The organism is Salipiger pallidus, assembly GCF_014643635.1.
Lineage (GTDB): Bacteria > Pseudomonadota > Alphaproteobacteria > Rhodobacterales > Rhodobacteraceae > Salipiger > Salipiger pallidus.
This window is the reverse complement of record NZ_BMJV01000001.1, coordinates 1,064,463-1,158,829: the sequence shown is the minus strand read 5'-3', so window position 1 is coordinate 1,158,829 and position 94,367 is coordinate 1,064,463. Positions and strand designations below refer to the sequence as shown.

Here is a 94,367-nt window from a genome sequence, read left to right as displayed (position 1 = left end):
GGAAGACGGCCTGCGCTTCGCCATCCGTGAAGGTGGCCGGACCGTTGGTTCGGGTGTCGTGTCGAAGATCATCGAGTAATCGAGGATCCCGAGACGCGCCAAACGGTGTGTCGAAGATCACTGATCCACGGAAAGGCCGCCCCTCGGGGCGGCCTTTTTGTTTGGTCGCTTTGGATGGACGGTGCCTCGACATGCTTCGATGAGAAGAGGAGCGTCTGGGTCAGCGGTACAGGGGAGGGGGGGGCGTTCGTGCACTGCGCTGTGCGAGCGGCGGGCAATCCGTGCGGTCTCACCATCGCCCACACCGTCTTTCCCTCGCAGTGCTGCGCGAGCGGACCTGTCTTTCAGGCGCATGCGGGGGGTCTGGCGCGTTGGCCGTGTGTCGGCGGGAGGTTGCTATAATGCATGGTTTGGCTTGTCCGGGTTCAGCGGGTAGGGCGGCTTGCCCAGCAGGTGCAGCAGAAGCTGGAGTATGTATTGTGCGCAAAAAAAACACAATAATCACTTCAGAATAATTTCATGTTCATAAATGTAGAGGGGCGGCCTAGTGGCCGCCCCTGACGCGCTTCTCGAGGGAAGCGGTGGCTTTGGAAAGGGCCGTCTGTCTGGTCAGCCCCTTCCGTCCGATACACTCACTGGTACGAGCGGATCATGGCTTCGGCGCGCTGCTTGGCATTGAATGCGCTGGTTTCGTCTTGAACGGCGTGCCACACGGCGACGGCTTCGGCGTTGGTCAAAGCGGACACATCTGCGGTCGGCGCGACGCGGGACAGCTCGGCACGGGCGACATCGCCGGTGGCGTAGCCTTGCGCGGATGCGGCGCCCGAGATGGCGGAGACTGCGGTGATGGCTGCTGCGGTAAGAACTGCAAAGCGTTTCATGATCTCATTCCTTTCGACTTGTAATGTGCCCCATCCTGCGGGGCGTTCATTTGGCTATCCGTTGTCGTTCGGATGAGTTGGATATCGTACCGGATCAGGGGTTTAGCAAATCACGCAGCAGTTCACGGTCGCTCGCGAACTCGTGCCCTTGAATGTGATTTGCGCAGCTCCAATAGCATTCGTATACCAACGAAATAAGAGTACGGGCGCGCCGTGCCGAGTGTGCGGATCGTGAGCCCCGCCGCAAAAATTGGCATTTTACAAACTTGTCATGCTCACTGTTCACCTGCGCACACTCGGAATGGGTGTAGGGCCTGTTCGCGCGTGGCACTTGCCGTGGCCTTGCCCGCAGCTATCTTCTGGCGTCCCGAGATTGCTGCGAAAGATACCATGACAGCCACTGCGACGGACCTTGTTCCCAGCGTCGATGCGCTTTTTCACCATGCCTACGTCATAGGCGGGCCGGATCATGGCCGGGAGCTTGGCCCTGTCGAGGCGCCGGAGGTGCTGCGCGGTGACACGCTGGGCTGGGTGCACTTGCGGGCGCAACACCCCGATACCCCGTCATGGATCGTCGACAATTTGTCTTACCTCGACCCCACCATCATCGACGCGCTCGTGGCCGAGGAGACCCGCCCCCGGGTCACCCGCATCGGTGACGGGCTCATCGTCATCCTGCGCGGCATCAACACCAACGAGGGGGAGGACCCCGAGGACATGGTTTCGGTCCGGCTGTGGATCGACCAGGAGCGCATCGTCAGCCTGTCACGCCGCAAGGTGCGCGCCATCGAGGACATCGCCCATGACCTGGCCTGCCGGCAGGGGCCGCATGATTGCGCGGAGTTCCTCGTTGCGCTGGTCGAACGCTTGACCCACCGGATCGAACGGTTCTGGGCCCACATCGACGACAGGGCCGACGATCTCGAAGAGGCCGTGCTGGACGAGGCCGCCCCCGAGATCCGCGCCACCCTGGGCGAGCTGCGGCGGCAGGCGATCATCCTGCGCCGCTATCTTCAGCCGCAGCGCGATGCCATGCGGATGCTTCAGGCGGACCACCCGGAGTGGCTCGAAAGCGATGACCTGCGGCAGCTGGCCGAAGAGCTCGATGCGCTCGAGCGGGTGGTGGAGGACGCCGACGCCATGCGCGAACGGATGGCGCTGGTACGCGACGAGCTGGGCAGCCAGCTGTCGGACCGGCTGAACCGCAACATGTACCTGCTGTCGATTCTCTCGGCGCTGTTCCTGCCATTGGGGTTCCTGACCGGCCTGATGGGAATCAACGTGGGCGGCCTGCCCGGGGCGGACGACCCGAACGCCTTTTGGGTGTTCTGCGGCCTGCTGGCGGTGGTGGTGGCGCTACAGCTCTGGATCCTGAGAAAACTTCGCTGGATCTGATGTGGATTTCCTGCTTGCAATGCCTGTGCCCCTTTCGTAAACGGGCGCTGGCCTTAGGGGTATAGCTCAGCTGGTAGAGCGACGGTCTCCAAAACCGTAGGTCGCGGGTTCGAACCCTGCTGCCCCTGCCAATTTCATCCGACATGACATGCTGCTGCTTGATGGGCGAAATGCGCCCTCTGCGTCTGGTTGCCGGGCCCGTGAATGCCTATATGCGAAGGGACTATTCCGGAGCAGACATGCAGAAGATCCCTCTCGCTGAACGACCCCACTGGCGCAACCATGCCAAGGAAGTCGGGTTCACCTTCGCCGACATGCACGGGGAGCCCTACTGGGATGAAAGCTCGGCTTACGAATTCACCCTCGAGCAGATCGAGGAGGATATCGAGGATCCGTCCACCGCGCTGCATGGCATGTGCCGCGAGGCGGTGGCCGAGATCATCGCCAGTCAAGAGCTGATGGAAAAGCTGTCGATCCCCGAGGCGCATCGCGATCTCGTGGCGAACAGCTGGCGGCAAAACGATCCCGAGATCTACGGCCGCTTCGATCTGGCCTATGACGGGCGGGGGCCTGCAAAGCTGCTTGAATACAACGCTGATACGCCGACCTCCCTTTACGAAAGCGCCGCTTTCCAGTGGCAGTGGCTCGAGGATCAGCTTGAGGCTGGGGTGATCGCGGACGGCAGCGACCAGTTCAACGGCATCCACGAGGCACTCGTGGCCCGCTTTGCCGCGCTGTTCGAGCCGGACAGCGATCTGCATTTCACCGCGGTGGGTGGCAACCCTGAGGATTACGGCACGGTCGAGGCAATGGGCTGGGCCGCGCGCGAGGCGGGCCTTGGGGCGCACTACTGCGATCTCGACAAGATCGCGCTGAGCGATGACGGCCAGTTCCTTGATGACGAGGATCGGCGCATCGCGGTTCTGTTCAAGCTCTACCCTTGGGAAGACTTGCTGCGCGACGACTATGCCGCGCATATCGAGGGATCGGGCTGCCTGTTCCTCGAGCCTGCATGGAAAGCGCTGCTGTCCAACAAGGGCCTGCTGCCGGTGCTGTGGCAGATGTTCGAGGGGCATCCGAACCTGCTTCCGGCCTTCTTCGAGTCGGATCTCGCCGAGGCGCGAGGGGGCAGCGGCCCCCACGCCGCCGCCCTGTCGCGGGCCGAAAGCCAGCTGGCGGCGGGCCATGTCCTGAAGCCGATCCTGTCGCGCGAAGGCGCGTCGGTGTCTATCCACGAGCACGGCAAGCTGGTCGAGCAATCCACCAACACGGAATATTCCGACCACCCCCGCATCGTGCAGGCCTACGCGCCCCTGCCTGAGTTCGATGGCTCCCGCCCGGTGATCGGATCATGGATCGTGGGGCAGGCCTGTGCGGGCATCGGCATCCGCGAGGACCGCTCGCGCATCACGCAGGATTTGTCCCGCTTCAAACCTCACTATATCAGGGCGTGACTCGCAGCCCCGTCAGGGCAGGACGGCAGAAGGAAGGACCACCATGACCAAACGCTCCAGACATGTCGCCATCGCGATCCTCGGCGCCGCAGCCTTCACCGTCGCGGGGTGCCGCGAGGAGCAGGTGGAGGCCTCGGCCTTCCCCGACCTTCAAAGCTGCCTCGACCAGTCGGTGGCAGGGGGCACGTTCTCGTCCGAGGATTGCCGCACCGCCTTTTCCGAGGCCGAAGAACTGCACGTCGAATCCGCACCGCGCTACGACAGCCTGCAGGTCTGCGAAGAGCAGCACGGCGAGGGTGCCTGCGGCTCCGAGGCCGCACAGGCGCAGGGTGGGTCGGGCAGCATCTTCATGCCGCTGCTTGCGGGCTACCTCATGGGCAACATGCTGAGCGGGCGGTCGGGGATGGCGGCGTCGCAGCCGCTTTACAAAACCTCCGATGGCCGCTTCACCAATGCCGCACGCACCAGCACCTTCTCGGGCAACACTGGGTCGACCCGGATGAGCACGAACCAGTTCGTCCGCCCCACCTCGACCGTGGGCAAGGCACCGATGAGCCGTGCCACGGCCACGTCGCGCGGCGGCTTCGGGTCCGCTGGGTCGGGCCGCACCGGCTTCGGGGGCTGAGGCACGGCGCCTTATTGCCTTGGGGGACCGGCTCTGCTTGGATCGTAGCCCGAAGGCCAGAGCCGCAGGAGGACCCATGTCGCGTCGCAAGGATCAGCGTCAGAAGACCATCCTTGACCGTCTTGCCATCAGTCCGACCCTTCGGGTCGGCAGGCTGGCCGAGGACATGGGGGTCACCACCGAAACCATCCGCCGTGATCTTGAGGAGCTGACGGCGCAGGGTCTCATCGCGCGCACCTACGGCGGCGCCATGTTGCGCCAGCCTGCTGAGCCGGCGCTTTCGGAACGTCACAAGGAGCTGGTCGAGGAGCGCGCCGCCATCGCCGCCGCCGCGGTGCCGCTGCTGGCGGGGGCGCATGTCGTGATGATGGGGTCGGGCGCCACCACCACGCAGGTGGCGCGGCGCATGGCGCAGGAGATGGGGCAGATCACAGTCATCGCTCATTCGGTCAGCGTGGCCGCCACGCTGTCCGCCAACCCCACGATACAGGTTTTGATGGCGCCGGGCCTCTACCATCCGGGGGAGGGGGCCATGCATGGCTCGGCCACCTTGCGCTTCCTGTCGGACCTCACCGCTGACTGGTGCGTGACCGGCGCCAGCGCACTGACCCCCGCCGGGCCGTTGGACGCACTGATCGAGGCGGGCGATGTCTACGCCACCATGCTGCGCCAGAGCGCGCGCCACATGGTGGTCGCCGACGGATCGAAGATTGGCCGCATCGCCACCGCCCGCTACGGCGACTGGGCCGACATCGACACGCTGGTGACCGACGTGGCGCCGCACGGCCCGCTGGAGCGGGCGCTGACTCTGGGGGCGGTCGAGGTCTGCGTCGCGGAGGTGCGGACCTGAACCCTTTTCACGTGACCGCTTTTGCGCTATCCGCCCCGCCTTGACACCCGCCAGCGAAAGGCAAGGACATGACCCGGCCCAAGAAGCTGTTCATCAAGACCTATGGTTGCCAGATGAACGTCTACGACAGCGAACGCATGGCGGAGGCCATGGGCGGTCAGGGCTACGTCGAAACCGATACGCCAGACGACGCGGACATGATCCTGCTCAACACCTGCCACATCCGTGAGAAGGCCGCCGAAAAGGTCTATTCCGAGCTGGGCCGCTACCGGGGCCTGAAGGAAGACCGCCCCGATCTCAAGATCGGGGTCGCGGGCTGCGTGGCGCAGGCCGAGGGGCAGGAGATCATGCGCCGCCAGCCGCTCGTCGACCTGGTGGTTGGCCCGCAAAGCTATCACCGGCTGCCGGATCTTCTGGCGCGCACGGGCAACGGCGCACGGGCGCTCGATACTGACTTTCCCGAGGAAGACAAGTTCGAGGCGCTCAAGGGGCGCGGCAAGGCGAAACGCGGCCCCACCGCCTTCCTGACGGTGCAGGAAGGCTGCGACAAGTTCTGCGCCTTCTGCGTTGTGCCCTACACCCGCGGCGCCGAGGTGTCCCGCCCCGCCGCTCGCGTGCTGGACGAGGCGCGCGACCTTGTCGAACGCGGCGTCCGCGAGATCACCCTGCTGGGCCAGAACGTCAACGCCTACCACGGCCACGACAAGGGGCTAGCCGGCCTCATCCGCGAGCTTGCGAGGGTCGACGGGCTGGAGCGCATCCGCTTCACCACCTCGCACCCCAACGACATGGATGACGAGCTGATCGCCGCCCACGGCGATTGCGACAAGCTCATGCCCTACCTGCATCTTCCAGTGCAGGCCGGGTCCGACCGCATTCTCAAGCGGATGAACCGGCACCACACGGCCGAGTCTTACCTGCGCGTCATCGAACGCCTGCGCGACGCTCGGCCCGACCTGCACCTGTCGGGGGATTTCATTGTCGGCTTCCCCGAGGAGACCGAAGAGGATTTCCGGGACACCATGGCGCTGGTCGAAGAGGTGAAATACGGCAGCGCGTTCTCATTCAAGTACTCCGAACGCCCCGGCACCCCGGCAGCGGAGCGCGCACAGGTGTCCGAAGCCGACAAGGACGACCGCCTGCAGCGCCTCCAAGCCCTTCTGGGCCGCCAGCAGCGCGAATTGCAGGATGCCATGGTGGGCCGCGAGGTCGGTGTGCTGTTCGAGAAGGTCGGGCGCCACCCCGGCCAGATGGTCGGTAAGTCCGACTACCTGCATGCGGTGCACGTTGACGGCTATGGCCTTGCGCCGGGCGATCTGCGGCGGGTGCGGATCACCTCCAGCGGTCCCAACTCCCTGCGCGGCACGCTGGTCTGAGCGGTCGCGTGGCGCGCTCCACCGCCGCAATTCAGCCCGTGTGGCGGCGGTGGAGCGCTCCGGTTTGGCAGCGCGGAAGCGCCGGAAAGTCATCGAGAATTGCGGCGGCAGCGTGGCGGATTCGCCGGTCGTCGTAGTGATTGCTGCTCGCAAAGATACAATTTCCGAAACAACCTATGTTTGTTGTTTCATTAACCACAATATGTGGTGGTTTTCGCTTCACAGGCGGGAATTTGCTGATAATCTCTTAATTTATAGTAACTTTGCTTCGTGCGCCGGTTTTCAGCTTCCGTCGCATCTTGGGAACCATTCAAGGATAAGGACAGAGGCTGTGGCAAATCGCATTTCCAAAGCCCTCCGCGGGGTCTTCGGCGTGGCAGCGCTGGGTGCCCTCGCCACCGCCGGGGCAGTCGCGCCTGCCGTAGCGGCAAGCGAAGGATTCAATTCGCCGATCATCTCGACGCAGAACACGCGCACCATCCGGGGGGAACGCTACATTCCCGGTATCAGCATCTCGCCTGATGGTTGCGAGATCTGGGTCATGGACGACGGTGTCGAAGGCTACGCGGTCAGCCGCGTCACCCGCGATGGCCGCCCGGTCTGCCGCAACATCAACGTCTGCGGCACGCTGAACTCCGACCAGTATTTCGCCACTGACAAGTACGCTATCAGCGTCGCCGGCCAGCGCAAGCTGCAGGAGTTCTTCCAGAGCGCCACCGCCTTCGGCTTCATCATCACCGGCCACACCGATGCCCGGGCCTCGGATGAATACAACCGCCGCCTGAGCTACAACCGTGCCAACTCTGTTGCCCGCGTGGCCGCTTCTGTCGGCGCGCGTATCATCGACGTGCGCGGCTATGGTGAAGATTACCCGGTTGCGACAAACCGCACCGTCGAAGGCATGGCGAAGAACCGCCGCGTCGAGATCCTGTGCGTGCGCTGAGGAGAGCCCGGATGAACATTCTCAAAACCACCCTGCTTCTCGGCACCGGCCTCGTGATGGCCGCCTGCGCGCCGGTCGGTCCGGACAAGAGCCGTGACCGCCAGTCCGTCGACAGCGGCGATCTGAGTGAACTGCGCTGGGGCGTCTGGGTCGACCCGGACGGCTGCGACAACTGGATCGCGGACGACGGCGTCGAAGGCTACCTTGCCCGCCGCCTCGACCGCTACGGCAAGCCTGTCTGCTCCGGCGTCGCCCCGCCCACCGTGGCGACCGGTGATTTCAAGCAGGGCTCGACCAGCATCATCGGCGATCCGCTCTGATCTTGGCGCAGACCCGGAAATACCAAGGCCGTGCGGTGCTCACCGCGCGGCCTTTTTGCATTTCCTCACCGCCCCTCACGCATCCGGGACTTGCCCCCGGGCGGGGGTATTGGCACCATTGGGTACACCCCAAGCGCAGGAGACATGCGTGACCGCAGGCACCCTCACCCAAGCCATTCTCGAGTTTCCCGACAACCGTCTTCTCATCGAGCTTTGCGGCGAGTTCGACCGCAACCTCACCGACATCGAAGCCCGCACCGGCGTGCAGATCCTGAGGCGTGGCAACCAGTTGGCCATCCACGGACCCGAAGAGGCCCAGGCTGCCGTCAGCGAGGTGCTGCAATCACTCTACCAGCGGCTCGAACAGGGGCGCCCGGTGGGGCGCGGCGACATCGACCGCGAATTCCGCGTGGCCCCCGAGGAAGAGGACGCCGATTCGCAGCTCGAGATGTTCGAAGGCGGCAAGGTCGAGATCAAGACACGCAAGAAACTGATCGAACCGCGCACCGACGCCCAGAAGGCCTACGTCCGCTCGCTCTACCAGAACGAAATGTGCTTCGGCATCGGCCCCGCAGGCACCGGCAAGACCTACCTTGCGGTGGCGGTAGGGGTGAACATGCTCATCACTGGCGCGGTGGACAAGATCATCCTCTGCCGCCCGGCTGTGGAGGCGGGCGAACGCCTGGGCTTCCTTCCCGGTACCCAGGAAGAGAAGGTCGACCCCTACATGCAGCCGCTCTACGACGCGCTCAACGACTTTCTCCCCGGCAAGCAGCTGGCAAGGATGCGCGAAGAGAAGATCGTCGAGATCGCGCCGCTGGCCTTCATGCGTGGCCGCACCCTGTCGAACGCCTTCGTGGTGCTGGACGAGGCGCAGAACGCCACGACAATGCAGATGAAGATGTTCCTCACCCGCCTCGGCGAAGGCTCTCGCATGGTGATCACCGGCGACCGCACCCAGGTCGATTTGCCGCGCGGGGTCTTCTCGGGCCTGCAGGACGCGGAACGTCTGCTGAGCAACATCGAGAAGATCGGCTTCAACTACTTCTCGGCCAAGGACGTGGTCCGTCACCCGCTGGTGGCTGCGATCATCGAAGCCTACGAGAAGGACGCCGAAGCCGGCTGACACAACACCTCCCCGCACCGCGCTTGCCTGGTGCGGGGAAACCTGTATAGCCCGCCTTGCGCGTTTCCTTTGACCCGAAATATCCCGGGGGAGTCGCGCAGCGACGGGGGCAGAGCCCCCTCCCGCCCGGCGGCTGGTTGCCGCGGCGGGACAGAAGGGCCAACGCTTATGCTGACCGACACGATCATCGAAGACGACCGCTGGGACGAGGCGGGCCTCGAAACGCTCGCGGAAACTGCCGCCAGCGCGGCCCTGTCCCATCTCGGCCTCACGCCCGAAGGCTTCGAGATCGCGGTGCTGGCCTGCGGCGATGCCCGCATCACCGAGCTCAACGGCGATTTCCGCGACAAGCCAAAAGCCACCAACGTGCTGTCATGGCCCTCGCGCGACCGCAGTCCCGACGTACTGCCGAAGGGCAGCACCGAGATGCCCGAGGAGCTGGGAGACATCGCCATTGCCTTCGAGACGTGCACGCGGGAAGCCGCCGAACAAGGCAAGCCGATGGACAGCCATGTCACTCACCTCATGGTTCATGCTACGCTGCATCTGCTGGGTTTCGACCATATCCGTGACCAGGACGCGACTGTGATGGAAACTCTCGAGGTGGAAATACTTGGCAAACTGGGTATAGCGAACCCATATTCATGAGTGCTCGGGGCCGTTGCCCCACAATTGGACAGGAACAGACAGGATCGATGGGCGATAACGACGGCTCGTCTATGGCAGCGCAAAGCGCGCAGCCAGACGCTGACAGTAACGACGGCGAAGGGTTCTTCCGCCGTATCTTCAACGCCATGAAGCCGGCTTCCGAAGAGGAGGGTCCGAGCAGGGACGTGTCTGCCGACCCCTTGCCGAGTCAGCCGCAGCTTCCGCCGCCCAGCCTGATGAACCTGCGCCGTATGCGGGTTGAGGACGTGGCGATCCCCAAGGCCGACATCGTTGCGATCCCCGAGGACATCACCAAGGCTGACCTCGTGAAGGTCTTCCGCGAAAGCGGCCTCACGCGGATCCCGGTCTACGCGGGCACGCTCGATACGCCCGTGGGCATGGCCCACCTCAAGGACTTCTCGCTGCGCCACGGCTTCAACGGCAATGGCGAGGAGGATTTCGACCTGCGCAAGATCCTGCGCCCGCTGGTCTTCGTGCCGCCCTCCATGCCCATCGGTGTTCTGCTCACCAAGATGCAGACCGAACGGCGGCACATGGCGCTGGTCATCGACGAATACGGTGGTGTCGACGGTCTCGTGACCATCGAGGATCTCATCGAGCAGGTCATCGGCGAGATCGAGGATGAACACGACATCGCCGAGGGCCGCAACTTTTTCCGCGAGAAGGCGGGCAGCTGGCTGGCGCTGGCCAAGACCCCGCTCGAGGAATTCGAATCCGAAAGCGGTCTTGCCCTGACCGACGATGACGAGATCGACGAAGAGGAAATCGACACTCTCGGCGGTCTCGTCTTCATGCTCGCGGGCCACGTGCCGGCGCGCGGCGAAGTAATCCCGCATCCCGCCGGTCTCGATTTCGAGGTGGTGGACGCCGACCCGCGCCGCATCAAGCGGCTGCGCATCCGGCCCCACACCCCCGAAACCTCCGAGCCCGCGCCCCAGCGCCCGGTGGCGGCACTTCCAGCCCCCACCCCCGAGGAAGCGGTGGCCGGGTCGTCTGCAGGAGCACGCGGTGTCTGAAACCGGCCTGTTGCGGCTGGAAGGCCGCGTCCGCTGGGCGCGGCTGCCCCTCGCGATCCTGTCGGGCGGCGTCATGGCCATGGGGCAGGCGCCGTGGGACATGGCATGGCTGGCCCTTGCCGGGTTGATCGCCGCATTCCTTGTTTTTTCCACCGTGCGGACGCCGCTGAGCGCTGTCGGCGCAGGCTGGGGCGTGGGGCTTGGCTATTTCGGCATCGCCCTGGCCTGGGTGGTCGAACCGTTCCAGGTGGACGCCGCAGCGACCGCATGGATGGCGCCCTTTGCGCTGTTCCTGCTGGCCGCAGGGCTGGCGCTGTTCTGGAGCATCGCCTTTTGGGGCGCGGTCCATGCACCGCTCCGGCGGCGTCTTTTCGCGCTTGCGGTAACATGGGCGGCGGCAGAGCTGGCGCGCGCCTATGTCTTCACCGGCTTTCCCTGGGCCATGGTCGGCTATCTCTGGGCGCCAACGGATGTGATCCAGTGGGTGTCCGTGGTGGGCCCGCACGGGCTGACACTGCTAACGCTGGCGCTTGCCGCGCTGTTTGCCACGGCGTTCGGGGCAGGCCGCCGCTCGCTGCTGCCCGGTGCCGTGGCGGCGGTGGCCCTTGCCACGCTTGTGGTCGGCGGCGCTGCCATGGTGCCGCCCTTGCAGGATAGCACCGGCCGCCCGGTGGTGCGCCTCGTGCAGCCCAACGCGCCGCAAACCCAGAAATGGAACCGCGACTGGGTGCCGGTGTTCTTCCGCCGGCAGGTGGATTTCACCGCTGCCCCCGCCACGGACGGACTGGAACGTCCGTCTCTGGTGGTCTGGCCGGAAACCGCCGTGCCGATGCTGCTGGACAATGCCGACGAGGCGCTGGGGATCATCACCGATGCCGCCTATCCTGGGCGCGTCGTCCTCGGCATTCAGCGCGAGGAGGAGGGGCGCTGGTACAACTCGCTCATCCTAGCCGAACAAGGCCCCGTGGTGACCGAGGTCTACGACAAGTCGCACCTCGTGCCCTTCGGGGAATACATGCCCGCCGCGTCGCTTTTCGCGAGGTTCAACATCGCGGGCCTCGCTCAGCGGGCAGAGGGCGGTTACGCCGCAGGTCCCGGGCCGCGCATTCTCGATTTCGGGGGGGGCATCGGCAGCGCGCTACCGCTGATCTGCTACGAGGCGGTGTTCCCGCAGGAAGTGCGGCTTGCGCCGGGCCGGGCGGACCTGCTGCTGCAGATCACCAACGACGCTTGGTTCGGCACCTTCTCGGGGCCCTACCAGCACCTTGCGCAGGCACGCATCCGGGCCATCGAACAGGGCCTGCCCATGCTGCGCGCCGCCAACACCGGCGTTTCGGCGGTAATCGATGGGGCAGGGCGTGTGCTGGATCAGTTGCCTCTGGGCGAGGCGGGATACCTTGATGCGCCACTGCCGCTGCCGCTGCGGGTGACACTCTACAGCCGTATGGGCGATCTGCCGGCCCTCGCGCTCTTCGTGCTCCTCGGGGGCGCTCTGTTCTGGCGACGCCGCCGCACGGTACGGTGAACTGTAGGTGTTTTCGCATTGACCGCTCCGGCGGGGGGGCGTAGCGATACTGCGTCATATCCCCGTCACAACGGCTTCCTGGCGTGACGGCCGGTACCCATTGGAGCACTCATGTCCCGACAGAACTATACCTTCACCTCCGAGTCCGTGTCCGAGGGGCACCCGGACAAGGTCTGCGACCGTATCTCGGATGCCATCCTCGATGCGCTGATCGCCGAGGATCCGCTGGCGCGCGTCGCCTGCGAGACCTTTGCCACCACGAACCGCGTGGTTATCGGCGGTGAGGTCGGCTTGACCGATCAGGCCAAGCTGGCCGAGTACATGGAGCGTATCCCCGACATCGCGCGGGCCTGCATCCGCGACATCGGCTACGAGCAGGACAAGTTCCACTGGGACACGGTCGAGATCACCAACCTTCTGCACGAGCAATCCGCCCATATCGCCCAGGGCGTGACCGGCGAGCGTGGCGACGAAGGCGCGGGCGATCAGGGGATCATGTTCGGCTATGCCACAAACGAGACCCCCGAGATGATGCCCGCACCGATCCTCTTCGCCCACGCGGTGCTCAAGCGCCTCGCCGAAGCGCGCAAGTCCGGGGAGGCCTCGGTGCTGGGTCCGGATGCGAAATCGCAGTTCTCGGTCCGCTACGAGAACGGCAAGCCGGTAGGCGTGACCTCGGTCGTGCTCTCGCACCAGCATCTCGACCCGTCGCTGTCGTCCGGCGACGTGCGCGCCATCGTCGAGCCCTACATCCGCGATGTGCTGCCCGAAGGCTGGCTGCGGGGGGATACCGAATGGTGGGTGAACCCCACCGGCACCTTCGTGATAGGCGGCCCTGACGGGGACGCGGGCCTCACCGGGCGCAAGATCATCGTGGACACCTACGGTGGCGCGGCCCCGCATGGCGGCGGCGCGTTCTCGGGCAAGGACCCGACCAAGGTGGACCGCTCGGCGGCCTATGCCTCCCGCTACCTTGCCAAGAACGTGGTGGCCGCGGGCCTTGCGGATCGCTGCACCGTGCAGCTGTCCTACGCCATCGGCGTGGCCAAGCCGCTGTCGATCTACGTGGACACCCACGGTACCGGCAAGATGGACGAAGCCGCGATCGAGGCGGCCATCCCCAAGGCGATGGACCTCACGCCGCGCGGCATTCGCACGCATCTTGACCTCAACCGCCCGATCTACGAGCGGACTGCGGCCTACGGCCATTTCGGCCGGGCGCCGGATGCGGACGGCGGGTTCAGCTGGGAGCGCACCGATCTGGCCGAGGCCTTGCAGCGCGGCCTCTGAAAGCCGCGCCGCAAATTCCTTGCCAAGGAATTTGCCGCCCCTGACATGCGCGCGGCAGGTGATCTGCGGGATTGCCTGCGGCGCGGCTTGGCGGTACATCCCGCCGCCATGACCAGTTCGAACAAGCATCCCGCCGCCCCGTGGCGCAACTTCTACGGCCGTGTGAAGGGCAAGACCCTGAAGCAGTCGCAGGAAGCCTACCTTGACGAGGATCTCGCCGGGCTGTCCCCCGGTGCAGTGGACTGGGAGGTAAACCCGGACCGCCAGCCGCTCGACACCGCCGCCATGTTCGATGGCAAGCCGGTTTGGCTCGAGGTCGGCTTTGGCGGCGGCGAACACATGGTGCATCAGGCCGCCACCCATCCCGGCGTCGGCATCATCGGCTGCGAGCCCTACATCAACGGCGTTGCGATGCTCCTGGGCAAGATCCGCCGCGCGAATGTCGACAACGTGCGGGTTTACCCTAACGACGTGCGCAACCTCTTCGACGTGCTGCCCGAGGCCTCGCTCGACAAGGCCTTCCTGCTCTACCCGGACCCATGGCCCAAGAAGCGCCACCACCGCCGCCGGTTCGTCACGCAGGAACATCTCGAGCCGCTGGCCCGCGCTCTGAAGCCCGGCGCCGAGTTCCGCGTTGCCACGGATATCCCCGATTACGTGCGCCAGACCCTCGTCGAGGTGCCCAAAGCGGGGTTCGAGTGGCTGGCCGAACGTCCCGCCGACTGGCGCGAGCCCTGGGGCGACTGGATCTCGACCCGCTACGAGCAAAAGGCCCTGCGCGAAGGCCGTGTCCCCCATTACCTGACCTTCCGCCGGCTCTGACCCACGCGGATGCGCCATCGAGGGGTCGCCGCGCTTGGTGGGACGCCGTTGCAAAGACGAATGAGGGGGCTGCCCGTGATGGACGGCCCCGGGAGGCCCTGCTAAGGGCGATGTGAGCGATAACGGAGAGTAGCATGTCGAGCCACGGTGACCCCATCCCCATGATCTCGCGCCGGTCCACTGGCCTTTCGGGCGAGGCGCATGTTCCCGGCGACAAGTCGATCTCGCACCGGTCGTTGATCCTTGGCGCCATGGCCGTTGGTGAGACGAAGGTGACCGGCCTGCTCGAGGGGCAGGACGTGCTCGATACCGCCAAGGCCATGCAGGCCTTTGGGGCCGAGGTCGAAAAGCACGGCGACACCTGGCATGTGCACGGTGTCGGTGTTGGCGGCTTTGCCGAGCCGGGCAACGTCATTGACTGCGGCAACTCCGGCACCGGTGTGCGGCTCATCATGGGCGCCATGGCGACCACGCCGATCACCGCGACCTTCACCGGCGATGCCAGCCTAAACAAGCGGCCCATGGCCCGCGTGACCGATCCGCTGGCGCTGTTTGGCGCGAAGTCCTACGGCCGCTCCGGCGGGCGCCTGCCGATGACCATCGTGGGAGCCGCCGATCCGCTGCCGGTGCGCTACGCCACCCCGGTGCCCTCTGCGCAGGTCAAAAGCGCGGTGCTGCTGGCCGGGCTCAATGCCCCGGGTGAGACCGTGGTGATCGAACGCGAGGCCACCCGCGACCATTCCGAGCGGATGCTGAACGGCTTCGGCGCCGAGGTGACCACCGAGGACACGCCAGAGGGCCGGGTCATCACCCTGAAGGGCCGCCCCGAGCTCAAGCCGCAGGTCATCGTCGTGCCGCGCGATCCATCCTCGGCGGCGTTCCCGGTCTGCGCCGCGCTAATCACCGAAGGCTCGGACGTGCTGGTGCCCAATATCGGCCTCAACCCCACCCGCGCGGGGCTGTTCTTCACCCTGCAAGACATGGGCGCTAACCTTGTCTTCGAGAACATGCGCGAAGAGGGCGGCGAGCCGGTGGCGGACCTGCGTGCCCGCTTCTCGCCGGATCTCAAGGGCATCGAGGTGCCCGCCGAGCGCGCCGCGAGCATGATCGACGAATACCCGGTGCTGTCCGTGGTCGCCTCCTTCGCGGAGGGCAAGACCCACATGCCCGGTGTCAAGGAGTTGCGGGTCAAGGAAAGCGACCGGATCGACGCCATGGCCGTGGGGCTGCGTGCCAACGGTGTAGAGGTCGACGAGGGCGAGGACTGGTGGACGGTTCATGGTCGCGGCCATGGGAACGTGCGGGGCGGAGCGGAGGTGGCAAGCCATCTCGATCACCGCATTGCCATGTCCTTCCTCGTCATGGGCCTTGCCACGACGGAGCCTGTACGCGTGGACGACGGCGGCCCCATCGCCACGTCCTTCCCGGTGTTCGAGCCGCTGATGACCGGACTGGGCGGCGACATCTCCCGAGCCTGAGGCTCAGGCACCTCTTGCCGGCCGTTCCAGGCCGGTGAGGGGGGCGGGGGTTGATGCGCGGGCGACGGCTGGTCATAAGCGTGGGTCAAAGGACCCGGAGAGTTTCATGAGCTTCACTATCGCCATCGATGGCCCCGCGGCGGCAGGCAAGGGCACCCTCAGCCGGGCGCTTGCCGCGCATTTCGGCTTCGGCCATCTCGATACCGGCCTGCTTTACCGCGCGGTCGGGGCCCGGATGCTGCTGGGCGAGGACCCCATCGCCGCCGCTCTTGATCTCGATGCAAGCGACGTCCAGATGGAGGGGCTGCGCCGCCCCGAGGTGGCGCAGGCCGCCAGCAAGGTCGCTGCGATCCCCGAGGTGCGCTCGGCTCTGCTCGATTTCCAGCGCGCCTACGCCCGGCGCTCCGGCGGGGCGGTGCTGGACGGGCGGGACATCGGTACGGTGATCTGCCCCGACGCCGAGGCCAAGCTCTTCGTCACCGCAACCCCCGAGATCCGCGCCCGCCGCCGCCATGACGAGCTGGCAGCGCAGGGGGCCGACATCAGCTACGAGACGGTGCTGGCCGAAACCCGGGAGCGTGACGATCGCGACACCGCCCGCGTGGATTCGCCGCTGCGCCCTGCAGATGACGCGGTGATCATTGACACCTCCGAGCTCGACATCGACACGGCGGTCGCCTCGGCCATTGCCGCAGTGCTGGAACGACAGGACGAAAAGGCGGCGACGCGATGAAGACACGGATGATCGGACAGGCCGAGGTGTCTTGCCTCGGGATCGGTGGCATGTCCTTCTCGGATTTCTACGGGCCAACCACGGAAGCAGACAGCTTCGCGGTGCTGGACCTTGCCCGCGGGGTCGGTGTGACCCACATCGACACCTCGAACATCTACGGCATGGGCCGCTCCGAGACCTCCATCGGCGCATGGCTCGCCGCCACTCCCGGTGCGCGGGATGCGGTGCATATCGCCACCAAGGCGGGCATTACCAGCGATGCGGCCGGCAACCGCGTCTTCGACAACTCGCTGGGCCATATGGAGGCGCAGCTTGACCAGTCACTGACGCGGCTGGGGATCGATCACGTGGACCTGTTTTACGTGCACCGCTACCAGGCCGAGATCCCTGTTGAGGAGGTCACCGGCACCATGGCGCGGCTGGTCGAAAAGGGCAAATGCCGCAGCATCGGCTTCTCGGAGATCGCGCCCTCGACCCTGCGCCGCGCTCATGGCGAACACGCAGTGGCGGCGGTGCAGTCTGAATACTCGCTTTCAACGCGGGCCCCCGAGATGGGCCTGCTGCAGACGTGCGCCGAACTGAGCGTGGCGCTGGTGGCCTTCTCGCCGGTGGGGCGGTCGCTTCTGACGGACAGCCCGATCCCGCGTGATCGCATTGATGGCAACCCGTTCCTCGGCCAGAACCCCCGGTTCATGGAGCCGAACTATTCGGCCAACCTTACGCTTCTTGAGGGGTTCCGGGCGCTGGCGGCCGAATTCAGTCTTACCGCGGCCGGCCTCGCTGTGGCCTGGGGGATCCACAAGGGCGATCACGTGGTATCTATCCCAGGCACCCGCACCGCGAAGCACTTCCGCGAGCTTGTCGCCGGCGCCGAAGCCGCGCTGAGCGCGCAGCAGATGGCACGGATCGAGGAGGTGTTGCCCGTCGGCTGGTGCCACGGAGACCGCTATTCCCGCGCACAGTGGGTTGGGCCCGAGAACTACTGCTGACACCCAATCTGTGGCCCTGGGCGAGGGGGCTCTGCCCCCGGCGCTTCGCGCCTCCCCCGGGATATTTGGTGTCAAAGGAAAGGGTGGCCGCGGCCTGTGCTTCCTTTGACCCTCAAATATCCCCGCCGGAGGCAGGCCTGACCGGTGGTCCGGGTGCTGTTTCAAGGGAAAGAGAGGCGGCGTAGGCCGGCCAGGGCTTGATAAATGCTGTCTGTTGGCGTAAGCCGCGCGCGTCGGTCGGGGCAGGGACTGCCACGGGCGAAGAAGGAGCAGGGCCACCGAGACCCGGTTCAAGGTGGCCTTCTTCGCATTTCGTGACTGCCCGCGAGACGACCAATTCCCGCTCAATGCGGACCCATCCAAGACCGGCGGAGACAACCGCCCGGCCGGAATAACGATATGTAAAGGAACATGAGCCACATGGCTAACGCGACCATGGAGGAATTCGAGGCCCTCCTTAATGAAAGCCTCGAAATGGACACCCCGGACGAAGGTTCGGTTGTCAAAGGCAAGGTCATCGCAATCGAAGCGGGCCAAGCCATCATCGACGTCGGCTACAAAATGGAAGGCCGCGTTGATCTGAAAGAATTCGCAAACCCCGGCGAAGCCCCCGAAATCGGTGTCGGCGACGAAGTCGAGGTTTACCTGCGTTCCGCAGAGAACGCCCGCGGCGAAGCCGTCATCTCGCGCGAGATGGCACGCCGTGAAGAGGCGTGGGACCGTCTCGAGAAAGCATATGCCGACGACGCACGCGTCGAAGGTGCGATCTTCGGCCGCGTCAAGGGTGGCTTCACCGTCGACCTCGGCGGCGCCGTGGCCTTCCTGCCCGGCTCCCAGGTCGATGTGCGCCCCGTGCGTGACGCCGGCCCGCTCATGGGTCTCAAGCAGCCGTTCCAGATCCTCAAGATGGACCGTCGCCGTGGCAACATCGTTGTCTCGCGTCGTGCAATCCTTGAAGAATCGCGTGCCGAACAGCGTGCCGAAGTCATCGCCAACCTGACCGAAGGTCAGACGGTCGACGGCGTGGTCAAGAACATCACCGAGTACGGCGCATTCGTCGACCTCGGCGGCGTGGATGGCCTGCTGCACGTGACCGACATGGCATGGCGCCGCGTCAACCACCCGTCCGAGATCCTGGCGATCGGCGAGACCGTCAAGGTCCAGGTCATCAAGATCAACAAGGAAACTCACCGTATCTCCCTCGGCATGAAACAGCTGCAGGAAGATCCGTGGGATCTGGTTGCCGTCAAGTTCCCGCTGGGCAGCGTCCACAAGGGCCGCGTCACGAACATCACCGATTACGGTGCATTCGTGGAGCTGGAGCCGGGCGTCGAGGGTCTGGTTCACGTCTCGGAAATGTCCTGGACCAAGAAGAACGTGCACCCGGGCAAGATCGTGTCGACCTCGCAGGAAGTGGACGTCATGGTTCTCGAGATCGACCCGGCCAAGCGCCGCGTGTCGCTCGGCCTCAAGCAGACCATGCGCAACCCGTGGGAAGTGTTCTCGGAAACCCATCCGGAAGGCACTCAGGTCGAAGGCGAAGTCAAGAACATCACCGAATTCGGTTTGTTCATCGGCCTCGACGGCGAGATCGACGGCATGGTTCACCTCTCCGACCTCAGCTGGGACCAGCGTGGCGAAGAGGCGATCCAGGAGTACCGCAAGGGCGACGTGGTTCAGGCCGTTGTCACCGAAGTGGACACCGACAAGGAGCGTATCTCGCTCTCGATCAAGGCACTGGGCGGCGACAAGTTCGCTGATGCCGTGGGCGGCGTGAAGCGCGGCTCGATCATCACCGTCGCGGTCACCGCGATCGAAGATGGTGGCATCGAGGTGGAATACGAAGGCATGAAGTCCTTCATCCGCCGTTCGGACCTGTCGCGTGACCGTGCAGAGCAACGCCCCGAGCGTTTCTCGGTTGGCGATCACCTCGACGTCCGCGTGACCAACATCGACAGCAAGACCCGTCGTCTGGGCCTGTCGATCAAGGCGCGCGAGATCGCCGAAGAGAAGGAAGCCGTGGAACAGTACGGCTCGTCCGACTCGGGTGCATCGCTCGGCGACATCCTCGGCGCAGCGCTCAAGGGCGACAACTGATCCGAGCTTGCGTCTGACGCATGACACAGAAGGGCCCCCGCCATCCGGTCGGGGGCCCTTTTTTCTGCCTCGTGCATCTGCGAATCGCGGGCGCTGGCAGGGCTGTGCCAGCTGCTCTTGCGGGCGGATTTGACCGGCTGGGCATGTGTATGGGCACAAGTGGCTGCCTTGGATGGGTTTTTCGTGATCTTCGGGTTTGCGTTTGGAATGACCTGCGCTAGTGTCATAAGACGAAGTGACCACGAACTTGCGCCCAGAGGGGATGTGCAACGGATGATCAGATCGGAATTGATCCAGAAGATCTCGGAAGATAACCCGCATCTCTACCAGCGGGACGTGGAGCGGATCGTGAACACGATCTTCGACGAGGTGACCAATGCCATGGCCCGGGGCGATCGGGTCGAGTTGCGCGGCTTCGGGGCCTTTTCGGTCAAGAAGCGCGATGCAAGACTGGGCCGCAACCCGCGAACGGGCGAGGCGGTCGAGGTCGAGGAAAAGCACGTGCCCTTCTTCAAGACGGGCAAGCTGCTTCGCGACCGGCTGAACGGAAAGCAAGACTGACACATGCGATACATCCGCTATGCCTTCCTGGGCATTCTGGCGATCATTCTGGTTTCGATCGCCATGGCCAACCGCTCGATGGTGGAGCTGCAACTGCTGCCCGATGACCTCGCAGCGGTCATGGGCTTCCAGCACGGCCTGACCATGCCGGTGTTCCTGGTGTTTTTCCTTGGGATCGTGGGCGGTCTGATGATCGGCTTCGTGTGGGAATGGATGCGTGAGCACAAGCATCGTTCGGCCGCGGCGCACCGGAAGGCCGAGGTCCGCAATCTCGAGCGCGAGCTGAAGAAGACCCAAGCCGAGCGCGACAAGGGCAAGGACGAGGTCCTGGCGATCTTGGATCGCAGCGCCTGACGTCAACTTCGACGGAGTTCAAGGACGAGAGGGGCGGGCCGGAGTGGGGCTCTGCCCCTCTTGGCCTTTCGGCCAATTCACCCCGGGGTAGTTTTCGGCAACTGGAAGCCGGGGTTTCAGACAAGGAGGCGGCCCTCATGAGCGAGGTGAACGTCAAAATCTGCGGGCTGACCTGTGCGAGCGATGTGGAGGCCGTGGCCAAGGCTGGAGCGCGCTACGCGGGCTTCGTGTTCTTTCCCAAGTCTCCGCGCCATGTGAGCGTACAACATGCGCGTGAGCTGGCGCTGGCGGCCCCCGTGGGGCTTGCCAAGGTGGCGCTTCTGGTGAACGCCGACGATGCGCTTCTGGACGAAATCATGGAATCTGTGCCGCTTGACATGTTGCAGCTGCACGGGCGCGAGAGCGTGGAGCGGGTGGCCGAGGTACGGGCCCGCTATGGCCTGCCGGTGATGAAGGCGGTGGGGGTCGCCAGCGAGGCGGATCTGCCTGCACTGGCCGAGTATGGCCGTGTGGCCGACCAGATCCTGGTGGATGCCAAGGCGCCCAAGGGCGCAGCCTTGCCCGGCGGAAACGGGCTGGCGTTCGACTGGCGACTGATTGCCGGGCGTCGTTGGCCGTGTCCGTGGATGCTGGCTGGTGGACTAACGGAGGAGAATGTCGGTGCTGCCATAGCCATGACGGGAACCCGCCAGGTCGATGTGTCTTCGGGTGTCGAATCGGCACCGGGTGTGAAGGACGCCGACATGATTGCACGCTTCGTGGCAGCAGCGCGGATTGAGCCTGCGATCCCGAAACTTTAGGGGTCGGGGCCTGCCTCCGGGCGGGCCCGATCAGTGCGGTGTGACGCCGGCCTTAGCGGCTACAGCGCGTGGCTCGTGTCAACGGCGGCCGTTCCCCTTGGCGCAAAACTCTGCGGCTTCAGCCAAAACAAAAAGCCACCCCGGAGGGTGGCTGATCGTTCTTCGTGATGTGGACCTTGCGGCTCAGCCCTGACGGGCTTTGAAACGACGCTGGGTCTTGTTGATCACGTAAACGCGGCCCTTGCGGCGCACGACGCGGCAGTCGCGATGGCGCTGTTTGAGCGAGCGGAGCGAGTTTGCGACCTTCATGGTGGTCTCTCCTCTTGTTCGCGGCGCGCGAGCGCCTTGGCGTTGCGGTATGCCTGCACCGTGGTGAAGGCGTTGAATTCCTGGTCATGGTGGGCGGTACTGGGATCGAACCAGTGGCCCCTACGATGTCAACGTAGTGCTCTACCGCTGAGCTAACCGCCCATTCACGACCTGTGCGCTAAGATCATTGTGCCCCGGAAAGTAGCGGGGCGCGAAGATCACCGCGCCGGTGGAGCGCTCTATAAAAGGAGTCGCGGGGGGTGACAAGGGCTTTCCTCAAGATATTTCAAGTTTCCGGAATGGCTTTCAAAACAGGCTTTTGGCAGTCCAGGAAATCGCGCTAAGCTTTACCTCGAAGGAGCCCGGATGCCCAAGGTCGCTTATCATCTCGATTTGCCCGAACAGCCCACGTCCTGTGTGGTGTTCGCCTCGCCGCATTCAGGGCGGGATTACCCGTGGAGTTTCCTGAAGGGGACGGTTCTCGACGAGCTGACGATCCGATCGTCCGAAGATGCCTTCGTGGACCGCCTGTTCGACTGTGCCCCGCAGTTTGGCGCACCGCTGCTGCGGGCGGGTGCGCCTCGGGCCTACATAGACCTCAACCGTTCGCCGGACGAACTTGACCCCGCCCTGATCGAGGGGGTTCGGCGCAGCGGGCACAATCCGCGGGTGGCCAGTGGGCTTGGGGTCGTGCCGCGCGTGGTCTCGAACGGGCGGGCGATCTATCGCGGCAAGATGCCGCTGGCCGAGGCCGAGCGGCGCATCGCACGCTATTGGCGTCCCTATCACGATCAGCTGCGCCGCCTCATGTCGGCGGCCTTTGACCAGTTCGGAGAGGCTGTGCTTATCGATTGCCATTCCATGCCGCATGAGGCGCTGGAAGGGATAAGCCGGGGAGGGGCGCGGCGGCCCGAGGTGGTGCTTGGTGACCGTTTCGGCGCATCAGCGCATCCGGACATCGTGGCTCGGGTCGAGGCGGCACTTGTCGGCGCGGGACTGGTGGTGGCACGCAACACGCCTTTTGCCGGGGCCTATGTCACGCAGGCCTACGGGCGCCCGTCGCGGCGCCAGCATGCGGTCCAGATCGAGATCGACCGATCGCTTTACATGGACGAGGCCACGCTGCGCCTGAACGACAATTTCCAGGCGTTGCGGCGCACGCTGCGCGGGGTTGTTGCTGAGGTGGCAGCCATCGGACATCGCGACCGCGATGTGCCGCTCGCCGCGGAGTAGTTACCGGGCCGTTCGGGCGACAAATTTCTTGCGGGAAATTTGTGGGGGGCAGCCCCGGAAGTCAGTGGAACAGCGCAGCCAGTGCGCTGTCGAGCGGAGCTGGATCCGCGAGCTGTAGCCGAACGGGCAAGGTCAGCACCTTGGGGCGGAAGGTGGCGGGCAGGCGCACGGCGTCCTTCTCGGTGGTCACCAGCTGCGCGCCCAGCCGGGCGGCATCGCGTTCGAGACGGGTCAGCAGGGCCGTGGTAAACGGCTGGTGGTCGTCAAGCGCGTGGGTCTGGACAAGCTCGGCCCCTAGGCCTGACAGGGTGGCAAAGAACTTCTCCGGGTGGCCGATTCCGGCGAAGGCGAGGGCTCGCAACCCCCTCCAGTCCATGCCAGTCTGAAGCGGGGCAAGAGCGCCCTTCAGATGGGGCAGGCGCAGCGTAGCGCTCCAAGCGTCCTGGAAGCCCTCCTGAGCGCTTTCAGGGCCGATGCTGAGCACGAGGTCGCCGCGGGCAAGGCCCTTCGCTACGGGTTCTCTCAGAGGGCCTGCGGGCATACAGCGCCCGTTGCCAAAGCCCTTCGCGGCATCCACTACGATCAGCGACAGATCCTTGACGAGGGACGGGTTCTGGAACCCGTCATCCAGCACGATGACCTCTGCCCCCGCGGCAATGGCGGCGCGTGCGCCGGCGGCACGGTCGCGCGAGACCCAAGTGGGCGTGAAGGCGGCCAGCAACAGCGGCTCGTCCCCGGTGTCCTCGGCCGTGTGGTGCAGCGGATCCACCTGTACCGGTCCCTCGAGTCGCCCGCCATGGCCGCGCGATACGATGTGCACCTTGCGCTTCATCGATGTCAGGCGTTCGATCAGGGCGATCACGGTGGGGGTCTTGCCGGTGCCGCCTGCGTTGATGTTGCCGACGCAGACGACAGGCACGTCCACCCGTGCGCCGGGCCGGGCCACCCGGCGCGCCGTGGCTGCCGCAGTCAGGGCGCCCAGCGGCGCAAGGACACGAGCCTGCCAGGCGGGGCGGCTTGCTGGGGTGTACCAAAAACCGGGCGCGCGCATCAGGCAGCCTCTCCCGTGCCGTCGTCCCCATCGAGCCAGTCGAAGGCCAATGCGACCACCTCGTCAGTCAGCGCGGCGCCCTGGCTGACCACGTCCCAGCCCGCATGGGCCATGGCCGCGGCGCGGTCCGGGGCGACAAGCTGCGACACCGCCGTGGCCAGCGTGTCGAAATCGCGCACGATGCGCGCGGCCCCGGCCTCGACGAGCTGGGTATAGGACGCCAGGTGCCGGCCCACGTTGGGCCCATAGAGCAGCGCGGCACCATGGGCTGCTACCTCCAGCGGGTCCTCACCGCCGATGCCGGGCCGCAGGGAGCCGCCAAGGAACACGATGGGCGACAGCCGGTACCACAGCCCCAGCTCCGTGGCATCCTCGGTGAGCAGCATCTGGCAGTTCTCGTCTGGCATCTCGCCCATGTCCCAGCGGTTGACGCGCAGGTCCGATTCCGCCGCCATGGCCGAGATCTCGGCACCGTCCTCGGGGGTGTCGGGCACTAACACCAACAGCAGGCGGTGGGCCAGCCGGGTGGCGCGGCGGTGGGCGCGCAGCACATCGGAGGCCTCCGAGGCGCGGACCCGGGCGGCGAGCCAGATCGGGCGCCCCGACAGCTGCGCCGCCATTTCCTCGTGCAGGCGGTCGGAACAATCGAGCGGCGGTGCGCTGGCGCTGAGCGGACCGGCACGGCGCAGACGGGTCTCGGGCAGACCGATGCGGCGTAGACGGCGCAGGGCCGCGTCATCCTCGGCAAACAGCCGGTCGAAGACGGACAGCGTCGCGGCGGTGGTGTCAGGTACCCAGAGCGGGGCAGGCGCCTCGAACGGCTCGTTGCGGGTGCCGAGGTGCATCAGCTTCGTGCCGGTTTCGGACAGGCGTGACAGCAGCGCCGGATGCAGCGCCTGACCAGTCCACAGCCCAATCTCCGGGCGCCAGTGGGCGGCAAAGGTCTGGGCATCGGCGGCGGTGTCGGGGGCCAGCGGCATCACCGGGCATTCACGGGCGTTCGGCTCCCACGGGGTGCTGCCGGGCGTGTATGTCAGGAAGGCCGAGATCTCGGGGCGCTGCACCTGCATGCGAGCGGCGATCCCGGCAAGGGCGCGGGCCGCCTCGGGGCGTTCCGCGTGCATCCAGACCAGCGGCCCGTCGGGCCGTGGCGGAAGCGGCGGCAGTGTGGGGCTGCGGCCGCGGGCATAGGCAAGGTATGCCGATAGTGCGAAGGGTTTCCGCACGAAGGCGGTCAGCCCAGCTCTTCGGTGGTCGAGGCTTCGAGTTCCTCGTCGCGAAGGCGGTGCAGGTGGGCGATGTAGTAACGCATGTGGGCATTGTCGACGGTGCGCTGCGCTTCGGCCTTCCAAGCGTCATGGGCCGTGGCGTAATCGGGGAAAATCCCGACGATATGGAGGTCGTCGACGTCCTTGAAGACGTTCTTTTCCGGGGTGACGAGTTCACCGCCGAACACGAGATGGAGCCGTTGAACCATGGGCTGTCCTTTCAAGAGCAGACGCGCGCAACCTAAGCGCTGGACCTGTGGCGTCAAGGCCCGAGGCAGCGCCGTGGCATAGCAGGAAGGCAGCGCCGGCACGCGGCAGGGCAGGCTTCGGGAATGACAGAATTTCCTTGCGATTCCCTTGCGGGCGCGCGGCCTAGGTCCGCGCCAGCCGCCCGAGTATGTCGCCATGTAGCGTGGGGCTCGCGGCGACAAGGCCGTTATGCCGCGGCTCGGCGGCGTTGAAGCGGATCGAGCGGCCTTGGATGTCGGTCATGACCGCGCCGGCCTCTGCCAGCAGCAGCGCGCCGGCGGCGATGTCCCATTCCCACGCCCGACGGAAGCTGAACACCGCGTCAAACCGCCCTTGGGCCACGAGCGCCAGCTGGTAGGCCATCGCCGGGCGGTAGCTGCGCCTGGGGGCCGGGGCAGGGGCCTGCCAGCGCTCGGGCGCAAGAGCGGGCTTCGTGGCCAGCACGTGGGCATCCTCCAGCGTCTGCGCCACGCGCACCGTCAGTAGCTCGCCGTTCAGGTGCGCGCCGCCCCCGGTCTCGGCGCTGAACAGGCGATCCAGCTGCGGCATCAGCACCACGGCAGCGGTCACGCGCCCCTCGTCCGCGACCGCGAGCGCATGGGCCCAGACATCGCCGCCGCCGATGAAGCTGCGGGTGCCGTCGATGGGATCGACGATGAACACCCGCCTTGCATCCTGCCGCGCCGGGTCGTTGGCGCTTTCTTCGGAGAGCCAGCCATAGTCTGGACGCGCGTCCATGAGAATGCGCTGGAGCGTGTCGTTCACCGCGATGTCTGCGTCGGTCACGGGGCTGCCGTCGGCGGCCTTGTGGCGCACGTTGAGCAAATCCCCAGAATAGCCAAGCGCGACCTCCGCCGCCGCCCGCGCCGCGCGGATCAGCAGCGCAAGATCACTCTCCGGCAAGCGTGAGCCCCTCGACCAGAAGTGACGGCACCACTCGGCTGAGCCAACCGCGCGCGTCGTTCGCCGGTGTGATCCGCTGCAGCATCTCGCGCAGGTTGCCCGCGATGGTCACCCCGGATACCGGGTAGACCGGCACGCCGTTCTCGACCCAGAACCCGGCGGCCCCGCGCGAATAATCGCCGGTGTTGGGGTTGATGGTCGAGCCGATCATCGACGTCACCAGAAGGCCCGTGCCCATCTGTTTCAGAAGATCCTCGCGGCTTTGGATCCCTTCGGTCAGCGCAAGGTTCCACGCGGTGGGCGACGGCCCGCCCGAGGTGCCCCTTGCGGCGTTGCCGGTGGAGTTCATCCCCAGCTTGCGGGCATTGGCAAGGTCGAGCGAGAACGCCTTCAGCACGCCGTTCTCGACGATGGCGCGGCGGGCGGTGGGCAGCCCTTCGGCATCGAAGGGGCGGCTGCCGGAAATGCGCGGGCGGTGCGGATCCTCGATCAGCGACATCCCGTCGGGCAGCACCTGCTCCCCCAGCGCACCGCGCAGCCACGAGGCGCCACGCGCCACGGCGGCGCCGTTGGCCGCAGAGACAAGGTGTCCGATCAGCGACGCGGCGATGCGTTCATCGAAGAGCACCGGCCAAGCGCCACCCTTGGCCTTGCGGGGCGACAGGCGCGCCAGCGCCCGCTCCGCCGCCGACCGTCCGATGGCTGCGGGATCGCGCAAGTCGCACTGGAAGGTGCGGCTGTCGCCGTCGTAATCGCGCTCCATTCCGAGGCCGGTGCCGGCGATGGCCACGCAGGAGGTCGACCGCGTGCTGCGCTCGTACCCACCGGAAAAGCCATTGCTGGCGGCAAGATGCACCTGTCGGCGTCCATAGCCCGCAGCAGCGCTCTGCACTTGGCTGACGCCGTCGACGCCAAGCGCCGCGGCCTCGGACTCGAGCGCGTCGCGCTTGAGATCGTCAGGGGTCGGGTCGGCGGCAGGGTCGCTCAGCTCGAGCGCGGCGATGTCCACGTCGCGGGCCAGCTGGGAGGGGTCGGCAAGGCCGGCATAGGCATCTTCCGGAGCCTCACGGGCCATGGCCACGGCGCGTTCGGCCATGGTGCGCAGGGTCTCGGGCTTGATGTCCGACGCCGAAACCACCGCCGAGCGTTGCCCGACAAAGACCCGCAGGCCGATGTCTGTGCCCTCGGAGCGCTCTGCGTGTTCAAGCGTGCCGCCACGCACTTCGATTTCCATGGAGGTGCCCGACAGGGCCATGGCGTCCGACGCATCCGCGCCAGCCTTGCGGGCCGCATCCAGAAGCTGTTCGGTGAGGCCGCTCAAGAACGTGTCCGGAGCCTTGTCCGCGCCGTTTGCCATATCGCCGTCTGCCATGTCACCTCCGGTAGCTGTTCCCTTCGAGGTAGGCTGCCACCCGGCGACGTGCAAGGCAAAGCTGGGTTCAGCGCTTTTCGACCACACCCACGATGGGACCCAGCGTCCGGCCCAAGTCGCGCCGCGAGATCGCCGGGGCCCAGAGCCGCGAGACGTTTCCGTCAAGGAAAAGCGCTTGCGGCAGCTTCAGCTCGTCGCGGAAGAGCCGGGCGAACTCGTGGAAGGTGACCGCGTTCTCGGAGATGGCAAAGACCGCCCGTTTGCCGTCCGACGAGGTGCCGACCCCGTTGCGGATATAGCGCGAGCTGCTGTCCGGCAGGAAGCGGGGGTGCAACGCCCCGTCGATGACGAGCATCGGACCCGACTGGGTGGCATAGCGACATTTCGGCCCATCCTTGAGGAAGGCGCGGGTTTCGATCACGTCGGCGCGGTTTTTGCGGATGCACAGGATGCCGTTGGGCAGCAGGCCGAAATTGCCCGGCCCGGCGTTGGGCACGACGCGCATGGTCTCTTCGCCGTCCTCGACATAGTAGCCCACCGGCGCACGGTCTTCGTGGTACATGCCCGCGTTCATGCCGAAGGACAGGTGCAGGCCCTGCATCTGCAGCGCCGCCTCGAGGCTCGAAAACTGGCCCCAGGGCGATCCCTGGTCCGAGGACAGGAAGGTGCGGAGGGTCTCGCGGGCGGGTCGGACGGTGCAGACCGTGTAACGGTTGCCGTCGTGCTCCACGCCCTCGCAGCTTACCGCATGGGCGGGGCCGGCGGCCAGCAGGCCGCCGAGGGTCGCGACGACGAAGGCGGCCGCTGCCGCAAGACCCCGGGCGCGCACGATCAGTCCTCGAGGTCGCGGCGCACCGCGTCCTGGGAGAACAGGCGGCGCGTCTCGTCGAGGCGGTCGAAGGTCTCGTCGAGGCGGAAGCGCAGCTGGGGCGCGTATTTCAGCGTCAGGTCCTTGGACACGGCGCGGCGCAGTTCGGAGGTGTTGCGCTTGAGCAGCTCGAACATCTCCTCGGTGTTGCCGCCGCCAAGAGGAACCACGTAGGCGGTCGCGACCTTGAGGTCGGGCGACACGGTCACTTCGCCCACGGTGATCGACAGGCGATTGAGGTCGGGGTCGTGGATGTCACCACGCTGGAGCACGTCGGAGAGCGTCCGCCGCACCAGTTCGCCCACGCGAAGCTGGCGCTGGCTGGGCCCGGGCCCGTCATTGAATCGGTTCTTTGCCATGGCTCACCACTTAGTTCGCGCCGCCTGCTTTGCCAAGCGGCCCGTTCGCCCCGGCTCCTCGCGGTTGCTCCAAGCCTTGTCTGCCTGGGCCGGCTCCTGTTCTGGCGCCCTTCGGGCCGACTGCCTGCCGTGCTCCGCCCAAAGCTGCCTGCGGACAGGGGCGTGCAGCGCCCCTTTGCCAATGGCGCCCGCGCGGGCTAAGGAGGCACGACTTTGTTAGCGGAGAGCGGGATGACCGAGAAGCCGGGAATCGTGGTGACGGGCGTGTCGGGCCGGATGGGCCGCATGCTGGTGGAGCAGGTACAGAAAAGCGACCGGATGACCTTGGTGGCAGCGCTGGAGCGCGAGGGCCATGATTGGGTCGGCCGCGACCTCGGAGCCTGCCTTGGCGTTGCGGACATGGGTGTGACGGTCACGTCGGACGCGCTCGAGGCGTTTTCCAGGGCCCAGGCTGTGATCGACTTCACTGCGCCAGCCGCCACCGTTGCCTTCGCCGAGCTCGCGGCGCAGGCCCGCGCGGTACATGTGATCGGCACCACGGGCCTGTCGGACGATGACATCGTAAAGATCGGTGCCGCAGCGCGCCACGCCGTGATCGTGCGGGCGGGGAACATGTCGCTCGGGGTGAACCTGTTGACGCGGCTGACCAGGCAGGTGGCTGCGGCGCTCGATGAAGACTGGGACATCGAGATTGTCGAATCCCATCACAACCAGAAGGTCGACGCGCCTTCCGGTACCGCCCTCATGTTGGGCGAAGCCGCCGCCGAGGGCCGCGGCGTGTCGCTGAACGACGTGTCCGACCGGGGCCGCGATGGCATCACCGGCGCGCGCAAGAAGGGCGACATCGGCTTTCACGCGATCCGTGGCGGAGACGTCGTGGGCGAACACGAGGTGATCTTCGCCGCCGCCGGTGAACGCATCAAGCTCACGCACCTTGCCTCCGATCGCGCCCTCTTTGCCCGCGGCGCCCTGCGTGCCGCGCTCTGGGGACAGGACAAGGCCCCGGGTGAATACGACATGCTCGACGTCCTGGGCCTTGGCGATTGAATGGGCCGTGAAGATTGAACCGGACGCAGAGCTTCGGGCTTTTCTCCCGGCGGCACTGTCCGGATTGCCTCCGGCGGGGATATTTACAGGTCAAAGGAAACCCGGGGCGCCCTGATTTCCTTTGACTGAAAATATCCCGGGGGAGACCGCCGCAGGCGGGCGGGGGCAGCGCCCCTCTCCATTGCTGCCCTTGCAGCGTGGCGGCCTCAGAAATCGATGGCGAGCCCCTTCTTCTCCCAGTCGCCGTAACGCGCAGGATCGAGTCCCTCGCGGCCGCCATATTCGGTGGCGGGAGGATTGCGCCGGGCGGCCTCCTCGGCCTCGCGGCGGCGCTCTGCGGCCTCGGCGAGGGCGCGCTGCGCGGCGGGCGGCAGGTCTGGCGAGGTGCTGGCCCCTTCGGTCCGGTCAACGCCTTCGGTGTCTGCGGCAGGGTTCGAGGTCTCTTCGGTCATGGGTGCTTTCCTCGTCTGGTCCCTGCTGATATAGGGCCCGCCAGCCCCTTCACACAACCCGCGAGACCCGCCATGCCAGCCATTCCCTCCGCCCGGAGCCAGACTGTCCATCTGCTCGGGCAGGTGTTGGGGCAGGGGCGGCTGATGTCCGAGGCCATGTCCGGCGCCGCCTGGCAGGCGCTTGCCCCTGCCGACCGCGCCGCGGCCCAGCGGCTGGCACAGGACGTTCTGCGCAATCTCGAACGTTGCGACAAGCTGCTCAAACCGCATCTGCGCAAGGGGCCGCCGCTTTTCGTGCGCAACGTGCTGCGCCTGGGCACCTATGAGCTGTGCTCGGGGGGGGCAGCGCATGGGGTGGTGAACGAGGCGGTGACCCTCGTCGCGGGGGACCGCAAGACCCAAAGCATGAAGGGGCTTGTCAACGCGGTGCTGCGCAAGATCGCCGAGAGCGGTTCGCAGGACTGGCAGAAACTGCGGACCCCACGCCTGCCGCGCTGGTTGCGCGATCCGCTGGTCCTGGCCTGGGGCAACAAGCCTGTCGCCGCGATGGAGGCTGCGCATCTTTCGGGGGCCCCGCTCGATCTCAGCACCCGGGGCGATGCAGGGGCACTGGCGGTGGCGCTAGAGGCCGAGCTTCTCCCAACCGGCTCCGTGCGCCTGCACGGGAACCGCCAAGTGACTGCGCTGCCGGGCTACGAGGCTGGTGACTGGTGGGTGCAGGACGCCGCCGCCGCCATTCCCGCCCGCCTGCTGGGGGATGTGAGCGGGTTGCGCGTTCTCGACATGTGCGCCGCGCCGGGGGGCAAGACCATGCAGCTGGCCGCAGCCAGGGCCGAGGTGACGGCACTCGACCTGTCGGAAAGCCGCCTTCAGCGCCTGACTGAAAACCTTGCCCGCACCGGCCTTGCCGCCACCGTCGTCACTGGGGACGCGCTGGAGCACGAGGGGCGCTATGATGCCATCCTGCTCGATGCGCCCTGTTCGGCCACCGGCACGATCCGCCGTCATCCGGACCTTCCGCATGCCCGGCAGGGCGAAGGCATCTCCGAACTCATCGGGCTTCAGGAAGCGATGATCGACCATGCGCTGAGCCTGCTTGCCCCCGGGGGGCGGCTAGTCTTCTGCACCTGCTCGCTGCTGCCCGACGAAGGCGAATGCCATGTCGAGGAGGCGCTGGCCCGGCATCCGGGCCTGTCTGTCCTTCCCGCTGACGCTCCGGGTATCGAGCATACCTGGCGCAGCCCCGAGGGCGGCCTGCGCCTAAGGCCCGATTTCTGGGCGGGACGGGGCGGCATGGATGGCTTCTACATGGCTGTCCTGCGCAAACCGGACTGACCGGGCGCATTGCAAGGTGACTTGCCCGGTCCTGCTGTGATACCCCAGCGTTAACATCCCGCTAAGGGACATGATGCCGCGTCAGCGCGCGGCCGGCTCAGCAGGGCAGAGGGCAATAGGGCAGATGTCGACAACGGGACGCTGGTCCGCCGCGGTGACGCGGTTCCTGAACCGCTTTCACGCGCGCATGGCTGCCCGCGCCCGCCCCGCCACCGCCTTCCTGTCCCAGCCCGAACCGCGCAGCACCGGCAGTTTTGCCAGGGGGCGTCAGCTCTGTGCCGGCAACCTGATGTTCGCCGGGCACCTCGTCGAAGCCGAAGGCGCGATGATCTGGGATATCGCTGCCCCGGGCACCGCATGGGAGCAGGAAATCCACGGGTTCGGCTGGCTCGATGATCTTGCCGCGGTGGGGGATGCGCGGGCGCGGGCGCTGGCGCAATGGTGGGTCTGGGGCTGGCTTGAACGGTACGGCGAGGGGCGCGGCGACGGCTGGACCCCGGAGCTGGTGGGCCGGCGCATCGTGCGGGTGACGCACCACGCGCTGTTCCTGCTCAGGGGGCTTGATGCGGACCGCTCGGCGGAACTGTTCAGGGGCCTTGCGGCACAAAGCCTCTTTCTCGGGCGGCGCTGGCAGGCATCCCCGCCGGGGCTGGCCCGTATCGAGGCGATCATCGGTCTGCTTTACGCGGCATTGTCCTACGAGGGGCGGAGCACACAGCTCGAGCCGGCGCAAAAAGCGCTCGAGCTCGAATGCGCGGGGCAGGTGGACGGGCAGGGCGGCATCCCGACCCGTAATCCCGAAGAATTGCTGGAGGTGCTCACCCTCCTGACTTGGGCGCAGGCCGCGCTTGAAACCGCAGATCGCAAACCCGGCGCGGCGCATCTTGCCGCCATTGCCCGCATCGTGCCCACCCTGCGCAGCCTGCGCCACGCCGATGGCGGGCTCGCGCGGTTTCACGGCGGCGGGCGGGGCATGGACGGGCGGCTCGATCAGGCGCTGGCGGCCTCTGGCCTGCGGTGCAAGCGGCCCGAGGGCCTCGCCATGGGCTACGCGCGGCTGGCGGGCGGGCGCACCAGCCTCATTGTCGATGCCGCGCCGCCCCCCGGTGGTGCCGCCAGTGCCGACGCCCACGCCTCGACCCTCGCGTTCGAGCTGACTTCAGGGCGCAGGCCGGTGGTTGTCAGCTGCGGATCGGGCGGGATGTTCGGCGAGGACTGGCGCCGGGCCGGGCGGGCGACCCCGAGCCATTCCACCCTCTGCCTCGACGGCTATTCCAGCGCCCGGCTCGCCCCCCCCGCAGAGGTCATCGGGCTGGGGCGCGAGTTGCTGGTGGACGTGCCGCAGGAGGTGCCGGTACAGCTGTCCGACGCCCCCGACGGCAGCCGCTTTGAAGGGGGGCACGACGGCTACCGCCAGACCCACGGGCTGACCCATGCCCGCGTGCTGGAGCTGACCCATGACGGACGGGGGCTGGTGGGCGAGGATCTTCTGATGCCCCTCAGCGATTCCGACAAGGCCATCTTTGATCGGCGCATGGACAAGGTGAAACTCGCCGGGCTGCCCTGGCAGATCCGATTCCATCTTCACCCCGAGGTGGACGCGGAAATCGACATGGGCGGCAGCGCGGTCTCGGTAGCGCTGCGATCCGGCGAAATCTGGGTGTTCCGGAATGAAGGGGGCGCAGATTTGACCCTCGAACCGTCGGTTTACCTCGAAAAGGGCAGATTGAGGCCCCGTGCGGCCAAACAGATCGTTTTATCCGGCCGCGTGATGGAGTATGCGACGCGCATCCGCTGGTCCCTGGCCAAGGCACATGACACCGCGGTCGCGCTGCGCGACCTGGCGATGGACGAGGCGGATCCGACGCATTGATCCACCTGGGGAACCGAACCGTATGCCCGACCTGCACAAAGTCACCCGCGCCCTGATTTCCGTATCCGACAAGACCGGCCTCATCGACCTGGGGAAGGCGCTTGAAGCGCGCGGGATCGAGATCCTGTCGACGGGTGGCTCTGCCGCCGCCCTCCGGGCCGAGGGCATCGCCGTGCGCGACGTCTCCGAAGTGACCGAGTTCCCCGAGATGATGGACGGCCGGGTCAAGACCCTGCACCCGCGCATCCACGGCGGCCTTCTGGCGCTGCGCGACAACGACGCCCACGTCGAGGCGATGACCGGCCACGGCATCCCAGAGATCGACTTGCTTATCGTCAACCTCTACCCGTTCGAAGCCGCGCTCGCCCGCGGTGCCGAATATGACGAGATGATCGAGAACATCGACATCGGCGGCCCCGCCATGATCCGCGCCGCCGCTAAGAACCACGCCTTCGTGAGCACCGTGGTCGATGTGGCCGATTACCAGCCGCTGCTGGCTGAGCTTGAAGCGAACGATGGCGCGACCTCTTACGCCTTCCGTCAGAAGCTGGCGCAGGTGGCTTACGCGCGCACCGGTGCCTATGACGCTGCGGTGTCCAGCTGGATGGCCGGTGCCATCGCCGATCCGGCCCCCCGCCGCCGCGCCTTCGCCGGCGAGATCGCCCAGACCCTGCGCTACGGCGAGAACCCGCACCAGTCCGCCAGCTTCTACCGCGACGGCTCCGCCCGTCCGGGTGTGGCCAACGCCGTGCAGCATCAGGGCAAGGAACTGAGCTACAACAACATCAACGACACCGACGCCGCCTTTGAGCTGGTGTCGGAGTTCCTGCCCGGTGATGGCCCGGCAGTGGCGATCATCAAGCACGCCAACCCCTGCGGCGTGGCGCGCGGCGCGACCCTGCTCGAAGCCTACCGCAAGGCCTATGACTGCGACCGCACTTCGGCCTTCGGCGGTATCGTGGCGCTGAACGGCAAGCTGGACGCCGAGACCGCCGAGGCGATCACCGAGATCTTCACCGAGGTGGTCATCGCTCCCGGCGCGGACGACGCGGCCAAGGAGATCTTTGCCAAGAAGAAGAACCTGCGCCTGCTGACCACGAACGGGGTCGCCAACCCCGCCGAGCCAGGCCTCACCTATCGTCAGGTGGCGGGCGGCTTCCTCGTGCAGGACAAGGACACCGGCATGATCGGTCTCGATGACCTGAAGGTGGTGACCAAGCGCAAGCCGACCGACGCGGAGCTTGCCGACCTGCTGTTTGCCTGGAAGGTCGCCAAGCATGTCAAGTCCAATGCCATCGTCTACGTCAAGGACGGCGCGACTGTCGGCGTCGGCGCAGGCCAGATGAGCCGACTTGATTCGGCGCTCATCGCCGCGAAGAAATCCGAGCGCATGGCTGAGGCCATGGGCCTTCCGGAGGCATTGACCAAGGGCTCGGCCGTGGCGTCGGACGCGTTCTTCCCCTTCGCCGACGGCCTGCTGGAAGCGGCTGCGGCCGGGGCGACCACCGTGATCCAGCCGGGCGGCTCCATGCGTGACGATGAGGTCATCACCGCAGCCGATGAGGCAGGCCTTGCCATGGTCTTCACCGGGATGCGCCATTTCCGCCACTGAGCGGCAGCCAGTTCAAGCGGGAAAAGGCCGGAGCATCCGCTCCGGCCTTTTTTCTATGTCGGCGCCTGGATTTGCCGGGCGATAAAGATGGGCTGGCGCGGGGCCTGTTCGACAGGGGAACGTGACGGGCCCGGATGCAGCCCTCTTTTCTGAGGGGGACCTTGCAGGGCGGCATCGTCTGTGTCTGGCGGACACTCCCGATGACGCCGGGCCGTGTTTTGAAAACCGGGACCTTTTAAACCGGGCAATCCCTGGAGCCGGGGCACCCTCTACGGCCAAGGCTGTCCTATACCTTGTCCGCCGTTGCCGGACATGCCCAGTATCCTAAGGGCAGGGCTGACCCCTTTCTTGCGGTGCTACCCGGAAGCAGATCCGACAAGCCGAGGCCGCTTAAATTCTACAGGGCAAACCCGAAGCCACTTGCCGCGATCTGGGTCTGGCTCCACCGAAACGACAATTAACGCGGCAATGCCCGAAGGGGGCGATTGCCAAACCATTCAGGCGTTGCACCCGGCGCACGGTGCTGATGCGCCGGACGCGGATCTCAGCCCGGCGTCTCCTCCAGCCCTTCGGGTTGGCCGACCACGACAAAGCGCAGCGAGTCGGGCTTCAGCAGCCGTTTTGCCACGCGGGCAACATCGTCGAGCGTCACGGCCTCGATCCGTTCGTTTCGGCTGGTGATGTAGTCTGGGGTAAGGCCGTCCATCTGCATGCCGACCAGGATGCGCGCGATCGGCCCGTTGCCATCGAACCGCAGCGGATAGGCCCCGGTGAGGTATGTCTTGGCCTGCTCCAGCTCGGCCTCGGTGACCCCGTCAGAGGCCATCTTCGCCCATTCGTCACCGATAACGGACACCGCCTCGGCAATGCGATCGTTGGCCGAGGCAACCCGCCCCACGTAAAGCTCGGCATGGTCCATTGGCATCAGGTAGCTGTAGATGCCGTAAGTCAGCCCGCGCTTTTCCCGGACCTCGTGCATGAGGCGCGATTCGAACCCGCCCTCGCCGAGGATGGTGTTCATCACGTAGGCCGCGAAAAAATCGGGATCGTCGCGCTTAATGCCCTCGTGGCCGAACTGCGCCACTGATTGCGGCGTGTCGAAGGGTACGACAGTCACGCCGGCGCTGGCCTGAACGCTCACCGGTTCGGGCATCGGGGCGCCGGTTTCCGGCAGATCGCCCAAGAGCTCGTCAAGCAGCGTCGACAGCTCATCCGCCGAGATGTCTCCCGCGGCGGCCACGTAGATCCTGTCACGCGCCAGCGCACCCTGCCATGCATCGATCATGTCATCACGGGTCAGGGATGTGACGCTGTCCACCGTGCCGTCAGAGCGCGTGGCATATGGATGATCCCCGAACATCAGCTTGTCGAAGGTGGCACTGGCAATGGCGTCGGGGTCCATTTGATCGCTGCGGATCCCCGAGATGACCTGTCCGCGCACCCGGTCGAGCGCCTCCTGATCGAAGCTGGGGTTCACGAGGCTCTCGCGCAGAAGATCCACAGCCTCGTCGCGGTTCTCGGTCAGGAACTTGGCGGACACCGACACCGAATCCACGTTGGCGGAATAGCGGAAGCTGGCGGCAAGCGCGTCACGGGCATCGGCGAAGCCGCGCGAGTCAAGCTCGCCCGCGCCTTCCTCGAGCAGGCCGACCATCAGGTTCGTGGCCCCCTGCTTGCCCTCCGGGTCGAGCGCGGTGCCTCCCTGAAAGCGGATCTCGAGGGAGGTGAAGGGGATTGACGGCTCTTCCAGAAGCCACGCGTGAATACCGCCGGGGGTGTCCACCTCTTGTACCTCGATTTCCGCAAGAGCGGGCAGGGCCGCGAGGATCGACACGGCGAAGCTGGCGGCGAATGTCAGAACAGGCTTCATTGAAGCACCTCCTCGGGAGCGTTTTCGGGGGTGTTCCCAGGCGCGGTCTCAAGCGCGGTCTCAACGGGTTCGAGGTACCCGGTGACGGATTTGTTGCGATCAAACAGCCGTTCTGCCGCTGCGACGATCTCTTCGGAGGTGATCGATTGCAGGATGTCCGGCCATTCTTGGATGTCCTGCAGCGTCAGACCGGCGGTCAGGGCGCTGCCGTAGCGGCGGGCAATGGCGTTGGGGCTGTCACGTTCATAGATTTCCTCGGCGCGCAGCTGGAACTTGATCCGATCAAGCTGTTCCGGGTCGCCACCGGTCTCGATGAATTTGGCCAGAACATCGTCCAGCGCGGCCTCCGCATCGGACAGAGAAGTGCCTTCGGTGGGCACGACCACGAGCCCGAACTTGGTGTCGTCATAGGACGTCGCATTGTAGAAACTGGCGGTATAGAGCGCGACTTTCCGGTCGAACTGCAGCTCTTGGCTGAGCACGGAACTCTGGCCACCGCTCAGCAGCTCGTCGAGCAGCACCAGTGCTGCAGCTTCGCGCTGGTCGCCCGGGTCTCGTTCCGGGGCAAGATAGCTGCGCATGAGATAGGGCTGTGCCACCCGTGGATCGCGGAACACGAGGCGCCGTTCGGCCGTTTGCGGAGGCTCCTGCGGGCGCGACCGCGGCGCGCCGACCTCGGGGTTGGCGGGGATCGGGCCGTAATGTTCCACCGCAAGATCCTGCACCTCGCCGGGGGTGACATCGCCGGCGACGATCAGGATGGCATTGTTGGGGGCGTAATTGCGGTTGTAGAATGCATAAGCATCCTCGAGATCAAGCGTCACCATCTCGTGACGCCACCCGATGATCGGCACGCCGTAACGGTGGTTGAGAAATTGCGCCGCATTCAGCTGTTCGTTCATCAGCGCGCCGGCATCATTCTCGATCCGCATGTTGCGCTCTTCGATGATGACGTCACGCTCGGTGGCGATGTCGCCCTCGTCGAGCTGAAGATTAACCATCCGGTCTGCTTCCATCTCCATCATGAGCCCCAGCCGGTCCGCGGCAACTCGCTGGAAATAGGCGGTCTGATCCCAGGAGGTGAAGGCGTTGTCCGACCCGCCGTTCTGGGCCACGACTTTGGAGAACTCGCCCGGCTCAAGCGTGTCGGTGCCCTTGAACATCAGGTGTTCAAGGAAGTGCGCGATGCCGGAGGTGCCCGCCGTCTCGTCTGCGGCGCCTGCGCGATACCAGACCATCTGGACGGCGACGGGGGCACGGTGATCCTCGATCACGACGACCTCCATCCCGTTGTCGAGGGTGAAGGTCGAGACACCGTTCGCAGCTGTTTCAATCTGCGTGGCTGCAAGCGCCGGGAAGGTGGCTGCGCACAATACGGCGACGGCCGCGGCGAGCTGTTTCATCTGGTGTGCCCCGTTGCTGTTACGTGTCCCATCAGACTACGCTGTGCCAGCATGTAATCAAGGCAGGGTTTCAGGAACGTGAACGCCCGACATGTTCATGCCGGGCGTGCTCTGAAGTCAACAATGCCAAGGGCTTACTCGTAGCCTTCCGGTGGGGCGGACGGCGTCCTCACACCGGCTCGGCGCCACGCGTCAAGGGCTCCGCGCGCATCGAGCCATTCGCGGCGATAGGCATCGTAATATTGGTCCTCGGGAACGATCTTCCAGTTGAAGATCGCCTTGCGGCGGCGGAAGGCGCCATCCTCGGCGGCCAGCTGCTCGCGGATCTGCGGATCGCGGCCAAAGCGCGAGGCCCGGTTCACCAGGGCGCCCTGGCCGGGGGTGCCGGCCTCGGACAGGCGTGCCGGGTTGCCGCCAAGCGCGGCCACGGCATCCGCCTCGGGCGTCTGGTCGGTGCGGTTGGCACTGCCCGGCGTGGGGGCAGGCAGGGTGTTGTAATCGGGCGGAGATTGCAGCGCCTTGTTGGGCACGATGGCAAACTCTTCGGGGGTGCCGCTGTTGGTCTTGAGATAGTGCAGACGCGGCCCGTCCTCGCGACCCGAACACGCGGCAAGCCCCATAAGACCCAAGCTCAGAACGGCGTGCGACAGCCTCATTACCACCCTCCGGTTCGTTTCCAGCCCTGCTTAACTCATTGTCGCGGTGGCGTCACGCGCCCTTTTTCAAGCGCTTTCCATCCTGCCGCCCCGGCGCCAGAACAAGGCCCGCCGCCCCGGCAAAGATCGCGATGTCGGCGACGTTGAAGGCGAAGGGATTGTCGATGCCACAGCACGACATGTTGAGGAAATCCGCCACCGCGCCATACAGCAGCCGGTCAATCACATTGCCGATGGCGCCGCCCACCAGCAGCCCGGCGGCCGCCATACCCATGCGTCCGGGCGGATCACGCCGCAGCCAGACCAGCACCACCAGCACGATTCCCAGCGCCACCGAGATCAGCACCCAGCGCGTCGCGCCCGATCCGCCCCCGAATAGGCCGAAGTTGACACCGTAATTCCACGCCATGCGGAAATTCAGCACCGGTGGCAGCACGTCAATGGCCAGCCGCGTGTCCAGCGCCATCACGTGGACCACAAGCCACTTGCTCAGCTGATCGATCACCAGCGTGATCGCCGCCACCCATACCATAAGCCGCATGGTCCTGCTCCTGCCTGACTGTCGTTGCGCAAGTCCTATCCGCAGGACCGCCGGTTGGAAACCCGCCCCGGTTCACGAGATCACCGGGAGTTCCCTGGTTTTCCTTTGACCGGAAAATATCCCGGGGGAGACCGCCGCAAGGCGGGCGGGGGCAGAGCCCCCACTCCACCCCCACCTGCCCGCGGCGGCCTCAACCCCGCCGCGAGGCTTTCTCGGCAAGACCGGATTGGCCCTGCCGCCGCGCGAGCTCGTTCATGACATCCGAAAGCGGCACACCGCGCGCCTTCAGCATCACGAGAAAATGGAACAAGACATCCGCCCCTTCGGACGCCAGCTTGTCCGTGTCGCCTTTCACCGCCTCGATGATGGCCTCGATGGCCTCTTCACCGAACTTCTCGGCGCATTTCTCGGGGCCCTTGGCCAGCAGCTTGGCGGTCCAGCTGTCGTCCGGCGACGCCTCGGCCCGCGCTGCGACCACTGCTTCAAGTTCTTCAAGCGTCATCAGAGCCTCACCGGAATGCCGGCGGTCGCCATGTGCTGCTTGGCCTGCTGCACGGTGAATTCGCCGAAATGGAAGATGGAGGCGGCCAGCACCGCCGAGGCATGCCCCTCGGTCACGCCCTCGACCAGATGATCCAGAGTGCCGACCCCCCCTGAGGCGATCACCGGCACGTCCACCGCATCGGCGATGGCGCGGATGAGGGGGATGTTGAAGCCCGATTTGGTACCGTCGCGGTCCATCGAAGTCAGCAGGATTTCGCCCGCGCCCTTCGCGGCCACGGTTCGGGCGAACTCCACCGCGTCGATGCCCGTGGGCTTGCGGCCGCCATGGGTGAAGATCTCCCAGCGGCCCGGCTCGACCGTCTTGGCGTCGATCGCCACCACGATGCATTGCGAGCCGAAATGGTCCGCCGCCTCGGCCACCACGTCGGGGTTGGCCACGGCGGCGGAGTTGAACGAGACCTTGTCCGCGCCCGCGAGCAGGAGGGCGCGAACATCGGCCACCGTGCGAACACCTCCACCGACCGTAAGCGGGATGAAGCATTGCTCGGCAGTGCGGGTGACCACGTCGAACATGGTCCCCCTGTTTTCATGCGTGGCATGGATGTCGAGAAAGGTGATCTCGTCGGCGCCCGCCGCATCGTAGGCGCGGGCGGCATCGACGGGATCGCCCGCATCGCGCAGGTCGACGAAATTCACGCCCTTGACCACACGGCCATCGGCGACATCGAGACAGGGGATGATACGGGTCTTGAGCATGGCCTGCTTATGGCGCGGATTCCCGCCGATGGGAAGGGAGGGGAACCCGCCGAAAGGCCCCGGCCCGGCGCGGTGTCGCAAGCCTGCCGCAGTATCGCGCCCGGCGAGTGGCACAGTACCGCTTCGCCGGCCCGGAGCACAAAGCAACCGCGCCCCGCCGGGTGGGGCGGGGCGCGGTGATTTCAGATGGTTCGCGGTGGCAAGGGCCTTATACGAGACCTTCGGCCTTCGCCCAGTCCAGCGCCTTGTCGAGCGCGCGGCCAAAGCGGGCGACGATCTCGGTGATGTCCTCTTCGGTGACGATCAGCGGCGGGCAGAAGGCGACAGTCTCATAGACCGCGCGCACGATCAGGCCCTCTTCGGCGCAGAACGCCACGACCTTGGGGGCCATGGACCCGGCGGGGGTAAACGATTCCCGGCCATCCTTGGCGAATTCCACCCCGGCGATCAGGCCGGTGCCGCGCACCTCGCCCACAAGCGGGTGATCGGCGAACTGGCGCAGCCCATCCTGCAGCAGCGGCGCCAGCCGCTCGGCGTTGCCCATGAGATCCTGCTCTTCGATGATCGCAAGGTTCTCGAGCCCGACGGCGCAGGCCACCGGGTGCCCCGAGCCGGTGAAGCCGTGGCCGAAGGTGCCCAGCTTGGCGGTGTTATCGGCAATGGCGTTGTAGACCTTGTCGTTCACCACGATGGCAGCAAGCGGCATGTAGGACGAGGTCAGCTGCTTCGAGGTGACAAGGATGTCTGGCGTGAACCCGTATTTCTCGCAGCCCCAGCGCGCACCGGTGCGGCCAAAGCCGTTGATGACCTCGTCGGCCACCAGAAGGATGTCGTACTTGGCGCAGATCTCGGCCACGCCGGGCCAGTACCCCTCGGGCGGGGTCATCACGCCGCCGGCGCCCATCACGGGCTCGCCGATGAAGCCGGCGATGGTCTCGGGGCCTTCGGAGATGATGGTGTCCTCAAGCTCTTTCAGCAGGCGGGCGGTGAACTCGGCCTCGGTTTCACCCTCGTTGGAGTAGCGCCAGTAGGAGGGGGTGGTGAGGTGCGTCACCGGAATCGCCGGCAGGTCGAAATCCGTGTGGTTGCCCGCCAGCCCGGTCAGCGAGCCCGACGCGATGGTGATGCCGTGATAGCCCTTGGTGCGGGCAAGGAACTTCTTCTTCTCGGGGCGGCCCAGCCCGTTGTTGAGGAACCAGGCCATCTTGACCACGGTATCATTGGCCTCGGACCCGGAGTTGGTGAAGAATACGCGGTTGAGCCCCTCGGGGGTCATCTCGACCAGCTTCTCGGCCAGCCGGATCGACGGCTCGTGCGACTTGTGGGCGAAGGTGTGGTAGTAGGGCAGCTTCTTGAGTTGCTCGTAGGCGGCATCCGCCAGACGGGTTTCGGAAAAGCCCACGGCCACGGACCACAGCCCCGCCAGCGCCTCGATGTATTCTTTGCCCTCGCTGTCGTAGACCCGCGCGCCATCCCCATGGGTCATGATCATCGGACCCTTTTCCTCGTGCAGGCGCATGTTGGTGTAGGGGTGCATGGAATGCGCAATGTCGGCGGCGTGCAGCGAATTGGGGCGCGTGTTCATCGGGGGCTCCTTGGCGTTGGAAGGACGATTCGGGGCGCAGGGCCGCGGGCCCTCGCCACTTGTGTGCCACTCTAGGCCAGCGCCACTTTTGCGTCACGTCCCAAATTTGATCAAATTCCCGCCGCGGGCGGTTCAGGTCAACCCTGCCTCGAAACCACGCAGGAAGGACACCAAGGAGGTGGTCAGATCGTCCGACAGGTAACCTCCCTCCTGCACGAGCACCGTGGGGTAGTGGGCGGCAGCGATCATCCGGCCCGCATCCTCAAAGCCCTCCCATGTGACCTTCATGCCCAGAAGCGGATCGTTCTCATGCGCATCAAGCCCAAGGCTGACCATGAGCGCCCCCGGTGAGAAGGCGTCGATCGCGTCCAGCGCCTGCCGGAGCGCCGCCAGCCACGCGGCGTCGGTGGTGCTGCGCGGCAAGGGGATGTTGAGGTTTGCCCCGGCGCCCGTGCCGCCGCCGGTCTCGTCCGCATGGCCGGTAAAGAATGGGTAGTAGTCGGCGGGGTCCGCATGGATCGACACGCACAGCACGTCAGCCCGTTCGTAGAAGATCGCCTGCGTTCCGTTGCCGTGGTGCACGTCGATGTCCAGCGTTGACACCTTGCCATCCCGGGTCAGCAGCCGGGCAGCGGCCACGGCGGAGTTGTTGATGAGGCAATGCCCGGCGGCAGTCTCTGGCCCGGTGTGATGCCCGGCGGGGCGGCAGAGCGCATAGGCCGCAGCGTCGCCCTCCAAAACGGCATCGGCGGCGGCGATGGCGCAATCGGCGGCGCGGCGGGTGGCATTCCAGCTGTGCTTGCCGATGGGGGCGGAGGTGTCGCCCATGTGCCAGCCCGCACGGGCAACGATGCTGTCGGGGTAGGTGGCCGGGCCGCCCATTGGCGGGCGCGCCGGGAAGACGTTGGGCACCACCTCTGGCCCGGCTCCGGGCAAGGCTTGCCACTGCTCCCACGCGGTCTCTAGGAAATCGAGGAACTGCGGCGTGTGCACCGCCTCGAGGGCCGAGCGCGGCGCTTCGGGCGGCTCTTCGGTCCGAAAGCCCATCTGTGCCAGCGCGTCCTTCAGCAGTCGGGCTCGCTCGGGGCGTTCGGCATTCTGCTGGACCGTGCCGTGGGTCAGACGGAAGATCGGGTCATGCAGGTCGGTTTCCGGGGCGAAGAAGCAGCGCACGGGTCGTCTCCTTGGGGCTCGGGCAGATGCTGGAAGGGTAGGGCGCGCCGTGGGGCTTGTCGATACGCCCGGCAGAGTTGCGCCGTGCTTGACAAATGCCGGAAAATGCACCATCTGCAGCCCTGACGTTGCGCTGCCGCGTGAGTTAGCCGAGCCTGTCTTTCTGCCTGCCCCTGACCGATGTCATGGACGGCGTCTCACCGAGGGCTCATCAGCGTTGCACCTTCACGGTTCCCATTCACGCAGGGTTCTGATCGCTTCGGCCGGACGCCGCGGGACACGCCCGCCCGTCCCGAGGCTGCAGCTCACCCTCGCCATGTCGCCCATCCGGGGCGGCTGGTCCCATGGCCGACGTCCGTGATGGACGCGGCCCATGACAGGATACCACTTGTTCGATTTTGACATGCTCGGCCTCGCGCCGACCCTCGCCGAGGCACTCAAGCGCAACGGCTTTACCGAACCCACACCGATCCAGAACGCCGCGATCCCGCTTGCGCTGGAAGGCCATGACGTCATGGGTCTTGCCCAGACCGGCACTGGCAAGACGCTGGCCTTTGGCCTGCCGCTGATTGATGGCCTGCTGGCCCAGCCGGGCAAACCCGCGCCCAAGACCGTCAAGGCGCTGGTCCTTGCCCCCACCCGCGAGCTGGTCAACCAGATCGCCGACAACCTCAAGGTGCTGACCGAAGGCACCAAGCTGCGCGTCGGCACCGTGGTCGGTGGTCAGTCCATCAACCGGCAGATCAACTTCCTTGCCCGTGGCACCGACATCGTCATTGCGACGCCCGGTCGTCTTATCGACCTGATGGACCGCAAGGCCATTGACCTTTCGACCGTGCGCCAGCTGGTGCTGGACGAAGCGGACCAGATGCTCGACCTCGGCTTCATCCACGCGCTGCGCCGCATCGCGCCGCAGCTGGGCACGCCGCGCCAGACCATGCTGTTTTCGGCCACCATGTCCAAGCAGATGGAAGAGCTGTCCGCCGCCTACCTGACCAACCCGCGCAAGGTGCAGGTGTCGCCTCCGGGCAAGGCCGCTGACAAGATCACCCAGTCGGTGCACTTCGTCGACAAGGCCGCGAAACCGGCCAAGCTGCGCGAAGTGCTGCGGGCGGACATGGGCGCGCTGACGCTGGTTTTCTCGCGCACCAAGCACGGCGCCGAGCGTCTGATGAAGGGCCTCGTGGCAGACGGGTTCAACGCCGCCTCGATCCACGGCAACAAATCGCAAGGCCAGCGCGACCGTGCCATCAAGGCCTTCCGTGACGGTGACATCAACGTGCTGGTGGCCACCGACGTGGCGGCGCGCGGGATCGACATCCCGGGCGTTGCCTACGTGGTCAACTACGACCTGCCCGAAGTGCCGGACAACTATGTTCACCGCATCGGGCGGACCGCCCGCGCAGGCCGTGAAGGCGAGGCGATCGCCTTCTGTGACGACGACGAAGCGGACCTGCTGCGCCAGATCCAGCGCCTGATGAAGATCGACATCCCCGTGGCCTCTGGTGAAGCGCCCGCTGCGCTGACCGAAGGTGGTGGCGGTGCCCGTCGTCGTCGCGGCGGCGGTGGCGGTGGTGGTGGCGGCGGCCGTGGCCGCGGTGGTCCCCGTGGCGGCGGCGGCGGCGGTGGCCGTGGCGGCAAGCCTGCCGGTCCCAAGCACGAAGCACACGGCAAGCCCGGCGGTGGCAATGCTGGCCAAGGACAGCGTCGCCGTCGGCGCGCGGCCTGAGGTTAGCCAGAGCCGTCACATCATCTGACACTCATGCTACAGAACATGATCGCTCCGCCCGAGACCTCTCGGGCGGAGCTTTTCATATTCGGGACAAGGTTTTGCGGCGCTTCGCAGGCCAAGAAATTCCAGCCACGCATCGCCGGTTCGCGGGATGGAAAAGGAGCCTCCGGACATCTCGGTTTATCCCGGCCAAATCCAACAGACCTCGACAAAGGGCGCGTGCGTCAGACAATCACCAGCCCGAGGGGCAGGCCGGCGATACGCGGCGGCTTCGCCTTGGATCCGGGCGGGTTGGGAGCGTCTGCGCGCCGCTTTCTTAGAGCCAAGCCGCGCCAATACTGAGCGTGGACAGGACACGCGCGCAGGCCGCGAGAAAACGCCCGGGAGAAGTGTTCTCCCGGGCGTTTCACAAACGTCAATCTCTGAGCCTTGCGCGTGCCGTCTTACTCGGCCAGCTTCTTCGCGACGATATCGTTGACCGCCTTGGGGTTGGCCTTGCCGCCGGTGGCCTTCATCACCTGACCCACGAACCAGCCCGCGAGCTTGGGGTTCTGCTTGGCCTTCTCGACCTGCGCGGGGTTGGCGGCGATGATCTCGTCCACGGCGGTCTCGATCGCGCCGGTGTCGGTCACCTGCTTCATGCCGCGCTCTTCGACGATGGTCTCGGGATCGCCACCTTCGGTGTAGACGATCTCGAAGAGGTCCTTGGCGATCTTGCCGGAAATTGCGTCCGACTTGATAAGCCGCACGATCCCCGCCAGCTGCGCCGGGGAGACCGGGCTTTCGGTGATGTCGTGGCCTTCCTTCTTGAGGCGGCCGAAGAGCTCGTTGATGACCCAGTTGGCCGCGAGCTTGCCGTCGCCTGCGGTGGCCGCGACCTCTTCGAAATAGGCGGCGTTCACCACCTCGGCAGTGAGGACGCCGGCATCGTATTCCGACAGGCCGAAGTCCTTGACGAAGCGCGTCTTCTTGGCGTCCGGCAGTTCCGGCAGGGTGGCGGCGATGTCGTCCACCCAAGCCTGCTCGATCTCGAGCGGGAGCAGGTCGGGGTCGGGGAAGTAGCGGTAATCATGCGCCTCTTCCTTGGACCGCATGGAACGCGTCTCGTTCTTGTCCGGATCGTAGAGCCGGGTTTCCTGATCGATGCTGCCGCCCGCTTCGAGGATGGCGATCTGGCGCTTGGCCTCGTAGTCGATGGCCATCTGGATGAACCGCATGGAGTTCATGTTCTTGATCTCGCAGCGCGTGCCGAGATGGCTGAAATCCTGGGTTTCCTGGTACTTCTCGTACTGGCCAGGACGGCAGACAGACACGTTCACGTCCGCGCGCAGGTTGCCGTTCTGCATGTTGCCGTCGCAGGTCCCGAGATAGCGCAGGATCTGGCGCAGTTTCAGCACGTAGGCGGCGGCCTCTTCGGGGCCGCGGATGTCGGGGCGGCTGACGATCTCCATCAGCGCCACGCCGGTGCGGTTGAGGTCCACGAAGGACATGTTGGGATCCATGTCGTGGATCGACTTGCCCGCGTCCTGTTCCACGTGGATGCGTTCGATCCGCACGAGACGGGCGATGCCCGGCTCCATGTCCACGATGACCTCACCCTCGCCCACCAGCGGGTGGTAGAGCTGGGAAATCTGGTAGCCCTGCGGAAGGTCCGGATAGAAGTAGTTCTTGCGGTCGAAGGCGGATTTCAGGTTGATCTCGGCCTTGAGGCCAAGGCCCGTGCGCACCGCCTGCTCGATGCAGTATTCGTTGATCACCGGCAGCATGCCGGGCATCGCCGCGTCCACGAAGGACACGTTGGAGTTGGGCTCGGCGCCGAAGGTGGTGGATGCCCCCGAGAACAGCTTGGCCTGGCTGGCAACCTGGGCGTGGATCTCCATGCCGATCACAAGTTCCCAGTCGTGTTTTGCCCCGGCGATCACCTTGGGTTTCGGGGCTTCGAATGTCAGGTCAAGCATCGCCTATCCTCGTTCCGCTGATCGGCACGGGGATACGCCAGAGAACCACAGGGGGCAAGGGTGCAGGAGTCAGGCGACAGCGTCACCCCAGCATCGTTGAAATGCACCTGCCGGCCAAGGCGCAATTGGTGTGCGAAATGTTCGGCGAGGGTCGACACCGCGCGACTGCTGCCGCGGCGCAGGGTCTCGGCTTCGTCGGCTTTGCCGGGGATCGGGCGGGCCGCGGCCCAGAGCCCTGGGTGGATCTCGCGCAGGTGGTCCTGCACGATCCAGCCGAAGCAGTCGCAGATCCGCGCCTGGGCCGAGCCAGGCTCGGCCGCGCCCGACAAGGTCAGGCCACAATAGGCGGCAAGCAGGTTGGCCATGTGCTGGTCGGGGCGGCGATGCAGGATGTCGTGCAGCCCCTCGGCGAAAAGTTCGGGATCGACCTGGGCGAAGGCCCTGGCCTCGCCACTGGCCAGCACGTCGAACCACACCCAGACATAGGCGCCAGCACCCCAAACATCCGAAAGCCGCCCGGCGGTACGGCGCGCCTCGCGGTCGATCAGTGTCCAGCTGCCGAAGCGGTCGGGCATGAGGTCCCGGCCAAGGGCGCGCATGTGGTCCGGGCAAGCCGGCGAAAGGTCGATGAGATCCTCGTAATCATCCGCCACGCGCGATCTTGGCCGGGGGCCGAGCTCTAGTAGGGCGCACCGCAGCTCTGCGAGCGCGGGGGAATCGTACTCGATGGGGTCGAACCCTGCCAGTAGCCGGGCGGCGGTTTCGAGGTGCTGGGCGCGGGCATCGCTGCGCTGGGGCGTCGAAGCGGATGCCCCGGACGCAGCGGTCCAGCCTCGGGCCACTGCCACATGGGCCCGCGCGAGCATCCCCGCGAGCCATGGATCGCCGCCGCCATCGGCAAGGTCGTCGCTAAGAGCGAACAGGGCCGCCCGCGCCGCGATCGCGTCATTGCGCGATACTGCGACGATGGCCGTGTCGAGCGCGTCCGAACAGGCGCCTTCGGCCAGAAGCCGGGCAACAGGGGTGCCGCCGATGGTGCCTGCGCGGTCCTGATCGGCCTCGCGCAGGCCGCGGGCCAGTGCCTCCCAGTTTTCCTGCCGGGCCAAAAACCTGCCTTGCAGCCAAAGCCGCGACTGCTCGGACGCGTCGGGCGGGATGTCGCGCATCGGGATATGCACCCGTGGGTGGCCCAAGGCATCGCTGTCTGGGGCGTTGGCCTTGGCGGGATCATCAGGGCGTTTCGCCCGGTCTCGCAGGGACAGCAGTTTCTGCGACAGGGCGCGGACGGTGAAGGGCATGGGGCAGGGGCTCTGGGGGAGGGGCTTGGGGCGGCGGAGGCTGGTGGTTTGGCGGCGGGGCTGCCAGGTGAGGGGGGAGGCCGAAGGGGTGTTCAGCCGTCAGTCTGCGCCCGGATTGGGGCGCATTCTTGACCCCTGCAAGAAGAACCGGCGGCAATCCGCCACCCCGCCGAGCCTGCGGACTGCCGGTTTAACAATAGCTTACCCATGCGGGCACGGATTGTTGCCGATGGCGCACGAGGCGGGAGGGGCGCCCATCTTTACCCGCGAAGGGGCGTGTGGCATCTCTCGCCACATGCTGCCACGTACCCTTGTCATGGTTGCCACGCTGCTCTGCGCCAGTGTCGCGACCGCCGAACCCATGATGATGCCGCCGAAGCTGAGCGTGCATGCCGTCGACACCTCGCCGCGCCCCCAGGCGCGTCGTATGAAGATTCCCAAGGCCCGCTGGGGCACTGCCGGGGGGCGGACCAACTGGTCCGTGGCCGCGCTGGCCGCGCTGCGCGGTCCTGCCGCCAACCTCCCTGAGATCGTGCCCACGGACATTTCGACCTGGTGCCCCACCTACGAGACCGCGGGCCGCGACCAGCGCGAGGCGTTCTGGGTTGGCCTTGTCTCGACCCTTGCCAAGCACGAAAGCACATATCGTCCAGCTGTCGTGGGTGGGGGAGGCCGCTGGTACGGCCTCTTGCAGATCCTGCCGTCCACAGCGCGCGCTTATGGCTGCCAGGCACGTTCCGGCGAAGCGCTGAAAAATCCCGCGCTCAACCTGTCCTGCGGTCTGCGCATCATGGCCCGCACTGTGGCTCGGGATGGCGTGGTTAGCCAGAACATGCGCGGCGTTGCTGCCGACTGGGGCCCGTTCCATTCCCGCACCAAACGCGAGGACATGATCGCCTGGACCCGCTCGCAGCCCTTCTGCACCGGTCTTGCCCGGTCGCTGCGTCCGGTGCCGCGTCCTGATGCATGGAGCAAGCCGGTCGTCATGGCCGAGGCGCGTCCGCCCATAGTGCCGCGTGTGGTGCCTGCTAAAGCGTCAGTGCCCACAACCCGTTCGCCGATCCTGTCGTCGATGGGCCATGCCGAGCCTGTGCTGCCGAACCCGGACGGCGTCATCACCTACAACGTGAACGGCGCGATCCTGCGCCCGTCGCAAATGTCGGCTCCGGTCATCGCTACGTCAGGCAGCTTGCTGCCGGCAGCGGAGCATGGCGCTCGCTTCGAATAAGTCCGAACTACAGGCAACAGCAGCGTAAGGCCGCCCCGAGGACATCGGTGGCGGCCTTTGCATGCTGGAAGTCAGGTTACTCTTCGGCGGCGGGGGCGGTCGTGGTCTGAGCGTTGTCGCTGTCGGAGGTGGTAGGCGACACCTCTTCAGTCTGTTCGACTGTGCTGCCCGTTTCGGGGGTCTGCTCTTCTTCGCTGCCATCGGCGGCCACGTAAAACAGCCATCCCACGAAGAGCAGGGCGACAAAGCCAAGTCCGACCCACATGCCCAGAAGTGGTGCCTTGTGCTGTTTTTCCTGACGTTTCACATTGGTATCCGGTGCGGACATCGAAGGGCCTCCTCTCTGGTTACAGAACTTGCGGCTGCGCGGTTGTGGCGCTGCTCTTGCCGTCCTAACACTTGGGAAACTGCCCTGTTCCGGGGGCGCGCCATCTTCGAAGGATCTCGCAATGAAAGACGCCAGCCCGCAGACCGTATACCTTAGCGATTACAAGCCCTTCGGATGGCATATCGCGGATGTTCACCTTACCGTCAGGCTTGATCCTACCGCGACGCGCGTGCGCTCGCGCATCCGGTTCGAGCCGACCCCCGGGGCGGAACACCCCGAGTTCTTTCTGCATGGTGAGGATCTGCGTCTGATCTCCGCGTCCATCGACGGCGCGCCAGTGACCCCCGAGCTGACCGCCGAGGGTCTGCGCTGCGCTGTCCCCGAGGGTGCCTTCACTTGGGAGGCCGAGGTCGAGATCGCGCCGGCCGAGAACTTCGCGCTCGAGGGGCTTTACATGTCGAACGGCATGTACTGCACCCAGTGCGAGGCGGAAGGCTTCCGCAAGATCTCCTACTATCCTGACCGGCCCGATGTCATGGCGACCTTCACTGTGCGCATCGAAGGTGATGAGCGGGTGAAGCTGTCCAACGGCAACCCCGTCGCCTCGGGCGAGGGCTGGGCGGAATGGCACGATCCGTGGCCCAAGCCCGCCTATCTCTTCGCGCTGGTCGCCGGTGACCTCGTGAACCATCCCGGGAGCTTCACCACCGCCTCGGGCAAGGAGGTCGAGCTGAACATCTGGGTGCGCCCCGGTGACGAGGGCAAATGCGCCTGGGGGATGGAGAGCCTCATCGCGTCGATGAAGTGGGACGAAGAGGTCTACGGGCGGGAATACGATCTCGATATCTTCAATATCGTCGCCGTGGATGATTTCAACATGGGCGCGATGGAGAACAAGGGGCTGAACATCTTCAACAGCTCCTGCGTTCTGGCGTCGCCCGAAACCTCGACCGACGCGAATTTCGAGCGTATCGAGGCGATCATCGCCCACGAGTATTTCCACAACTGGACCGGCAACCGCATTACCTGCCGCGACTGGTTCCAGCTGTGCCTCAAGGAAGGGCTGACGGTCTACCGCGACAGCCAGTTCACCAGCGATATGCGCTCAGCCGAGGTCAAGCGCATCGGCGATGTCATCGACCTGCGTGCCCGCCAGTTCCCCGAGGACCAGGGCCCCCTGTCGCACCCGGTTCGCCCCGAGAGCTTTCAGGAGATCAACAACTTTTACACCGCCACCGTCTACGAGAAGGGCGCCGAGGTGATCGGCATGCTCAAGCGGCTGGTCGGGGACGAGGCCTATGCCAAGGCGCTCGATCTCTATTTCGACCGCCATGACGGGCAGGCCTGCACCATCGAGGACTGGCTGCAGGTGTTCGAGGATGCCACGGGCCGCGATCTGGCGCAGTTCAAACGCTGGTATTCCCAATCCGGAACGCCGCATCTGAAAGTCTCCGAGACTTTCGAGGACGGCATCTACACCCTGACCTTCACGCAAGAGACGCCTCCCACCCCCGGCCAGCCCGACAAGCTGCCGCAGGTGCTGCCCATTGCGGTCGGCCTTCTGAACCCCAATGGCGACGAGGTGGTGCCGACCACCGTGCTTGAGATGACCGAAGCCACCCAGAGCTTTGCCTTCGAGGGGCTCAGCGCCAAGCCAGTGCCGTCGATCCTGCGCGGCTTTTCTGCCCCGGTGGTGCTCGACCGCGAGACCTCGGCGGATGAAAAGCGCTTCCTGCTGGCCCATGACACCGACGCCTTCAACCGCTGGGAAGCCAGCCGCGATCTGGGCCGCGAGTGCCTTGTGGACATGATCATCCAAGGCTCGGAGCCGGATCTTGCATGGATCGACGCGCTCGGCGAGGTGGTGCGTGATGATGCGCTCGACCCCGCGTTCCGGGCGATGATGCTGGCGCTGCCGACGCAGGCCGAACTGGCGCAGCTGCTGCACAGCCGGGACATCACGCCCGATCCCGACGCCATCCACGCCGCCTCCGAGGCACTGCGCGACGCAATGGCGCAGCGCTGGGCGAGCGTGCTGCCCGAGATCGCGGACAAGATGTGGGTGGATGCCCCCTTCGATCCCGGTGCCGAGCAGGCGGGCAAGCGCAGCCTTGGCGGCGCGATCCTTGCCCTTCGCACCCGGCTGGACGGCGGCGCGGCGGCGCAGACGCAGTTTGATGCGGCGGACAACATGACGCTGCAACTGGGGGCGCTGTCCTGCCTTATCCGCGCCGGGGCCGAGGATAAGGCGCTTGCTGCCTTCCGTAAGCAATGGAGCGGCGACCGGCTGGTGATGGACAAGTGGTTCGCGCTTCAGGTCGCGGCCACCGAGCCCGCCAATGCCGCCGCCCGCGCTGAGGCGCTGACAAAGCTGCCCGATTTCGACTGGAAGAACCCCAACCGTTTCCGCGCGGTGTTCGGCAGCCTCGCCATGAACCACGCGGGCTTCCACCGGGCGGATGGCAGCGGCTACCGGCTGCTGGCGGACTGGCTCATCAAGCTGGACGAAAAGAACCCGCAGACCACCGCCCGTATGTGCTCGGTGTTCCAGACGTGGAAACGCTACGACGCGGGACGTCAGGCGCTGATGAAAGAGCAGCTTGAACGCATCGCCGCCCGTCCCGGCCTGTCGCGCGACGTGACCGAAATGGTCACCCGCCTGCTGTCCTGAGCCGGCGATAGGGAGAGGGTACGATGCTGCAGTCGATGCTGGCCGGGCTGGGGCTCGGCCTGTCGCTGATCCTTGCGATCGGGGCGCAGAACGCCTTCGTGCTGCGGCAGGGGCTGGCGCGCAGCCACGTCTTCGCGGTGTGCCTCGTCTGCGCGCTGTCAGATGCGCTGCTGATCCTTGCGGGGGTCACGGGCTTTGGCAGCCTGTCGCAGGCAGCGCCATGGTTCGAGACCGCAATGCGCTGGTTCGGCGCAGCCTTCCTGCTGTGGTACGGCGCGCGCAGTTTCCTTGCCGCGTGGCGCGGGGGCGAAAGCCTGAAGGCAGGGGCCAGCGCGGGCAGCCTGCGGCAGGCGGTGCTGACCTGCCTGGCGCTCACATGGCTCAACCCGCATGTCTACCTCGACACGGTGGTGCTGCTGGGCAGCGTGTCGGCGCAGTATGATCACCAGGCAGGCTTTGCCGCCGGGGCGATGGCGGGGTCGTTCCTGTTCTTCTTCACCCTTGGCTACGGGGCACGGCTGCTGGCGCCGGTCTTTGCCCGGCCGCGCGCCTGGCAGATGCTCGATGCCGGGATCGGGGTGGTCATGTGGGCGATCGCCGCGAAGCTGATCCTCGGGGCCTGATACTCCAGGGCCCAGACGGGGGCATCAGGCAGGAATGCTGATAGCGGGGCCCTGACACCGTGCCCCCATGGTGGGGCCTGTCACCGGGGCATGGTTGCAAGGGGGGCGCCCCTGTCTACCCTATCCCGAATTCCTGTCCTCTCGCTCCCGGGCCGGGCTTGCGGGGATAGCACTTGCACCCGCGCGCTTCGCGGGGTCATGTCGCGGTCATGAACAAGTTGTCGGCCCCGGTGCGGGGTATCCTGTGGATGGTCGTCACCGGCCTGTGCTTCGTCGGTGTCACGGCGCTCGTCAAAGTTCTGGGCGGACGCGTGCCGGCGGCGCAATCGGCCTTCCTGCGCTTTGCGCTGGGGCTGGTGTTCCTGCTGCCAATGTGGCGCGACCTTTTGGGGCTGCGCCTGACCCGAAGGCAATGGGTCCTCACAGGCGTGCGCGGGGTGTCACAGACGCTGGGGGTGATGTGCTGGTTCTACGCCATGACCCGCATCCCGCTCGCCGAGGTGACGGCGATGAACTACCTTACGCCGATCTACGTCAGTATCCTTGCGGTGGTCGTCTTGCGCGAGCGCATGGCCATACGCCGCATCCTTGCCATCGTCGTGGCGCTGGGTGGGGCGCTGCTGATCCTTAGGCCGGGCTTCCGCGAGCTCGACACCGGCCATTTCGCCATGCTGGTGACAGCGTTCTTTTTCTCGATCTCCTACCTCGTGGCCAAGATCGTCTCGGGCGAGATGAGCGCCGCCGCCGTGGTGGCGCTGCTGTCGGTGTCGGTGACGATCGGCCTTGCGCCCTTCGCCGCGGCGGTCTGGGTGACGCCCAGCTGGGCCGACGTGGGCATCCTGCTTGCCGTGGCCTGCTTTGCCACCACGGCGCATTACACCATGACGCTGGCCTTTGCGGCGGCCCCGGTGACGGTGACGCAGCCGGTGACCTTCCTGCAGCTGGTTTGGTCCGTGATCCTTGGCGCGCTGTTCTTCGCCGAGCCGGTGGACCCTTGGGTCATCGCCGGGGGCGTGGTGATCCTCGGGTCGGTGCTCTTCATTACATTGCGCGAGGCGGTGCTGAAGCGGCGCGTGGCTCCGAGGGCGGACGAGGCTGTTCACTAGCCTTTGAGTGGTGCGAAACGGATCGTTTCCAATTCTTGGAAAATCCTCCGCATTTGCACAATCCTGCCCGAATCCGCGACCAATCTTCTTACCGTGGTAACGAGCTTATGGAGAGTACGATGTTTGCAGATAACAAGCTTACCGAAGATATGACCGAAGTCCGCGAGTTCCTGCTGCGCGAACGCGCGAAGGTCCTGAGCGAGGCGGAATGGCGGTTCCGGATGCGGGGCTACGGCTACAACCTGCGCCGCACGAACGGCGGCATGGAGGTCGCGCGCCTGCCGCGCAATACGGTGCTAGGCACGTTGGAGCTTTGATTTGGGGGCCGTGTGCCCGCCGTTGAGGCGGGGGCGCGGCATTGGCCCTGGGGCGGTCTGACGCAGGCGTCGCGTCAAGCATGTCTTGCTCATTCCAGCGTTAACAATTCCTTAACCGTTCTATGCGTCCTGTCGTAGTATTGCCGAAATCCTCCCTGATTCCGGCATCATGCGACATATCCTCTATTTCCTCTTGCTGGCGCTCATGCCGGGCGGGCTTGCGATGCCCGCCAGCGCGGCGTCGACCAATACCGCGGTCCGTGGCGCCGGCCCGACCGGTGCCATTCATGTCATCGATGGTGACACCATCGACGTCGATGGGGCGCGGGTCCGCCTGCACGGGATCGACACGCCCGAGCAGGACCAGATGTGCGGCGGGGACGGCACCCCCATGTGGGCCTGCGGCGCATGGGTGTCCGATGCGGTCCGAGATCGCTACGAGGGGCGCGAGGCGATTTGCGAACAGCAGGACTTGGACCGCTATGGCCGCATCGTGGCCCGCTGCCTGGTCGATGGCCAGGATATGGGGCGGGTGCTGGTTCAGGACGGGCTCGCCTTTGCGTACCGGCGCTATTCCATGGCCTATGATCTGGACGAGAAGAGCGCGGTGATCGCTGAACGGGGGTTGCATGGCTCCGGTGTCGAACTGCCCTCGGAATATCGCGCCAATGCGCGGGCCGGGCGGGCGGCGGTGAACCTTGCCGCGGCGCCCGCGGGATGTGTCATCAAGGGCAATATCTCGAGCTCGGGCGAGCGTATCTACCATGTGCCGGGACAGCAGTGGTACGAGCCCACCCGCATCGATGAGACGAAGGGCGAGCGCTGGTTCTGCTCGGAAGCCGACGCTCGCGCTGCCGGATGGCGCCGGGCGCAGCGCTGAGCGGGCCGGTAGAGCGTCTTGCGAGGGTGACGTCCGGCGGACCGGGATGTGGTGCTGCTGACGGGCCGTCGAATGGTCAGTCCAGCAGCGCCTCGATCTTCGAGGTGATCGCGTTCGACATCGGTTTGGTGGCAGCGCCCCAGCCGCTCACGAAGCTGCCATCGGGGCCGATGAGCGCCTTGTTGAAGTTCCAGCCGGGTGTGAAGCCTTCGTCCGCGAGCCACTGGTAAAGTGGGTGCGCGTCGGTGCCGGTGACATGGGTGATCGTGGTCATCGGCATGTCGAGGTCGAAGTTCAGCTCGCAGAAGTCCTTCACTTCCTGTTCGGAGCCCAGTTCCTGCCGGAAATCGTTCGACGGCACGGTAAGCACCACGAGTCCCTCGTCGCGGTAGCGGTCATAGAGCTCCTGAAGCCCGTCGAATTGTGGGGTGAAGCCGCAGCGCGAGGCGGTGTTGACCACGAGCACCGGCTGGCCCTGCCAGTCGCCTGTGTCGATAGTACCGCCGTCGATGCTGTCGAAGGTGAAGCCGTCGGAGGCGGCCACGGGCAGCGCCGCAAAGGCGGTGATGGCAGCGAGGGCGAAGGGGGCGATGAAGCGGGGCATGGGCAGGTCTCCTTGCTAGGGGAATGATAGCGTGGTGCCGCCGATGTCAACTTCTGGTGAGGCGTGGGGGCTGGAACCGTTCGGCGCATCGGCATATCCTTGCCATTCAGGAGGTGCTGCCATGGCCGGAGGCTGGAGCCGCGACGGAGCGGTGAACGAACAGATCGAAGCATCGATTTCCGAGGAGCTGGAGCGCATGCGCGCCCGGTCTCAGCCGGTGGGCGAGAGCCTGACCGAATGCGCAGAATGTGGTGAAGAGATCCCCGAGGCCCGCCGCCTTGCGCGGCCGGGAGTGAAGCTGTGCATCGACTGTCAGCAAGAGCGGGACGGCACCTTCAAGGCGCGCGGTGGTTTCAACCGGCGTGGGTCGAAGGATTCGCAGCTGAAGTGAGCCGGAGCAGATGCTGGCCGCCGCAGCCTGCAAGGCCGCGGCGGCTTTGTCAGATCATGTTGGGCAAGGGCGGCTTGTTCGCGGAACGAGGCCGTGCGGCGAAGCGCAGGCGCTGACGCACAGGTCGTCTCGCCTGCGGCATGAGCCTTGCCTCGGGCCCGTGGGGGCCTGACGCTTAGTCGGTTGGTTTCTGACTTTTGGCGGGCCGCGGTCTGGTTCGCGCTTCGGGGTGCGTCTGGTCCTTTTCGTCACCACCGAAGATGCCGGCGCGGCGCAGTCCGGCGCGCCAGAGCGGCACCACGTCGAGCGCGGCCACGGCGACGCCGAGGGGAATCATCCAAAAGCCCAAGATGGGCAGGAAGCCGAAGACGCCTCCTACCATCAGCAGTGCGCCGAGAAGCAGGCGTAAGCCCGGCGGCACGCGGCGGCGTACGCGGACGAGGAAGCGTCGGGTCATCTGCTTGAAGCTGCGGCGGGGCATCTGTGGGTCCATTCTCGAGGAAGGACAGATGTTTGTGCGCTGCCCCGCCAAGTCAATGGCGGCGGCGTCGCGCGTCATGTCAATGCTTGGGCCGGTGGAGGCCTGCCGACACCTGCGGTTTTGGAAAGAGAAGAAGGACAGGGTGCGCCCGGGACGGGGACTCCCGGGCGCACTGGAACCGACTTGCAGGCGTCAGTCTTCCATGGCTTCGAGTTCGTCGATGAAGCCTTCGATCATCGACAGGCCCTTGTCCCAGAACTTGGGATCGGACGCATCGAGGCCGAAGGGTGCCAGCAGGTCGCTGTGATGCTTGGAGCCGCCAGCCTTGAGCATCTCGAAGTACTTGTCCTGGAAGCCATCGGGGTTTTGCTGGAACTCGGCGTAGAGCGCGTTCACCAGGCCGTCGCCGAAGGCATAGGCGTAGACGTAGAAGGGCGAGTGCACGAAGTGAGGAACGTAGGCCCAGAAGGTCTCGTATCCCGGCATGTACTCGAAGACGGGCCCGAGGCTTTCGGCCTGTACCGACATCCACAGGGCGTTGATGTCGTCAGGGGTGAGTTCCCCGCCGCGGCGCGCCTCGTGCAGTTTGCATTCGAAATCGTAGAAGGCGATCTGGCGGACCACCGTGTTGATCATGTCCTCGACCTTGCCTGCGAGCAGGACCTTGCGCTCCTTGGGGTCGGTGGTGCGGTCGAGCATGGACCGGAAGGTCAGCATCTCGCCGAAAACCGACGCGGTTTCCGCCAGGGTGAGGGGCGTGGAGGCGAGCATTTCGCCCTGGCCCGCCGCCAGCACCTGGTGGACGCCATGGCCCAGCTCGTGCGCGAGGGTCATCACGTCACGCGGTTTGCCAAGGTAGTTGAGCATCACGTAGGGGTGCACATCGGTTACCGTGGGGTGGGCGAAGGCGCCGGGGGCCTTGCCTTGCGTCACCGCGGCGTCGATCCAGCCCTTGGTGAAAAACGGCTCGGCGATCTCGGACATGCGTGGATCGAAGCCTTCGTAGGCGTCCATCACGGTGTTGCGGGCCTCGTCCCAGCCGACGATGCGGTCGGATTCCATGGGCAGGGGTGCGTTACGGTCCCAAACCTGCATGGTGTCGAGCCCGAGCCATTTCGCCTTAAGCGCATAGTAGCGGTGCGACAAGCGCGGGTAGGCGTTCACCACCGCGTCGCGCAGCGCCTCGACCACCTCGGGTTCCACGTCGTTGCTGAGGTGGCGGCCCATCTGGGCCGAAGGCATGCCCCGCCAACGGTCCATGATCTCCTTTTCCTTGGCCTGCGTGTTATGGACGCGGGCAAAGGTGCGGATGTTCTCGCCAAAGACGCGGGCAAGCTCATGGGCGGCGGCCTCGCGGCGCGACCGGTCCTGTTCGGTGAGCTCGGTGAGAGCGGTCTCGATGCCGACTTCCTCGCCTCCGATCGTGAACACGAGGCCCGAGATCGTCTCGTCGAAGAGCTTCATCCAAGCATCCCCGACGACGCCCATGTCATGCAGGAAGTGTTCCAGCTCATCCGAGAGCTGGTAGGGCTTCATTGCGCGGACGCGGTCGAAGGCAGGCTTGTAGCGGGCGAGGTCCGCATCCTCGAAGAGCGCGGCGTAGGCGTCATCCTCGAGGGTGTTGAGCTCCAGGGTGAAGAAAACCAGCGGTGTGGTGTAGATCGTCACCTTTTCCTGCAGGTCCGAGAGGAACTTGGCGCGTTCCGCATCGGTGGTTTGCTGGTAGTAGCGCAGGCCCGCGTAGGACATCAGGCGTCCGCCCACCGCCTCGATCCGCTCGTGGCGCTTGACCATGTCGAGGAAACCCTCGGGGGAGAGCCCGGCGATCTTGCCTTCGAAATCCTCGGAGAAGCGGGCGCAGGCATCCTCGAGCCAGTCGAGATCGCGCTTCAGTTCGGCGGCGTCCTGGGAGGGGTAGAGATCGGACAGATCCCACTCGGGCAGGGCGCCCAGATCGCGGCCTCCGGCAGAGGCATTGGCGTCCCGAACGGGGCTGGTGTGGGAAAAGGCGAACGTCATCTTGGTCCTCGCATGCAGTGTTTGTCCTCAGACATAGGGTCGCACGCCCCTGCAAGGCAATGGCGCGGCGCGAATTTGGCAGTGCGGCGGTTTGGCGTGGCACCGACTTCCGGCTGCATTCTTGGGTGCGGGCGCAATCGCCGCTCGCCTTGCAATGGGGCGGCGCGGTGCGTTCGTGTCGTGTCGTGTCGTGTCGTGGCTGGGCACGGCGGGTGTGGCCGCGCGGCTGCGGGTGAACGGCAGGGACGTGAGCCTCGGGTCGGGCGGCGCGACCATGGTGAGCACGGGCGAGGCCGATTGCAGCGTTGTGGTGATGGAGCTGGCCAAGGGCACGGTGACCCTCGGGGCCGACTGCGGGATGGCTTAAGAGGCGGGGGCCGGTGCCGGGGAGGCAGGCGCCGGACAGTGGGACGTGGATCAGTCGGACGACGCCGACACGGAACAGGGAGAACAGGATGCCGGGGGCGATGACGCCGCGCAGACCGAGGCCCCCGAGAATGGCCTTGGAATGGGCGAGACGCCGGTGCAGGCCGAGAGGCTGTCGTCTTCGTGCCGTCCCTGGCGGCTGAGGGCAGCGCTGCCCGCGCCTCGGTGTACGGCTGGACCACGCAGTCGGTCGACGCGGGCGAGACCGTCGAGGTGTCCTCGGGCGACACCTCGTGCAACGTGACGGTGGCCGGCATAGGCGGCACGGTGGGGCTGGTGGGCTCCTTTGCCTGACCTTAGCCGTATAGCGCCAGCATCTCGCGCAGGTCGTCCAGAGTGTTGGCCTCCTGCGCGGGCTTGTCCTCGCGCCAGCGCGCCATGCGGGGGAACCGCAGGGACAGCCCGGACTTGTGGCGGGGCGAGGGCTGGATGCCCTCGAAGGCGATCTCGAACACCAGTTCGGGCTTTACCTGCCGCACCGGGCCGAAGCGCTGCTGCGTGTTGCGGCGCACCCAAGCCGTGATGCGGTTGAACTCTGCGTCGGTGAGCCCTGAATAAGCCTTGGTGAAGGGTACCAGTTCATTGCCGTTCCATGCCGCGAAGGTGAAGTCGGTAAAGAGGTTCGCCCGCCGTCCGCTGCCCTGCTGAGCATAGATCATCACCGCATCGACGGTCAGCGGATCGAGCTTCCATTTCCACCAGTCGCCCTTCTTGCGCCCCGCAAGGTAGGGTGCATCAAGGCGTTTGAGCATCAGCCCCTCGGCGCGTTCCTCGCGCGCGGTGGCGCGGACCTGCGCAAGCGCCTCCCAGTCGTCAAAGCCGATTACCGGGGACGGGCGTACCGGGGCGTCAGGTGGCAGGCCCTCGAGAAGCTGATCCAGTCGGGCGCGACGTTTCTTGAGTGGCGTGTCCCTCAGGTCCGTGCCGTCTGCCTCGAGCAGATCGTAGGCCAGCAGCACCACGGGCGCGTCCCTGAGCAGCTTCTTCGGTACGGTTTTGCGCCCGATGCGCGGCTGAAGCGTGTTGAAGGGCAGAGGCTGCGTGCCGTCCCACGCGACGATTTCGCCGTCGAAGACTAGGCCTTCGGGAAGGAAATCCAGTGCGCGGGCGAGTTCCGGAAAACGGTCAGTCATCAGCTCTTCGCCACGGGACCAGACGTGGTGTGCGCCGCCGCGCAGGATCAGCTGGCCGCGGATGCCGTCCCACTTCCATTCCGCCTGCCAATCGTGCGGGTTGCCCAGATCCCCGGGCGCCGTCTCTAACTGGTAAGCGAGGTAGAAAGGGTAGGGTCGGCTGTCGTCCTCTTCGGGTGTGGGGTTCTCGATGAGCCGCTCCCACGAAGTACTCTGCGGCGTCCAGTCGCCCATCAGACGCAGGGCCATGGCTGCTTCGTCCTGCCCGGTGGCCTGCGCCAGCGCGCGGGTCATCAGCTTGCGGCTGATGCCGATGCGAAAGCCCCCGGTGATGAGCTTGTTGAAGAGGAACCGCCCGGTCTCATCGAGCTGGTCCCACGCCTCTAGGATACGGGCCTTGCGGGTTTCGAGATCCAGCGCGGGGTATTCCAGTAGCCCCTCGATCCATGTGGTGAGGCTGGCGTCGCCCTCATGCTGCGCGGGGGGCAGGATCAGGGCGATGGTCTCTGCCAGATCGCCTACCACCGGGTAGCTTTCCTCGACCAGCCAGAGCGGCAGCCCGGCGCGCTCGGCAGCCCATTCGCGCAGCTGTGTCGTGGTCACCGCGCGTTTTGGGCGGCGGCCCGAGAACAGCGCGACGCACCACAGCTTGTCCTGCGCCGGGGCGGTGCGGAAATACTCGGCCAGCGCGGCGGTCTTGACCGTGGTTTTTGTGCTCTGGTCGATGGCGGTGAAAAGGGTGGCAAAGGCCTTCATGCGGCGTCCCCGTGGCTGTCGCCTTCGGCACTGTCATCTTCGGTGCCGAACTCGGTGGGCACGACCTTGGCGTCATAGCCTTCGGAGGCAAGCCACTGCGAAAAGATCTCGGTGTAGCCGTGAGTTGCAAAAATGCGCTCTGCGCCGGTCTCGCGGATGGCGGTCTGCAGCTCGGCCCAGTCGGCATGGTCCGACAGCACGAAGCCCCGGTCCGCGCCGCGCCGCCGCCGCACTCCGCGCATGCGCATCCACCCCGAGGCGACCCCCGCCGACACCGCGCCGAAGCGCCGCGCCCATGGCGTGCCAAGCGCCGAGGGCGGCGCGATCACCAGCGCGCCCCCGTGCTGTTTCATGTGGTGTTTGGGGTCCAGATCCGGCGTCACCCGCAACGTGCGCGGCAGGGTATAGCCTTGCGCGCGGAGCACTTCGTTGGTGTTTTCGACCGCGCCATGGGTGAGGATGGGCCCGATGCCCGGATCGACCAGCGCGAGGAGGCGCTGAGCCTTGCCGAGCGAATAAGCCCCCAGCATCGCGGTCCGCCCTGAGGCGGCGCAATCGGCCCACCAGTCGTTGATCTCGGCAGCAACCTGCGCCTGCGGGGCCCATTTGAACACCGGCAGGCCGAAAGTGCATTCGGTGATGAAGGCGTGGCAGCGGATGGGCTCGAACGTCTCGCACAGTCCGTCCGGCGCCAGCTTGTAATCGCCAGAGACCACCCAGACCTCGCCGCCCACCTCCACGCGCACCTGCGCCGAACCGGGGATATGCCCGGCGGGATGGAAGCTGACGGTGGCTCTGCCGATGCGCCGTTCCTCGCCATAGCGGATGGTCTCGAGCGTGATGTCAGCCCCCAGCCTATGGCGGATCACCGGGGCGGCGCCCTCCGTGGCGAGATAGGCGCCATGGCCGGGGCGGGCGTGGTCGGAATGGCCATGAGTGATCAGCGCCCGGTCCACCGGGCGCCACGGGTCGATGTGGAAATCGCCTGCCGGGCAGTAGATGCCCCGGTCCGTAAAGGTCAGAACGTCGCTCATGCCGGCTGACATAGCGCCAGCTCAGGGCGGGGGAAGACTCTGGGCGGGGGAAGGCCCGGCGCCGGTGACGGCCCGCGCCGGGCAGGACATAAGACGGTTGATCAGAACACAAGCCTGATAAGGTCGAGGCTTGGCAAAGGGCAGTCCGGTCAAAGGGCAGTCCCGGCAATGGACAGTCCCGACAAGGGGCGGGCCCGCAAACGGTCAGGCGATGTGCTGAACCTCGCCAGTCCCGCCGCCAGCCTTCTCGAAGACCTGCACTATCTGGCTGATGATGCGGCCCCGGGTCACCGCGTCTTCCATCAGCACCTCGTGTTCGCCCCCCGCCACGGTCTCGAGCTGGCCTCCGGGCCAGGCGGCCATGCGTGCCGCGATGCGCGGCACGTCGACGATGCGTTCGTTGCTGCCCACGAAGGTGATGGCGGGGATGGCGGGCGAGCGCAGGCGCGACAGCGCCGCACATTCACCAAGCGCCTCGTGCAGCCAGCGCAGGGACGGCCCGCCTAACTGCAGCTCGGGCAAATCGGACACCTGCCGCACCATGTAATTCCAGCCGTCCTCGTCCCGGGTGAGCAGGTTGCCAAGGAAAGCGGCGCTGGCCACGTAGCTGTTCGGTCCGGTCGAAGGCGCGTATACGTGCCCCAGCCCGAACCTCGCGCTGGACCAGCCAAGGGCCCATGCGGCAGGACGCAGGGGAGCGGGCATGCGGATGCCCCACATGGGGCCGGTGAAGGCCGCTGCGGACACCTCGAGCCCGTCCGTCAGCGCCCGCAGCGCGATGCACCCACCCATGGAATGGCCGGCGACGAACCACGGCTTGGGCAGGGCCAGCGCTTGTGCCGCCTCGACCATGGCACGCACGTCGCGCTGGTAATCGCGGAAGAGGTTCACGTGCCCCGCCCGGCGATCCCCGAGCATGCGGTCCGCAAGCCCCTGGCCGCGCCAGTCCACCGCGAAAGTGTGATAGCCCCTGTCAGCGAAATCCGCCGCGACGCGCCCATACTTCTCGACGTATTCGGTGCGCCCAGGGAAGAACAGCACCGTGCCCCGCGCCGTTTCGGGGCCCGGGTAGTGGGCCACGCGGATGCGCAGGGAATCATCGGTCGTCAGCCAGAAGCCGCGGGCGCCCTCGGGGCCTTCCGCCAGCTCGGCATGGAACGGGGCGTCAGGCAGCATTCAGGACAGAACTCCTCCGAGGCGCATGGCGGCGCCCATGTCTCCGTCGATCTTCAGGCGGCCCGACATGAATGCGGTGGTCGGGTTCAGATCGCCTTCGATGATCTTCTGGAAAGTGTCGGTGTCGGCGCTCAGCGTGACATCCGCATCGTCGTCTCCTGCGCGGGCGCCGTTCTGGTCGACGATGATGGAGCCTTCGTCCTCGATGTCGAACTTTGCCACGCCGTCGAACCCTTCTCCGTCCAGCTTCTTGTTCAGGGCTTCGACTGCCGCCTCGACAACCTTGCTCATGCTTGATCCTTTCTTCACGAAATCCTGTGCTGGATTCCCAGCAACTTCGGGGTACTGTGAAGGTATGAGCATGGATCGACCCATAGGCAAACGTATCGTGGCGGCAGCTGCCCTCACAGTCTTGTTTTCCATACCCTCGGGATCGTGGGCGCAGGCCCGCGCCGGAGAGCTGCTGGAACAGCTTGGCGCCGCCGACAGCGCCGAGGCTGCGGCGCGGATCGAACGCAACATCCAGACGGAGTGGTCGAAGTCCGGCTCTGCCGCCATGGACCTACTGCTCAAGCGCGGGCGCGACGCGCTCGAGGTGAACGAACTGCCTACCGCGATCGATCATCTGACCGCGCTTACCGACCATGCGCCGGAGTTCGCCGAGGGCTGGCATGTGCTGGCGCTGGCCTATTACGGGTCCGAGATGTTCGGCCCCGCCATGGATGCACTGGAACACACGCTTGCGCTCAATCCCCAGCATTTCGGGGCCTTGCGCGGTGTGGCTGCGGTGCACGAGCAGCTGGGCAACGATGCCCTTGCGTATGACGCCTATACGCAGGTACTTGAGCTGCGGCCCCATGACGAGGCCGTGACCGAAGCGCTGGAGCGGCTCGCAGGCCGGGTTCAGGGCATCGAGACCTGATCGCAGCGAAAGGCGCCCTATATACGGGCGACGACCTCGAAGACCAAAAGGCGGCGATATGCCCGAGCGCGCAAGGATCGCGGCCGTTCTCGGCCCGACCAACACAGGCAAGACCCATTACGCCATAGAACGGATGCTGGGCCACAGGACAGGCATGATCGGCCTGCCGCTGCGGCTTCTGGCGCGCGAGGTGTACGACAAGGTGGTCGCGGCGCGCGGCCCTTCGGTGGTGGCGCTGGTCACCGGCGAGGAACGCATCGTGCCGCCCCGGGCCCAGTACTGGGTCTGCACCGTGGAGGCGATGCCCGAGGGGATGGGCTGCGATTTCGTCGCCATCGACGAGATCCAGCTCTGCGCCGATCCCGAGCGGGGGCATGTCTTCACCGACCGCCTGCTGCGCATGCGCGGCCTGCACGAGACACTGTTCCTTGGTGCCGACACCATGCGCGGGCCGATCTCGCAGCTGGTAAAGGGCGTGGAGTTCATCCGCCGTGAGCGGATGAGCCAGCTGAGCTATCTTGGTTCGAAAAAGATAAGCCGGATGCCGCCCAGATCGGCCATCGTGGGGTTCTCGGTCGATAATGTCTATGCCATCGCCGAGCTGATCCGCCGCACCAAGGGCGGTGCCGCGGTGGTCATGGGCGCGCTGAGCCCCCGGACACGCAACGCGCAGGTCGAGCTTTACCAGAACGGTGACGTGGATTTCCTTGTCGCCACCGATGCCATCGGCATGGGGCTCAACCTCGACATCGACCACGTGGCGTTTTCATCCCTGACGAAGTTCGATGGCCGGCGCATGCGCGAACTTCAGCCCAACGAGCTGGCGCAGATTGCCGGGCGTGCCGGACGGGGGATGAAGTCAGGCACATTCGGCACCACCGGCGACGCGGGCCAGATCCCCGACGACTGGGTCGACGCGATCACCAGTCACAGTTTCACGCCGATCCGCAAGCTCAACTGGCGCAACCATGAATTGCGGTTCGGCACCGTCGACCACCTTGTCGGCTCGCTCGAGAAAAGCCCCGATGACGAATGGCTGATGAAAGCCCGCGAGGCCGACGACCTGCAGGTACTGAAATCTCTCTCGGGCGAGGCCGAGGTCATGGCCCGCGCATCCAGCCCTGCATCGGTCAAGCTTCTGTGGGATGTCTGCCGGGTGCCCGATTTCCGCGGCATCTCTCATGCGGAACACGCGGGCTTGTTGCAGGTTATCTTCAAGCACCTGCACGAACGCGGATCGATTCCCATGGACTTTATGGCCCGGCAGGTGAAGAGGATCGACCGGACCGATGGCGACATAGATACGTTGTCGAAACGTCTGGCCTTTATCCGCACTTGGACCTACGTGGCTCAGCGCAAGGGCTGGGTCGATGACGAAAGCCATTGGCGCGGGGCCACCCGCGCTGTAGAAGACGCACTGTCGGATGCGCTCCACGAGCGGCTGACGCAAAGATTTGTTGACCGGCGGACATCAGTGCTGCTTCGCCGGTTGAAGCAGAAGGAGGCCCTCTTGGCCGAAGTGAACGACAAGGGTGAAGTGACGGTCGAAGGCGAATTCGTCGGCCGTCTGGAGGGATTCCGGTTCCGTCAGGATGCAGGAGCAACGGGCCAGGAGGCCAAGACGCTGAAACAGGCGTCTCTGCAGGCGCTCGCGCCGCAGTTCCACCTGCGGGCGGATCGCTTCTACAACGCACCCGATACCGAGATCGATTTCACCGAACAGGGCGGCCTCATGTGGGGCGAGCAGGCGGTGGGTAAGCTGGCACGCGGCGATGATCCGCTGAAACCGCGCGTGACGGCCTTCGTGGACGAGATCGCCGGTCCGGACGTGGTGCAAAAGGTGGAACGCCGCTTGCAGCACTTCATCGACCGCAAGATCGCTGCGCTGTTCGAACCGCTGCTGAACCTGTCGCACGACGAAGCGCTCACCGGGCTGGCCCGTGGCTTTGCCTTCCGTATGGTGGAAAGCCTGGGCATTCTGCCGCGCGGTCAGGTGGCCGATGAGGTCAAGCAGCTGGATCAGGACGCACGCGGCGCCCTGCGCAAGCACGGGCTGCGCTTTGGTCAGTACACCATTTTCATGCCGCTGCTGCTCAAGCCCGCACCGACGCGCCTGCGTCTCGTGCTGTGGTCGCTGCACGCGGGCCTCGAGACCTTCCCCGAGGCGCCCCCTCCGGGCCTCGTGACAGTGCCGAACATCAGGGACGTGCCGGCCCAGCATTACGCGCTGGCGGGCTACCGTCCGGCGGGCGAACGGGCGATCCGCATCGACATGCTGGAACGGCTCGCCGACCTGCTGCGCGCTCAGGACAGCCGTGGCGGCTTCGAGGCGAACCCCGACATGCTGTCGATCACCGGCATGACCCTGGAGCAGTTCTCGGATCTCATGGGCGGTCTTGGCTACAAGGCCGAGAAGGGCGAGCGCACCAAGGTGCGCGCGGCCGATGCCGTGGTCACCGAAACCTCCGATCCGTCGGGCGAGCCGGGCGAAACCCAGCCCGTGTTCGACGCCGCGCAGGAGGAAGTGGCTACCCCCGGTGCCGACCCGATGGCCGCGGAAACCCCTGCCGCCGCCGATGAGGTCGTGCCTGCGGACGCGCTCGACGACGAAGGTTTTGCCCCCGTCAATGAGGATCCGCAGCCGAGCGAGGTGGACGACGGCATCGCCGAGACCCCCGAGGAAGAGATCCTGCCCGGCACCGCACCGGACGAGGCGCTCTCCGGCCCCGAGACCGAGGTGTTCTATACCTTCACCTGGGGTGGCGGAAACCGCCAGCGCGGCCCGCGCCGCGAAGGTGGCCGCGACGGCAATCGTGAAGGTGGCCGTGACGGTCAGAAGGCCGGCGGCAACCGTGGCAAGGGCCGCGGCGCACCGCAGGGCAAGGGCGGCCCCCGCAAGGGTGGCAAGGGCAAGCCCGGCGGCGGCGAAAAGGGTCCCAAGACCTACGAATCGCGCCCCCGCAAGGAGCAGAAGATCGACCCCGACAACCCCTTCGCCGCGGCGCTGATGGGGCTCAAGAACAAGGACTGACGTGACCGACGCACCCGCGACCGAAAAGCTGCGCATCGACAAATGGCTCTGGCGGGCCCGCTTCTTCAAGACGCGGAGCCTTGCCGCCAAGATCGTGAGCGGCGGGTTGCGGGTGAACGGCCTGCCGGTGGCCAAGCCTGCTTATGGCGTGGCCGTCGGTGACACACTGACCTTTTCCCAAGGGCGGGAGGTGCGGGTGATCCGCATTCTCGCCCTTGGCACCCGCAGGGGCCCCGCGCCGGAGGCGCAGGCCCTCTACGACGACCTCGACCCGCCGACGCCGAAAGCGCCGGAACCCAAGGCGCCGAAATACGACGGTGGTGGGCGCCCGACCAAGCGCGACCGCCGGTTGCTCGATCGACACCGGGATGCCCTTGAATGATCTGTCCGGCTGGTCTAGCTAGGCCGGATATCGCCAATGCCTGACGGATGGATTGCCCATGACTTACGTGGTCACCGAGAACTGCATCGCCTGCAAGTACACCGACTGTGTCGAGGTGTGCCCGGTCGATTGTTTCTATGAGGGTGAGAACACGCTGGTGATTCACCCCGACGAATGCATCGACTGCGGTGTGTGCGAACCCGAGTGTCCCGCCGATGCGATCCGCCCGGACACCGATCCCGACATGGAGAAGTGGGTGGAGTTCAACCGCAAGTATTCGGAACTCTGGCCGGTCATCATCTCCAAGAAAGACCCGATGCCCGAGGCTGAAGAGCGCGACGGCGAGGCGGGCAAGATGGAGAAGTACTTCTCCGAAGCGCCGGGCGAAGGCGGCTGAGGCGCGATTCGCACGTTGTGACGGTCTGGCGTTGATCCGGGCCGTCCGTTTGCGTGCAACCATATGATTCCACGCAGAATCCGGGCATTCGCCAAGATTCTGGGAAAGCGGGCCGATTTATGTTATGATCTGCCCAGAAATGACAAAGCCACTGATGCGAAACCGGGCACGTCTGCGCCCGGCAGGATAACCAAGGACTTCTATAGTCTCAGCGAACGGCATGCGTAGCATGGCCGTGCGCGTTTTTGTTGTCTGTCCGTATCTGGCGGCTCGGCTGCTGAGGACCCTGTTGCATATGACGACCAAGACCAAGAAGAACGAATTCAGCCCGAACGATCACGTGGTCTATCCGGCGCATGGCGTCGGCCAGATCATCTCGATCGAAGAGCAGGAAGTTGCCGGCATGACGCTGGAACTCTTCGTGATTTCTTTCGAGAAGGACAAGATGACCCTGCGTGTGCCCACCCACAAGGCGACCGAGATCGGCATGCGCAGCCTGTCCTCGCCCGACGTGGTGAGCCAAGCCATGAAGACCCTCAAGGGCAAGGCGAAGGTGAAGCGCGCCATGTGGTCGCGTCGCGCTCAGGAATACGAACAGAAGATCAACTCGGGCGACCTGATCGCAATCGCCGAAGTGGTGCGTGACCTGCACCGCGCCGACGACCAGCGCGAGCAGTCCTATTCCGAACGTCAGCTCTACGAAGCGGCGCTCGAGCGTCTGACCCGTGAAGTCGCTGCCGTGTCTGGCGGTGACGAAGTGTCGGCCGCCCGCAAGGTGGACGAGGTGCTCGGCCTGCGCGCCGCCTGATCCGGCACCATCGCGAACCGCAAGACTGCGAACCGAAAGAAGCGGGCCTCAGGGTCCGCTTTTTTCATGTCTGCGGCCGGTCCTCCGCCGGCCTACCTGACCCACCCAGTCAAGCCGGGGGCGGGTGGGGCAGGCCTGAGGGGGGGAGGGCGCGCCCGGGGTCGGCCTCTCAGGCCGCGTCGTTGCGGCTTTCGGACAGGGCAGTGTAAAGCGCCGTCTCCAGTTCCTTTTCCAGCTCGCGGGCACGCTCGATGTAAGCCTCGTTCTCGCCGGATGGCAGGTTCGGATCCCACAGCGCCGCCAGCTCGCGTATCGTTTCGCGATCGTGGTGGTAGAAGGTTTGCTGCGCCAGTGCCGCCTCGTATTCGGTCATGCCGACTTCTTCGAGGACGTAGCGCCCTGCACGCAGTGAGCTGTCGAACATCTCGCGCACGATCTTGTTCGCTCCGGCCTGGTACAGTTCGTAGACATGGGTGCGGTCACGGGCACGGGCGATGATGAACACATCCTCGCGCATGCGCCGGGCGAAGCGCACCAGCTTGGTGGTGGCCTTGGGATCGTCCAGCCCGGCAACCAGCACCTTGGCGTCCTTGATTCCCGCTGCGTGCAGCAGTTCGGGGCGGGTTGGATCGCCGAAGAACCCCTTGAAGCCGAAACGGCGCATCAGCTCGATGGTCTGCATGTCGTGGTCGATCACCACCGTCCTGTAGCCACTGCTTTGCACCAGCCGGTTGACGATCTGGCCAAAGCGCCCGATGCCGGCGATGATAATGGGGCCTTCCGCCTCGACCTTGTCAGCGGGCCGTTGTTCGCGCGCTTCCTCGATGCGCGAGGACAGCCAGTCGAACAGGATGAACAGCAGCGGTGTGATCAGCATCGACAGCGCGACCACCAGCAGCAGCCGCTGCCCCAACCCTTGCGTGAAGATGTTCAGCTGCAGTGCGAAGGAAATCAGCACGAAGCCGAATTCCCCCGCTTGCGCCAGCGACAGGGTGAATAGCATCCGCCCCCGCTTGCGCAGCTTGAACACCCGCGCCAGCCCGTAGAGGATCACGCCCTTGAGCAGGATCAGCCCAAGGGCGAGGCTGAGGATGGTGAATGGCTCGGCCATGAAGGCGCCAAGGTCGATGCCAGCGCCCACGGTGATGAAGAACAGCCCTAGCAGCAGGCCCTTGAACGGCTCGATGTCCGATTCCAGCTGATGACGGAATTCCGAGTTTGCCAGCACCACGCCGGCAAGGAAGGTGCCAAGGGCCGGGGACAGGCCGATCAGCTCCATCAGGAAGGCGATGCCCGCGACGATCAGCAGGGCGATGGCGGTGAACATCTCGGGCAGGCGGGCAGCGTTGATGTGCCGAAACAGCGGGCGCGCGCCGTAAATCCCTGCCACGATGATCGACGCGATGACCCCCAGCGTCACAAGCGCCACGGCCCAGCCCGGCAGCCCGTCGACGAGGCTCATGGCGTGGTGGGCGTCTGCCTCGGGCGACGGGAGCGAGATCGACCCGTCCGGCGACAGCTGCGCCATCACCGGAATGGCGAACAGCGGCAGCACAACCAGCATGGGGATCACCGCGATGTCCTGCGTCAGCAGCACTGAAAAGGCGGACCGCCCGCCAGAGCTTTGCATCAGGCCCTTTTCGCTCAGGGTCTGCAGCACGATGGCGGTGGAGGAGAGTGAAAAAACCATGCCGCAGGCCAGCGCCGGGGCCCAGTCCAGCCCCATCGCCATGGCCGCAGCCATCACCGCGAACATGGTCAGCAGCACCTGGCTGCCACCCAGTCCGATCAGCCGGTGCCGCATGCCCCACAGCGCCTTCGGCTCAAGCTCGAGCCCGATGATGAACAGCATCATGACCACGCCGAACTCGGCAAAGTGCAGCAGGTCCGCATCCGCATGGACCAGTCCCAGCCCCGGCCCGATGGCGATGCCCGCCATCAGGTAACCCAGCACTGACCCAAGCCCCAGCCGCGCCGCGATGGGCACGGCGATCACCGCTGCCAGAAGATACACCGAGGCCTGGTAGAGAAATCCCGTCATGATCGTCCCGCGTCTTTGGATTGCCTGCATGATGGGCCGGGGCCGCCCCCGAACACAACCGCTCTCACGGAAAGGATGGCACGGCGTCATGTCTGCCGCATGAAAGGCAAGCAGACATTTACCGCCCCAAACGCTGCACGCTTGACGCACGGTCTGTCGGGGCGTAATTCGGGCGCCGTGGCGCTTTGTTACCGGATTGCGGGCCACGTTAAACATCCCGCTAAAGAGGTCGACCGAAAGCCCCTTTCGCTTGACCGCGTCGGGGCTTTTTTTGATTTGGGCCATGCGGGCCCGGAAGGACGACAGATGAGCGACAAGACCAACAACCGCCCCCGCACGAAGCTTGTGCATGGTGGATCGAAGCGCAGCCAGTGGAACGAGGTCTCCGAGGCCGTCTTCATGACCCAGGGCTTCGTCTACGACACCGCCGAGGCCGCCGAACAGCGCTTCATCAAGGTGGGCGACGACGAGTTCATCTATGCCCGCTATGGCAACCCCACCATGCGCATGTTCGAGGACCGGCTGGCAGGCTACCTCGGCTACGAGGACGGCTTTGCCTGCACCTCCGGCATGGCCGCCGTGTCCGGTGCGCTGCTGGCGCTGTGCAAGGCCGGCGATCACGTCGTCGCTTCGCGGGCGCTCTTCGGCTCGTGCCTTTACGTGCTCGAAGAGGTCCTGGGCCGCTATGGGGTAGAGATCACGCTGGTCGATGGCCGCGACAACGCCGCATGGGACGCGGCGCTGCGCCCCGAGACTTCGGTGGTATTCCTCGAGTCGATCTCAAACCCGACGCTCGAGGTGATCGACCTTGCCCATGTCTGCGAGGCCGCTCACAAAGTCGGTGCGCTGGTCATCGTCGATGATGCCATGGCGACGCCGGTGTTCTCCTACGCCAAGGACTGTGGCGCGGATCTGGTGGTGATCTCGACCACCAAACATGTGGACGGGCAGGGGCGCCTGCTGGGCGGCATGATCTGCGGCTCGAAAGAGCTGATCCGCGGCCCGATCGAGGCCTACATGAAGCACACCGGCGGCGCGATGAACCCGTTCACCGCGTGGTCGCACCTCAAGGCTCTGGAAACGCTGGAACTGCGCGTGCGGGCGCAGGCCGCTGGCGCGCTGGCCGTGGCCGATGCGCTGTCGGGGCACGACAAGATCGCCGCCGTGCGCTACCCCACCCATGCGGACCACCCGCAGCAGGAGCTGGCGCTGCGTCAAGCCCCGTCGGGTGGCACGGTGCTGGCTTTCGAGGTGAAGGGCGGCAAGGAGGCCTGCTTCCGTTTCCTCAACGCGCTTGAAACGATCATCATCTCGAACAACTTCGCCGACGCGAAATCCATCGCGACGCACCCGGCCACGACGACGCACCAGCGCCTCCCGCAGGAGCAGAAGGACATGCTGGGCATCTCGGATGGTCTCGTGCGCCTGTCCATCGGTCTCGAGGATATCGAGGACCTCAAGGCCGACCTTCTGCAGGCGCTGGACGCCGCCTGAGAAGCCAGTAAGGCGTTTTCCGTGCGGCGCCTGTCGCACGGAAGCCGCCGGGCTCAGGGCGAAAGAGGTACATAAAATACTGTAAAAAACCGGGGGCAGTGCTTATCTTTGCCTCAGGTAACTGCCCCGAGGGTGCGCCATGAATGTCCATACGCCGGAACACGATCTGAAGCCCAGCCGCGAAGAGGCCGAAGCCGCGCTCGCGGTGCTGCGCCGCTATGCGGACAAGGCAGAGGATGCAGAGCTGGCGGACCTCGACCCGGCGCTGGTGCCGTTCCGCGATGGTGTCGGCTACCCGGATCTGGCCCGCGACTACCCTGAAGCCTTCGAGGCGACCGAAGCCTACCGCGCCACGCTGCCAGACCTTCAGAACGGCCCATCCTCGCTGATCCGGGGCGAGAACCGGGCGATCCAGCACGTAGGCATCTCGAACTTCCGCCTGCCGATCCGCTACCGCACCCGCGACAACGGCGAGCTGCTTCTGGAAACCTCGGTGACCGGGACGGTCAGCCTCGAGGCGGACAAGAAGGGTATCAACATGTCGCGCATCATGCGCAGCTTCTATGCCCACTCGGAAAAGACCTTTTCCTTCGAGGTGATCGAAGCGGCGCTGGACGATTACAAGGCCGACCTCAACAGCTTTGATGCGCGCATCATGATGCGGCTGTCATTCCCGATGAAGATCGGCAGCCTGCGGTCCGGCCTGTCGGGCTATCAGTATTATGACATCGCCCTCGAGCTGGTCGAGACGGACGGGGTACGGCGCAAGATCCTGCACCTTGATTACGTTTACAGCTCGACCTGCCCCTGCTCGCTCGAGCTGTCGGAACATGCCCGACGCACCCGCGGCCAGCTGGCAACACCGCATTCGCAGCGGTCTGTGGCGCGTTTGTCGCTTGAGATGCGTCAAGGGTCTTGCCTGTGGTTTGAAGACGTCATTGAGCTGTGCCGCAAGGCCGTGCCGACGGAAACGCAGGTGATGGTCAAGCGCGAGGACGAACAGGCATTCGCCGAGCTCAACGCCGCCAACCCGATCTTCGTCGAGGACGCGGCGCGTCTTTTTGCCGAACAGCTGCAAGCCGATCCGCGCATCGGCGATTACCGCGTGCTGGCAAGTCATCAGGAAAGCCTGCATTCCCACGACGCGGTGTCGGTGCTGACCGAGGGGACGACCTTTGCCAACGATAGTCTCGACCCGCGCCTGTTCCAGGGGCTGTTCCACGTCGGCTGACCTATTGCCGCTCGCTAGAAACCACGGCAGTACAGGCTCTGGTGGCTGAATTTCCGCGCAGAATGCCGTGTTGTGGAAAGTAAAACACCGGCCATTCGGGACATCTTTGGGAAACGCCCCAAGTCTTGTGGCGGGAGGAAACTCGCATGTGCAGGAAGTTTCCGAATGAGCGCAGACAACATCAGGATTGCCATGGGGCGCGGGTCGCTCGGGCAGAAGATCGACCTCTATTTCGTCAGCATCGGGCTGGGGCTCAACCCGCATGGTCTGCGCCGCGCGCGCATGGGCGAGATCATTCGCCTCGAGATGCACAGTGATGACCAGCTGGCGCGCATGGGGCTCAGCCGAGACCAGATCCTGCCGCATGTTTTCCGCGACCTGCTGGTGGGCTAGGCGGCCAAATTCTTTGCCGGGGAATTTGGGGCCGGCCGCTGCGTGCGACCCTGCTTGACAGCATCGCGGCGGCGGTCCAACGCTGCGCCATGTTCGATCTTCGCCCTGTCGCATATGTTGTCGGCCTGCTCGTGGCCACCCTTGGCCTCACCATGTTCCTGCCGATGCTCGTCGACATCGCCGAGGGCAGGGGAGAATGGCATGTCTTCTTCGAAACGGGCGTGGTGACGCTTCTGGCCGGAGGCTTTCTTGCGCTGTCCTGCGCCAACGCCCCCCGGGAGGGGCTGACATTGCAGCAGGGGTTCCTGCTGACCGTATCGGTCTGGGCGGTGTTGCCGCTGTTCGGCGGGCTGCCCTTTATCTTCGGCGCTACCGAAGCCAGCTTTACCGATGCCTATTTCGAGGCGATGTCCGGCTTCACCACCACCGGAGCCACGGTCTTCACCGGGCTGGATACGCTTCCCAAGGGGCTCTTGCTGTGGCGCGGCATCCTGCAATGGCTGGGCGGTGTGGGCATCATCGTCGTCGCCATGGTCTTCCTGCCTGAACTGAGGGTGGGCGGCATGCAGGTCTTCCGCTCGGAGGCGTTCGAGACCATGGGCAAGATCCTGCCCCGCGCCACCGAGATCGCCTCGTCCATCTCCACCATCTATGTTGCTCTGACGCTGGCCTGCGCCGTGGCCTACCTGCTGTGCGGCATGTCCGCCTTCGACGCGGTGGTGCATGCGCTGACCACGCTGTCCACCGGGGGCTTTGCCAATTACGATGCGAGTTTCGGCGCCTTCACCGGCCCTGCGGAATATGTCGCAGCGGTCTTCATGGTCTCGGCGGCGCTGCCCTTCGTGCGCTACGTGCAGATGCTGGGCGGCAACTACCGGGCGCTTTGGCGGGACACGCAGGTGCTGTCCTTCTTCGGCGTGATCCTCGCGCTGGTGGTCGTGGTGGCGGGCACGCTGGTGTTCAAGTTCCCGCATCACCCGGAGCAGGCGTTCCGCGAGGCGCTGTTCAACATCAGCTCGATCATCACCGGCACCGGCTATGCTTCTGTGGATTACATGCAGTGGGGCCCGTTCCTCATCACGCTGTTCTTCTTCATCGGCCTGATCGGAGGGTGCGCGGGCTCGACTGCCTGCTCGATCAAGATCTTCCGCTACCAGCTGCTGTTCTCGTCGATCCGCGTCCAGCTGAAACGCATCCGCGCCCCGCACGGCGTCTTCACCCCGCGCTTCGATGGTCGGCCGGTGGATGATGAGACGCTTTATTCGGTTCTTAGCTTCTTTGCCTTCTTCGTGGTCACGCTGGGGGTGATGGCGGTTGCCCTGGGAATGACGGGCCTCGATTTCGTGACATCCCTGTCGGGCGCGGCGACGGCGCTGGCGAATGTGGGGCCGGGCCTTGGGGACATCATCGGCCCGGCGGGCAACTTTTCCACCATTAACGACCCCGCCAAGTGGATGCTGGCCTTTGCCATGCTCACCGGGCGGCTCGAGGTCATGGTGGTCTTCACCATTTTTACCGCGCGGTTCTGGCGCGCCTGACGGAGCCTCGCTCTGCCGGCAGGGTGGCCGGTCGCGGACGGACACGCGAGACGAAAAAAGGGGCGCCCCGGCAAGGGCGCCCCTTTTCACGTTCATGAGCCGGGAGCTCAGCCGATCTCGGCGAGCCGGTTCAGCGCCTCGCGCAGCTTGGCCTCTTCCTCCTCGCGGGCGGCAAGGTTGGCCTGCGCTTCCTCGACCACCTCGGCGGGGGCGCTTTCGGCGAACTTGGGGTTGTTCAGGCGCCCACGCAGGCCGCCCAATTCCTTACTCAGCTTGCCAAGCGCCTTCTCAAGGCGGAGCTTCTCTTCGGCGACGTCGATGATCTCGGCCAGCGGCAGCCCGAAGGACGCCCCACCCACGGGCACGGTGATGCAACCCTTGGGGAAGCTGTCCACCGGCGTCAGGCTTTCGAGCCGCGCCAGACGCTTGATGAGCGCCTCGTTGCGGTCCCATGCGCCCTGTCCGGCGGCATCGAGGCCCGTGACCAGAACCGGCACGTAAAGGCCCACGGGAACGTGCATTTGTGCCCGGGCCGAGCGCACCCCTTCGATCAGCGCGATGACCCAGGTCATCTCGGCATCGGCGTCCGCATCCACCAGCTCGGCGGCGGTGTAGGTCGGCCAGTCGCCGTGCACCAGCATCTTGGACCGGGTGCCCACGGTTCCCCAGAGCTCTTCGGTGATGAAGGGCATGATCGGGTGAAGCAGGATAAGGCACTGGTCGATGACCCAGGACATGGTCGCCTGCGTTTCGGCCTTGGCGGCGGCATCCTCGCCCTGAAGCAGGGGCTTGGAGAACTCCACGTACCAGTCACAGACCACGCCCCAGACAAAGGCGTACAGGGCCTGTGCGGCATCGTTGAACCGGTAGTCGGCCAGCGCTGCGTCAACGGCTTCCCGCACCTTGGCGGTCTCGCCGAGGATCCACTTGTTCACCGTCGCGGTGGGCTGGGGCAGACCGCCGCCAAGGCCCACGGCCTCGTTCATCTCGGCAAAGCGGGTGGCGTTCCACAGCTTTGTCCCAAAGTTCCGGTAGCCCGCGATCCGTTGCGTGTCCATCTTGAGCACGCCGCCAAGCGACGCCATGGCAGCGTTGGTAAAGCGCAGGGCATCGGCACCGTATTCGTCGATGATCTCGAGCGGATCGACCACGTTGCCAAGCGACTTGGACATCTTCTTGCCCTTGGCGTCGCGCACGAGGCCATGCAGGTAGACATCGTGGAAAGGGATATCGTCCACCACGGCCAGCTGCATCATCATCATCCGCGCGACCCAGAAGAACAGGATGTCCTGCCCCGTCACCAGCACGGAGGTTGGGAAGTAGCGGTTGAGCTCTTCAGTCTGCTCGGGCCAGCCCAGCGTGCCGATGGGCCAGAGCCCTGACGAGAACCACGTATCAAGTACGTCGGGGTCGCGGAAGAACGGGATCGCCTGCGCCCGGCGGCGCTGGTCGACGCCGCTGAAATCAGTGCCCTGCGACAGCAGGTCGGCGATCATGTCCTCGGCGGCAGCGGCATCCTCGACGGCAAGGAACTCGGCGTCCTCTCCGAAGAAGTCGTGCATCTGTTTCAGCGCTTCGGCCTCGCTCGGGGCGCAGAAGGATCGCCATTCGCCCCCCAGCCCGGGAGTGTGCCAGACGGGGATCTGGTGGCCCCACCACAGCTGGCGCGAGATGCACCAGGGCTCGATGTTCTCGAGCCAGTGGTAATAGGTCTTCTCGCCGCTTTCCGGCATGATCCGGACCTTGCCGTCCTTAACGGCGTCCAGCGCCGGGCCGACGATCTTGGAGGTGTCCACGAACCACTGGTCGGTGAGCATGGGCTCGATCACCACCTTCGAGCGGTCGCCGAAGGGCTGCATGATCGGCTTGGCCTCGACCAGCGGCACCAGCTCCACCTCGCGCGGCTCGCCGCCTTCCTCGGGCGCCACGGGCGCCTTTATCGGCTTGCCGAGGCGCGGATCGGTGCTTTCGGTCATCACCGCCAGCCCATCGGCCGAGATCTCGTCCACGACGGCCTTGCGGGCGTCCTCGCGGTCGAGCCCGCGCAGGTGGTCGGGCACGAGGTTCATGGCGTCGGCCTCTGCCTCGGTCAGCTCCCGCTCGCCACGGGCAACCTCTGCGGCGATGGCGGCGCAGTCGGCGTAGGGCAGGCCGTCGGCGCGCATGGCGCCGCGGGTGTCCATGAGGCGGTACATCGGAATGCCGCCGCGCTTGGCCACTTGGTAATCGTTGAAATCATGCGCGCCGGTGATCTTCACCGCGCCCGAACCGAAGGTCGGGTCCGGGTACTCGTCCGAGATGATCGGGATGAGGCGGCGATGCTCTTTCGGCCCCACCGGGATCTCGCAAAGCTGCCCGATGATCGAGGCGTAGCGTTCGTCCGACGGGTGTACGGCCACGGCGCCATCGCCCAGCATGGTCTCGGGACGGGTGGTGGCAATGGAGATGTAATCGCGCTCTTCCTCGAAGAGCACGTTACCGTCTTCATCCTTCTCGACGTAGGTGTAGGTCGCGCCGCCCGCCAGCGGGTACTTGAAGTGCCACATGTGGCCGGCAACTTCGACGTTTTCGACCTCCAGGTCGGAAATCGCGGTCTCGAAATGCGGGTCCCAGTTCACCAGCCGCTTGCCGCGGTAGATGAGCCCTTTGTTGTACATCTCCACGAAGACCTTGATCACCGCGTCGTGGAAGTTGCCTTCCTCACCGGCGGGCGCCCCTTCGGCGCCGCTCATGGTGAAGGCGTTACGGGACCAGTCGCAGGATGCGCCGAGGCGCTTCAGCTGGTTGATGATGGTGCCGCCGGATTCCTGCTTCCATTCCCAGATCTTGGCGGTAAAGGCCTCGCGGCCCATGTCGCGCCGTCCGGGCTGGCCTTCGGCGGCCAGCTTGCGCTCCACCACCATCTGCGTGGCGATGCCCGCATGGTCCTGTCCCGGCTGCCAGAGGGTGTCGAAGCCGCGCATCCGGTGCCAGCGGATCAGGATGTCCTGCAGTGTGTTGTTGAAGGCGTGGCCCATGTGCAGGCTGCCGGTCACGTTCGGCGGCGGGATCATGATGGTGAAGCTCTCGCCCTTCGAGGCGTTCGCCCCCGCCTTGAAAGCGCCCGACTGCTCCCATGCTTCGTAGATCCGCGCCTCGGCCTCGGCCGCGTCAAAGGTCTTGTCCATGCCCATGGGTCTCTTCCCGTGCCATCATCCGTTGTTCAGCCTCGTCTATCCAATGCCGCCTCAAAGGAAAAGGCCGCAGATCGCCGCCGGCGCCGCGCAGGGGCTTCCTTTGACCGCAAATATCCCGGGGAAGCCGCGCAGCGGCTGGGGCAGAGCCCCATCCACGCGCCAGGTTTGAACCAGACATGAAAACGGCGGCGCCCGGGAGGAGGAGGGGCGCCGCCGTCTTGCTTTCCGAAGGCCCCAGGGAGGAGGAGAGGGGCTCCGAAACCGATGGGCCATGTCTGCCCGATGTAGGGTGCGGCGATCTCAGGGAGGAGGAGAGAGATCGCCGCGCTATCGAAACGCCCCAGGGAGGAGGAGAGGGGGCTCCGAAGATGTGGGGCCTAGTGGGCCCCTTTGTAAGGTGCGGTGATCTCAGGGAGGAGGAGAGAGATCACCGCTCTATCGAAACGCCCCAGGGAGGAGGAGAGGGGGCTCCGAAGAGGTGGGGCCTAGTGGGCCCCTTTGTAAGGTGCGGTGATCTCAGGGAGGAGGAGAGAGATCACCGCGCTATCGAAACGCCCCAGGGAGGAGGAGAGGGGGCTCCGAAGATGTGGGGCCTAGGGGGCCCCTTTGTAAGGTGCGGCGATCTCAGGGAGGAGGAGAGAGATCGCCGCTCTGTCGAAACGCCCCAGGGAGGAGGAGAGGGGGCTCCGATCCGAATTCTTTATGGCGACGACCCCAGGGAGGAGGAGAGGGGCCGTCGCCGATGTCCGAAACGCTCAGGGAGGAGGAGAGAGCGTCTCGAAACCTTGTATTCCGTCAGGCGCTGTAGGCGGCCTGGTACGCGATGCGGCGGATCATCGAGCGGTGCAGCCCCAGATCGCTCAGCTCGCGGGAGCTGAGGCTGTTCAGCTCGCGAAGGGTGTCCTTGTAGAGGCGGCGGCGTGCGCTGCGCTCGCGGAAGGCAGCCACGATACCGGCGAAGGCGCTGCGGCCGTGGGTGCTGTGATCGGTTGCGTATGCCATCTTGTTCGTTAGCCTATGTGCATCGTTTGCGTCGTTGTTGAGGTCAAAATGGTGGAAATGCTGCGACTGCACAATCCCGTCCTTCCTCAAGGCCGATATGCAGTTTGCGCATGGACGTTCTGGCAGGGTGTTGTGCAATAACGAGGCGTTAAGCGACTTTTTTGGGCGCTAACGGATCCAGGTTTGCGGCCAGCGCATATTGACCCAGCGTCAACATGCAATTCTCGAAAGGATGGACCATGAGTACGACAATCGACGCGGTGAAGGCACGGCTGGCAGCGCTACCATTGCCCGACGGCGGCGACCTTGTTTCGAGGGATTTGATTCGAGCCCTGAGCGTTGACGGGGCCTCCGTCCGCTTTGTCATCGAGGCACCGAATCCCGAAGTTGCCCGTCACATGGAGCCCCTGCGTGCCGCCGCAGAGCGGGCCGTGGCAGATCTTGACGGTGTGGACAGCGTCAGCGTGGCTCTGACAGCCCATTCGGCGCCCAAACCCGCGCCTTCGCTGAAGGTGGGCGGGCACATGAAGGCGCAGGAGGGGCGGATGAACCCTCCGGGCGTGAAATCGGTCATCGCCATCGGCTCGGGCAAGGGCGGGGTGGGGAAATCCACCGTGTCCTCGAACCTCGCCGTGGCGCTGGCAAAGGCCGGTCGGCGGGTGGGTCTTTTGGATGCGGACATCCACGGGCCGTCGCAACCGCGCATGTTCGGGATCTCGAAACGCCCCGCCTCGCCGGACGGCAAGACCATCATTCCACTTGAGGCCCACGGCGTGACGCTCATGTCCATCGGCTTCATGCTGCCTGAGGACAAGGCAGTGGTCTGGCGCGGGCCCATGCTCATGGGGGCGCTGCAGCAGATGATGATGCAGGTGGAGTGGGGCGAGCTGGATATCCTGCTGGTCGACCTTCCGCCGGGCACCGGGGATGTTCAGCTCACGCTAGGCCAGAAGAGCGATCTTGCCGGGGCCATCGTTGTCTCGACCCCGCAGGACGTGGCGATGATCGACGCGCGCAAGGCGCTGGATGCGTTCGACACGCTCAAGGTGCCGGTGCTGGGGCTGATCGAGAACATGTCCATGTTCATCTGCCCCGACTGCGGCCATGAATCCCATGTCTTTGGTGCGGGCGGCGTGCAGGCCGAGGCCGAGAAGCTTGGCCTGCCGGTGCTGGCGCAGCTTCCCATCGACCTCGAGACCCGCGTTGGCGGTGACGAGGGGCGTCCCGTGGCGCTTGGCGATGGCGTTATGTCGGAGGCCTACAAGGCGCTGGCCGAGCGCTTCATCGCCGCCGGGATCGCCTAAGGGCGGTGGCCTTCGGGGCGGCAGTCCCAGCCATTGTGATGCGTCTCAGGGGGGAGGGGCGCTGCCCCCGCCTCCTTCGGAGGCTCCCCCGGGATATTTCAGGTCAAAGTAAATCGGGAAAGGGCGCGGCAGAGATGCGGCGCCCTTTCTTTTGGGCATGGCCGCTCGGCGGGCTTTGGGAACGTGTCGCGCGAGGCGGGTGGCTTGAGCGGTGGTCAGGCGATCTTGTGCATCTGCAAGATGAGGTCGAGCACCAGCGCGGCGGGATCGACGTTGACCGCGCGGGCGTGACGGGCGCGGTCCCCGGCATCCTGCGCCAGCTGGGCCCAGGCGCGGCCTCGGGCCATGTCCGGGGCGAGGCGCAGCATGGTCTCGGCCTCTCCGGGAGCGGCCTCGGGCGCGGGCGGCATGCCGGTGACGCCGGTGCGGGCAAGGCGGGACATGGCGATGTCCGCGAGGCCGAGCACGAGGTCGAGCCGCGCCTCGTTCACCTTGCCGGCGGTGCTTTCGCCAAGGGCGATGGCGCCTGGGCGGTCGAGCCGGGGCAGGGTGCCGATCAGCCTGATGATCTGGCCGTAAAGGCGCAGCCCGTCATTGTTGAGCAGCCGCATGGCCGCGCCCACCGAGCCCGAGGACAGGGCGGCGAGCGCCTGCGCATCCTCGGTTGCCACGTCGGCCCCGGCCTGGCCGAGGGCGCGGGCCATGTCGTCGGGGCCCAGCGGTGCGAGGCGCAGCTCGCGGCAGCGCGAGCGGATCGTCGGCAGCAGGCGCGAGGGCTGGTGCGCCACCATGAGCAGCGTTGTGCGGGCGGGCGGTTCCTCGAGCAGCTTGAGGATTGCGTTGGCGGCCGATGTGTTCAGCTCGTCCATGCTGTCGACGATGACCACCCGGCGCCCGCCTTCGGCAGAGGACAGCGAGAAGAAGCTCTTGAGTTTGCGCACCTCGTCCACGGTTAGCTGGGTCTTGAGCCGCTTGGCCTTGTCGTCCCAGGCCCGGCGCAGCAGAAAGAGGCCCGGATCGGACAGGGCCTGGATGCGGTGCGAGACGGGGTGATCCCCGGAGATCTCCAGCGTCTCCGGTGGTGGCGGCGCACCGAAGAGGCCTCCGCCGTCCTGCGGAGGGGTTGCCAGCAGGAATTTCGCGATGCGCCAGGCGAGCGTCGCCTTGCCGAGGCCCTGCGGCCCCGAGATCAGCCAGCCGTGATGCCGGCGGCCTGAATTGTGTGCCTGCAGGAACACCTCTTCCGCCGCTTGCTGCCCGAAGAGCAGAGGCGTTTCGCGAGGATGGGGCGCGCCTTCGACGCGGTCGGGCTGGGGGATGTCGTCGCTCATGCCCGCGCTTCTAGCGCAGCCGCCGCGTCCTGTGCCACCACTTCGGGGGCGCGGCCCGCGTCGATGACGTGGAACCGTTCCGGGAACTCGGCGGCAAGGCCGAGAAAGCCCGCGCGCATCTTCTGCTGCAGGCCAAGTCCAAAATCCTCGAACCTTTCCTCGGCGGTGGCGCGGGCCTTGGCGCGGGACAGGGCAAGTTCGGGGTCCATGTCGAACAGCAGTGTGAGGTCCGGCTCCACCCCGATCATCAGCGCGTGCAGCGTATCCACCGCGCCGCGCAGATTACCCCGCGACAGGCCCTGGTAGAGCCGGGTGGAATCGGCGAAGCGGTCGCAGATCACGATGGCGCCGCGCACCAGCGCCGGGCGGATGGTGCGTTCGAGGTGGTCACGGCGAGCGGCGGTAAAGAGCAGCAGCTCGGTTTCCGCCGACCAGCGGTCGGTATCGCCCTGCAGCACCAGCGCGCGGATCTCTTCGGCACCGGGAGAGCCGCCGGGCTCGCGGGTCAGGACCACTTCGCGACCGGCCTCGCGCAGACGCTCGGCCAAAAGCCGCGCCTGCGTGGTCTTGCCAGAGCCATCGATGCCTTCGAGGCTGACGAACAGCCCTTTGGTGCCGGTCACATCGCCTCGCCGGTAGCGGACGGCTCCTGGATGCGACCGATGAGCGCGCGGCTCACGGTCATCATGCGCTTGCTGAAACCTCCACCATCAACGGTCTGCGCGGCGAACAGCGGCACGCGGTGTTCCGGCAGGCCCTCTGGGCGGATGATGAGTTCGGCCAGCTGTTGTCCCGATGATATGGGGGCCTTGAGCGGGCCGGTGTAGACCACCTCGGCCTCGAGCGTCGCGCCCGGGGTAAAGGGCACCAGCAGGGTCACGTCCTCCTGAGCCACGAGGCCGACGCTGTCCTGTGCGCCAAGCCAGACATCGGCCCGGGCGACCTCGGTATCGGCCTCGAGCAGGGTGCGCTCGGCGAACTGGCGGAAGGCCCAGTTGACGATGGATTCGCTTTCCTCGGCGCGGGCGCGTTCGCTGTCGAGCCCGGTGATTGCAAAGACCACCCGCCGTCCGTCCTGCGCGGCAGAACCCACGAGGCCATAGCCCGCCTCGGAGGTGTGGCCGGTCTTGAGGCCGTCAGCCCCGATGCCGAGCCGCAGAAGCGGGTTGCGGTTGTTCACGTTTGACGGCGCGCGGCCGTCGAATTCATAGCGGGTTTCGCCGAAGATCTCGTAGAATTCGGGGAAATCCTCGATGATGTGGGTGGCCAGCAGCGTCAGGTCGCGCATGGACATGCGCTGCTCCGGGTTCGGCCAGCCGCTGGCGTTGGCAAAGGTCGAATTGGTCATGCCCAGCTGCTGGGCACGGCGGGTCATCATCTCGGCAAAGCCAGCCTCGGTGCCGTTGGGCGACAGCGCCTCGGCGATCACCGCGCAGGCGTCGTTGCCCGAGAGCACGATGATGCCGCGCAGAAGGTCTTCGACCCGGACCCGGTCCTGCGTGTTGAGGAACATGGTCGAGCCGCCGTAGGACATGGCGTGCTCGGAGACCGGCAGCCGTTCATCCAGCGACAGTCGGCCATCGTGAATTGCCTCGAACGCCATGTAGAGCGTCATCAGCTTCGACATGGACGCAGGCGGCAGGGCCTCGTCGGCGTTCTTGGCCAGCAGCACGGTGCCGGTGGTATAGTCTAGCACGAAGGCCGCACGGGCCGAGGTGTCAAAGGCGGCGGCCTGGCTGGCGGTCATCGCCACCACGGAGGCGGCGGCCAGCAGGTGGCGCAGCGGGCGGGACAGGATCATGGGGGGCTCCTTTGTCCTTTATCGGTCGTGTCCCGCGGCAGGCCTGCCGTGGGCGCATCAGTTCGTCACGGCGTAGGCGTCGGTGAAGCCCGCAGCCTTAATCTTGGCCAGCAGCGCAGTCCGCTCCGAGGCGTTCTGGGCGGGGCCCACGATGACGCGCCAGAAGGTCTTGCCCGAGCTGGTCTGTTCCAGAACCGTCGGCACCATGCCTTTCTGGCGCATGGCGGTGGCGGTGTTCTCGGCATTCTGCTCGACGCTGAAGATGCCAATCTGCAGGTAGGGGCGGTCCAGCGTCGAGGTCTGGGGCGGCGCCGGCGGCGGAGCCACTGGCTCGGGGGCCGGGGCTGCGTCCGGCGCGCTTTGGGGCGTGGCCTCGATGGCGGCCGTGGCGGCATCAGTCACCGGGTCCAGCGTACCTTCGGTCACCTCGGACGGGGCCGGCGGTGCCATGGCGTCAGTGCTTTGGGCCGCAGGGGTGGCCGGAGCAGGGGCATCGACCACTTCGCGGCGCAAGGCGATCACGTCAAGGTTGGTGGGCGAGCCTGCCAGCATCTCGAGCGCGGCGGCGGCATCGGAGGACACCTGCAGCTGCGGCCCGGGGGTTTCACGCTCGCGCCGGAACAGCGCGCCGATGACGAATTGGCCATTATTCTGGTTGCGGATGATGACCCTCTCGGGGTCTTTCACGTCCGGGTGTGCGACCCAGACACCGCCCAGAGAGGGCCGTCCGTCCCAAAGACCGGCCTCGGTCACGTGGAAGATCTCGGGCGCTTCGATATCACGCTCGGTGGTGCGGGAGGCTGCGGCGGGGGCCGTGGCACTGCCCGAGCCGCCGTCCTTCGACTGCAGGAACGCGGGCATGTCCACGGACTCGCAGCCCGCGAGGGCGGCGGTGCCGGCAAGCAAAAGGGCCAGCCGGAAGCCCGCCTTGCGCTGCATCGGAAACAGTCTGCGCATGTTCTTGTCCTTGCCTGTCGTCGGGACGCGGTGCCCGGTCGTCTGCTCGTCCCGGATCTTGCTGCCGGGTTGCTCTGCGGTTCACGGGACGGCGGCGGTTTTCCCCGGTCCCGCCGGCAGGTCGCCGCCGGTTCCCGGACCGGTGGTTTGGCCGCAGATTAACGGTATGCTCCGATCAAGAAAAGCCTGCAATGTCGTGATCGGCGGTTTTCGATGCTCTGCCGCTTTCAGAATCGTTTCGTGGGGGGTAGATCATGCAAACCGGAGGCTTGGCAGAGTGGTCGATTGCAACGGTCTTGAAAACCGTCGGGCGTGAGAGCGTCCCCAGGGTTCGAATCCCTGAGCCTCCGCCATAAAGGTGTCCAGGCCTCTAGTATTTATGCGAAAATTATCACTATCGGATGTCAATGCACCATCCTTGCCACCATTGGAATCGCAATAGCACACCACGTGATGCAACAGGATGCCGTGCTTGGTGCTCAAGTCACAGAGCCGGTGTATAGCGGCTCTTGCTCAGCGGGGTAGAGTGGCAGGTGGATGACTCGAATGCTCAGCTACAGCTTGCGGCTGAGGGAGTTGCATCAGGCGCATGCATAGGAAGGTTTTCGTCGCTCAGCTTCAACTGCGCAGCGCGAAAAGCTAAGCACAATGAGCCATTTTATTGACTTTGCAGTCAATTTTATGTTCTAAGCAAACTTCGCGAAATCGAAACCCAACCCCGAGCTACAGAGTGCCAGCTCCGTGCCGGGGTATTTTTGTGTGCCTAACATGGAAGAGAAACACATGATGCACGATCCCACGATGAACCTGTATCTCTCGGTCGAGCAGGTTGCAAGCCGTTTTGGCGTCTCGAAGGACTCGATCTGGCGCTGGAAGCGTGAAGGCGAATTTCCAGCGCCTGTGAAGCTCGGCGGCAATACCACCCGCTGGCGTCTCGCCGACATTGAGGATTACGAGGGCCGGTTGCGCTGCGGCCTCGCGATGTTCCTCGATTTCGAACCCGTCGGCCTGAGCTGACGCTGCCGCGTCGGCGGCCTGAGCCATCGACTGCAAAAGCCGGACCGGCGTGCCCTTGGTGCGCCGGACGCACCTTCTTTGACCCAGAGAGACCGAACATGACTGATCAGAGCAACACCATCACCCTGCACGCGGAACGCCTTGAGATGCCCAGCGAGGCACTCGGACCCGCCACCCCGGAGACCGACTCGGACCTTTCTCAGCCCGAACGCATTCCGGATGGCTTCATGCTGCGTGAGGACGGGATATACGAAATGCGCGGCAACGAGGATACTGATGAGATCGCCGTGCGGATCTGCTCGCCGGTCATCGTGCATGGCTTGACCCGTAAGGCCAACGGGAGCGGCTGGGCGAAGATTGTCTCCGTTCAGGATCCGGATGGCGAGTGGCACGAAGTCCTCATCGAAAAGCTCAATGATGGCGGCACGTCCCTCGCACCTCTCGCTCCGATGCGCGATTTTGGTTTTGAGCCTGCTGAGGTCGACAAGGTCGCCAAGAGCATCCGGAAGCTACTGAAGGAGTGGAAACCCCGCAAACGCATCACCCGCGTGGAGCGGCTGGGCTGGGTCGATGATCAGCACGATACCTTCGTGCTCGGGGCGGGACGCGCAATCGGCAAGTCTGAGGTCTTCCTCGAGGGAGTGTCGGGGGAGGTCCAGCATACACGGCGTGCGCGCGGCTCGCTCGAGGAATGGCGCGACAAGATTGGTTTGGCCTGCATCGGCAATCCGCTCATGATGCTGTCGGTCTCGCACGCCTTCAGCGGGCCGCTGCTCTCGATCCTCGGAAGCGACGGTGGCGGCTTTCACCTGCGTGGAGCGTCCTCGCGAGGGAAGTCAACGCTGCTCGGGGTCGCGGCCTCGGTCTGGGGCGCGCCAGAGTTCGTGCAGAGCTGGCGCGGGACGGACAATGGCTTCGAAGTGGTTGCGGCTGCAAGCAATGACACTCTGCTCGTGCTCGACGAACTGCATCAGGTTGACCCGAAGCTGGCTGGGAATATCGCTTACGATCTCGCGAATGGCCGCGGCAAGAGCAGGATGACCTCTGGCGGCGCGCAGCGGAACACATTGCGCTGGCAGGTGCCGATCCTGTCGAGCGGGGAAATCTCTCTGGAGGAGCATATGAAGACGGCGAACAGGGCAATCTACGCCGGGCAGGAGGTGCGCCTGATCGACATCGAAGCGACCGGACAGCGCTATGGCGCGTTCGATGAGCTCCACGAGTTCGAGAACGGTCGTGCCTTTGCTGATGGCTTGAAGCAGCGGGTTGGCGAGGCGAATGGGGTCGCGGGGCGTCGGTTTGTCGAACGGCTTGTGAAAACGGTCACGAACGGGGGCGATGTGAAGCGTAACATCGATTCCACGGTTGCCAAGTTCCTGCGCCATTGGAGCACAGCACTTGGCATCTTGCCGGAAGGACAGGTGCAGCGCGTGATGAAGCGCTTCGCGATCGCCGCTGTCGCCGGAGAACTCGCCACGGGCTACGACATCACGGGGTGGCAGCCGGGCCAGGCGCATAAGGCGGCGCTTGGCGTTCTCGAGAAGTGGTTCGAGGGGCGCGATGCTGCGACAGGTGCAGAAGTTGCTGCGCATCTGGAGCAGCTCTCAGCGTTTATTCGGGCTGCCCCCTCCCGTTTTGCGACGGAGCCGGGGGCGATTAGTGAGGTGCAGGCGGGATGGCGCATTGACGGGTTCTACCACGTCAGGCCGGAGTGGTGGCATCAGATCTTTAATGATGGAGAGGCTCAGGATGCTGCGCGCGCCCTGCAGGATGTTGGATATCTGGATGCGTCGACACCGGGTAGTTTGCAGAAGAGGCTGGGGCGGAAGTTCCCGAGCCGGCCGCGGGTCTATGCCGTCAGGGAAGAAGCCCTCGTGCCGTATCTCGGCTAGCCGCTGCAAAGGCGTGCGGTAGCACGAGACGATCTTCGGTCCGAACTGACTTGGACCGCCCGGACCACCTCGACCTCTTGACCGCCTGGCCAATACAGGCTCCGGTCCGGGTGGTCCGGGTGGTCCGGGTGGTCCGGGTGGTCCGGGTGGTCCAAGCCGGAAGCGCTGCTACTTTCGCTTCCCGCCGCAGTCCCCACAGGAGCCGTCGCTATAAGAAAGTCATGCAGCAGACGTTGCGAAATGCATGACAGAAAAGGAAAAAAGCGATGGCAAACAAGCCTTTTGCGGACACCGATCTCGCGAAATTCGTCGAGCGCCGGGTCTTGGAACTGAAGCCCCGGAAATCGCAGCTTCAGATCGCAAATGAGGCGGGCTTCGTCTCGCAAAATATGATCACGATGATCAAGCAGGGCGCGAATAAGCTCGCGCTTGACCGCGTGCCGTCGATGGCGAAGGCGCTCGACGGCGATCCTGCCTATCTGCTTCGTCTCGCTCTTGCGCAGCAGGTTGGCGATACCTCGGCGCAGGCGATCATTGAGATCTTCGGCACGCCCATCACGGCCAACGAGCTCGGTTGGATCGAGGCGATCCGCGAGTTTTCAGACGACGCCGACCCAAGGCTGACGGCGCGCAGCAGGGCGGCGCTCAGGGGGCTCTTCGGTGTCTGATGGTTTCGAGAGGGGCGGCATCCACGGCGGCCCCTGTCGGTCTCTGCAGAGGGGGGGCGTGAAGAGTATGGTGGCTTCGGCGCAATGGCTACAGAGATTCGCAGTCCGTCCCCATTTGGGTGAGCGTGTGGTCCGGCAAGGGCCTGATCTCGCCGACGTCAGGTTGCGCAAGGTTTACATAAGGTTGTCGTCAGGTTGACGTGTGGTTGTCATTATGACCGTAAGAACGTGCAGTATGCGCCGAAATCGGATGCCAACGTTTCCATTAAGTTGACAAAAGTTTACATTTTTGGTCCGCAAAATAAGGTTCTTTGCGTCAGTGCTCGCAGGAGCGAGATCACTTCTCGTCTTTTTCGGCCGCACCCGTCGTCGGCCTTTCAGCCGCAGCGTGACGGCATCGAAGCTCAGGCAATAAGGTATCGAATCCCGCAATGGTGCTCGGCTGATGAGCGCACAGGCGGATCACTAAGAGGAGGCAAGGTATGTGGTTGTCCGATATGCGCCTTGCCCTTCTGGGAGGGGCCAAGGCTCCGTCGGGCCAGCCCTCTGCCGATGCCAGGGTAGACCTCATCAACGGCGCTACCGCTCCAGAGGCGGTTCTGCTCGGCGCGAAGAGCCTTTATGCGGTCGCGTCGGCCGCGCTCGGAATGCGGCGCTGCCGTCACCCGCGACGCGCCCATCTATTAGCTCTTAACTTGGCTTCGCTACGCAGATTTGTTGAGGATTGGCCAATTGGATTGAGCTCGGATCTAGGTCGCGGTGTCCAGGTATCTTCAGTGTTTTCTTACTTTTGGGGGGCGCAGGCATCTCCGCTCTGCAGGCGGCAGCATGCGGAGCTAATAACTGGGGAACCCAACCAATACCATATAGGCTCTACCATGCTTACCGGAAGAGAGAAGAAGAGCAGAAAGCCGGTAGCGCGCAACAGACAGCCAGGAAGCCAACCATGCAGACGTCGCCGCGCCGCCAGCAGGCTCACCTGGATCATGTCCCCGAGAAACGCTTCCAGCGTCGCGTCAGCGCGTCCAGTGCTTCACCGATGCAGGTGTTCATCTCCGTCCAGTCCGTAAGGGCCACGCTGTCTGCCAAGCTTATCCTCGGAGGCGTCCTCCCATCTTTCTTGGCCGTCTCGCGCTCGAGCTCCGCCTGTGCACGATGCCTGAGCTCGATCCCGTAGACGCCGCGGCTCGACAGCTGCGTCTTTGCGTCCTCTAGCACGTGCTGCAGGGGGGCGATGGCAGCAAGCTTGAAGGTGAGATACCTTTTGCCGAGCTGGCGAAACGACGCACTCGCAAGATCCTGCACGGTGCCGAGTTCGGAAAGGCGCTTTCTCCCGGAGAGCGTGACCTCGATGCGTGCTCGCCTGTCACTCTGCTCGAGGTCTCTCTTGGTGCCAGTAAGCTCGTTCCTCTCATCCGCGATCTTATGCTGGATGCTGACCCAGCAACTGCTTCCTTGCTCGCCTTTGTAAATCGTGCTGTTGAGGTGGAGTCGCTCGCCTGAGCTTGAGGTCAGGATGATGTCCCGGATCTCTGGGTTGAAGACATCGAAGTCGGTAGCTCGTTTCGTGCCTGCGAAAAGGTAGCGCGTCTTTCCGTCTCCCTGTGCGTCAGTGAACCTCTGTCGGGGGTCGATATTGCGCGTGTCACTTGGCTCATCAGTAAGGAATAACGTAGGCAAAACCCAGTGATGCCGGTGCAGCGCGCCGACGAACTTCTCGCGCATCGAGAGCATCTCAGACTGCGTCATCGCCCTTATGTAGAAATCGACAGAGAGTTCGATCATGTGGATCCGCACGTCTCCGATCACACCACAGATCGTCTCCAGCGTGGATACAATCTGCGCTAAGAGCTCCGGTGTCGGCTCCTGTATCAGGATCGCAAATTGTCGTCCGGGATCCGGAGCAGAAACACGAGGGAATGAACAGCCCCATGCTTTCCGATGCATGCTGGCGTCCCAACTGACCACCTTCATGCTGGCGCCGGTCGCATTCTGGAGCTTGCCTTGAATGCTCTTGTGGGAGGTGATCTCTCTGGTGTGCAGCAGGATAACCATGCGATCAAGCAGTGCCTCGGTCCTGTAGCTCTTCCGGACCTCGATGGCCGGCTGCAACACGAGTCTGCCCTTCCGGCTCTTCGCAATCTCATGCTCTGAAGACGTCGCCGTCATCTCTTCCGGCGTGTAGGTCAGGGTCGGCATTGCCAGGTCCGGCTCCACAATGGCGCGATATTCCTCCCGCTGTTCATCGCTGGAGTATTGCAGGGCGATCTCGAACGGCTCGCGCGCTGCAGGAAGCGGTTCTGCCGGAGGTTTGAGCGGCGACGCAATCGGTTTCGCAGATGGTTTGGGAGGCGTCTTCAACGCGTGCAGCAGCGCCTCGATCTTCGGCGACCTCTTGAGTGTCTTGCCGCAGAGGGTCTTCGGGTCGGATTGGATGTAGCCGATGTAAAGCGGCAGGACGCGCTTCATGCTCTTCAGCTGCGCGTCGAAGTCGGAGGTCTTCATCTTGTCCCCGAAGAGCTTGTTCCAGCGTGTGCTGAGATCCTTCTTCGTCAGGTTTGAGACTGACCTTTCCCGTGCCGTCGGCACCGGGCGGGGGATAGCCTTCTCACCAGGCGACGTCTCAACTTCGGCAAGCTTGTCTGTATATCTCGTTGCGAGATCGCGCATGTGCAGGTGGTCGAGCCCGGCACCCACAGACTTGAGCAGGCGCCTGCGGTCGATGGGGTGACCGCGACTGTCGCGAAAGCCGTTGGTTTGGTCGAGCAGTAGCCAGTGCCCAAAGCAGTAGAGCTCGTGGTGGGGGTGGAGGCGGCCATGCCTGTCGATCCCGTCAGCGATCTCGGCTGGGGTGTTCGCAGGAACATCGGGGCGCTTTCCGATCACCATCTGGTTCAGGCGTGTCAGAAAGGCGGCATCATCTCCGGCCTCTTCAAGTTTGCCATCTTCGAATAGCTTCGTGAGCTTTTGCTCCCTCGTCTCACGCTGAATGTTCATGCTGCCTCGCTTCGATTCTTGCGGAGGAATAGGCGCTGGAAAAGTCGCGCTCAAGCGGGAGGCAGCTTGGTCATCAAGAAAGCGCTGTCGGCGGTGTTCCAGCGGGTCGGCTAGGAATGGCTGAGCATCCACATGGGACCGATCGCTCATTGCTCGGGATCAATTCGAAGTCCTAGAAAATGTGACGCATCGCGCAGGGGATCGAGCCGCAGTCGGCATAGATCATAGGCCCAATGCTCCTCTGGCCGCGCAAACGCGCAGATGTAGGAATGCGCACCGTCAACGTCACCTACAGCCACACGAAGCGCTCAGAAATGCTCAGAAAATTGAGAGCGGCGAACCTGTGCTCGAATTCTGCACGCCACTCCCAACCCTTAGGTTAGCCCGATCTCACACTGCCGCGGAGCTAGTTCGAGTTCTTGCCAGATCGTGGAAAAAAGTTCTTGGTATTCGGGGCGCTCGCGCACGGCGACCGGGTCGATCTCTTCACTGCCCCAGGGCGTTTCGTAGACAGACTTGACTGTCGCAGGACGGTTGGTCAGCACGACAATGCGGTTGGCCATAGAAATCGCCTCGCCGATGTCGTGGGTGATCAGGATTACGCTGCGGCCCTCTTCGCGGATGATGCGCTTGACGTCTGATTGCAGCAGGATGCGGGTCTGGAAGTCGAGTGCCGAGAAGGGCTCGTCGAGAAGGATCACCTCGGGCTCGAAGGCCAGCGTCCGCATCAGTGCCGCGCGCTGGCGCATCCCGCCCGACAGGCCGGCAGGCTTCGAATTCTCAAAACCCGATAGGCCGTAGCGGTCGATCAGCGTCTGCGCCCGGCGCCGCGCTTCGGTCCTTGCGATGCCGCGGATCTCAAGCCCCAGCGTCACGTTGTCGATCACGCTGCGCCAGGGCAGCAGCAGGTCCTTCTGGAGCATGTAGCCAACATGGCCCTTCGCATCCTCAACCCGGTCGCCGCCAACCGACACCGCTCCTCCCTGAAGCGGAATCAGCCCTGCGATGGCGTTGAACAGCGTGGTCTTGCCGCAGCCTGATGGGCCGACCAAAGCGAGGATTTCGCCGCGGCGCAGCTCGAGCGTGATATCGCGCACCGCTTCCACGGCGGCATCGGTGCCCTCGTTGTAGACGACGCGGGCAGCCTCGGCGGTCAGGACGGTGTCATGGGCGCTCATGCTGCCTCTCCTTCTCCGGTCAGGAAGGCCAGCGCAATGGCGTTAAACTCGTCCGGCAGCACTTGGCTTGCGGCATGTCCGCCGTCGGTCATGATTGACAGTTTTGCGCCTGGGATCAGCGCCGCCATCTCCTCAGAGAAATAGGCGGGGGTCAGGTGATCGTTGGCGACCCCCATCACTAGCACCTCGTGCGGAATACTGGGCAGGTCGGCGGTGCGGTCGAAGACCAGCAGCGCGTCGATGCGGCTGGCCATGATCCCGACGTCATGGTTGCCGCCGTAGATGCCGCTTTCACCGCGCTCGATGGTGTCGATGTTGTCGCGGATCCACCAACTGGGGTTGAGGAACAGCGGTGTCGCCTTGATGTAGGCCTCCGCCCCGGCGGTCAGCAGAAGTTGCTTGCGGGTCTCAAAGCAGCGGCGGAAGAAGCCATCGGCCTTGGTCCAGCCCGAGGCGAGGATGATGCGCCCCAGCCGGTTCGGATGTTCGGCGGCGATCACCTGCGCCACCGAGGCGCCGGTGGAATGGCCGACGAAATCCGCCTGTTCGATCCCTAGCGCATCCATCAGCGCCAGCGTATCGGCGGCCATCTGCTCAACCGAATAGGTGATCTGCGAGCGGCTCGATTGCCCGGTGCCGCGATGATCGTGCAGGATGACGCGGAAATGCTCGGCGAAGGGCGCGACCTGCGGGGCCCAGTAGGCGCCGATGCCGCCAAGGCCCGCGACCATGACCAGTGGGCGGCCTTGCCCGTGTTCTTCGTAATACAGCGTGTCGCCGTCGGGGAGGGTGATGGAGGGCATGTCAGTGCTCCATGTCGAGGTAACGTTCGAGGCGCGCCACGATGGCTTCGAGCAGTAGCGCCATGATCATCAGGCTGAAGATGCCGACCCAGACCGAGTTCAAGTCGTAGAGCTGGCCTG

General features: G+C 65.4%; 88 protein-coding genes, 3 tRNA genes and 2 riboswitches (1 of these 93 only partly in view). Of the genes, 51 read left to right on the top strand and 40 right to left on the bottom strand.

What is annotated here, in order from left to right; all coding sequences use genetic code 11:
* Positions 1 to 79, top strand: a 79-nt coding sequence (locus IEX41_RS21835; RefSeq protein WP_373285613.1) for an EF-Tu C-terminal domain-related protein, incomplete at its 5' end; no start/stop codon positions are given.
* Positions 80 to 632: 553 nt separating this feature from the next.
* Here the strand turns inward: IEX41_RS21835 and IEX41_RS05605 are convergent.
* Entirely contained in the window at positions 633 to 881 is a 249-nt protein-coding gene (locus IEX41_RS05605; RefSeq protein WP_188789188.1) for a hypothetical protein, read from the bottom strand.
* A gap of 390 nt (positions 882 to 1,271) precedes the next feature.
* Between IEX41_RS05605 and IEX41_RS05600 the strand changes: the two genes are divergently transcribed.
* The 21 genes from IEX41_RS05600 to IEX41_RS05500 all read left to right on the top strand — a co-directional run bounded on the left by IEX41_RS05600 (position 1,272) and on the right by IEX41_RS05500 (position 21,304).
* The gene (locus tag IEX41_RS05600) at positions 1,272 to 2,276 is read left to right on the top strand and encodes a zinc transporter ZntB (RefSeq protein WP_188789187.1); all 1,005 of its coding nucleotides are present in this window, start codon (positions 1,272 to 1,274) and stop codon (positions 2,274 to 2,276) included.
* A 55-nt stretch (positions 2,277 to 2,331) separates the two neighbouring features.
* Positions 2,332 to 2,407 (top strand) — tRNA-Trp (locus IEX41_RS05595).
* A 108-nt stretch (positions 2,408 to 2,515) separates the two neighbouring features.
* Positions 2,516 to 3,730, top strand: a complete 1,215-nt coding sequence (locus IEX41_RS05590) for a glutathionylspermidine synthase family protein (protein WP_188789186.1) — start codon at positions 2,516 to 2,518, stop codon at positions 3,728 to 3,730.
* A gap of 43 nt (positions 3,731 to 3,773) precedes the next feature.
* Entirely contained in the window at positions 3,774 to 4,355 is a 582-nt protein-coding gene (locus IEX41_RS05585; RefSeq protein WP_188789185.1) for a DUF1190 domain-containing protein, read from the top strand.
* A 76-nt stretch (positions 4,356 to 4,431) separates the two neighbouring features.
* A complete protein-coding gene (locus IEX41_RS05580; RefSeq protein ID WP_188789184.1) occupies positions 4,432 to 5,205 on the top strand; it encodes a DeoR/GlpR family DNA-binding transcription regulator in 774 nt (257 codons plus the stop codon).
* Between the two features lie 68 nt (positions 5,206 to 5,273).
* Positions 5,274 to 6,581, top strand: coding sequence for a tRNA (N6-isopentenyl adenosine(37)-C2)-methylthiotransferase MiaB (gene miaB / locus IEX41_RS05575; protein ID WP_188789183.1), 1,308 nt, complete (start codon positions 5,274 to 5,276; stop codon positions 6,579 to 6,581).
* Positions 6,582 to 6,912: 331 nt separating this feature from the next.
* Positions 6,913 to 7,524: an OmpA family protein gene (locus IEX41_RS05570; RefSeq protein WP_188789182.1), complete on the top strand. Its 612-nt coding sequence runs from the start codon at positions 6,913 to 6,915 to the stop codon at positions 7,522 to 7,524.
* A gap of 11 nt (positions 7,525 to 7,535) precedes the next feature.
* The gene (locus IEX41_RS05565; protein WP_188789181.1) at positions 7,536 to 7,844 is read left to right on the top strand and encodes a hypothetical protein; all 309 of its coding nucleotides are present in this window, start codon (positions 7,536 to 7,538) and stop codon (positions 7,842 to 7,844) included.
* A gap of 148 nt (positions 7,845 to 7,992) precedes the next feature.
* The gene (locus IEX41_RS05560) at positions 7,993 to 8,970 is read left to right on the top strand and encodes a PhoH family protein (protein WP_188789180.1); all 978 of its coding nucleotides are present in this window, start codon (positions 7,993 to 7,995) and stop codon (positions 8,968 to 8,970) included.
* 168 nt (positions 8,971 to 9,138) lie between these two features.
* Positions 9,139 to 9,618: an rRNA maturation RNase YbeY gene (ybeY, locus tag IEX41_RS05555; protein ID WP_188789179.1), complete on the top strand. Its 480-nt coding sequence runs from the start codon at positions 9,139 to 9,141 to the stop codon at positions 9,616 to 9,618.
* A gap of 47 nt (positions 9,619 to 9,665) precedes the next feature.
* Entirely contained in the window at positions 9,666 to 10,655 is a 990-nt protein-coding gene (locus tag IEX41_RS05550) for a hemolysin family protein (RefSeq protein WP_188789178.1), read from the top strand.
* A gap of 73 nt (positions 10,656 to 10,728) precedes the next feature.
* A complete protein-coding gene (gene lnt, locus IEX41_RS05545) occupies positions 10,729 to 12,180 on the top strand; it encodes an apolipoprotein N-acyltransferase (RefSeq protein ID WP_188789269.1) in 1,452 nt (483 codons plus the stop codon).
* A 59-nt stretch (positions 12,181 to 12,239) separates the two neighbouring features.
* Positions 12,240 to 12,288, top strand: a riboswitch (SAM-SAH riboswitch).
* 3 nt (positions 12,289 to 12,291) lie between these two features.
* Positions 12,292 to 13,470: a methionine adenosyltransferase gene (gene metK / locus IEX41_RS05540; protein WP_188789177.1), complete on the top strand. Its 1,179-nt coding sequence runs from the start codon at positions 12,292 to 12,294 to the stop codon at positions 13,468 to 13,470.
* A 108-nt stretch (positions 13,471 to 13,578) separates the two neighbouring features.
* Entirely contained in the window at positions 13,579 to 14,292 is a 714-nt protein-coding gene (gene trmB / locus IEX41_RS05535) for a tRNA (guanine(46)-N(7))-methyltransferase TrmB (RefSeq protein WP_188789176.1), read from the top strand.
* Between the two features lie 134 nt (positions 14,293 to 14,426).
* On the top strand, positions 14,427 to 15,770 hold the full coding sequence (aroA, locus tag IEX41_RS05530) for a 3-phosphoshikimate 1-carboxyvinyltransferase (RefSeq protein ID WP_188789175.1): 1,344 nt from the start codon (positions 14,427 to 14,429) through the stop codon (positions 15,768 to 15,770).
* A gap of 106 nt (positions 15,771 to 15,876) precedes the next feature.
* Positions 15,877 to 16,503, top strand: coding sequence for a (d)CMP kinase (locus IEX41_RS05525; protein ID WP_188789174.1), 627 nt, complete (start codon positions 15,877 to 15,879; stop codon positions 16,501 to 16,503).
* Positions 16,500 to 17,492, top strand: coding sequence for an aldo/keto reductase (locus tag IEX41_RS05520; protein WP_188789173.1), 993 nt, complete (start codon positions 16,500 to 16,502; stop codon positions 17,490 to 17,492). Before IEX41_RS05525 ends, IEX41_RS05520 begins: the two co-directional genes overlap by 4 nt.
* Before the next feature lie 420 nt (positions 17,493 to 17,912).
* Positions 17,913 to 19,589, top strand: a complete 1,677-nt coding sequence (rpsA, locus tag IEX41_RS05515) for a 30S ribosomal protein S1 (protein WP_188789172.1) — start codon at positions 17,913 to 17,915, stop codon at positions 19,587 to 19,589.
* A gap of 273 nt (positions 19,590 to 19,862) precedes the next feature.
* Positions 19,863 to 20,150 carry an integration host factor subunit beta gene (gene ihfB, locus IEX41_RS05510; protein WP_188789171.1) on the top strand — a complete coding sequence of 96 codons (288 nt, stop codon included), beginning with the start codon at positions 19,863 to 19,865 and terminating at the stop codon, positions 20,148 to 20,150.
* A gap of 3 nt (positions 20,151 to 20,153) precedes the next feature.
* The gene (locus IEX41_RS05505) at positions 20,154 to 20,504 is read left to right on the top strand and encodes a lipopolysaccharide assembly protein LapA domain-containing protein (RefSeq protein ID WP_188789170.1); all 351 of its coding nucleotides are present in this window, start codon (positions 20,154 to 20,156) and stop codon (positions 20,502 to 20,504) included.
* A 137-nt stretch (positions 20,505 to 20,641) separates the two neighbouring features.
* Complete coding sequence (locus IEX41_RS05500) at positions 20,642 to 21,304, top strand: phosphoribosylanthranilate isomerase (RefSeq protein ID WP_188789169.1); 663 nt, start codon at positions 20,642 to 20,644, stop codon at positions 21,302 to 21,304.
* A 183-nt stretch (positions 21,305 to 21,487) separates the two neighbouring features.
* On the opposite strand, the gene ykgO is transcribed toward IEX41_RS05500, so the two are convergent.
* Positions 21,488 to 21,613, bottom strand: a complete 126-nt coding sequence (gene ykgO / locus IEX41_RS05495; RefSeq protein ID WP_008884645.1) for a type B 50S ribosomal protein L36 — start codon at positions 21,611 to 21,613, stop codon at positions 21,488 to 21,490.
* 87 nt (positions 21,614 to 21,700) lie between these two features.
* Positions 21,701 to 21,775: transfer RNA gene (locus tag IEX41_RS05490), tRNA-Val, on the bottom strand.
* A 204-nt stretch (positions 21,776 to 21,979) separates the two neighbouring features.
* Here IEX41_RS05490 and IEX41_RS05485 point away from each other — a divergent pair.
* Positions 21,980 to 22,846 carry an N-formylglutamate amidohydrolase gene (locus IEX41_RS05485; RefSeq protein ID WP_188789168.1) on the top strand — a complete coding sequence of 289 codons (867 nt, stop codon included), beginning with the start codon at positions 21,980 to 21,982 and terminating at the stop codon, positions 22,844 to 22,846.
* Positions 22,847 to 22,907: 61 nt separating this feature from the next.
* Here IEX41_RS05485 and lpxK read toward each other — a convergent pair whose 3' ends face one another.
* The 7 genes from lpxK to rbfA form a co-directional block, all read right to left on the bottom strand.
* Positions 22,908 to 23,897, bottom strand: coding sequence for a tetraacyldisaccharide 4'-kinase (lpxK, locus tag IEX41_RS05480; RefSeq protein ID WP_188789167.1), 990 nt, complete (start codon positions 23,895 to 23,897; stop codon positions 22,908 to 22,910).
* Positions 23,897 to 25,123 (bottom strand): 3-deoxy-D-manno-octulosonic acid transferase, encoded by a 1,227-nt coding sequence (locus tag IEX41_RS05475; protein WP_188789166.1) that lies wholly within the window; start codon positions 25,121 to 25,123, stop codon positions 23,897 to 23,899. The genes lpxK and IEX41_RS05475 overlap by 1 nt, the downstream gene beginning before the upstream one ends.
* Positions 25,124 to 25,131: 8 nt before the next feature.
* Entirely contained in the window at positions 25,132 to 25,374 is a 243-nt protein-coding gene (locus IEX41_RS05470; protein ID WP_188789165.1) for a DUF4170 domain-containing protein, read from the bottom strand.
* Between the two features lie 163 nt (positions 25,375 to 25,537).
* A complete protein-coding gene (locus tag IEX41_RS05465; protein WP_188789164.1) occupies positions 25,538 to 26,317 on the bottom strand; it encodes an inositol monophosphatase family protein in 780 nt (259 codons plus the stop codon).
* Entirely contained in the window at positions 26,304 to 27,689 is a 1,386-nt protein-coding gene (locus IEX41_RS05460; protein WP_373285606.1) for a TldD/PmbA family protein, read from the bottom strand. The genes IEX41_RS05465 and IEX41_RS05460 overlap by 14 nt, the downstream gene beginning before the upstream one ends.
* A gap of 67 nt (positions 27,690 to 27,756) precedes the next feature.
* On the bottom strand, positions 27,757 to 28,518 hold the full coding sequence (locus IEX41_RS05455) for a phosphodiester glycosidase family protein (protein WP_188789163.1): 762 nt from the start codon (positions 28,516 to 28,518) through the stop codon (positions 27,757 to 27,759).
* A gap of 2 nt (positions 28,519 to 28,520) precedes the next feature.
* Positions 28,521 to 28,916 (bottom strand): 30S ribosome-binding factor RbfA, encoded by a 396-nt coding sequence (rbfA, locus tag IEX41_RS05450; protein WP_188789162.1) that lies wholly within the window; start codon positions 28,914 to 28,916, stop codon positions 28,521 to 28,523.
* A gap of 231 nt (positions 28,917 to 29,147) precedes the next feature.
* On the opposite strand from rbfA, the gene dapB reads away from it, so the two are divergent.
* Positions 29,148 to 29,963 carry a 4-hydroxy-tetrahydrodipicolinate reductase gene (gene dapB / locus IEX41_RS05445; RefSeq protein WP_188789161.1) on the top strand — a complete coding sequence of 272 codons (816 nt, stop codon included), beginning with the start codon at positions 29,148 to 29,150 and terminating at the stop codon, positions 29,961 to 29,963.
* 206 nt (positions 29,964 to 30,169) lie between these two features.
* On the opposite strand, the gene IEX41_RS05440 is transcribed toward dapB, so the two are convergent.
* A complete protein-coding gene (locus tag IEX41_RS05440) occupies positions 30,170 to 30,337 on the bottom strand; it encodes a DUF1674 domain-containing protein (RefSeq protein ID WP_373285612.1) in 168 nt (55 codons plus the stop codon).
* A gap of 150 nt (positions 30,338 to 30,487) precedes the next feature.
* On the opposite strand from IEX41_RS05440, the gene IEX41_RS05435 reads away from it, so the two are divergent.
* From IEX41_RS05435 to purH, 3 genes are all read left to right on the top strand, one after another.
* Entirely contained in the window at positions 30,488 to 31,750 is a 1,263-nt protein-coding gene (locus tag IEX41_RS05435) for an RsmB/NOP family class I SAM-dependent RNA methyltransferase (RefSeq protein WP_188789159.1), read from the top strand.
* Positions 31,751 to 31,874: 124 nt separating this feature from the next.
* A complete protein-coding gene (locus IEX41_RS05430; protein ID WP_188789158.1) occupies positions 31,875 to 33,623 on the top strand; it encodes a heparinase II/III family protein in 1,749 nt (582 codons plus the stop codon).
* A 22-nt stretch (positions 33,624 to 33,645) separates the two neighbouring features.
* Complete coding sequence (purH, locus tag IEX41_RS05425; RefSeq protein ID WP_188789157.1) at positions 33,646 to 35,235, top strand: bifunctional phosphoribosylaminoimidazolecarboxamide formyltransferase/IMP cyclohydrolase; 1,590 nt, start codon at positions 33,646 to 33,648, stop codon at positions 35,233 to 35,235.
* 544 nt (positions 35,236 to 35,779) lie between these two features.
* Here purH and IEX41_RS05420 read toward each other — a convergent pair.
* The 8 genes from IEX41_RS05420 to IEX41_RS05385 all read right to left on the bottom strand — a co-directional run bounded on the left by IEX41_RS05420 (position 35,780) and on the right by IEX41_RS05385 (position 43,723).
* The gene (locus IEX41_RS05420; RefSeq protein WP_188789156.1) at positions 35,780 to 37,105 is read right to left on the bottom strand and encodes a M16 family metallopeptidase; all 1,326 of its coding nucleotides are present in this window, start codon (positions 37,103 to 37,105) and stop codon (positions 35,780 to 35,782) included.
* Entirely contained in the window at positions 37,102 to 38,508 is a 1,407-nt protein-coding gene (locus IEX41_RS05415; RefSeq protein WP_188789155.1) for a M16 family metallopeptidase, read from the bottom strand. Before IEX41_RS05415 ends, IEX41_RS05420 begins: the two co-directional genes overlap by 4 nt.
* Positions 38,509 to 38,642: 134 nt before the next feature.
* Positions 38,643 to 39,164 (bottom strand): DUF3035 domain-containing protein, encoded by a 522-nt coding sequence (locus tag IEX41_RS05410; RefSeq protein WP_188789154.1) that lies wholly within the window; start codon positions 39,162 to 39,164, stop codon positions 38,643 to 38,645.
* A 52-nt stretch (positions 39,165 to 39,216) separates the two neighbouring features.
* Positions 39,217 to 39,705, bottom strand: coding sequence for a signal peptidase II (gene lspA, locus IEX41_RS05405; RefSeq protein WP_188789153.1), 489 nt, complete (start codon positions 39,703 to 39,705; stop codon positions 39,217 to 39,219).
* A 190-nt stretch (positions 39,706 to 39,895) separates the two neighbouring features.
* Positions 39,896 to 40,207 carry a phosphoribosyl-ATP diphosphatase gene (locus IEX41_RS05400; protein ID WP_373285605.1) on the bottom strand — a complete coding sequence of 104 codons (312 nt, stop codon included), beginning with the start codon at positions 40,205 to 40,207 and terminating at the stop codon, positions 39,896 to 39,898.
* Positions 40,207 to 40,965, bottom strand: a complete 759-nt coding sequence (gene hisF, locus IEX41_RS05395) for an imidazole glycerol phosphate synthase subunit HisF (RefSeq protein WP_188789152.1) — start codon at positions 40,963 to 40,965, stop codon at positions 40,207 to 40,209. Before hisF ends, IEX41_RS05400 begins: the two co-directional genes overlap by 1 nt.
* Positions 40,966 to 41,173: 208 nt before the next feature.
* Positions 41,174 to 42,550 carry an aspartate aminotransferase family protein gene (locus IEX41_RS05390; RefSeq protein WP_188789151.1) on the bottom strand — a complete coding sequence of 459 codons (1,377 nt, stop codon included), beginning with the start codon at positions 42,548 to 42,550 and terminating at the stop codon, positions 41,174 to 41,176.
* Positions 42,551 to 42,682: 132 nt separating this feature from the next.
* On the bottom strand, positions 42,683 to 43,723 hold the full coding sequence (locus IEX41_RS05385; RefSeq protein WP_188789150.1) for a histone deacetylase family protein: 1,041 nt from the start codon (positions 43,721 to 43,723) through the stop codon (positions 42,683 to 42,685).
* 388 nt (positions 43,724 to 44,111) lie between these two features.
* On the opposite strand from IEX41_RS05385, the gene IEX41_RS05380 reads away from it, so the two are divergent.
* The gene (locus IEX41_RS05380) at positions 44,112 to 45,452 is read left to right on the top strand and encodes a DEAD/DEAH box helicase (protein ID WP_188789149.1); all 1,341 of its coding nucleotides are present in this window, start codon (positions 44,112 to 44,114) and stop codon (positions 45,450 to 45,452) included.
* A 446-nt stretch (positions 45,453 to 45,898) separates the two neighbouring features.
* On the opposite strand, the gene gatB is transcribed toward IEX41_RS05380, so the two are convergent.
* Entirely contained in the window at positions 45,899 to 47,413 is a 1,515-nt protein-coding gene (gatB, locus tag IEX41_RS05375) for an Asp-tRNA(Asn)/Glu-tRNA(Gln) amidotransferase subunit GatB (protein ID WP_188789148.1), read from the bottom strand.
* Positions 47,401 to 48,711, bottom strand: coding sequence for a hypothetical protein (locus IEX41_RS05370; protein ID WP_229672936.1), 1,311 nt, complete (start codon positions 48,709 to 48,711; stop codon positions 47,401 to 47,403). The genes gatB and IEX41_RS05370 overlap by 13 nt, the downstream gene beginning before the upstream one ends.
* A 295-nt stretch (positions 48,712 to 49,006) precedes the next feature.
* Between IEX41_RS05370 and IEX41_RS05365 the strand changes: the two genes are divergently transcribed.
* Positions 49,007 to 49,939: a transglycosylase SLT domain-containing protein gene (locus IEX41_RS05365; protein WP_188789147.1), complete on the top strand. Its 933-nt coding sequence runs from the start codon at positions 49,007 to 49,009 to the stop codon at positions 49,937 to 49,939.
* 76 nt (positions 49,940 to 50,015) lie between these two features.
* Here the strand turns inward: IEX41_RS05365 and IEX41_RS05360 are convergent, their stop codons facing one another.
* Positions 50,016 to 50,267 carry a hypothetical protein gene (locus tag IEX41_RS05360; protein ID WP_188789146.1) on the bottom strand — a complete coding sequence of 84 codons (252 nt, stop codon included), beginning with the start codon at positions 50,265 to 50,267 and terminating at the stop codon, positions 50,016 to 50,018.
* A 121-nt stretch (positions 50,268 to 50,388) separates the two neighbouring features.
* Between IEX41_RS05360 and pepN the strand changes: the two genes are divergently transcribed.
* The 5 genes from pepN to IEX41_RS05335 all read left to right on the top strand — a co-directional run bounded on the left by pepN (position 50,389) and on the right by IEX41_RS05335 (position 55,864).
* Positions 50,389 to 52,938: an aminopeptidase N gene (pepN, locus tag IEX41_RS05355; RefSeq protein WP_188789145.1), complete on the top strand. Its 2,550-nt coding sequence runs from the start codon at positions 50,389 to 50,391 to the stop codon at positions 52,936 to 52,938.
* Between the two features lie 23 nt (positions 52,939 to 52,961).
* Positions 52,962 to 53,561 (top strand): LysE/ArgO family amino acid transporter, encoded by a 600-nt coding sequence (locus IEX41_RS05350; RefSeq protein WP_188789144.1) that lies wholly within the window; start codon positions 52,962 to 52,964, stop codon positions 53,559 to 53,561.
* 209 nt (positions 53,562 to 53,770) lie between these two features.
* Positions 53,771 to 54,667 (top strand): DMT family transporter, encoded by an 897-nt coding sequence (locus IEX41_RS05345; protein ID WP_229672935.1) that lies wholly within the window; start codon positions 53,771 to 53,773, stop codon positions 54,665 to 54,667.
* A gap of 119 nt (positions 54,668 to 54,786) precedes the next feature.
* On the top strand, positions 54,787 to 54,984 hold the full coding sequence (locus IEX41_RS05340) for a hypothetical protein (RefSeq protein ID WP_188789143.1): 198 nt from the start codon (positions 54,787 to 54,789) through the stop codon (positions 54,982 to 54,984).
* A gap of 223 nt (positions 54,985 to 55,207) precedes the next feature.
* Positions 55,208 to 55,864, top strand: coding sequence for a thermonuclease family protein (locus IEX41_RS05335; RefSeq protein WP_188789264.1), 657 nt, complete (start codon positions 55,208 to 55,210; stop codon positions 55,862 to 55,864).
* A gap of 76 nt (positions 55,865 to 55,940) precedes the next feature.
* Here the strand turns inward: IEX41_RS05335 and IEX41_RS05330 are convergent, their stop codons facing one another.
* The gene (locus IEX41_RS05330) at positions 55,941 to 56,468 is read right to left on the bottom strand and encodes a glutathione peroxidase (RefSeq protein WP_188789142.1); all 528 of its coding nucleotides are present in this window, start codon (positions 56,466 to 56,468) and stop codon (positions 55,941 to 55,943) included.
* 121 nt (positions 56,469 to 56,589) lie between these two features.
* Between IEX41_RS05330 and IEX41_RS05325 the strand changes: the two genes are divergently transcribed.
* Entirely contained in the window at positions 56,590 to 56,859 is a 270-nt protein-coding gene (locus IEX41_RS05325) for a DksA/TraR family C4-type zinc finger protein (RefSeq protein ID WP_188789141.1), read from the top strand.
* Positions 56,860 to 57,034: 175 nt separating this feature from the next.
* Here the strand turns inward: IEX41_RS05325 and IEX41_RS21430 are convergent, their stop codons facing one another.
* Together IEX41_RS21430 and IEX41_RS05315 are read right to left on the bottom strand one after the other, a co-directional pair.
* Positions 57,035 to 57,418: a hypothetical protein gene (locus IEX41_RS21430; RefSeq protein ID WP_229672934.1), complete on the bottom strand. Its 384-nt coding sequence runs from the start codon at positions 57,416 to 57,418 to the stop codon at positions 57,035 to 57,037.
* 114 nt (positions 57,419 to 57,532) lie between these two features.
* Positions 57,533 to 59,359, bottom strand: coding sequence for a M3 family oligoendopeptidase (locus IEX41_RS05315; RefSeq protein ID WP_188789140.1), 1,827 nt, complete (start codon positions 59,357 to 59,359; stop codon positions 57,533 to 57,535).
* Between the two features lie 175 nt (positions 59,360 to 59,534).
* Between IEX41_RS05315 and IEX41_RS05310 the strand changes: the two genes are divergently transcribed.
* Both IEX41_RS05310 and IEX41_RS05305 read left to right on the top strand, forming a co-directional pair.
* On the top strand, positions 59,535 to 59,726 hold the full coding sequence (locus IEX41_RS05310; protein ID WP_188789139.1) for a hypothetical protein: 192 nt from the start codon (positions 59,535 to 59,537) through the stop codon (positions 59,724 to 59,726).
* 182 nt (positions 59,727 to 59,908) lie between these two features.
* The gene (locus tag IEX41_RS05305) at positions 59,909 to 60,079 is read left to right on the top strand and encodes a hypothetical protein (protein WP_188789138.1); all 171 of its coding nucleotides are present in this window, start codon (positions 59,909 to 59,911) and stop codon (positions 60,077 to 60,079) included.
* 2 nt (positions 60,080 to 60,081) lie between these two features.
* Here IEX41_RS05305 and IEX41_RS05300 read toward each other — a convergent pair whose 3' ends face one another.
* The 4 genes from IEX41_RS05300 to IEX41_RS05285 all read right to left on the bottom strand — a co-directional run bounded on the left by IEX41_RS05300 (position 60,082) and on the right by IEX41_RS05285 (position 64,175).
* Complete coding sequence (locus IEX41_RS05300) at positions 60,082 to 61,674, bottom strand: ATP-dependent DNA ligase (protein ID WP_188789137.1); 1,593 nt, start codon at positions 61,672 to 61,674, stop codon at positions 60,082 to 60,084.
* A complete protein-coding gene (locus tag IEX41_RS05295; RefSeq protein ID WP_188789136.1) occupies positions 61,671 to 62,708 on the bottom strand; it encodes a ligase-associated DNA damage response exonuclease in 1,038 nt (345 codons plus the stop codon). Before IEX41_RS05295 ends, IEX41_RS05300 begins: the two co-directional genes overlap by 4 nt.
* 204 nt (positions 62,709 to 62,912) lie before the next feature.
* Positions 62,913 to 63,884 (bottom strand): alpha/beta fold hydrolase, encoded by a 972-nt coding sequence (locus tag IEX41_RS05290; RefSeq protein ID WP_188789135.1) that lies wholly within the window; start codon positions 63,882 to 63,884, stop codon positions 62,913 to 62,915.
* Positions 63,885 to 64,175, bottom strand: coding sequence for an SCP2 sterol-binding domain-containing protein (locus IEX41_RS05285; protein ID WP_188789134.1), 291 nt, complete (start codon positions 64,173 to 64,175; stop codon positions 63,885 to 63,887).
* A gap of 64 nt (positions 64,176 to 64,239) precedes the next feature.
* Here IEX41_RS05285 and IEX41_RS05280 point away from each other — a divergent pair, with 64 nt between their 5' ends.
* From IEX41_RS05280 to IEX41_RS05260, 5 genes are all read left to right on the top strand, one after another.
* Positions 64,240 to 64,806, top strand: a complete 567-nt coding sequence (locus IEX41_RS05280; protein WP_373285604.1) for a tetratricopeptide repeat protein — start codon at positions 64,240 to 64,242, stop codon at positions 64,804 to 64,806.
* 58 nt (positions 64,807 to 64,864) lie between these two features.
* Entirely contained in the window at positions 64,865 to 67,837 is a 2,973-nt protein-coding gene (locus IEX41_RS05275; protein WP_188789133.1) for a helicase-related protein, read from the top strand.
* A 1-nt stretch (position 67,838) separates the two neighbouring features.
* Positions 67,839 to 68,219, top strand: coding sequence for an RNA-binding S4 domain-containing protein (locus IEX41_RS05270; RefSeq protein WP_188789132.1), 381 nt, complete (start codon positions 67,839 to 67,841; stop codon positions 68,217 to 68,219).
* A gap of 58 nt (positions 68,220 to 68,277) precedes the next feature.
* Positions 68,278 to 68,616, top strand: coding sequence for a ferredoxin FdxA (gene fdxA, locus IEX41_RS05265; protein WP_188789131.1), 339 nt, complete (start codon positions 68,278 to 68,280; stop codon positions 68,614 to 68,616).
* Between the two features lie 295 nt (positions 68,617 to 68,911).
* Positions 68,912 to 69,424 (top strand): CarD family transcriptional regulator, encoded by a 513-nt coding sequence (locus IEX41_RS05260; protein ID WP_188789130.1) that lies wholly within the window; start codon positions 68,912 to 68,914, stop codon positions 69,422 to 69,424.
* A 169-nt stretch (positions 69,425 to 69,593) separates the two neighbouring features.
* On the opposite strand, the gene IEX41_RS05255 is transcribed toward IEX41_RS05260, so the two are convergent.
* Complete coding sequence (locus IEX41_RS05255; RefSeq protein ID WP_188789129.1) at positions 69,594 to 71,465, bottom strand: cation:proton antiporter domain-containing protein; 1,872 nt, start codon at positions 71,463 to 71,465, stop codon at positions 69,594 to 69,596.
* Between the two features lie 167 nt (positions 71,466 to 71,632).
* Positions 71,633 to 71,710: riboswitch (SAM riboswitch) on the top strand.
* Between the two features lie 61 nt (positions 71,711 to 71,771).
* Here IEX41_RS05255 and IEX41_RS05250 point away from each other — a divergent pair.
* From IEX41_RS05250 to IEX41_RS05235, 4 genes are all read left to right on the top strand, one after another.
* The gene (locus IEX41_RS05250) at positions 71,772 to 72,959 is read left to right on the top strand and encodes an aminotransferase class V-fold PLP-dependent enzyme (RefSeq protein ID WP_188789128.1); all 1,188 of its coding nucleotides are present in this window, start codon (positions 71,772 to 71,774) and stop codon (positions 72,957 to 72,959) included.
* Between the two features lie 139 nt (positions 72,960 to 73,098).
* A complete protein-coding gene (folE2, locus tag IEX41_RS05245) occupies positions 73,099 to 74,190 on the top strand; it encodes a GTP cyclohydrolase FolE2 (protein WP_188789127.1) in 1,092 nt (363 codons plus the stop codon).
* Between the two features lie 165 nt (positions 74,191 to 74,355).
* The gene (locus tag IEX41_RS05240) at positions 74,356 to 74,583 is read left to right on the top strand and encodes a hypothetical protein (protein ID WP_188789126.1); all 228 of its coding nucleotides are present in this window, start codon (positions 74,356 to 74,358) and stop codon (positions 74,581 to 74,583) included.
* An 89-nt stretch (positions 74,584 to 74,672) separates the two neighbouring features.
* Positions 74,673 to 76,121 (top strand): TrkH family potassium uptake protein, encoded by a 1,449-nt coding sequence (locus IEX41_RS05235; RefSeq protein ID WP_188789125.1) that lies wholly within the window; start codon positions 74,673 to 74,675, stop codon positions 76,119 to 76,121.
* Between the two features lie 107 nt (positions 76,122 to 76,228).
* Here IEX41_RS05235 and IEX41_RS05230 read toward each other — a convergent pair whose 3' ends face one another.
* Positions 76,229 to 79,294, bottom strand: a complete 3,066-nt coding sequence (locus IEX41_RS05230; RefSeq protein ID WP_188789124.1) for a valine--tRNA ligase — start codon at positions 79,292 to 79,294, stop codon at positions 76,229 to 76,231.
* Positions 79,295 to 80,092: 798 nt separating this feature from the next.
* Positions 80,093 to 80,299 (bottom strand): DUF1127 domain-containing protein, encoded by a 207-nt coding sequence (locus IEX41_RS05225; protein WP_188789123.1) that lies wholly within the window; start codon positions 80,297 to 80,299, stop codon positions 80,093 to 80,095.
* Positions 80,300 to 80,538: 239 nt separating this feature from the next.
* Between IEX41_RS05225 and IEX41_RS05220 the strand changes: the two genes are divergently transcribed.
* Entirely contained in the window at positions 80,539 to 81,603 is a 1,065-nt protein-coding gene (locus IEX41_RS05220; protein WP_188789122.1) for an Mrp/NBP35 family ATP-binding protein, read from the top strand.
* 215 nt (positions 81,604 to 81,818) lie between these two features.
* Here IEX41_RS05220 and IEX41_RS05215 read toward each other — a convergent pair whose 3' ends face one another.
* From IEX41_RS05215 to IEX41_RS05200, 4 genes are read right to left on the bottom strand one after another with little or no spacing between them, the layout of a single operon-like run.
* Positions 81,819 to 82,934: a DNA polymerase III subunit delta' gene (locus tag IEX41_RS05215; RefSeq protein WP_188789121.1), complete on the bottom strand. Its 1,116-nt coding sequence runs from the start codon at positions 82,932 to 82,934 to the stop codon at positions 81,819 to 81,821.
* The gene (gene tmk, locus IEX41_RS05210; RefSeq protein WP_188789120.1) at positions 82,931 to 83,557 is read right to left on the bottom strand and encodes a dTMP kinase; all 627 of its coding nucleotides are present in this window, start codon (positions 83,555 to 83,557) and stop codon (positions 82,931 to 82,933) included. Before tmk ends, IEX41_RS05215 begins: the two co-directional genes overlap by 4 nt.
* Positions 83,554 to 84,735, bottom strand: coding sequence for a D-alanyl-D-alanine carboxypeptidase family protein (locus IEX41_RS05205; RefSeq protein WP_188789119.1), 1,182 nt, complete (start codon positions 84,733 to 84,735; stop codon positions 83,554 to 83,556). Before IEX41_RS05205 ends, tmk begins: the two co-directional genes overlap by 4 nt.
* A 57-nt stretch (positions 84,736 to 84,792) precedes the next feature.
* Positions 84,793 to 85,692 (bottom strand): SPOR domain-containing protein, encoded by a 900-nt coding sequence (locus IEX41_RS05200; protein WP_188789118.1) that lies wholly within the window; start codon positions 85,690 to 85,692, stop codon positions 84,793 to 84,795.
* Positions 85,693 to 85,955: 263 nt separating this feature from the next.
* On the opposite strand from IEX41_RS05200, the gene IEX41_RS05195 reads away from it, so the two are divergent.
* The 4 genes from IEX41_RS05195 (at position 85,956) to IEX41_RS05180 (ending at position 89,269) form a co-directional block, all read left to right on the top strand.
* Positions 85,956 to 86,045, top strand: a tRNA-Ser gene (locus tag IEX41_RS05195).
* 430 nt (positions 86,046 to 86,475) lie between these two features.
* Positions 86,476 to 86,709, top strand: a complete 234-nt coding sequence (locus IEX41_RS05190; protein WP_229672932.1) for a helix-turn-helix transcriptional regulator — start codon at positions 86,476 to 86,478, stop codon at positions 86,707 to 86,709.
* A 98-nt stretch (positions 86,710 to 86,807) separates the two neighbouring features.
* Positions 86,808 to 88,601: a DUF927 domain-containing protein gene (locus IEX41_RS05185; protein ID WP_188789117.1), complete on the top strand. Its 1,794-nt coding sequence runs from the start codon at positions 86,808 to 86,810 to the stop codon at positions 88,599 to 88,601.
* A 266-nt stretch (positions 88,602 to 88,867) separates the two neighbouring features.
* Positions 88,868 to 89,269 (top strand): XRE family transcriptional regulator, encoded by a 402-nt coding sequence (locus tag IEX41_RS05180; protein ID WP_188789116.1) that lies wholly within the window; start codon positions 88,868 to 88,870, stop codon positions 89,267 to 89,269.
* Positions 89,270 to 90,253: 984 nt separating this feature from the next.
* Here the strand turns inward: IEX41_RS05180 and IEX41_RS05175 are convergent.
* From IEX41_RS05175 to IEX41_RS05160, 4 genes are all read right to left on the bottom strand, one after another.
* Complete coding sequence (locus IEX41_RS05175; RefSeq protein WP_188789115.1) at positions 90,254 to 92,266, bottom strand: hypothetical protein; 2,013 nt, start codon at positions 92,264 to 92,266, stop codon at positions 90,254 to 90,256.
* 374 nt (positions 92,267 to 92,640) lie between these two features.
* Entirely contained in the window at positions 92,641 to 93,444 is an 804-nt protein-coding gene (locus IEX41_RS05170) for an ABC transporter ATP-binding protein (RefSeq protein ID WP_188789114.1), read from the bottom strand.
* Positions 93,441 to 94,247 (bottom strand): alpha/beta fold hydrolase, encoded by an 807-nt coding sequence (locus tag IEX41_RS05165; RefSeq protein WP_188789113.1) that lies wholly within the window; start codon positions 94,245 to 94,247, stop codon positions 93,441 to 93,443. The genes IEX41_RS05170 and IEX41_RS05165 overlap by 4 nt, the downstream gene beginning before the upstream one ends.
* Position 94,248: 1 nt before the next feature.
* Positions 94,249 to 94,367 carry the final stretch of an ABC transporter permease gene (locus IEX41_RS05160; protein ID WP_229672931.1) on the bottom strand. Its footprint extends 688 nt past the window's final position, so only the last 119 of its 807 coding nucleotides appear in the window; its start codon lies off the right edge, out of view; its stop codon occupies positions 94,249 to 94,251.

Bases quoted from the DNA above. Each gene is read 5' to 3' on its own strand.
- IEX41_RS05605 (WP_188789188.1), bottom strand. From the start codon at position 881: ATGAAACGCTTTGCAGTTCTTACCGCAGCAGCCATCACCGCAGTCTCC.
- IEX41_RS05600 (WP_188789187.1), top strand. From the start codon at position 1,272: ATGACAGCCACTGCGACGGACCTTGTTCCCAGCGTCGATGCGCTTTTT.
- IEX41_RS05590 (WP_188789186.1), top strand. From the start codon at position 2,516: ATGCAGAAGATCCCTCTCGCTGAACGACCCCACTGGCGCAACCATGCC.
- IEX41_RS05585 (WP_188789185.1), top strand. From the start codon at position 3,774: ATGACCAAACGCTCCAGACATGTCGCCATCGCGATCCTCGGCGCCGCA.
- IEX41_RS05580 (WP_188789184.1), top strand. From the start codon at position 4,432: ATGTCGCGTCGCAAGGATCAGCGTCAGAAGACCATCCTTGACCGTCTT.
- miaB (WP_188789183.1), top strand. From the start codon at position 5,274: ATGACCCGGCCCAAGAAGCTGTTCATCAAGACCTATGGTTGCCAGATG.
- IEX41_RS05565 (WP_188789181.1), top strand. From the start codon at position 7,536: ATGAACATTCTCAAAACCACCCTGCTTCTCGGCACCGGCCTCGTGATG.
- ybeY (WP_188789179.1), top strand. From the start codon at position 9,139: ATGCTGACCGACACGATCATCGAAGACGACCGCTGGGACGAGGCGGGC.
- IEX41_RS05550 (WP_188789178.1), top strand. From the start codon at position 9,666: ATGGGCGATAACGACGGCTCGTCTATGGCAGCGCAAAGCGCGCAGCCA.
- lnt (WP_188789269.1), top strand. From the start codon at position 10,729: ATGGCCATGGGGCAGGCGCCGTGGGACATGGCATGGCTGGCCCTTGCC.
- metK (WP_188789177.1), top strand. From the start codon at position 12,292: ATGTCCCGACAGAACTATACCTTCACCTCCGAGTCCGTGTCCGAGGGG.
- trmB (WP_188789176.1), top strand. From the start codon at position 13,579: ATGACCAGTTCGAACAAGCATCCCGCCGCCCCGTGGCGCAACTTCTAC.
- aroA (WP_188789175.1), top strand. From the start codon at position 14,427: ATGTCGAGCCACGGTGACCCCATCCCCATGATCTCGCGCCGGTCCACT.
- IEX41_RS05525 (WP_188789174.1), top strand. From the start codon at position 15,877: ATGAGCTTCACTATCGCCATCGATGGCCCCGCGGCGGCAGGCAAGGGC.
- IEX41_RS05520 (WP_188789173.1), top strand. From the start codon at position 16,500: ATGAAGACACGGATGATCGGACAGGCCGAGGTGTCTTGCCTCGGGATC.
- rpsA (WP_188789172.1), top strand. From the start codon at position 17,913: ATGGCTAACGCGACCATGGAGGAATTCGAGGCCCTCCTTAATGAAAGC.
- ihfB (WP_188789171.1), top strand. From the start codon at position 19,863: ATGATCAGATCGGAATTGATCCAGAAGATCTCGGAAGATAACCCGCAT.
- IEX41_RS05505 (WP_188789170.1), top strand. From the start codon at position 20,154: ATGCGATACATCCGCTATGCCTTCCTGGGCATTCTGGCGATCATTCTG.
- IEX41_RS05500 (WP_188789169.1), top strand. From the start codon at position 20,642: ATGAGCGAGGTGAACGTCAAAATCTGCGGGCTGACCTGTGCGAGCGAT.
- ykgO (WP_008884645.1), bottom strand. From the start codon at position 21,613: ATGAAGGTCGCAAACTCGCTCCGCTCGCTCAAACAGCGCCATCGCGAC.
- IEX41_RS05485 (WP_188789168.1), top strand. From the start codon at position 21,980: ATGCCCAAGGTCGCTTATCATCTCGATTTGCCCGAACAGCCCACGTCC.
- lpxK (WP_188789167.1), bottom strand. From the start codon at position 23,897: ATGCGCGCGCCCGGTTTTTGGTACACCCCAGCAAGCCGCCCCGCCTGG.
- IEX41_RS05470 (WP_188789165.1), bottom strand. From the start codon at position 25,374: ATGGTTCAACGGCTCCATCTCGTGTTCGGCGGTGAACTCGTCACCCCG.
- IEX41_RS05460 (WP_373285606.1), bottom strand. From the start codon at position 27,689: ATGGCAGACGGCGATATGGCAAACGGCGCGGACAAGGCTCCGGACACG.
- rbfA (WP_188789162.1), bottom strand. From the start codon at position 28,916: ATGGCAAAGAACCGATTCAATGACGGGCCCGGGCCCAGCCAGCGCCAG.
- dapB (WP_188789161.1), top strand. From the start codon at position 29,148: ATGACCGAGAAGCCGGGAATCGTGGTGACGGGCGTGTCGGGCCGGATG.
- IEX41_RS05435 (WP_188789159.1), top strand. From the start codon at position 30,488: ATGCCAGCCATTCCCTCCGCCCGGAGCCAGACTGTCCATCTGCTCGGG.
- IEX41_RS05430 (WP_188789158.1), top strand. From the start codon at position 31,875: ATGTCGACAACGGGACGCTGGTCCGCCGCGGTGACGCGGTTCCTGAAC.
- purH (WP_188789157.1), top strand. From the start codon at position 33,646: ATGCCCGACCTGCACAAAGTCACCCGCGCCCTGATTTCCGTATCCGAC.
- IEX41_RS05420 (WP_188789156.1), bottom strand. From the start codon at position 37,105: ATGAAGCCTGTTCTGACATTCGCCGCCAGCTTCGCCGTGTCGATCCTC.
- IEX41_RS05415 (WP_188789155.1), bottom strand. From the start codon at position 38,508: ATGAAACAGCTCGCCGCGGCCGTCGCCGTATTGTGCGCAGCCACCTTC.
- IEX41_RS05410 (WP_188789154.1), bottom strand. From the start codon at position 39,164: ATGAGGCTGTCGCACGCCGTTCTGAGCTTGGGTCTTATGGGGCTTGCC.
- lspA (WP_188789153.1), bottom strand. From the start codon at position 39,705: ATGCGGCTTATGGTATGGGTGGCGGCGATCACGCTGGTGATCGATCAG.
- IEX41_RS05400 (WP_373285605.1), bottom strand. From the start codon at position 40,207: ATGACGCTTGAAGAACTTGAAGCAGTGGTCGCAGCGCGGGCCGAGGCG.
- hisF (WP_188789152.1), bottom strand. From the start codon at position 40,965: ATGCTCAAGACCCGTATCATCCCCTGTCTCGATGTCGCCGATGGCCGT.
- IEX41_RS05390 (WP_188789151.1), bottom strand. From the start codon at position 42,550: ATGAACACGCGCCCCAATTCGCTGCACGCCGCCGACATTGCGCATTCC.
- gatB (WP_188789148.1), bottom strand. From the start codon at position 47,413: ATGCTTGACCTGACATTCGAAGCCCCGAAACCCAAGGTGATCGCCGGG.
- IEX41_RS05370 (WP_229672936.1), bottom strand. From the start codon at position 48,711: ATGCCCTTCACCGTCCGCGCCCTGTCGCAGAAACTGCTGTCCCTGCGA.
- IEX41_RS05365 (WP_188789147.1), top strand. From the start codon at position 49,007: ATGCTGCCACGTACCCTTGTCATGGTTGCCACGCTGCTCTGCGCCAGT.
- IEX41_RS05360 (WP_188789146.1), bottom strand. From the start codon at position 50,267: ATGTCCGCACCGGATACCAATGTGAAACGTCAGGAAAAACAGCACAAG.
- pepN (WP_188789145.1), top strand. From the start codon at position 50,389: ATGAAAGACGCCAGCCCGCAGACCGTATACCTTAGCGATTACAAGCCC.
- IEX41_RS05350 (WP_188789144.1), top strand. From the start codon at position 52,962: ATGCTGCAGTCGATGCTGGCCGGGCTGGGGCTCGGCCTGTCGCTGATC.
- IEX41_RS05345 (WP_229672935.1), top strand. From the start codon at position 53,771: ATGAACAAGTTGTCGGCCCCGGTGCGGGGTATCCTGTGGATGGTCGTC.
- IEX41_RS05340 (WP_188789143.1), top strand. From the start codon at position 54,787: ATGTTTGCAGATAACAAGCTTACCGAAGATATGACCGAAGTCCGCGAG.
- IEX41_RS05335 (WP_188789264.1), top strand. From the start codon at position 55,208: ATGCCCGCCAGCGCGGCGTCGACCAATACCGCGGTCCGTGGCGCCGGC.
- IEX41_RS05330 (WP_188789142.1), bottom strand. From the start codon at position 56,468: ATGCCCCGCTTCATCGCCCCCTTCGCCCTCGCTGCCATCACCGCCTTT.
- IEX41_RS05325 (WP_188789141.1), top strand. From the start codon at position 56,590: ATGGCCGGAGGCTGGAGCCGCGACGGAGCGGTGAACGAACAGATCGAA.
- IEX41_RS21430 (WP_229672934.1), bottom strand. From the start codon at position 57,418: ATGACGCGCGACGCCGCCGCCATTGACTTGGCGGGGCAGCGCACAAAC.
- IEX41_RS05315 (WP_188789140.1), bottom strand. From the start codon at position 59,359: ATGACGTTCGCCTTTTCCCACACCAGCCCCGTTCGGGACGCCAATGCC.
- IEX41_RS05300 (WP_188789137.1), bottom strand. From the start codon at position 61,674: ATGAAGGCCTTTGCCACCCTTTTCACCGCCATCGACCAGAGCACAAAA.
- IEX41_RS05295 (WP_188789136.1), bottom strand. From the start codon at position 62,708: ATGAGCGACGTTCTGACCTTTACGGACCGGGGCATCTACTGCCCGGCA.
- IEX41_RS05290 (WP_188789135.1), bottom strand. From the start codon at position 63,884: ATGCTGCCTGACGCCCCGTTCCATGCCGAGCTGGCGGAAGGCCCCGAG.
- IEX41_RS05285 (WP_188789134.1), bottom strand. From the start codon at position 64,175: ATGAGCAAGGTTGTCGAGGCGGCAGTCGAAGCCCTGAACAAGAAGCTG.
- IEX41_RS05280 (WP_373285604.1), top strand. From the start codon at position 64,240: ATGAGCATGGATCGACCCATAGGCAAACGTATCGTGGCGGCAGCTGCC.
- IEX41_RS05275 (WP_188789133.1), top strand. From the start codon at position 64,865: ATGCCCGAGCGCGCAAGGATCGCGGCCGTTCTCGGCCCGACCAACACA.
- fdxA (WP_188789131.1), top strand. From the start codon at position 68,278: ATGACTTACGTGGTCACCGAGAACTGCATCGCCTGCAAGTACACCGAC.
- IEX41_RS05260 (WP_188789130.1), top strand. From the start codon at position 68,912: ATGACGACCAAGACCAAGAAGAACGAATTCAGCCCGAACGATCACGTG.
- IEX41_RS05255 (WP_188789129.1), bottom strand. From the start codon at position 71,465: ATGACGGGATTTCTCTACCAGGCCTCGGTGTATCTTCTGGCAGCGGTG.
- IEX41_RS05250 (WP_188789128.1), top strand. From the start codon at position 71,772: ATGAGCGACAAGACCAACAACCGCCCCCGCACGAAGCTTGTGCATGGT.
- folE2 (WP_188789127.1), top strand. From the start codon at position 73,099: ATGAATGTCCATACGCCGGAACACGATCTGAAGCCCAGCCGCGAAGAG.
- IEX41_RS05240 (WP_188789126.1), top strand. From the start codon at position 74,356: ATGAGCGCAGACAACATCAGGATTGCCATGGGGCGCGGGTCGCTCGGG.
- IEX41_RS05235 (WP_188789125.1), top strand. From the start codon at position 74,673: ATGTTCGATCTTCGCCCTGTCGCATATGTTGTCGGCCTGCTCGTGGCC.
- IEX41_RS05230 (WP_188789124.1), bottom strand. From the start codon at position 79,294: ATGGGCATGGACAAGACCTTTGACGCGGCCGAGGCCGAGGCGCGGATC.
- IEX41_RS05225 (WP_188789123.1), bottom strand. From the start codon at position 80,299: ATGGCATACGCAACCGATCACAGCACCCACGGCCGCAGCGCCTTCGCC.
- IEX41_RS05220 (WP_188789122.1), top strand. From the start codon at position 80,539: ATGAGTACGACAATCGACGCGGTGAAGGCACGGCTGGCAGCGCTACCA.
- IEX41_RS05215 (WP_188789121.1), bottom strand. From the start codon at position 82,934: ATGAGCGACGACATCCCCCAGCCCGACCGCGTCGAAGGCGCGCCCCAT.
- IEX41_RS05205 (WP_188789119.1), bottom strand. From the start codon at position 84,735: ATGATCCTGTCCCGCCCGCTGCGCCACCTGCTGGCCGCCGCCTCCGTG.
- IEX41_RS05200 (WP_188789118.1), bottom strand. From the start codon at position 85,692: ATGCGCAGACTGTTTCCGATGCAGCGCAAGGCGGGCTTCCGGCTGGCC.
- IEX41_RS05190 (WP_229672932.1), top strand. From the start codon at position 86,476: ATGATGCACGATCCCACGATGAACCTGTATCTCTCGGTCGAGCAGGTT.
- IEX41_RS05185 (WP_188789117.1), top strand. From the start codon at position 86,808: ATGACTGATCAGAGCAACACCATCACCCTGCACGCGGAACGCCTTGAG.
- IEX41_RS05180 (WP_188789116.1), top strand. From the start codon at position 88,868: ATGGCAAACAAGCCTTTTGCGGACACCGATCTCGCGAAATTCGTCGAG.
- IEX41_RS05175 (WP_188789115.1), bottom strand. From the start codon at position 92,266: ATGAACATTCAGCGTGAGACGAGGGAGCAAAAGCTCACGAAGCTATTC.
- IEX41_RS05170 (WP_188789114.1), bottom strand. From the start codon at position 93,444: ATGAGCGCCCATGACACCGTCCTGACCGCCGAGGCTGCCCGCGTCGTC.
- IEX41_RS05165 (WP_188789113.1), bottom strand. From the start codon at position 94,247: ATGCCCTCCATCACCCTCCCCGACGGCGACACGCTGTATTACGAAGAA.